General features: G+C 48.2%; 88 protein-coding genes and 4 tRNA genes (1 of these 92 running past the window's edge). 49 read left to right on the forward strand and 43 right to left on the reverse strand.

What is annotated here, in order from left to right:
• Positions 1–266: 266 nt before the first annotated feature.
• From HQ50_RS08875 to HQ50_RS08895, 5 genes are all read left to right on the forward strand, one after another.
• Entirely contained in the window at positions 267–2,897 is a 2,631-nt protein-coding gene (locus HQ50_RS08875) for a valine--tRNA ligase (RefSeq protein ID WP_039429881.1), read from the forward strand.
• Between the two features lie 28 nt (positions 2,898–2,925).
• The gene (locus HQ50_RS08880) at positions 2,926–3,378 is read left to right on the forward strand and encodes a hypothetical protein (protein WP_039417933.1); all 453 of its coding nucleotides are present in this window, start codon (positions 2,926–2,928) and stop codon (positions 3,376–3,378) included.
• A 60-nt stretch (positions 3,379–3,438) separates the two neighbouring features.
• Positions 3,439–3,511: transfer RNA gene (locus tag HQ50_RS08885), tRNA-Thr, on the forward strand.
• A 200-nt stretch (positions 3,512–3,711) separates the two neighbouring features.
• Positions 3,712–4,653 (forward strand): thioredoxin-disulfide reductase, encoded by a 942-nt coding sequence (gene trxB / locus HQ50_RS08890; RefSeq protein ID WP_004584394.1) that lies wholly within the window; start codon positions 3,712–3,714, stop codon positions 4,651–4,653.
• Between the two features lie 524 nt (positions 4,654–5,177).
• Complete coding sequence (locus HQ50_RS08895; protein WP_052074933.1) at positions 5,178–5,792, forward strand: sugar transferase; 615 nt, start codon at positions 5,178–5,180, stop codon at positions 5,790–5,792.
• Between the two features lie 100 nt (positions 5,793–5,892).
• Here HQ50_RS08895 and HQ50_RS08900 read toward each other — a convergent pair whose 3' ends face one another.
• The 11 genes from HQ50_RS08900 to HQ50_RS08950 all read right to left on the reverse strand — a co-directional run bounded on the left by HQ50_RS08900 (position 5,893) and on the right by HQ50_RS08950 (position 20,197).
• Positions 5,893–7,521: an asparagine synthetase B family protein gene (locus HQ50_RS08900; protein ID WP_039421417.1), complete on the reverse strand. Its 1,629-nt coding sequence runs from the start codon at positions 7,519–7,521 to the stop codon at positions 5,893–5,895.
• Positions 7,472–8,791 (reverse strand): lipopolysaccharide biosynthesis protein, encoded by a 1,320-nt coding sequence (locus tag HQ50_RS08905; RefSeq protein ID WP_039429884.1) that lies wholly within the window; start codon positions 8,789–8,791, stop codon positions 7,472–7,474. Before HQ50_RS08905 ends, HQ50_RS08900 begins: the two co-directional genes overlap by 50 nt.
• Positions 8,788–9,942: a DegT/DnrJ/EryC1/StrS aminotransferase family protein gene (locus tag HQ50_RS08910; RefSeq protein ID WP_235317974.1), complete on the reverse strand. Its 1,155-nt coding sequence runs from the start codon at positions 9,940–9,942 to the stop codon at positions 8,788–8,790. The genes HQ50_RS08905 and HQ50_RS08910 overlap by 4 nt, the downstream gene beginning before the upstream one ends.
• Before the next feature lie 177 nt (positions 9,943–10,119).
• Positions 10,120–11,247, reverse strand: a complete 1,128-nt coding sequence (locus tag HQ50_RS08915) for a DUF4369 domain-containing protein (RefSeq protein WP_235317975.1) — start codon at positions 11,245–11,247, stop codon at positions 10,120–10,122.
• Positions 11,248–11,380: 133 nt separating this feature from the next.
• Positions 11,381–12,241, reverse strand: a complete 861-nt coding sequence (locus HQ50_RS08920) for a glycosyltransferase family 2 protein (protein ID WP_039421413.1) — start codon at positions 12,239–12,241, stop codon at positions 11,381–11,383.
• 5 nt (positions 12,242–12,246) lie between these two features.
• Entirely contained in the window at positions 12,247–13,398 is a 1,152-nt protein-coding gene (locus HQ50_RS08925) for a glycosyltransferase family 4 protein (RefSeq protein ID WP_039421411.1), read from the reverse strand.
• Positions 13,399–13,443: 45 nt separating this feature from the next.
• Entirely contained in the window at positions 13,444–14,448 is a 1,005-nt protein-coding gene (locus HQ50_RS10915) for a glycosyltransferase family 2 protein (protein WP_080732508.1), read from the reverse strand.
• Positions 14,449–14,467: 19 nt separating this feature from the next.
• A complete protein-coding gene (locus HQ50_RS08935; protein ID WP_039429891.1) occupies positions 14,468–15,511 on the reverse strand; it encodes an EpsG family protein in 1,044 nt (347 codons plus the stop codon).
• 6 nt (positions 15,512–15,517) lie between these two features.
• Positions 15,518–16,852 (reverse strand): UDP-glucose/GDP-mannose dehydrogenase family protein, encoded by a 1,335-nt coding sequence (locus HQ50_RS08940; RefSeq protein ID WP_039417943.1) that lies wholly within the window; start codon positions 16,850–16,852, stop codon positions 15,518–15,520.
• Positions 16,853–17,129: 277 nt separating this feature from the next.
• Positions 17,130–18,246, reverse strand: a protein-coding gene (gene prfB, locus HQ50_RS08945) for a peptide chain release factor 2 (RefSeq protein WP_152566926.1) whose coding sequence is annotated in 2 segments (ribosomal slippage) — positions 17,130–18,182 and positions 18,184–18,246 — 1,116 coding nt in all. Because the reading frame shifts where the segments join, the coding sequence is not laid out codon by codon here.
• 124 nt (positions 18,247–18,370) lie between these two features.
• Positions 18,371–20,197, reverse strand: coding sequence for a long-chain fatty acid--CoA ligase (locus tag HQ50_RS08950; RefSeq protein WP_039429893.1), 1,827 nt, complete (start codon positions 20,195–20,197; stop codon positions 18,371–18,373).
• Positions 20,198–21,201: 1,004 nt separating this feature from the next.
• On the opposite strand from HQ50_RS08950, the gene HQ50_RS08955 reads away from it, so the two are divergent.
• The 5 genes from HQ50_RS08955 to HQ50_RS08975 all read left to right on the forward strand — a co-directional run bounded on the left by HQ50_RS08955 (position 21,202) and on the right by HQ50_RS08975 (position 25,247).
• Positions 21,202–22,350: an iron-containing alcohol dehydrogenase gene (locus HQ50_RS08955; RefSeq protein ID WP_039429895.1), complete on the forward strand. Its 1,149-nt coding sequence runs from the start codon at positions 21,202–21,204 to the stop codon at positions 22,348–22,350.
• Between the two features lie 140 nt (positions 22,351–22,490).
• Entirely contained in the window at positions 22,491–22,901 is a 411-nt protein-coding gene (locus tag HQ50_RS08960; protein ID WP_018965648.1) for a hypothetical protein, read from the forward strand.
• 159 nt (positions 22,902–23,060) lie between these two features.
• Positions 23,061–23,666 carry a DUF4254 domain-containing protein gene (locus tag HQ50_RS08965; RefSeq protein ID WP_039429898.1) on the forward strand — a complete coding sequence of 202 codons (606 nt, stop codon included), beginning with the start codon at positions 23,061–23,063 and terminating at the stop codon, positions 23,664–23,666.
• A gap of 86 nt (positions 23,667–23,752) precedes the next feature.
• Positions 23,753–24,808, forward strand: coding sequence for a glycosyltransferase family 9 protein (locus HQ50_RS08970; RefSeq protein WP_039429901.1), 1,056 nt, complete (start codon positions 23,753–23,755; stop codon positions 24,806–24,808).
• Entirely contained in the window at positions 24,792–25,247 is a 456-nt protein-coding gene (locus HQ50_RS08975) for a S4 domain-containing protein (RefSeq protein WP_039419184.1), read from the forward strand. The genes HQ50_RS08970 and HQ50_RS08975 overlap by 17 nt, the downstream gene beginning before the upstream one ends.
• A 449-nt stretch (positions 25,248–25,696) precedes the next feature.
• On the opposite strand, the gene cbiB is transcribed toward HQ50_RS08975, so the two are convergent.
• From cbiB to HQ50_RS09005, 6 genes are all read right to left on the reverse strand, one after another.
• A complete protein-coding gene (gene cbiB / locus HQ50_RS08980) occupies positions 25,697–26,707 on the reverse strand; it encodes an adenosylcobinamide-phosphate synthase CbiB (protein ID WP_039429903.1) in 1,011 nt (336 codons plus the stop codon).
• Between the two features lie 19 nt (positions 26,708–26,726).
• Positions 26,727–27,734 carry a threonine-phosphate decarboxylase CobD gene (gene cobD / locus HQ50_RS08985; RefSeq protein ID WP_039429906.1) on the reverse strand — a complete coding sequence of 336 codons (1,008 nt, stop codon included), beginning with the start codon at positions 27,732–27,734 and terminating at the stop codon, positions 26,727–26,729.
• Positions 27,727–29,223, reverse strand: a complete 1,497-nt coding sequence (locus HQ50_RS08990; RefSeq protein WP_039429909.1) for a cobyric acid synthase — start codon at positions 29,221–29,223, stop codon at positions 27,727–27,729. The genes cobD and HQ50_RS08990 overlap by 8 nt, the downstream gene beginning before the upstream one ends.
• Positions 29,220–29,786, reverse strand: coding sequence for a cob(I)yrinic acid a,c-diamide adenosyltransferase (locus HQ50_RS08995; protein ID WP_039429911.1), 567 nt, complete (start codon positions 29,784–29,786; stop codon positions 29,220–29,222). The genes HQ50_RS08990 and HQ50_RS08995 overlap by 4 nt, the downstream gene beginning before the upstream one ends.
• Before the next feature lie 22 nt (positions 29,787–29,808).
• Positions 29,809–31,128: a cobyrinate a,c-diamide synthase gene (locus HQ50_RS09000; RefSeq protein ID WP_039429914.1), complete on the reverse strand. Its 1,320-nt coding sequence runs from the start codon at positions 31,126–31,128 to the stop codon at positions 29,809–29,811.
• Positions 31,129–31,401: 273 nt separating this feature from the next.
• Positions 31,402–32,748 (reverse strand): ATP-binding protein, encoded by a 1,347-nt coding sequence (locus tag HQ50_RS09005; RefSeq protein WP_039429916.1) that lies wholly within the window; start codon positions 32,746–32,748, stop codon positions 31,402–31,404.
• Between the two features lie 892 nt (positions 32,749–33,640).
• Here HQ50_RS09005 and serB point away from each other — a divergent pair.
• The 4 genes from serB (at position 33,641) to HQ50_RS09030 (ending at position 37,519) form a co-directional block, all read left to right on the forward strand.
• Complete coding sequence (gene serB, locus HQ50_RS09015) at positions 33,641–34,513, forward strand: phosphoserine phosphatase SerB (protein ID WP_039429921.1); 873 nt, start codon at positions 33,641–33,643, stop codon at positions 34,511–34,513.
• Positions 34,514–34,824: 311 nt separating this feature from the next.
• Positions 34,825–35,565, forward strand: a complete 741-nt coding sequence (locus HQ50_RS09020; protein ID WP_039430062.1) for a (Fe-S)-binding protein — start codon at positions 34,825–34,827, stop codon at positions 35,563–35,565.
• On the forward strand, positions 35,562–36,929 hold the full coding sequence (locus tag HQ50_RS09025) for a lactate utilization protein B (protein ID WP_039429922.1): 1,368 nt from the start codon (positions 35,562–35,564) through the stop codon (positions 36,927–36,929). The genes HQ50_RS09020 and HQ50_RS09025 overlap by 4 nt, the downstream gene beginning before the upstream one ends.
• Before the next feature lie 5 nt (positions 36,930–36,934).
• Positions 36,935–37,519: an LUD domain-containing protein gene (locus HQ50_RS09030; RefSeq protein ID WP_026292071.1), complete on the forward strand. Its 585-nt coding sequence runs from the start codon at positions 36,935–36,937 to the stop codon at positions 37,517–37,519.
• Between the two features lie 110 nt (positions 37,520–37,629).
• On the opposite strand, the gene HQ50_RS09035 is transcribed toward HQ50_RS09030, so the two are convergent.
• The 4 genes from HQ50_RS09035 to HQ50_RS09050 all read right to left on the reverse strand — a co-directional run bounded on the left by HQ50_RS09035 (position 37,630) and on the right by HQ50_RS09050 (position 41,449).
• The gene (locus tag HQ50_RS09035) at positions 37,630–38,103 is read right to left on the reverse strand and encodes a PaaI family thioesterase (protein ID WP_039429925.1); all 474 of its coding nucleotides are present in this window, start codon (positions 38,101–38,103) and stop codon (positions 37,630–37,632) included.
• 268 nt (positions 38,104–38,371) lie between these two features.
• Positions 38,372–40,390, reverse strand: a complete 2,019-nt coding sequence (locus tag HQ50_RS09040) for an OmpA family protein (RefSeq protein ID WP_018964352.1) — start codon at positions 40,388–40,390, stop codon at positions 38,372–38,374.
• A gap of 21 nt (positions 40,391–40,411) precedes the next feature.
• Complete coding sequence (locus HQ50_RS09045; RefSeq protein ID WP_018964353.1) at positions 40,412–41,005, reverse strand: 7-carboxy-7-deazaguanine synthase QueE; 594 nt, start codon at positions 41,003–41,005, stop codon at positions 40,412–40,414.
• 24 nt (positions 41,006–41,029) lie between these two features.
• Entirely contained in the window at positions 41,030–41,449 is a 420-nt protein-coding gene (locus HQ50_RS09050) for a 6-carboxytetrahydropterin synthase (protein ID WP_039429928.1), read from the reverse strand.
• 534 nt (positions 41,450–41,983) lie between these two features.
• Between HQ50_RS09050 and HQ50_RS09055 the strand changes: the two genes are divergently transcribed.
• From HQ50_RS09055 to HQ50_RS09080, 4 genes are all read left to right on the forward strand, one after another.
• Positions 41,984–43,636 (forward strand): S8 family peptidase, encoded by a 1,653-nt coding sequence (locus HQ50_RS09055; RefSeq protein ID WP_018964355.1) that lies wholly within the window; start codon positions 41,984–41,986, stop codon positions 43,634–43,636.
• Positions 43,637–43,729: 93 nt separating this feature from the next.
• Positions 43,730–43,966: a protease inhibitor I9 family protein gene (locus tag HQ50_RS09060; RefSeq protein ID WP_018964356.1), complete on the forward strand. Its 237-nt coding sequence runs from the start codon at positions 43,730–43,732 to the stop codon at positions 43,964–43,966.
• Positions 43,967–44,579: 613 nt separating this feature from the next.
• Complete coding sequence (locus HQ50_RS09070) at positions 44,580–46,040, forward strand: C2 family cysteine protease (RefSeq protein ID WP_039429934.1); 1,461 nt, start codon at positions 44,580–44,582, stop codon at positions 46,038–46,040.
• Between the two features lie 579 nt (positions 46,041–46,619).
• Positions 46,620–47,039, forward strand: coding sequence for a histidinol phosphate phosphatase (locus tag HQ50_RS09080; RefSeq protein WP_018964359.1), 420 nt, complete (start codon positions 46,620–46,622; stop codon positions 47,037–47,039).
• A 41-nt stretch (positions 47,040–47,080) separates the two neighbouring features.
• Here HQ50_RS09080 and HQ50_RS09085 read toward each other — a convergent pair whose 3' ends face one another.
• Together HQ50_RS09085 and HQ50_RS09090 are read right to left on the reverse strand one after the other, a co-directional pair.
• On the reverse strand, positions 47,081–50,287 hold the full coding sequence (locus tag HQ50_RS09085; RefSeq protein WP_039429941.1) for a glycoside hydrolase family 2 TIM barrel-domain containing protein: 3,207 nt from the start codon (positions 50,285–50,287) through the stop codon (positions 47,081–47,083).
• A gap of 127 nt (positions 50,288–50,414) precedes the next feature.
• Positions 50,415–50,488: transfer RNA gene (locus HQ50_RS09090), tRNA-Ile, on the reverse strand.
• Between the two features lie 176 nt (positions 50,489–50,664).
• Between HQ50_RS09090 and radC the strand changes: the two genes are divergently transcribed.
• The gene (radC, locus tag HQ50_RS09100) at positions 50,665–51,357 is read left to right on the forward strand and encodes a DNA repair protein RadC (protein WP_039429945.1); all 693 of its coding nucleotides are present in this window, start codon (positions 50,665–50,667) and stop codon (positions 51,355–51,357) included.
• Between the two features lie 169 nt (positions 51,358–51,526).
• Here the strand turns inward: radC and HQ50_RS09105 are convergent, their stop codons facing one another.
• Positions 51,527–52,036, reverse strand: a complete 510-nt coding sequence (locus HQ50_RS09105; RefSeq protein ID WP_039429947.1) for a hypothetical protein — start codon at positions 52,034–52,036, stop codon at positions 51,527–51,529.
• Positions 52,037–52,481: 445 nt separating this feature from the next.
• Here HQ50_RS09105 and HQ50_RS11880 point away from each other — a divergent pair, with 445 nt between their 5' ends.
• The 5 genes from HQ50_RS11880 (at position 52,482) to rlmD (ending at position 57,464) form a co-directional block, all read left to right on the forward strand.
• A complete protein-coding gene (locus HQ50_RS11880; RefSeq protein ID WP_039429950.1) occupies positions 52,482–52,667 on the forward strand; it encodes a hypothetical protein in 186 nt (61 codons plus the stop codon).
• A 148-nt stretch (positions 52,668–52,815) separates the two neighbouring features.
• Positions 52,816–53,859 carry a bifunctional oligoribonuclease/PAP phosphatase NrnA gene (locus tag HQ50_RS09120; protein ID WP_039429953.1) on the forward strand — a complete coding sequence of 348 codons (1,044 nt, stop codon included), beginning with the start codon at positions 52,816–52,818 and terminating at the stop codon, positions 53,857–53,859.
• 83 nt (positions 53,860–53,942) lie between these two features.
• Positions 53,943–54,539 (forward strand): DUF4827 domain-containing protein, encoded by a 597-nt coding sequence (locus tag HQ50_RS09125; RefSeq protein ID WP_039429956.1) that lies wholly within the window; start codon positions 53,943–53,945, stop codon positions 54,537–54,539.
• Positions 54,540–54,592: 53 nt separating this feature from the next.
• Complete coding sequence (gene glmM / locus HQ50_RS09130; protein ID WP_039429959.1) at positions 54,593–55,981, forward strand: phosphoglucosamine mutase; 1,389 nt, start codon at positions 54,593–54,595, stop codon at positions 55,979–55,981.
• A 46-nt stretch (positions 55,982–56,027) separates the two neighbouring features.
• On the forward strand, positions 56,028–57,464 hold the full coding sequence (gene rlmD, locus HQ50_RS09135; RefSeq protein ID WP_039429961.1) for a 23S rRNA (uracil(1939)-C(5))-methyltransferase RlmD: 1,437 nt from the start codon (positions 56,028–56,030) through the stop codon (positions 57,462–57,464).
• A gap of 248 nt (positions 57,465–57,712) precedes the next feature.
• Here the strand turns inward: rlmD and HQ50_RS09140 are convergent, their stop codons facing one another.
• The 6 genes from HQ50_RS09140 to HQ50_RS09165 all read right to left on the reverse strand — a co-directional run bounded on the left by HQ50_RS09140 (position 57,713) and on the right by HQ50_RS09165 (position 67,017).
• On the reverse strand, positions 57,713–60,037 hold the full coding sequence (locus HQ50_RS09140) for a BamA/TamA family outer membrane protein (RefSeq protein WP_039429963.1): 2,325 nt from the start codon (positions 60,035–60,037) through the stop codon (positions 57,713–57,715).
• 27 nt (positions 60,038–60,064) lie between these two features.
• Complete coding sequence (locus HQ50_RS09145) at positions 60,065–60,814, reverse strand: shikimate dehydrogenase (protein ID WP_039429967.1); 750 nt, start codon at positions 60,812–60,814, stop codon at positions 60,065–60,067.
• Positions 60,811–61,548 carry a bifunctional demethylmenaquinone methyltransferase/2-methoxy-6-polyprenyl-1,4-benzoquinol methylase UbiE gene (gene ubiE, locus HQ50_RS09150; protein WP_039429969.1) on the reverse strand — a complete coding sequence of 246 codons (738 nt, stop codon included), beginning with the start codon at positions 61,546–61,548 and terminating at the stop codon, positions 60,811–60,813. The genes HQ50_RS09145 and ubiE overlap by 4 nt, the downstream gene beginning before the upstream one ends.
• Positions 61,549–61,579: 31 nt before the next feature.
• The gene (locus HQ50_RS09155) at positions 61,580–62,521 is read right to left on the reverse strand and encodes a phosphoribosylaminoimidazolesuccinocarboxamide synthase (protein ID WP_039429972.1); all 942 of its coding nucleotides are present in this window, start codon (positions 62,519–62,521) and stop codon (positions 61,580–61,582) included.
• A 49-nt stretch (positions 62,522–62,570) separates the two neighbouring features.
• A complete protein-coding gene (locus HQ50_RS09160; protein ID WP_081960080.1) occupies positions 62,571–63,563 on the reverse strand; it encodes a PhoH family protein in 993 nt (330 codons plus the stop codon).
• 1,138 nt (positions 63,564–64,701) lie between these two features.
• Complete coding sequence (locus tag HQ50_RS09165) at positions 64,702–67,017, reverse strand: GH92 family glycosyl hydrolase (RefSeq protein WP_039429976.1); 2,316 nt, start codon at positions 67,015–67,017, stop codon at positions 64,702–64,704.
• A 138-nt stretch (positions 67,018–67,155) separates the two neighbouring features.
• On the opposite strand from HQ50_RS09165, the gene HQ50_RS09170 reads away from it, so the two are divergent.
• Positions 67,156–68,373: an S-adenosylmethionine:tRNA ribosyltransferase-isomerase gene (locus tag HQ50_RS09170; protein WP_039429978.1), complete on the forward strand. Its 1,218-nt coding sequence runs from the start codon at positions 67,156–67,158 to the stop codon at positions 68,371–68,373.
• A gap of 185 nt (positions 68,374–68,558) precedes the next feature.
• Here HQ50_RS09170 and HQ50_RS09175 read toward each other — a convergent pair.
• The 5 genes from HQ50_RS09175 to HQ50_RS10930 form a co-directional block, all read right to left on the reverse strand.
• Positions 68,559–68,640, reverse strand: a tRNA-Leu gene (locus HQ50_RS09175).
• Positions 68,641–68,863: 223 nt separating this feature from the next.
• Positions 68,864–69,931, reverse strand: coding sequence for an HpaII family restriction endonuclease (locus HQ50_RS09180; protein ID WP_052074934.1), 1,068 nt, complete (start codon positions 69,929–69,931; stop codon positions 68,864–68,866).
• The gene (locus tag HQ50_RS09185) at positions 69,909–70,667 is read right to left on the reverse strand and encodes an HNH endonuclease (RefSeq protein ID WP_039418502.1); all 759 of its coding nucleotides are present in this window, start codon (positions 70,665–70,667) and stop codon (positions 69,909–69,911) included. Before HQ50_RS09185 ends, HQ50_RS09180 begins: the two co-directional genes overlap by 23 nt.
• Entirely contained in the window at positions 70,664–70,873 is a 210-nt protein-coding gene (locus HQ50_RS09190; RefSeq protein ID WP_052073437.1) for a hypothetical protein, read from the reverse strand. Before HQ50_RS09190 ends, HQ50_RS09185 begins: the two co-directional genes overlap by 4 nt.
• A gap of 973 nt (positions 70,874–71,846) precedes the next feature.
• Positions 71,847–72,023, reverse strand: coding sequence for a helix-turn-helix domain-containing protein (locus HQ50_RS10930; RefSeq protein WP_081960081.1), 177 nt, complete (start codon positions 72,021–72,023; stop codon positions 71,847–71,849).
• 147 nt (positions 72,024–72,170) lie between these two features.
• On the opposite strand from HQ50_RS10930, the gene HQ50_RS09200 reads away from it, so the two are divergent.
• The 14 genes from HQ50_RS09200 (at position 72,171) to leuS (ending at position 95,062) form a co-directional block, all read left to right on the forward strand.
• Positions 72,171–72,686: a pyridoxamine 5'-phosphate oxidase family protein gene (locus HQ50_RS09200; RefSeq protein ID WP_230587233.1), complete on the forward strand. Its 516-nt coding sequence runs from the start codon at positions 72,171–72,173 to the stop codon at positions 72,684–72,686.
• Positions 72,687–73,055: 369 nt separating this feature from the next.
• Positions 73,056–73,664 (forward strand): Holliday junction branch migration protein RuvA, encoded by a 609-nt coding sequence (gene ruvA, locus HQ50_RS09205; RefSeq protein ID WP_018964383.1) that lies wholly within the window; start codon positions 73,056–73,058, stop codon positions 73,662–73,664.
• A 39-nt stretch (positions 73,665–73,703) separates the two neighbouring features.
• A complete protein-coding gene (gene sprA, locus HQ50_RS09210) occupies positions 73,704–81,203 on the forward strand; it encodes a cell surface protein SprA (protein ID WP_039429981.1) in 7,500 nt (2,499 codons plus the stop codon).
• Positions 81,204–81,992: 789 nt separating this feature from the next.
• On the forward strand, positions 81,993–83,006 hold the full coding sequence (nusB, locus tag HQ50_RS09215) for a transcription antitermination factor NusB (protein WP_235290053.1): 1,014 nt from the start codon (positions 81,993–81,995) through the stop codon (positions 83,004–83,006).
• A gap of 37 nt (positions 83,007–83,043) precedes the next feature.
• Positions 83,044–83,949: a diaminopimelate dehydrogenase gene (locus tag HQ50_RS09220; RefSeq protein WP_039418510.1), complete on the forward strand. Its 906-nt coding sequence runs from the start codon at positions 83,044–83,046 to the stop codon at positions 83,947–83,949.
• A gap of 38 nt (positions 83,950–83,987) precedes the next feature.
• The gene (gene lgt, locus HQ50_RS09225; RefSeq protein ID WP_039429984.1) at positions 83,988–84,839 is read left to right on the forward strand and encodes a prolipoprotein diacylglyceryl transferase; all 852 of its coding nucleotides are present in this window, start codon (positions 83,988–83,990) and stop codon (positions 84,837–84,839) included.
• A 34-nt stretch (positions 84,840–84,873) separates the two neighbouring features.
• The gene (locus HQ50_RS09230; protein WP_039429986.1) at positions 84,874–86,082 is read left to right on the forward strand and encodes an FprA family A-type flavoprotein; all 1,209 of its coding nucleotides are present in this window, start codon (positions 84,874–84,876) and stop codon (positions 86,080–86,082) included.
• A 37-nt stretch (positions 86,083–86,119) separates the two neighbouring features.
• Positions 86,120–86,911: a glucosamine-6-phosphate deaminase gene (gene nagB / locus HQ50_RS09235; protein ID WP_039429989.1), complete on the forward strand. Its 792-nt coding sequence runs from the start codon at positions 86,120–86,122 to the stop codon at positions 86,909–86,911.
• 3 nt (positions 86,912–86,914) lie between these two features.
• Complete coding sequence (gene lpdA / locus HQ50_RS09240; protein WP_039429993.1) at positions 86,915–88,264, forward strand: dihydrolipoyl dehydrogenase; 1,350 nt, start codon at positions 86,915–86,917, stop codon at positions 88,262–88,264.
• A gap of 156 nt (positions 88,265–88,420) precedes the next feature.
• Positions 88,421–89,011: a four helix bundle suffix domain-containing protein gene (locus HQ50_RS09245; RefSeq protein WP_039418516.1), complete on the forward strand. Its 591-nt coding sequence runs from the start codon at positions 88,421–88,423 to the stop codon at positions 89,009–89,011.
• Positions 89,012–89,052: 41 nt separating this feature from the next.
• Complete coding sequence (locus HQ50_RS09250) at positions 89,053–90,483, forward strand: CCA tRNA nucleotidyltransferase (protein ID WP_039421258.1); 1,431 nt, start codon at positions 89,053–89,055, stop codon at positions 90,481–90,483.
• A 5-nt stretch (positions 90,484–90,488) separates the two neighbouring features.
• A complete protein-coding gene (locus HQ50_RS09255; protein WP_039429995.1) occupies positions 90,489–92,048 on the forward strand; it encodes an NAD(P)/FAD-dependent oxidoreductase in 1,560 nt (519 codons plus the stop codon).
• A 65-nt stretch (positions 92,049–92,113) separates the two neighbouring features.
• Positions 92,114–92,186: transfer RNA gene (locus HQ50_RS09260), tRNA-Gly, on the forward strand.
• 98 nt (positions 92,187–92,284) lie between these two features.
• Positions 92,285–95,062: a leucine--tRNA ligase gene (leuS, locus tag HQ50_RS09265; RefSeq protein WP_039429998.1), complete on the forward strand. Its 2,778-nt coding sequence runs from the start codon at positions 92,285–92,287 to the stop codon at positions 95,060–95,062.
• A 96-nt stretch (positions 95,063–95,158) separates the two neighbouring features.
• Here the strand turns inward: leuS and HQ50_RS09270 are convergent, their stop codons facing one another.
• The 4 genes from HQ50_RS09270 to HQ50_RS11535 form a co-directional block, all read right to left on the reverse strand.
• Positions 95,159–95,869, reverse strand: a complete 711-nt coding sequence (locus HQ50_RS09270) for a Bax inhibitor-1/YccA family protein (RefSeq protein WP_026292076.1) — start codon at positions 95,867–95,869, stop codon at positions 95,159–95,161.
• A 40-nt stretch (positions 95,870–95,909) separates the two neighbouring features.
• Entirely contained in the window at positions 95,910–98,264 is a 2,355-nt protein-coding gene (locus tag HQ50_RS09275; protein ID WP_018964396.1) for a transglycosylase domain-containing protein, read from the reverse strand.
• A 166-nt stretch (positions 98,265–98,430) separates the two neighbouring features.
• The gene (locus HQ50_RS09280; protein ID WP_196247331.1) at positions 98,431–100,398 is read right to left on the reverse strand and encodes a fructose-1,6-bisphosphatase; all 1,968 of its coding nucleotides are present in this window, start codon (positions 100,396–100,398) and stop codon (positions 98,431–98,433) included.
• A gap of 242 nt (positions 100,399–100,640) precedes the next feature.
• The gene (locus HQ50_RS11535; protein ID WP_152566931.1) at positions 100,641–100,814 is read right to left on the reverse strand and encodes a DUF1661 domain-containing protein; all 174 of its coding nucleotides are present in this window, start codon (positions 100,812–100,814) and stop codon (positions 100,641–100,643) included.
• Here HQ50_RS11535 and HQ50_RS12250 point away from each other — a divergent pair.
• From HQ50_RS12250 to HQ50_RS09305, 6 genes are all read left to right on the forward strand, one after another.
• Positions 100,783–100,851: a DUF1661 domain-containing protein gene (locus HQ50_RS12250; protein ID WP_230587235.1), complete on the forward strand. Its 69-nt coding sequence runs from the start codon at positions 100,783–100,785 to the stop codon at positions 100,849–100,851. The two genes, HQ50_RS11535 and HQ50_RS12250, sit on opposite strands and share 32 nt — an antisense overlap.
• A gap of 157 nt (positions 100,852–101,008) precedes the next feature.
• Positions 101,009–101,545, forward strand: a complete 537-nt coding sequence (locus HQ50_RS09285; RefSeq protein ID WP_039430001.1) for a phosphoribosyltransferase — start codon at positions 101,009–101,011, stop codon at positions 101,543–101,545.
• Positions 101,546–102,130, forward strand: a complete 585-nt coding sequence (locus tag HQ50_RS09290) for an adenylate kinase (RefSeq protein WP_039418526.1) — start codon at positions 101,546–101,548, stop codon at positions 102,128–102,130.
• 9 nt (positions 102,131–102,139) lie between these two features.
• Positions 102,140–103,324 (forward strand): GTPase ObgE, encoded by a 1,185-nt coding sequence (obgE, locus tag HQ50_RS09295; protein WP_039430004.1) that lies wholly within the window; start codon positions 102,140–102,142, stop codon positions 103,322–103,324.
• Entirely contained in the window at positions 103,290–104,021 is a 732-nt protein-coding gene (locus tag HQ50_RS09300) for a B3/4 domain-containing protein (protein ID WP_039430007.1), read from the forward strand. Before obgE ends, HQ50_RS09300 begins: the two co-directional genes overlap by 35 nt.
• 40 nt (positions 104,022–104,061) lie before the next feature.
• Positions 104,062–106,680: a DUF5686 and carboxypeptidase-like regulatory domain-containing protein gene (locus HQ50_RS09305; protein WP_039430068.1), complete on the forward strand. Its 2,619-nt coding sequence runs from the start codon at positions 104,062–104,064 to the stop codon at positions 106,678–106,680.
• 70 nt (positions 106,681–106,750) lie between these two features.
• On the opposite strand, the gene HQ50_RS09310 is transcribed toward HQ50_RS09305, so the two are convergent.
• Entirely contained in the window at positions 106,751–108,292 is a 1,542-nt protein-coding gene (locus HQ50_RS09310) for a T9SS type A sorting domain-containing protein (protein WP_080737611.1), read from the reverse strand.
• 407 nt (positions 108,293–108,699) lie between these two features.
• Here HQ50_RS09310 and HQ50_RS12255 point away from each other — a divergent pair, with 407 nt between their 5' ends.
• From HQ50_RS12255 to HQ50_RS09320, 3 genes are all read left to right on the forward strand, one after another.
• Positions 108,700–109,098, forward strand: coding sequence for a Spi family protease inhibitor (locus HQ50_RS12255; protein WP_235317980.1), 399 nt, complete (start codon positions 108,700–108,702; stop codon positions 109,096–109,098).
• Positions 109,095–111,230, forward strand: a complete 2,136-nt coding sequence (locus HQ50_RS09315) for a C10 family peptidase (protein ID WP_235317981.1) — start codon at positions 109,095–109,097, stop codon at positions 111,228–111,230. The genes HQ50_RS12255 and HQ50_RS09315 overlap by 4 nt, the downstream gene beginning before the upstream one ends.
• Positions 111,231–111,601: 371 nt before the next feature.
• Positions 111,602–113,272 (forward strand): peptidylarginine deiminase PPAD, encoded by a 1,671-nt coding sequence (locus HQ50_RS09320; protein WP_039430015.1) that lies wholly within the window; start codon positions 111,602–111,604, stop codon positions 113,270–113,272.
• Positions 113,273–113,425: 153 nt separating this feature from the next.
• Here the strand turns inward: HQ50_RS09320 and HQ50_RS12705 are convergent, their stop codons facing one another.
• Positions 113,426–113,611 (reverse strand): DUF1661 domain-containing protein, encoded by a 186-nt coding sequence (locus HQ50_RS12705; RefSeq protein WP_369794185.1) that lies wholly within the window; start codon positions 113,609–113,611, stop codon positions 113,426–113,428.
• Here HQ50_RS12705 and HQ50_RS10940 point away from each other — a divergent pair.
• Positions 113,544–113,687: a DUF1661 domain-containing protein gene (locus HQ50_RS10940; RefSeq protein WP_369794183.1), complete on the forward strand. Its 144-nt coding sequence runs from the start codon at positions 113,544–113,546 to the stop codon at positions 113,685–113,687. The genes HQ50_RS12705 and HQ50_RS10940 overlap by 68 nt on opposite strands.
• Positions 113,688–113,712: 25 nt before the next feature.
• Here the strand turns inward: HQ50_RS10940 and HQ50_RS09325 are convergent, their stop codons facing one another.
• Together HQ50_RS09325 and HQ50_RS09330 are read right to left on the reverse strand one after the other, a co-directional pair.
• Complete coding sequence (locus HQ50_RS09325; RefSeq protein WP_052074935.1) at positions 113,713–115,230, reverse strand: MBOAT family protein; 1,518 nt, start codon at positions 115,228–115,230, stop codon at positions 113,713–113,715.
• Between the two features lie 39 nt (positions 115,231–115,269).
• Positions 115,270–115,343, reverse strand: partial view of an SGNH/GDSL hydrolase family protein gene (locus tag HQ50_RS09330; protein ID WP_232518154.1) — the final stretch only. Its footprint extends 757 nt past the window's final position; the window shows 74 of its 831 coding nt (coding positions 758–831); its start codon lies beyond the right edge, outside the window; it ends in the stop codon at positions 115,270–115,272.

Genomic DNA, 115,343 nt, shown 5'->3' on the forward strand with positions numbered 1-115,343 from the left:
CTGCTATGAAGATAAGAAAACTTGCAGATTTAGCAAAGATATTCGCAAACTAATTTGCTGAATATCAGAGATTAAAAAGAATTTTAAGGGACGACTATTTATCGCATAAGTGCGTCACTGATCTTGATGCCGGCAGCGGCCGAAAAAGGGAATCGTGCTTCATTATTTATTACTTTTGCGCGATAATGTTCTTGTGTGGACGCGGCCGATGACCGAATCGCGCACAGGAGGAGCAAAAACATTCTTACAGGAGCAAAGCGTACAGTATGGAAATAGCGAGCAAATACAACCCCGAAGAGGTAGAATCGAAATGGTATAACTACTGGATGGAATATGGCTGTTTCATCTCCGTTCCCGATGGACGAAAGCCATATACCGTGGTGATCCCCCCACCCAACGTGACGGGAGTACTCCACATGGGGCATATGCTCAACAATACGATTCAGGACATCCTCGTACGCCGTGCCCGCATGAAAGGGTACAACGCCTGCTGGGTGCCGGGTACAGACCATGCCTCCATAGCCACTGAGGCGAAGGTGGTAGGCCGATTGGCCGCTCAGGGTATCAGCAAGCAGGATCTGGGCCGAGAGGAGTTTCTCCGTCATGCATGGGACTGGACCCACGAGCACGGAGGCATCATCCTCGAACAGCTCAAGCGTCTGGGAGCATCCTGCGACTGGACACGGACAGCCTTCACGATGGACGAATCACGCTCCGAGAGCGTGATCAAGGTGTTCGTGGATCTCTACAACAAAGGACTGATCTACCGTGGCATACGGGTGGTAAACTGGGATCCGAAAGCACTGACTGCCCTCTCGGACGAAGAGGTGATCTACAAAGAAACGAACGGCAAGCTCTACTATCTGCGCTATTTCGTAGAGAACGAACCGGACAAATATATAATAGTAGCGACGACTCGCCCCGAAACCATCATGGGCGACACGGCCGTCTGCGTGAATCCGAACGACGAACGCTACCGCTGGCTCCGAGGCAAACGGGTGATAGTGCCCACCGTAGGGCGTGCAGTACCCATCGTCGAAGACGAATATGTGGATATGGAGTTCGGTACGGGCTGTCTGAAAGTGACACCTGCACACGATGTCAATGACTATATGCTCGGGCAGAAACACCGGCTCGAAAGCATAGACATATTCCACGACAACGGCATTCTCAACGAACATGGCGGCCCGTACGCCGGTATGGAAAGATTCGATGTGCGTAAGAAGATCGAACAAGACCTGATCGATGCCGGTCTGATGGAGCGAGTGGAGAACTACATAAACAAGGTAGGCTACTCCGAGCGTACCGATGTACCCATCGAACCGAAGCTCTCGATGCAGTGGTTCCTGCGGATGGAAAGTCTGGCCAAACCGGCCCTCGATGCCGTGATGAACGATGAGATCAAACTGCATCCGGCCAAATTCAAGAATACCTACCGCCACTGGATGGAGAACGTGAAGGACTGGTGCATCAGCCGACAACTTTGGTGGGGGCATCGCATCCCTGCCTACTACCTGCCGGACGGAAGTATCGTAGTGGCGGAGACGGCCGAAAAAGCGGTGGAACTGGCCCGCAAGCAAACGGGATCGGACTCGCTCACGGCAGAGGATCTGCGTCAGGAAAGCGACTCGCTGGATACGTGGTTCTCCTCGTGGCTATGGCCGATAAGCGTATTCGGCGATGTGCTGGATCCGGAGAACGAAGAGCTGGACTACTACTATCCCACGAGCGACCTCGTGACGGCTCCGGACATTCTCTTCTTCTGGGTAGCCCGTATGATCATAGCTGGCTATGAATATCGTGGCAAGAAACCCTTCGACAACGTATATCTGACCGGTATCGTGCGCGATGGTCAGGGCAGAAAGATGTCCAAGAGCCTCGGCAACTCGCCCGATCCTATCATGCTGATGGAGAAATACGGTGCCGATGGAGTCCGCATGGGACTGATGATGGCCGCTCCGGCCGGCAACGATGTGCTCTTCGACGAATCGCTCTCGGAGCAGGGACGTAACTTCTGCAATAAGATATGGAATGCCTTCCGCCTCGTAAAAGGATGGCAGCAGGCAGAAACGGCCACGCAGCCCGAAGCCTCGGCACTGGCTGTGAAATGGTTCGGCTATCGCCTCGATGAAGTGAAGACGGAGCTGGACGATCTCTTCTCCAAATACCGCCTGAGCGAGGCGCTGACACTGGTTTACAAGCTGTTCTGGGACGACTTCTCCTCCTGGTATCTGGAGATGGTGAAGCCGGCATACGGTCAGCCGATGGACGCGAAGACCTACGGCAGTACGATCGGATTCTTCGACCAGCTGCTGCGTTTGCTCCATCCCTTCATGCCTTTCATCACAGAAGAGCTATGGCATGCACTCGAACCGCGTCACGATGGCGAGACCATCATGCTCTGCCTCCTGCCCGATGCGCATGAGACGGACAGGGACTTCCTACAAGCCTTCGATCGTACACGGGAGATCATAGCCGCCATTCGCAATATCCGTACCGGCAAGAATATTCCTTTCAAGGAAAAGCTGACGCTCGAAGCAGGAAGCGAACACGATACGTCCTTCGATGCCGTTATCATCAAAATGGGCAACCTCGAAGCCATCGGCCGAGTGGAAGAAAAGACGGGCGGCTCTACCTCTTTCCTGATCGGTACGCTGGAATACGCCATCCCGATGGGCGGATTGATCGACGTGGAGGAGGAGATCAAGAAGCTGTCCGACGAACTGGCCTATCAGGAGAAATTCCTCGCTTCAGTCATGAAGAAGCTCGGCAACGAAAGCTTTGTGGCCAAGGCTCCGCAGGCTGTCATAGAGCTGGAGCAAAAGAAGAAAAGCGATGCTGAAGCGCGAATCGCCACACTTCGAGACAGTCTGAACCAGTTGCAATCGACCAAATAAACCCCATACACAATCTCTTTAGCCAACAATGAAACCGAACGAAGTACAGATTCAGCTCGAACGCCTGTTCCGCACACCGATCGAACACCCCGACAGCTCCAAAACGGCACCGATAGCCATCAGTGATCTTTTCGTCCAAATAGATCCGGCTACAGGGGAAGTACAGCTATTCAACGACAAGGACGAAGAACTCCATCGTGTGGTCATATACGATTGGATCCAAGAAGGACGGACGGAGATACCGTCCGCAATGAGGCAGGAGCTTCGGGCCGCAGTCAAAAGACTGCATGCAGCCCGATTCTTCGACAAAGACCAATTTGTACGCCCCTTCTCAGTAGCTCTGACACAGGAGGATTTCACGATTATCGAGGAATTGCTCTTCATCGACGACGAACTGATTCAGCTGGATTCGGCCCTATTGGAAAATTTGGACGAAGAATTGAATAATTTTCTTGCCGAACTTCTTCCGGATATGGAATAATTATTTACCTTTGCAGCGCTTTCGAGAGAGGGCGGGCGGTCGCAAGGCCGTCTACAGACTGCCGAAATAGCTCAGTTGGTAGAGCAATTCATTCGTAATGAATAGGTCGCCGGTTCGAGTCCGGCTTTCGGCTCTGACTTTAGAGATTGTTGTTAATGTGTTTGGCTGTGTTGCGATTGTTCGTAGCACAGTCTTTTTTTATGGGCAGTGCATCGGCATAATGGAGCGGAGCGGTCGTATGCTTCGATAGATAGGCTCGGTAAACGAAAAGGCTACTATCTTTGTTTCATCCATAGAACAATACTTACTAACGAACAAATACAAACGATCATTATGTCAGAACATGCACGCTGTCTCATCATCGGTTCCGGACCTGCCGGCTATACCGCAGCTATCTATGCTTCTCGTGCCAACCTCAACCCCATTCTCTACGAAGGGATACAACCCGGCGGTCAGCTAACGACTACGACCGAGGTGGAGAACTTCCCGGGCTATCCCGAAGGAATCACCGGTACGGAACTGATGGAAGACTTGCGCAAACAAGCGACCCGCTTCGGAGCGGACATCCGTTCGGGTATCGCCACAAAAGCCGATTTGAGCAAGGCTCCTTACCGAATCACGATAGACGGGGAAAAGGAAATCACAGCCGATACGCTTATTATCTCCACGGGTGCCACAGCCAAATACTTGGGCTTGGCCGATGAAGCCAAATATGCCGGTATGGGCGTTTCTGCCTGTGCAACCTGCGACGGATTCTTCTACCGCAAGAAGAAAGTAGCCGTAGTGGGAGGAGGCGATACCGCATGCGAGGAGGCTCTCTATCTGGCATCGCTGGCCGAGCATGTGTACCTGATCGTACGCAAGAACTACCTCCGTGCCTCCAAGGTAATGCAGGAGCGTGTGATGAATACGGCGAACATAACCGTTCTCTTCGAGCATAATACCGTGGGTCTATTCGGCGAAAACGGTGTGGAAGGTGCTCATCTGGTGAAACGCAAAGGAGAACCGGACGAAGAGATGGTGGACATTGCCATCGATGGCTTCTTCCTTGCTATCGGTCATACGCCCAACTCCAAGATCTTCGCCGACTACCTCGACTTGGACGAAGTGGGCTATATCCTGACGGAAGGTTCATCTCCGCGTACAAAAGTACCCGGCGTATTCGCTGCCGGCGACGTTGCCGACCCACACTATCGTCAGGCTATCACGGCTGCCGGATCAGGCTGCAAGGCTGCTATCGAAGCAGAGCGCTATTTGGGCGAGCACGGTCTATAAAAAGCATTGCTTCAATACAGAAAAGACAAAACCGGCCAAGGAGAGCTATTTCCTCTCTTTGGCCGGTTCCGTTTTTTGTCACTTTCGCCTCATAGCGATGCTTTTCTTTCAGGTTTTTCTGATATCCATATTATATCGATCATCATCTTGGCCATTGATTCTGAATTATTAATCTTAAATAGCATTATTTCATTGATGCATGTAAAGAATTACTATTGCCTTCAAGAATGTATAAAATATTCAACAAAGGAGTCTAATAGAAAACATCGTCACAAGCCCGATATTGCCCTGAATCTCTGATAGAAAAAGGAAAAGACACGGAACATATTTATTGGAGAAAGAAGGGGTGCTATTGGTGCTTAAAGCCCAGAAAACAGCCCCTATATTTCGATTCATCTCCACAGAATATTGCCTTTGGCTTTGCGTTTTTTATTCATAAACCAAAAGTTATATCTATTTTTGGCAACCGATAGGATAAATACCCTTTCCGGAAGAGGGAGATATCTGCCCTGAGCTGAAAGAGAATGGAAAATAACGATAGATTGAACTCACTTTGGGTGAGAAAAATTAAGAGACTGGTCGATTTTTGTCTCGCATTGATTTTTTTAGCCATTGCCCTGCCTTTTATGCTGATCATAGCATTGGTGATTTTCATGCAAGACGGGGGGTCTGCAATCTTTTCACAAGAACGTATCGGTCTTGGTGGAAAGCCTTTCATGCTATATAAGTTTCGCTCGATGAAGATGGATGCGGAGGCCAACAATCAACCTCAGCTATTCCAAGAAAATGATTCCAGGCTGACGAAGTTCGGTCGTTTCCTGAGGGCCTCTCACTTGGACGAGTTGCCCCAATTCTGGAATATCATCAAAGGGGATATGTCTATCGTAGGCTATAGGCCCGAAAGGGAATATTACATCCGTCAGATAATGGAACGAAATCCGGACTACGCGCTTTTGTACCAAATAAGGCCGGGGCTGTTTTCCTATGCTACGTTGTACAATGGCTATACGGATACGATAGAGAAGATGCTGGTGCGTCTGGAGATGGATTTGATGTACTTGCAGAAAATCAGTTTCTGCTACGATACCAAGATTTCGATACTGACGATCTCTTCTATCCTAATCGGCAAGAAGGTATAAGTAAGTAAACCACAGATTTTACGAGGGAGGGTTCGAAAGACTTTCCCTTTTTCACTGTAACGAGTTGGGAATGTGGCAGCTTTGCTTACTCTCAAATTGGTCAGAGAGGCAAAGGGCGACCAATCAGCTTTTCGTTTTGAAGCAGATACCAGCAAAAAGATAACCCATTGATCGATGTCGGACGGAAACGTCCGTCCTGCTCTACCTCCCGCAATACGGGCTGCATGATCTGCTCAAAACCGATGATATCGCCTTTCCAAATAGAAGGACGCGGCATAAATGGGCGAAGCAAAGGCTTTACGGTTCGTTTGAGCCGATAAACGGGAGAAGAAATAATACCATGCAGGTCCAAATCGTCTGAAAAAGAGATACCACTCTCACCGTACAGCTCACGGCAAATATCATCATAGATACGCTTTCCATAGCGGTATTCAAAGGGAAGAGAATAGGCAAAATCAAGCAACTCCTTATCAAGGAGCATGCAAGCTGTATCCAACCCGAAGAAACGCCATGATTGCTGGCTATTGAGCATATACTTGGGGATGTTTTCCCACTGCATATACTGCTCGAAAGTGCGATAGGCCGGCTGTTGTATTTGATCGTAGCCGGCAAACAGCTTTGCCTGCATGGAGAGCAATCGTTCCTTCTGTTTACTGTTGAACTGTTGGTTCATCTGCTTGTGGGAGTAGAGGATACACGACAGCTCATTGAGCGAAAGTTTGCTCTCTGCCAAACGGGGGTGCATCAGCTGAGAACCACCCAAGTCATCTCCCTGATGGCCGGGCAAAACAACAGCATTCGATGGGAATGGAACCATGCTATTATGCACCGATCCGGATGCGATACTTCCAGCTGCTATGAACTCTTGGTAGTAATAGCAGGAAGATAGTCCGGTCATATTGTACATATAAGACAGAAACTCAGCATCCTGTGTATAGTCGGCTCGGTCGGATCTTACACTGTTGATATAGACGAATGGGAAGCCGAGTCTATCCGCCACTTTAGCAGCTTTCACACTGTCCGGATTTCCTTCTTTACCATAGGAAATGCAATAGACATGGGGGTACTTCAGGCGGTGCAGCATATAGGCTATCATCCGCGAGTCGAATCCGCCAGAAAGAGGGAGTATGGCCGGCCGGCCATTCAGATAGCCGACAAGTCGTTTGCCGGCACGAATGAGGCGGTGCTTCAGTTCCTCTTTAGCCTCTTCATAAGATAATGGGTGGCTGTCAAACGGAGCATATCGGTCTACCGTATCGTAGGCTGTAATCGTAATGCCCTTTCCGGCTCTATATCGCATAGCGTGTCCGGAGGGTAGTTTCCGAATCTCACGAATCAATGTGCTATCAGCCGGAGTATATCCCCAACGCAAGAAAAAGAGGACAGCGTCATCATCCCAGTTGTCCGGCTCTGTGAGCAATGAATAACCGTTCTCCGCCATACGGAGTCCATCGGAAAAAAGACGGTAGTAGAGACGCTGTGATGAGCGATGGTCAGTCGCAGCCCAGACTTCGCCATCTGCACGTTGGAAGGCGACAGCCCATTCCCCCGTAATACGCTTAGTTCGGGAAAGAAAGTCATCCCAATCCGAAGCCGCATGGAAGAAGGCTTGCAGTTTTTGGGAAGTAAGATGCCGGTCTCCATCGAAGATAAACCCTGCTGAGTAACCGGCCATTATATCAATATCTTTCTTTGGGAGCAAAGGAGTGAAGTCTGAGGCTATTTTCATATTTGCGAATAATCATATAGAACCATGCTATCTGCACAAATGAGTCAAGCGCACGCTCGGCAAAATGCAGCCACATATATTTTTCGAAAGGTAACAGTCGGGTTCCTATCAGTATAACAAGCAACTGAACAACCAATAGAATGGCTTGCATCTTCATGAACTTGCGCTGCTTCCCAAACAAATCGGGCAGGAAATTATATACGGACGATAGAAAATTGAAGATAAAGAACGGCAGCATAGCCATTATAATGGATGAACACAACAGCCATTTCTCCCCTAAAATAACAACGACAAGCGGCTCCAAAAAGAAGAAAAGGAGGATAGAGCCCAGTACAGCTACCAAAAGCCAAATGAGGACGAACCTACGGATCGGAAGGATGAAAGACTGCCCGGCATTCTTCTGTTCGGCAACTCGTCTGAACCAAACTCGGCTGAGTGAATCGCTAATAAGTTGCATAGGCCTACCGGCAAGCATATAGGCCATACCATACAGCCCGACGGCTGCATCGTGGTATTGCAAAGGCAATAGCAAGGATACAAGAATACCGGACAAGATGTCTATAACGGCCTGAGGCAATGAATAACGCGGGAAATTGGCATAGGTACGGGCTGCTATTCTCAGACGTTGGCAAGTAACATATCGCTTGTATTGGGACAAAAGAGCCTGCTTGCGTACAAGGGGAAGGATACCTGCCATACCACCGAGCAGGGCCGCAAGCTGAAGCCCCCAAAAGCCCATCTTGAGAAGGCCGAAACCTATTCGAAGCAGATTATTGCCCAGTCCTTGACTGATCTGTGCAATACTCATACGGCCATATTGATTATGCGAATTAGCCCATGACAACAAGGAAATTACTCCTGCAGCAAAGAAGACGAAAAGGGGAAGCAGGAATAGATGCGTTTGCTGTCCGCTGTATCGCGAATCCGTCAAAAAGGGATTGATAATGAGGACTACCGGAATAAGAGCCAAGCAAAAGATCAAATTGAACCGAAGAGATGTAAACAGCAACAACAATGCTCTTTCTTTCGATGGTGCCAATATGGTAGCTTGATCATAACGCCCAGTGGCAACGATCGTGAGGACACCCACAATGGAAAGGAAAACGGTAATTTGACCGATCTCGGATTCGGTATAGATACGTCCGATAACGGGAAGTAGCAAGAAAGCCAATACCTGTACAAAGGTACCGGCACTGATCAGTTTCATGCTGTTTGCCGTCATGGAACTCTGCCCTTGCTTCAAGGACGAGCGTCCTTCCTCTTTTATCATCGTGAAGACGGTTCGAATGTTTTAATTGCTGATACCACGGTATGGATTTCCTCTGTCTCCATTTCCGGATAGATGGGGATAGACAAAACTGTTCGAGACAGCGACTCCGACACATCCAAAGATTCAGCCCGACGAGCAATACCTATGAATGCCGGCTGCCTGTGAAGTGGTATCGGATAGTATATCATCGAGGCAATCTTATGTTTGGTCAGATGCTCCCGCAGTCTGTCGCGCGTATTCTCATCGAAGAGCTTAAGGGTATATTGATGATAAACATGTACTGACTGTTGCAGGGAGATCGGAGTATGGAGCCATTCGATGCCTTCGAGCAAAGAGGTATAGCACGAGGCTACCTCATTCCGGTGTGTATTGAAACGATCCAGATACTGCAATTTCACACTGAGAACGGCTGCCTGAATGGTATCGAGTCGAGAGTTGCATCCTATAATGTCATGTTTGTATTTGACCTTTTGACCATGGTTGGATATCATTCGCACTCGCTCGGCCAATTCATCATCATTCGTCGTGATGGCACCACCATCTCCATAGCAACCCAAATTCTTCGATGGAAAGAAAGATGTACAACCTATATGCCCCATTGTTCCTGTCTTTCGTTTATTGCCATCGGAGAATGTATATTCGCCACCCATTGCCTGAGCATTGTCTTCGATAACGAACAAATCATTTCGCTTGGCAAAGTCCAGAAGCGGTTCCATATTGCAGGACTGACCAAACAAGTGTACCGGTATGATTGCTTTCGTCTTGTCGGACAGACATTTCTCACAACTCTCAGGTGTAAGATTGAATGTAACGGGATCTACGTCAGCGAAAATAGGAGTCAATCCTAACAAACCGATAGCTTCAGCACTTGCGGCATAAGTGAAATCGGGCACAATGATCTCATCTCCAGCTTTCAATCCAACAGCCATCAGGCTGATCTGCAGTGCATCTGTACCATTGGCACAAGGGATCACATGCTTTACATTCAGATAGGCTGCCAAATCTTCCGCAAAAGCATGTACTTCTTTGCCATTGATGAATGCGGTGCTATCGATAACTCCTTGAATGGCCTCATCGATCTGCTTTTTCAGCTGCTGATACTGCTTTTTCAGATCAACCATCACGATCGGTCGGGATATAGAGGTAGGCATGGTTGTTTGTCTTGTTGATGAAAGAGAATAATAGGAAGAAAAAAAGCTGTGTCGGGGGTTGGCTCCCTGATACAGCTTCTTGTATTTCTGCCTAAAGATCGATTTTCGTCACGTTGGTCTGTTCTATCACGGATTTATCAAAAGAAGAGCCTTATCTTATTATTTCGGAAATAATTTTCAGAGGCTCTGCAATCTTTGGAGACGTTTGAGTTCGCCATTTTGGATCAAGAAAAATGTGGGCAGCGACCTGACGTTGAATGACAAGGCTGCTTTTCCCTCACTATCGTTCACCGTGATCCAAGGGAGTGTACGCGTTGCATTCTGCCAGAAATATAAGTCCTTGTCAAGAGAAATCTCATATATCTGAAATCCATTGTTGCGATGCCGTTGATACAACGCTCTTTGTTCTTTTACCAGAGAAGGCGACCATTCTGCCTGATGGGAGGTAAAAGCTATCAATACCTTGCTATTTGCTTCTACAACTTTTGATAACGGCTGTTCATTGCCTCGGCTATCGATTAAGGTTATTTCGGGAATATCTTTCACTTCTATTTTGCGAGTGGAAATATCTTTTGCGACACGATCTCTTCGCATGGCAGCGATTCCCAAGAGAGAAAGATCTCTAACGCTTTTGGTATAGGGCGAAGTTGGGTAGTAAGTATCGTAAGCCGTAGCTACAGCTGCAAAGGCCTTGGCATCTATAGGGTCGTAGACATTGAAATACAAAAGACCGTCTTTCTGCTGGAACAGCGCAAAGTACGAAGCCGGTGATTTAGGATCCTGGAAAATGAAATCGTTACGCAATGTGGTCTTAAACTCATCTATCACCTTAGCAATAGTGTCTTGATACTGTGCGGCGTTCAGCTTGTTCGCTTGGAAAGAGCAATACAATCCATCCAAACGACCATCCGTTTGACCTTTCAATGTGGCAATCTTGCGGATATTGTCATTCTCAACACCCAGATTGTCTTCGATAGTATAGTTAGAAAAGTTGTTCCGATCTGTTTGTATACTGATTCTCGATCCGATCTGAGCAACAAAATTGATCTGCTGCCTCTTAAATTCAAGCTGGTAGAAAGATGGCATTGAGTCCGCTTGTGCTACAAAACTGAAATGACCTCTACGGTCAGGACTTGCAGAGTCAAGCACAGAAAGATCGCTCCCTACGATCTTAGTCAGATATACTTGCGCGGTATCCTCATAACTGGCAATCGAACCTTCGACCCGAAATGTATCTTTGTTACCACAGCTATTGAGAGAGAAAAGACAGATGAAAGCCAAACAGATCTGGCATAATTGCTTCATATTCGTCAAGAAAATGTGTCTATTAGTTTTTTTTACAGCTGCAAATATATGTTATACGATTTGTATATCACTCTAACAAACGCATTGACAACTGATAGTATAGTCGTTATTCCACATATTCAGCCTGCATAAATCAATCCTTTTTTGCTGTCGTTTGCTGCCGCAGTACAGCTAGACATGCCCTATTGACCCTACGACGCTCGGCATCGAATAGCCACCCCCATTTGTTGAAGTAACGGATGAGAGAAACAATATGGTGCCGAAGCAGTTTGGCATCATGATAAGAACCTTTCGCATAGGTATGTGTGATGGAGACTTTTGGGAAGAAAACAGTACGGGAAACTTGCCCTATACGTCTGCACAGGTCTAAATCTTCAGCATACATAAAAAAGCGCTCGTCAAACCCTCCTACTTGTCTAAGAATATCCATTCTTACAAACATGAAACACCCCGAAAGCGAAGGAATATCCTGAATCGTGTCATAAGACCAATAACGCAACTCGAATCGCTCGTTATTCCTCTCTCTATATGGTCTATAAGGAACAAATCGCCTGAGCATAACATCCCATGGACGAGGAAACAATTTGCATAAATGCTGCAATTCTCCATTAGGATAGTACACTTGCGGCATCAACAATCCTATATCAGGATTTTCATCCATATATGCAGCGAGTGCAGGCACTACTTCCGGGCCGAACTGTACATCTGGATTAAGGATTAGATGATAAGGTGGGTTGAAGCGGGCTGCCTCTCTTATAGCTATATTGTGGGCTGATCCGAATCCTATATTACGGTTATTGAAAAAATACTGGATATCCTCAGGCCGCTCTTCTTCGAGAATACGGAGGCTGTCAGTCGGAGAATTGTCTATAAGAATGAGCTTCTTCTTAGTTATCGTATCAGAGAAAAATGAGTTAATAACGTCCCGAATAGTATCCGGTTTGCTCTTATAAAGTACGATCGAAGCTGTAATAATCGAACATGCGTTCTTCATTGAATTTATTTTAGTGAAGCCAATAGTTCTGTATAGTAGTTCTGATATTGTGCTGACATTGTTTCGGCAGAGAAACGATGCCTGATATCGAAGACTTTTTGAGGGTTGAACGTATGACCAAGGCTTTTTAGTATGCAGACCTCCAATTCTTTTTGGTTTCCTACGGAAAAGAACAGATCATTGTTCTGAAAGCCTTTGCCACAGATCTCTCTGAAAGGAGGTAGATCTGTGGCTATAACAGGTTTGCCACAAGCAATAGCCTCCAGATAATTCAGACCGAAACCTTCCGAGTGCGAAGCCGTGATGGCATAATCTGTGGCCATCATATACTCATGGACATTTTTCTGAAAACCCAATAGCCTGATATGATCAATCTTGTCTCCGATTTCCTTTTGACAAGCTTCTCTCAACGGTCCATCGCCGACAAAGAAGAGGTAAGAGTCTTTGTCCAACTTTCCACTCTGTAAAAGGGACAAAAAGGCTCGAATAATGATGAGAGGATCCTTCCGAGAGAACAAACGACCTACGACAAGAAAGATTTTTCCGGATACAGGTAGTCGCAATTGATGGCGCAGTTTTTTCTGAAGATCCTCATCCGGTATTTGGAAAAGAGAAAGATCGACACCATTGTGGATAATACGTATTCTTTCCCTTCCATCCTTTATATAGGGCGCATAGTATTCTTGTACCGCTCCACTTATTGCAGCATAATGCCCTATTTTACTGAAGCTACGCAAATACCGAAAATTCATATAGTTCCCCAACAGGTTACCTTTCAAGAAGGTAAAGTCATCTTTGGAGATGTTATGAAGGGTACTTATGCATGTTATATTCTGAGACAGTCGGGATGCAATCAGATCGGGATGGTATCCATGACTGTGAAGGATATGAGCATTCTCAGCTTGTAGAACAGACAAAACCTTTCGTGCTATCCTCGCGGTCTGTAGCTCCAGAGAAAGAAGGCTGTAGTTGAGGTAAATACATTTTACATCTATGGATCTTAGCTCTTTCACTATCGGATCTTCCTCGTCCTCATGGCGCAAACAAATGACGACAGGACGGAATTTGTCTCGATCCAGATGTCTAATGATGTCTCGCAAGACTATCACCGGCCCTGTTTGGACAATATTATTGATCAGATGTGCAACGGTTATCATACTACATAGAATGTTTTGTCAGGGCGAAATGAATACAGAGCGACATCAGGCTCTCATTATTCTTTTCATTTTCTGTTCTATTTTACACAGGAAATATCCTAAGTATCTCATGAGGAAAGAGTCAGACAACTGACAAAGAAATCTAAACCGTATCAATAGATGGTATTGCATGGATCCGATTTTCTTAGGATTGAGCACTCGGTATTCCTTTATTGTTTTATATTGACTGAAAGGTGCTTTGTCATAAAACATTTTAGCCGCATTCAAATAGGCTATTTCAAAATCAGCCTCGAATTCGGAAGGATCGCTAAGACTGTTTGCATACTCCCGACAGTCGTCTATCGCGGAAAACAACTGCGCCAAACTTTCAGTCTTGATCGTGGATATATACGAGCTTTCATTCTTCTGCTCATAGTGGATGGAAGGAATCGGCAGATAGTCTATACGATCGGTATGCAAGAACAAAGGGAAAATCGAACGCAAGTCTTCCAGCAGATTTTGCCCTCTCGTATGCTTGAGGGCAAATTGTTTGTAGTGCGCGCTTTCGAAACATTTGTTCGTCAAAAAGCCCTGCAGCTCTCCTTTGAGCAAGGCATGGGCACATATTCTCCCTGACCTTCCCGGAGGACGTTGAGGATAATACACCTGCTTTTTCCGGTAGTCGGCTATATAATCCGTGATCAGTACTTGGCTATTACACTGAGTAACTTTCTCAATGCAGCAGCTGACAAAATCTTCGCTGTCCCAATAGTCATCGCTATCGAGGAAAAACATATACTCCCCCGTAGATAGTTCGATGGCTGTCTTCCTGGCCCCAGCCAGACCTTTATTCTGCTCGTGTACTATCAGCTTACACACGTCTTCCTTTTTATGTGCTTTGATCAGTTTTTCTACGATTGCTCGACTGTTATCCGGAGAGGCATCGTCCACTATGATTATTTCCAGAGACGAGTATGTCTGTCTGAATACAGACAACAGACAACGTTCGATAAACCTCTCTACCTTATACAGAGGAATGAGTACGCTGACCAAAGGGGAGTGGACGATCATAATTAGCTAATAATATTTTTCAGAAGAGTATAGACTTATAGTTGGCATATGGCTCGGAAGGACTGCTGAGATCCTTCAGCATAAAGAAAGTGAATACAGCGAGAATCCCCAGAATCGCACTTCTTTGCCACAATCGTTCCGACTGTATGTAAGCATTGGGCAACAATATAAAGATGAAAATGAAAGGATAGAACATAATTCTCATTGCCACCTCAAAAGATATGGTTGTATTATATATCAGAATCGATACGACATAGAGGAAGATATACAGACGGTTTTGAGTATCTTTCTTTTCAAGATCAGACTGAATCATCAGAAAGAAAATAGCAATCGAATTGAGGAAGAGCTGATAAAGACCCGAAGAAGAAACGGCCGATACAAACTGCTTCTTTATATAGAAGCCATATCTTTCCGGCAAGAGCGTAGCTGCATAGTCGGCAACAGGCTCAAGAATGATGGCTCCAAATATCCACGTAACGACCAAACCGACTATTATCGGCCTTTTGTCGATCCGCTTCGTGGCCAAAGGAACCAATATCAACATGGCCAATGCACTAACATGGAAGAGAGCGGAGGTGCCGATACAGATATAGAAATAAACGTATTTTTTGGACAAAAAGAGTGGAAATGATGCGAATACGATAGCCATGGCCACATACTGTCGTACCATGTTCATCGTCTCGAAATACCCTCTATATATAAGGACAAAAGCAATGACCGAAAAGATACAATCCTTGGACATCTTTTTCATCCCAATGAACATCAGAAGAATAGTCACAAAGGCTACAAAGAAAAGCCATGCATGAAAATCCAAGCCCAAAGAATGAAAGGCTTTATTGATCCATTGCCACACCAATTCGAAGTTATGGGCTGTTTTGCCATCGGGAAATTGATAAGCATGTTCGTAGAGCCTATAGTCTCTTCCCATTCCGATCCTTGTGCCGGAGAATATCACAAGGGCGAGTCCTGATATCCAAAAGACGAAGGTTTTGAACCGATCGTCATATTTGTCTGCAAGGAACAAAACAGCAAGAAAGCCGAATAAAACGAAATAGGGCAACATGATTGTTTATCTGGTTGAGGCAGATTCAATAGCGAAACTTCCTATGTTGAGCAGGCTGATGCCGCTGTCTGGCGGAAGCTCGTACACATTACGACCATCAATGACCAAAGGTGAAGCCATCGCTCGAGAGAGAGCTGCCCAGTCAGGCATTCTGAATTCCTTCCATTCCGTCACATGGAACAAAGCCTCTGCTCCCCGGACTGCATCGTACATATCCGTGGCATATTCCACTTTGTCGCCCAATCTTTTTTGTGCCTCTTTCATCGCCACAGGATCGTACACTCGGACCCTGCAACCAACTTCCAGCAGCTTCTCGATGAGTACCAGCGAAGGGGCTTCACGCATATCATCGGTACCAGGCTTGAATGAAAGCCCCCATATTGCCACACGCCGACCTTGAACATCGCCATTATAATAGGCCGAGAACTTATCGAACAGGATACTCTTCTGCTTCTCGTTCACACGTTCAACGGCTTGTAGGACTTCCATCGTGTAACCGTTGTCTTCTGCTGTCTTGATAAGAGCTTTGACATCCTTGGGGAAGCAGGATCCACCGTACCCACAACCCGGGTACAGAAACTTGCTGCCTATACGTGAATCGGAACCGATACCGAGACGAACCATCGAGACATCTGCACCCACTCGTTCGCACAAGTTGGCCACATCATTCATAAAGCTGATCCGAGTGGCCAGCATGGCATTGGCAGCATATTTGGTCATTTCAGCCGAAGCAATGTCCATGAAAAGAACACGGAAGTTGTTTAAGAGCATTGGCTTATAGAGACTTGTGATCAGTTCGCGTGCCCTGTCCGAATCCACTCCCACAACCACTCTATCGGGTTTCATAAAGTCATCGATGGCATTTCCTTCTTTCAGAAACTCCGGATTGGAAGCGATGTCGAAGTCAATCAGCACCTCACGCTTGTCCAATTCTTCCTGTATAGCCGTTCTGATCAGTCGGTACGATCCCACCGGTACGGTACTCTTGGTAACGACCAGAATATAACGGCTCATGGCACGACCGATACTACGGGCAGCATCGAGCACATAGCTCATATCCGCACTGCCGTCTTCACCGGCCGGTGTACCCACCGCTATGAATACAATATCGGCTTCCGGCACGGCTTGCTTTATCTCCGTTCCGAATCGCAGTCTGCCGGCTTTCACATTGCGAGCTATCATTTTTTCAAGCCCCGGCTCATAGATGGGGATAGTCCCGCTGTTCAGCTGATCGATTTTATTTCTATCAGTATCTATGCAGCGAACATTTGCCCCCAACTCCGCAAAGCAAGTAGCACTGACCAGTCCCACATAGCCGATACCGACTACGGCAATATCCATATTGTAATAGCTGATTGAGTTCTTCGGCACAAAGGTAAGATAAAAAGGAGAAGCTCTATCGGGAGAAAGTCGGCTATTTCCTCGTCCTGTAGCAGGAATATGGCACTTGCTACCGAAAGGACATGAGATACAAAAACCATGCCTATAAGTGTATGTAAGCCGATAAACCAGTTACATGTCCGGACTTCCTGCAAAAAAAGAAATGGGCCGACTGCCGATGCAAGCCTGCCCCATTTCCTTTGATCAACGAATCCCTCCTTTCAGAGGCAAAAGTCGATTACGCCTCTTCACCGGCAAATTCCATCAGATAAGCCTTGATAAAATCATCTATGTCACCATCCATAACGGCATTGACATTGCTCGTCTGATAGTTGGTACGATGGTCTTTCACACGGCGATCATCGAATACATAGCTGCGGATCTGCGATCCCCACTCTATCTTTTTCTTGCCGGCCTCCACTTTGGCCTCTGCAGCCCGTCGGCGTTGCAGTTCCATCTCATAGAGCTGTGAGCGGAGCAGCCGCATAGCATTTTCGCGGTTATCGTACTGGGTACGGCTCTCCGTATTCTCGATCACGATTTCTTTGTCCTCTCCCGTTTCTGGATCTTTGTACTTGTAGTGCAGTCGGACTCCCGTCTCTACCTTATTAACGTTCTGTCCACCTGCTCCACCTGAGCGGAAAGTATCCCAACTGATACCGGCAGCATTGATCTCGATCTCGATAGAATCGTCCACCAGTGGCACGACAAATACGGAGGCGAACGATGTCATACGCTTACCTTGTGCGTTATAGGGAGAGACGCGAACGAGTCTATGTACCCCATTCTCGCTCTTGAGAAATCCGTAGGCCAAATTGCCTTCCACCTGCATCGTCACAGTCTTAATACCTGCTTCATCTCCATCCTGCCAGTTGGTTATCGTTACTTGATACCCCTGCTTGTCTGCCCAACGCTGGTACATACGCACCAGCATGGAAGCCCAGTCTTGGCTCTCGGTTCCTCCTGCACCGGCATTCACTTTGAGCACGGCACCGAAGTGATCCTCTTCGGATCGGAGCATATTCTTCAGCTCCACCTCTTCTATCAGCCGGATGGCATGAGCATAGGCTTCATCCACCTCCTCTTCAGTGGATATACCCTCCTTGCAGTATTCGAAAGCGAGCTTCACCTCCTCGGCAGCTGTGTCGATGGCATCGTAGTAGCCTATCCAGCTCTTCAGCTCTTTCACCTTGCGCATCTGTGCCTCGGCACGCTTGTTGTCCTCCCAGAAGGCAGGATCCTGTGTGCGCAGTTCTTCCTCTTCTAATTGGATACGTCTGTTATCGACGTCAAAGATACCCCCTCAGCGCATCACGGCGCTCCAACAGAGAGTTCAGTTGGTCTATAGTAATCATCGATAATTATATGAGTTTTGTTAGTTTTTGCTTCGTTCGGCGTCCCAATAACATCTGCCGAAAAACCACTGTACCCGAATGCGCTCCGTATGCTTCCGGGACAGTGCATGGGGGAAAACGAGGCTCAAAGGTACATCTTTTCGATGGCTTCGGCATAGTGTTCGTTGATCACTCGCCTTTTGAGTTTCATCGTCTCGGTCAGTTCGCCCTTCTCCAAAGTGAAAGGCTCAGTGAGGAGCGTAATGTACTTCACCTTCTCATAGGCAGCAAGCGAATCTTGTCCAGCCTCTATTCTGGCCATCATCAGGCGGTTGATTTCAGGATTTGCAGCCATCTCGTCTACAGACATTGTTTCAGCCTGTTTAAGTCCCCTTTTGATGGTAGCCTGTCTGACCAATTCCCAATTCGGATAGACCAAAGCACTCACATACTTGAACCTATCGCCTATTACTGCTATCTGCTCGATGATGGGATCCTTGGTCAGCATCCCCTCGATCATCTGTGGTGCTATGTACTTTCCGTTGGCAGTCTTGTACAGATCTTTTATCCTCTCCAGAAAATAAAGCGTTCCATCCGGATCCATGCGTCCGGCATCGCCCGTACGGAAATAGCCGTCAGACGTGAAGGCTGCGGCGGTCTCCTCCGGCAGATTATAGTATTCGGACATGATGGATTCGCCCTTGACCAATATCTCGTTATTGTCCGGATCTATTCGGACGTCCAGCCCCGGCATCACTTTGCCCATGGAGCCGATCTTGAATCCTCGCTGCGGGTAGAAGGACACAGTGGCAGTCGTTTCGGACAGACCATATCCGACAATGATGGGAATGTTTACGGACTGAAGGAAGACGTTGATCTCATCCGACAGCGGTGCTCCGGCCGTGGGGAAATAACGTCCTCGCTGTAGTCCCAATACGCGCTTGAGCAGGGTGAATATGGTGCGGTTGTAAAAGGCATACTGCATACTCAGAAGCAGTGGCGCGCGTTTCCCCTCATTCCAATAGTCGAGACGATAGCGCTGACCCACGGCCATAGCACGTCTATAAAGACCTTTCAGAATGCGAGGGGAGGAGGCCATCTTCTCGTTTACGCCCTGATACACCTTCTCCCAAAATCGCGGCACATTGCACATGAGCGAGGGGCGTATTTGAGGCAGTGCTTCCAGTACTTTCTTCGGATCTCTCAGGATGGCGATCCTCGTTCCCGTCGTCAGGCAAAAGAGCGTCCATGCCTTTTCGAAAATATGACTCATCGGCAGGAAGGCTATCGACAGCTCGCCCGGCCCATAGACGGGAATATGCTCGCTATGGACTTTCATCTGACACATCAGATTGCTGTGCAAGAGGAGGACGCCCTTGCTCCTGCCGGAAGTGCCCGATGTATAGATGATCAGTGCCGGATCGGAAGGAATGGCTTCGCGAGAAGAGACTTTGACCTTGGTCTCATTCGGCATGGAATCGCCCAAACGAACAAATTCGGAAAAGTATTTCGAAGTCTTATCCTCCGGATTGAGCACCACGCGCTCATCGAATACGACTATGCGCTTTAGTGTACCACATTCTTTCTGTACCCGATAAGCATTGTTGTATTGGAACTGCTCTCCGACAAACAGCGTCTCCATGGATGAATCCTCCACGATGAAACGCAACTGTTCCGGTGAGCTTGTGGCATACAAAGGCACCACTACACCTCGCATGGCGAAGGCTCCCAGCTCGGCATACAGACAGTGTACCATATTGGGAGAATAGATACCTATTCGCTCCCCCGGTTCCAGACCGATCTCGGCTAATGCTTTCGCAGCATTCATGACGCCGGCAGCAAATTTGCCCCAACTGATATTGCGCCATTGTTTGCTTTCGCGATCGTAATATTTGATTATAGTCTTATTTGGGGATTTTTCAGCCTGTCGCTGAGGCAATTCTGCCGGATGATAGATAGTGACCGCCATCATGAAATCGATATTTTACCGGCATCTGTTTTATAGCCGCCGTTTCCGAGTACAAAGGTAGTCTTATTTGTCGGTCTGTCACGACTGTACAATTCCGGGCCTGTCATTTTTCGCTACCTTTGCAGCGTCTGACAAGCCTCTCTTTCATGGAATGGAAAGACGGATAGGACTAAAGCAAGCGTTTTTCTTGCTGAATACAAGTAAATTAAAGACATATTGTACCGAGAATGATTGCACGATTAGAGACTTCGGCTTTTGCTGTTAGTACATACTTGGCAGCAAGTACGACTACCCTACCCTGCTGCTTTACACCTGATAATGATTCGATATGCCACAAGGCTCTCGGACAAAGGGCTTTACTATGCTATGACGAGTAGAGTGGAATAAGACTTCGACACCACCTCAAACTTATAAGGCACCCCCTCGATTCGTAGCTGAATCGAGGGGGTGTCTCTTTTATTTCGGCTCTCGAAAAAGCCTTTTTCATCCTGTTATTTATATATAAATCATTTACGATCTATATATTTATAGAAAACCATTTATATATAAATCGAAAACGATCTGTATATAAATTGAAAAAGCTTTATATATAAATCGTTTCCATATCTTCTCTAGGTCGAATTTCAAACTAAAAAAATCCGTTTTCTCATCCGTTTGATTTCAAAATCCGCTTCCATTCAGGTGCTTATTTGGAATCATTCTAAACTCATCTTCGTTGTTGAAAACTTTTTTGGCGCGTATTTTTCGATCGAAAGTATAAGAAAAAATTCAATCCCATGAAGTCTATGAATTTATACATTTTAAGAAGAGAAGAAATGAAAGCGTTAGCAACTGACGCAGAGAAAGGACAAGCAAGTCTCCGAATCACATCTATGCTGCGATAAACATGCTTTACACCTCCTTCTACATTGAAAACATGTTTTTCCCGTATGATGAAGAATTTGCTATCTTTGGGAAGATGGGCCGGAACGACATTTCACCGGCTATAGACAAAAAGCATATTCATCATGAACAATTTTAAGTTTAAGAATCCTACCGAACTTATCTTCGGACAAGGGATGATCAAAGAACTACCCAAACGAGTGCCGGCCGGTGTTCCTGTCTTGGTCACTTTCGGAAGTGGTAGCGTTCGATACAATGGCGTATACCGGGCCGTAAAGGATGCTCTTGATGGCTATAATTTGGTGGAGTTTTGGGGTATCGAGTCCAATCCTAAAATAGAAACTCTTCGGAAAGCGGTGGCCATGGGCAAAGAGCATAATTGTCAGTTTGTCCTCGCTGTCGGTGGTGGCTCTGTAATAGACGGTAGCAAGCTGATCGCAGCAGCCATACCCTATGAAGGAGATGCCTGGGAATTGGTACTCAAAGGTTACAGCCGAGACACGATACTCCCGCTTGGGACGGTGCTGACCATACCGGCTACGGGATCGGAAATGAACAGCGGGGCTATTATTTCGAGAGAGGAAACGAAAGAGAAACTTGTTTTCCGAGGCAATTTCCCCGTTTTCTCCATTCTCGATCCGGAAGTGACTTTCAGCCTTCCTCCCTATCAGATAGCTTGTGGGCTGGCTGACAGCTTCGTCCATGTCATAGAGCAGTATATAACGACTCCGGGACAAAGCCGTCTGATGGATCGATGGGCGGAGAGCATTATGCTTACGCTGAAAGAGATTGCCCCTCTGATCCGTGAGAATCCGCACAGCTATGATCTGATGGCCGACTTTATGCTCTGTGCCACGATGGCACTGAACGGATTCATCGCCATGGGCGTCACTCAAGACTGGGCTACGCACATGATCGGACATGAGATAACGGCACTGACCGGACTCACGCACGGACATACGCTGGCCATAGTGCTACCGGGTACTCTTCGCACATTGGGACACGATCACAAGAGAGAGAAGATGCTCCAATATGCCGAACGAATCTGGGATATAAAAGAGGGAACGGAGGAGGAGCGTATAGATGCTGCTATTGTTCGTACAGAGGAATTCTTCCGCGAACTCGGACTGAAGACGCGACTGGAAGAGATGCACATAGGAGCAGAGGTGATAGAGGAAATAGAGCGTCGGTTTATCGAACGAGGGGTCAGCTATGGCGAAGCATTGGATGTCGATGGGCCTATGGCTCGCCGCATACTCGAAGTATGCCGATAAGCTTCTCGACAGATCTGTGATTAAACTCACAACAAAAAAGCGAATCCGACTGTTATAAGGACGGTTGCCAAAATCAGCACTGATTGCTATTTAATGGTGATACCGTGACTCAAAACATTAAAAACAATAAGCAAAGAACAATGAGAAAGATTGTAGTTACAGCCCTCATGGGTATCGGTCTCTTGGTAGGCACGACAGTAAATGCTCAAACGCAAAAGAAAGTAGAAGCCGCTAAGACAGAACAAACAGCAAAGAAACAAGAGTGTGCGCGTCACCACGACAAAGCTTGCGACGCGAAGAAAGCCGGCGAGAGCTGCAAAGACAAGGCCAAAGACGCCAAGGGCTGCTGCAAGGATAAGGCTAAGGATGCCAATGCAAAGGGTTGCAGCAAAGACAAAGCCAAAGACTGCAAGAAGAGTGACTGCCACAAATCAGGAAAAGGCGAGTGCAAGAGCAAACACGGCCACAAATCTTGCGAAGGCAAAGACAAGGCTAAAGCAGGAAACTGCCCGCACGCCAAGAATCACGGAAAGACAACTGACAAGCAATAAGAAAGAGAGTCAAAAAAAGACTCATTAAAATATAGCTGCTTTTTAGCAATTTACAAAACCGATTGGATGGACTTAATTTTAGAGTTCACCAATCGGTTTTTTATATATCTTTGTCCGCATAGCATTATAATTTTGAAAAATTAAGCGGCAATAATAATTATGACTATCAGCAAGTTGTGCAACAGGATTTTCGATGAGGCCATCAAAGCCTATAATGTCACTGACAGCATAGACGCAGCCTGCAACAATCCATATCGGCCTCAAACGATCGAGCATTATTTGTTTTTGAAGAATTGGATCGATAATGCCCAGTGGCATATGGAAGATATTATTCGTGATCCCAACATCGATCCGGCTGATGCGTTGGTGATCAAACGCCGTATCGACAAATCCAATCAAGACAGAACCGATCTTGTGGAGCTGATAGACAGCTATTTTCTCGATACATACAAGGATGTGAAGGTACTGCCCGATGCTACGATCAACACCGAAAGTCCGGCATGGGCAATCGATCGCCTTTCGATACTGAAGCTCAAAATCTACAATATGCGCTTGGCTACTGAGCGTCCCGATGCCGACGATGCACACCGAGCCAAATGTCAGGAGAAGCTCCGAGTGCTTATCGAACAGGATGCCGACCTCTGTACGGCTATCGACCAGCTTGTGGATGATATAGCAGCCGGTCGCAAGTACATGAAAGTGTACAAGCAGATGAAAATGTACAACGACCCCACTCTCAATCCGATTCTCTTGGGCAAGAAGTAGAAGTAGAAAATAAAGGCCCTTCACTTAATCCGCTCTCCATACGGACAACCCAAGTTCCCCGTTTATTTCCTTTCTGTCGTTCTCCCATGGCTCGTTATCTGATAGTCCGCTTGTCGGCAATAGGCGATGTGGCAATGACAATACCGGTTTTGTATGCAGTGGCCAAGGCATACCCACAGCATAGTTTTACCCTGCTGACCCAGCCTTTCCTGACATCGCTACTGATCAACCCTCCGAACAATTTGGAGGGAATGGGGATCGACATTAAGCACGAGGAGTCTTCCCTGATCGGCCTTCTCACGTACATCAGACGGCTCAAGGATGAGCAGTTCGACTATGTCATCGACCTGCACAACGTAATCAGATCCAAGATTATTCGCTTCTATCTTCGCTTTTTCGGAGTCAAAGGGTTTTGTCTGAAGAAACCGCGGCTACAACTTCGGCAACTTACGGCCAAGCCACCCAAAAAGCCAACCCGATTACCTTCCGTAATAGAACGATACGCTCAGGTTTTTCACAAAGCCGGGCTTGAAATACATCCTCCCTACCCCATTCTTCTGAACGACTCCGGCCATATCTCTACCGAACTTCCGATAGTGGAGATAGGCTCCGGACACCACCTCATTGGGATAGCACCGTTTGCCGGCCATGAAGCCAAGACATATCCGCCGGAGAAAATGCATGAAGTAGTACGCACGCTGGCCGAGAGAGACGATGTGCAGATTTTTCTTTTCGGAGGTAAGGGGAAAGAGAAAAAAATATTGGAGCAGTGGGCCGACGAATCGCTTCGCGTCGTATCCGTCGCCGGTCTGCTGTCACTGCCGGAGGAGCTATCCCTTATTCACGCCTTGCACTGTATGGTTTCGATGGATAGTGCCAATATGCACTTCGCATCATTGGTAGGCACACGGGTTATCTCTATCTGGTGTGCCACGCATCCGGCAGCAGGATTTCTCGGATATGGGCAATGCATAGAAGATTGTATCGGAGCAGACCTGGATTGCCGGCCTTGCTCCGTTTTCGGCAATAAACCCTGCTTCCGCAAGGATTATGCCTGCCGTACTCAGATTGAACCTCAACTTATCATTAACAAAATAGTTTCCACACTTACTGATTTGAATTCAGATGAAACTGAGAATTAATAAGCTGATTAGCGATGCCGGACTCGGCTCCCGCCGCGAAGCAGAGAAATACATCACCGAAGGAAGAGTGAAAATCAATGGCCGAATCGCTCGCTTAACGGATTTGGTCTGCGAAAAAGACATTGTTCTTCTTGATGATATTGACATTCCTATCAAGGATCTCATTCGTGAAGAAATCTCCCTGCGCAAATATGAGGAACGACTCGTACCCTCCGCCTCCAATCAAGGCGGCAGACAGGATGAAAAGCGAAAAAATCCGAGACCCAAACAACACAAGGAAGCTCCATCGCAACGCAATGCTGGGAAGCCTCGTTCCGAAAGCAGGACCCGCAATCGTTGGGACGACGATGATGACGATGACTTCGGCTTCGATACGGGACGCGGTTTTCGGAAAGGAAATAGAAAGAACGACTCATCTGTGAAAAAATTCCGACACTAAGCAGAGCCTAAAAAGTTGAGGTTCAGAAAAAAGAAGGCGCAGACTCCTACATCCAAGGGGTCTGCGCTTTCGCTATAATTTCCCTTGTCAAAATCGTATCTGCGGTAAGATTGCTGCACGGGAGTTTCATTGTATTCTTTTGCTCAGAGCAGATTCTTAGTTCTCTTCGGGCAAGGTCAAACCTCCGGTACATGGGCACCGAGCAAACAGAAATTTCACCAAATTTCCATCAGAGAAGTATTCCTTTCCTCGTCAAATCAATGCTTGTACCGATAGGCGAGAAATAAGGAATGATTGTCGGCTGTTTCTTGCTTCCTGCACGATGCAGGACGCAATTGTCAGCTGATTCTGCTCCCATCAATGCGCTAACTATCAGCTATTTGTGGCCGTTTTATGGGATTTTCGTTGAAGTCTTTCGCGGCAGAGCTGATTCTTAGTTTTTTTTCAGATCAGGCAAAAAGAAAGAGCGAGGAGGTAATCCAACTCACTACGAGTGTCATCAACAGCATCACCAGCTCTACGCGCCGATTGATACGAATAGCAATCTGCATATCTGCCGTTGTCAGTTCGCGTTCGTTATGGCCGATATAAGGCTTGCTGATGCTTTCTCCAAAATAATCGTGTGTGCCACCGAAACGGCAATTCAATATACCTGCAAGAGCTGCCTCGGGATAACCGGAGTTAGGACTTGCATGTTGCCGACCATAACGACGAACAAAAGAGAACAGGTGGAGCTTCCCACTCACGAGAATCATCAGCCAAGCCGTAAGCCTTGCAGGAATATAGTTGGCGACATCGTCGATTTTGGCAGCTATCCGCCCGAAAAAAAGATACCGCTCCGTCTTATAGCCAATCATCGAATCAAGGGTATTGACCATCTTATAGGCCATCATCCCCGGCAATCCCAGCCACATATACCAGAACATAGGAGCTACAACTCCATCGCTCAGATTCTCCGACAAAGTCTCCAGAGCTGCCGTCCTGACTTCCTGCGCCGACAGAGCTACCGTATCGCGTCCTACGATGCGGGCCACTTGCCTGCGCCCCTCTTCAAGCGAACGATCGACTGCTTGGAATACCATACGTACCTCACGAATAAGGGTAGTGCCGGCCAAACAGAAGAAAATGCCGACAGCCGAAATAAGAGAAGCCACAGCAAATGCCAGAGCAATCCACAAAGAATCGTCCATCAAAATGGCATAGATACAGACAAAAGCAAGCCCCAAGAGGATCAATAGGGTCAAAAGAAAAACGGCTATGATATAGACCACCGACATCAAGCCGCCTTTCGCCTTGCGGTAGTTGCCTCTATTCAACCTCTTCTCTCCGAATGCAATCATCCGCCCGAAGCCGACTACAGGATGCGGAAGAGAAAGAGGATCTCCTAAAAAATAGTCTGCCAACCATCCCAGCAACAGTGGCAATAAAAAAAGAAGAATGATCAAAACAGATTCCTGCATACCGAACAGAAAAAAGGAATTAGAAAGAAATCGATCGAAGTGCATCGATCAGCCAATCGTTCTGCTCGCGCGTCTGTGTAGCTATACGAATGCAATGGGCATCCAAGCCCTCGAAGTTGGAGGCATCCCGAATCAGCAGACCGTATTGATCGGCCAAAACAGCTTTCAGTTCGGCAGCCGAATGATGACGACAGCGAACCAGCATAAAATGGGTATCAGTCGGCTCCACCTCATAACCGGCGATTGAGCCGATAGCCATGCGTAGCCGTTCGGTTTCCGCATGCAACTCGGCCAAAGGTACAGAAGCAGGAAATCCCTGCTGCACCAAATACTCACCGGCGGCAATGGCAAGGGCATTCACCGACCACGGCATGCGGCAAGCTCTGATCCTTTCGGTCAGAGAAGCGTGGGCTGTCAGGTATCCGAGGCGTAAGCCCGGTATGGCAAAACGCTTGGTAAGCGAATGCAGCAGCAAAAGATTGGGGAGAGAAACCGCCTCTTTCGTATCGAGTACTTCGGCCGTGGAAAAGTATTCGTAAGACTGATCCACAATGAAAATCGTGGACGGACACTCTCGAACGATACGATACAATTCGCTTGCCTTCCAAACGCGCCCCGTCGGATTGTTCGGATTACAGAGCCAGACCATATCATATCGAGAAGAAGCCTCTTCGGGCTTGGAAATGAAATCCACACGATGGCCATGTAGCCGGCAAGCATCGGCATATTCGCTGAAAGTGGGAGCCACCACGGCCGAAGAAGATCCACGGAAAGCCTGTGCTATGAGATAAATAGCTTCCGTGGCACCAGCGGTCACACTGATAGAGTCGGCAGCTATGCCGTGATAATCGGCCAAACCTTTCTCCAAAGAATAAGGCTCCGGCTCCGGATAGGAGCCGATGCTATCCAGTCTCTGATGAAGGTAATCCAGCAGACCCTGACGCTCGGTGGCGTTATATACATTCGAACTGAAATTAGCCCGAATGGGTCCATGACGATAGAGATCGTCTCCGTGTCCTTTAATCATCGTTTTTCATCAGTTGGTAAATCAGCGGAACATCGGCATATCGACGCAGATGGTCAGCCAATTTATCGTATTGCTCATCCTTATAGCGGGCATAGTCGAAGCTCTTCCGTTCTTCCATTTTGTCTGCATACGGCGAGAGCAGATAGTCTATTACGACCGGATTGTCCAGTATACCATGCACATAAGTACCCATACAAGTAGCATCCACGAAATATCCGTCCTCTGTTCCATCCGAGAGTCGATTCAGTGGAGAAGATGCTGCACCTTCGACAGGCATCGTCCGTCCCATATGAATCTCATATCCCTCGCACTCATCCGTATGATCCAGAAAGCGAAATGCCGTACGACGCGTAACCTTCTCGCCCGTCATCACAGTCGTTACAGGCAGCAGGCCGAGACCGGGCAGGCGTTCTATATCGCCCTCTATATGGTCGGGATCGCAAACCTCCATGCCCATGAGTTGGAATCCGCCACATATCCCCAATACCGTTGTCCCGTCGCGATGTGCCTGTACGATAGCTTGTGCCGCACCATTGCGCCGCAATTCATAGAGATCGGCCAAAGTACTCTTGCTGCCGGGTAGAATGATAATATCGGCCTTGCGCAGCTCTTCCGTATTGTTCGTATAGTAAAGGTGTACGCGAGGATCACGTTCCAAAACGTTGAAGTCCGTATAGTTCGACAAGTATCGCAGCAGGACTACAGCTACATTCACCCGTCCCTGTCCGGCAGCATACTGCTTGACCGACAGTGCTACGGAGTCTTCCTCCTCGATATGAATATCCTTATAATAAGGTATTACTCCCACAACGGGAATGCCGCACAATTCCTCAAGGATCTTTTTCCCTTCATCGAAAAGGCGAAGATCGCCCCGAAACTTATTGATCAGAATGCCTCGCACATGCTTTCGCTCTTCGGCAGAGAGCAGCATGATAGAACCATAGACCGAAGCGAACACGCCTCCACGGTCGATGTCGGCCACAAGGATCACGCATGCACCTGCATGGATGGCCATCGGCATATTGACTATATCGGTATCGCGCAGATTCAATTCGGATATACTGCCTGCTCCTTCCATCACAACAGGGCTGAAACGAGAAGCCAAGCGGTCGAAAGCGGCGTACACCTCCGTACGCAGTTCGTCCCTCCCCTCTCGTCGAAAGTATTCGTAAGCATCCCGATTGCCTATCGGACGGCCATTGAGCACGACCTGTGAAGTATGATCCGAACTCGGCTTGAGCAGCACGGGATTCATATCCGTATGACATGGGATGCCGGCAGCTTCGGCCTGCACAGCCTGCGCTCGTCCGATCTCCAAACCTTCGGGCGTGACGAACGAATTCAAAGCCATATTCTGCGCTTTGAACGGGGCCGGATGATAACCGTCCTGCCGAAAAATGCGACAGAAACCCGTAGCGATAATACTCTTGCCTACATCGCTGCCTGTGCCGACAAACATAATCGGCCGTAGCTTTCCGCCTTCCGTCATTTCTTCTTTCTCTTATAGGCGAATCTATGCCACTTCTCCTCGCTCCACCCCTGCTGCTGCATTTCGTGCCGAGCCATCACGAAGAAAAGATCGGACAGGCGATTCATCCACTTCAAGATTGCATCCGGAACTTCATCGGATCGGTGCAGTGTCCACAACCTTCTTTCCGCTCGGCGTGCTATCGTACGAGCCAACTGCAAATGAGCAGAAAGCGGCGTACCGCCCGGAAGAATGAAGTAGCCGTTGTCGGCTGTTTCGCCCAAAAGCCTGTCGATAAAAGCCTCGCAGTCGGCTGCCGCTTCTTCGGGGAAATGATTAGGATTCTGCTCACGCTTGCCGGCAGGAGTGGCCACTATACTCATCGCTGCCATCATCCGCATCTGAATATCGTACAGCACGGTCTGACGCTCATCCTCCTCCGGCAGGAATGTCCGGATCATGCCGATGGCAGCATTCAGCTCATCCATCGTGCCGTAGGCTTCCACTCGTACATCATCTTTCTTCACACGCTCCCCACCGAATATGCCGGTGGTTCCTTTGTCTCCTGTCTTCGTATATATCATAGATTACATCGTTTCGCTTCCATCAGTCGAACCACGTCCACAGATCGTCATGCTCACCCCAGTAGAGATGCGTATATCCGGCCAAGAGATTCTTGTATCGGTATAGCGGAGTCTCCACGGCTTCGCCTCGCACATTGTACTGCTGTGCCACGGATGGCGTAGAGCCGATAGTGGAAGAGTAGTGAAATTCATGTCCGCGTAGCTCTTTCCCCTTGTACACCATCCGCCTGTAGCCAAGGTGCAGGCGCATTCCTTCCATCGTAGCCGCTTCAGGCAATACGCCACACATGGGATAGTCCCGTCCGTCCATGCCCCGTATCGTATCGCAAAGGTACATCATACCGCCACACTCGGCCAGAGCATGACCTCCCGACTCGATATAGTCCCGTACCGACCGCTTCATGGATTCGTTGGCACTCAATGCCGGCAGGTAAAACTCCGGATAACCGCCGGGCAGATACAGGAAATCGCAATCATCGGGCAGACGATTGTCCCGCAAAGGACTGAATCGAACAACCCTTCCTCGGCTTTCGAGCCGACGAATATTCTCCCGATAGGTGAAGTTAAATGCTTCGTCATCCGCCATCGCAATGCATTTCCTCCCATGCAAAGAAGATTCCGTAAAGCTCTCTTCTTCGATAACCGGATCGACATCGGAGGCCATCAGGCCAAGCAATCTCTCCACATCCACATACTTCTCAATAGCATCTGCCACCTTGTCCGGCAAATACTCATAACGGGCTAAATCCTCCACAGACAAACCCAAATGCCGCGACGGTACTTCCAAATCTTTCATCTTCGGCAAGTAACCGAGGCTGGCCACACCGGCATCCGCAGCTGCTTCTTCCAGATAGCGATAATGCGAAGCGGAGCCCACCTTATTGAAAACGACACCCACCGGAGCCACACCCGGGCGGAAGTGTTTGAAGCCATACAGTATCGGAGCCACGGAATAGGCCGTGCTGCCTGCATGGATCAGAAGCAATACGGGAATGCGCAGATTTTCGGCCAAAAGGGCACTGCTACCCGTCATACGGTCGTACCCGTCGAAGAAACCCATCACACCCTCTACGATGGAAACATCGGCTTCGCAGCCATAGCGGTCATAGAGTCGGGCGATATGCTCCCGGCTCATCATGAAAGCATCCAAATTCACCGTTTCCGTTCCGCATGCAAGGCGGTGATACTTAGGATCGATATAGTCGGGACCGCATTTGAAAGGCTGCACTTTGAGACCGCGCCTTCGAAGCAATCGTAGCAATCCGAGCGTGAAAGTAGTCTTTCCACCACCCGATGAAGCAGCACTGATAAGGAGATGAGAGCGTTTAATAGGAACAGACAATTATAGGAACAGACAATTATATGAGTTAAAAGAATCGAGATTTACAGACAAAAGCCAAGGAAGAGAACGAAAGGCCTCCCGATCGGACGAACAGCTCTGCACCAACACAATCGGCAGCTACACTTCCTCTATCCATCTTCCATCACTTTAGCGATCGCTAATTTAGGAATACTTCCCCATCAATAGCACAACCGCCCCTCTTTCTCCTTTCGGAATACACCTGCCAATATCTACCAATGCCGGCAACCGCAATAGAAATATAGCCTGATGACTTTATTGCAAAGCCGATAGGTCCACTTTATAGTAGGTAGGGGCAGTATTGTCTTTCTGTAGAAACATCACCATATAAATGGGGGCATAAATAAGTTGTCCATCCACTTTTAGGGTGTCATTGTTCAAAATCAGAGCACGTGGCAATCGGTACTCCTTGTCTGCCATGATATTAGCTAAGGCACGATGCGTCTGGTAGTCCTTGCCCGATTTCACTTCGATGGGAAGCACCTGTCCCTCTGTTTCGATGACAAAATCCAATTCGCCTCGCTTCTTATTATTGTAGTAATAGGGCGTAAATCCATGAGCCACCAATTCTTGTGCAACTGCATTTTCGTATATGGAACCGAAATTAATATCCTTGTCGCCCTTGATTATCCGCAGCTGGATACCTTCTGTATACTGGGCTGCAAGTAAGCCAACATCACTCTGGAAGAGTTTGAACAAATTTCGTGAACGAGCAAGTAGCAAAGGTGTCTTAGGCTCCTCTACATTGTAGACAGGCAAAGCCACTCCTGCATTCTTCAACCAAAGAAAGCTGTTCTGATAATGCTCAAACTTGGCATTCTCATTTAGTCGTTTTAGGATAAAGCGTTTATTCTTTGCATTGAGTTCGGGAGGAATCAGATCGAAAATCTCTTCTATGTATAGCTTGTTGTTCGGATCATACTGTGCAATATCACGCTTATAGAGGCGAATAATGTCTTGCTGTATGGTCATAACTTCTTGAAGGTTATTGCTTTCGATATAGCTACTGACAGCTGCAGGCATGCCGCCAACGACAAGATAGAGACGAAACAATTCCATCATTTTGGAATGAATAAACTCATCGACAACAGTATGGTTTTGCCAAGCATTGCGCAAATACCCTATTATATCTTCACTGATACCCACGCACAAAACAAACTCTTCGAAGTCAAGCGGATACATGTCTTTGACACCCATATACCCGACAGGTTCGGAGCGTAGATCTTTCAGCTCCACCCCCAACAACGAACCACTCAATATATAGCGATACGAACCTTCGTCCACTAAAAATTTGATAGCCGTTACGATCTCAGGACACCTCTGTACTTCGTCAAAGAAGATAAGCGTATCGCCTTTGATTAGGGGAACAGTCGTCATCAGAGACAAGCGAAGCAAAATCTCCGAACTGCTTTTGGCATCTTTGAAAACATCGACAGCCTCCGGGGTATCCACAAAGTTTATCTCCACAAAACTTTTAAAGGATTTTCCAAACTCACGGATGGAATATGTCTTACCGATTTGCCTCGCTCCCGTAAGAAGCAAAGCATTACGAGAACTTTCGTAATAATCCTTGAGGTACTTGTCTATCTTCCTTCTCAACATAGCCACTTCCATTTATGCAAGACAAACATAGCTGTATTTTTCCGTTTTTCCAAGGCATAAAGAGGGCGTTTATTCCGCTTTTCCAATACCGAAACGACCTTTTCGTTCCGCTTTTCCAAGATTTTGCCTGAAATGAGAGACAGGACGTATAGATGAAAAAGCTGTCTTTCGGATCGGATCGGAGAAAAGCAGAGCATGCCATTCGGGTTATTTTTTTCGCGCGAAAAAAGTTTTCAACAACGAAGACGAGTTTGGAATGATTCTAAATAAGGGGGTAAAAAGAAGTAGATTATGAAGTCCAGAAGATGAAAAAACGAACTTTTTCGGATCAAAACATGCTTTTCAGAAGAGAAGATAACGATCTGTATATAAACCGTTTTCGATCTATATATAGATTGTTTTCATTTTATATATAAATCGTTTTCCATTTATATATAGATCGGAACTCGTTTCTATATAAATCGCAGGCTGAAAAAGGCTCTCTCAGGAGCTGAAATAAAAGAGGCACCCGCACGATTCGTGGCCGAACCGTACGGGTGCCTTGTACCTTTAGGGGAGTATAAGAGGGGTTATTCCTACTTATTCGTCATAGGGGTTTATACTGTTTGCTGAATATCGAAATGGCGTGATAGGCTATGGGCGCGAAAGAATCGGCCGGAAAGATCGGGGTATAAAGGTATTCGGTGTGCATATTCTGTCATCGTTAAGTCTATAGTATCCATGTAATTCTATTCAAGCAATCGGCTCTCTTGTCAGGAACATCTAACTCCCGACAGAGAGCTTCATCAGGTTGGCAAAGGTAAGAAAAACGCTGAAGTCGAATGAATCGTAACAGCAACCGAATGTTTTACTATAAAACATTTCATCGGCAAGGGTTTATCTTTGTGGCAGAATGAACGGTAACTATCGGGTATATATCACGGCTGCAAGGGCAGATCTGCTGCATGTGGCGGCAGTTTGTCGTGCTGTGGAGGCTATCGGCGCACGGGTAGTCCAATTCGTGCGTGAAGCGGATACATACGATCCTTGTGTGCGGCTATCGGTAGCCTACAAAGGAGCCAAATCTCTTTTGATAAAGGCTCTGATGCCTATGGCCCGGACCTATCCGATTATGCTCGGTATTCGCAGGGAGGATACACCTGTAGGGCGCATCGGACTCGTAGCTTTCGATCTGGATTCGACGCTTGTGCGCACGGAGATCATGAATGAATTGGCCACCGCACACGGATGCCTCGATGAGATGGGTGAACTGACGGAGGCTGCCATGTCGGGGAGAGAGGAGTTTCCGGACAATTTCAGCAGGCGCGTATCCATGCTGCGAGGCTTGCCTTTGGCAAAGCTGGAGGAGCTATCTGCATCTCTCCCGATCGTTGAGGGACTGCCTTCGTTGATGCGCAAATTCAAGGAGCAAGGTATTCGCTCCGCTATCATTTCGGGAGGATTCCGACTTTATTCGCACAACATCAAAGAGCGGTACGGCTTCGACTACATCTGCACATCGGAAGCAGAGATCGAAAATGGCCTGCTGACAGGCCGTCTATCGGGTACCATAGTGGATGCGGAGGTCAAAGCCGAATTTCTCCACTCTCTGGCCAAGGAGCTATCCCTCTCACCGACCGAAATTGTTGCCGTAGGCGATGGTGCCAATGATGTACCCATGCTCGACTTCTCGGCCGGCAGCATCATATTCAATAGTTCGGCACATCCGCCTTCCACGCCCCAACTGCGCATAGAAGCCATTCTCCAAATCATGGGTTGCCGATAGTCGCCGACCTGATCCGCAGAGAATAAGAACCTCCGTGCTAAGAGAAATTTATCGGACGGAGGTATGCTTTTTGGCGGAAATATATTTACTTTGGGATAGAAGAGTAGACCCATAAGGAGCTTGAATACGATGCGATCGTATCCGTGAAATATGGATCGGGAAAGGTGCCCGTATTCTTTGGTTTTGCGAGCTTCTTTTTTGACTTTCCCGTGGAGTTTTTCCCCTGATGTATGGCCGAAGAGGAAGTATTCGTACCTCTTCAGGGCATAGGGACAAAAGTTTTTAAGAATACAATTATCAGATTTATCACAATGAAAGTAGGTTTGTTCATCCCCTGTTATGTCAATGCAGTGTATCCGGAAGTGGGTATCGCCACGTACAAACTGCTGAAGAGTTTGGGCATAGATGTCGACTACCCGATGGATCAGACATGTTGCGGCCAGCCTATGGCCAATGCCGGATTCGAACAGAAAGCTCAAAAGCTGGCTCTGCGATTCGAAGAGCTGTTCGAGTCGTATGATGTAGTCGTAGGGCCATCGGCCAGTTGCGTTGCTTTCGTGAAAGAAAACTATGATCATATCCTCAGACCGACAGGACATGTCTGCAAGTCGGCAGCCAAGGTTCGGGATATATGCGAGTTCTTGCACGATGACCTGAAGATCACCAGCCTCCCCTCCCGATTTGCCCATAAGGTGAGCCTGCACAACAGCTGCCACGGCGTACGCGAACTGCATCTGTCCACCCCCAGCGAAGTGCACCGTCCGTACCACAACAAGGTGCGCCGGCTATTGGAGATGGTGCAGGGCATAGAGGTGTTCGAGCCGAAGCGAATAGACGAATGCTGCGGTTTCGGTGGTATGTACTCAGTGGAAGAACCCGAGGTGTCCACTTGTATGGGACATGACAAGGTGCTGGACCACATATCCACAGGTGCGGAGTACATCACAGGGCCGGACAGTTCGTGCCTGATGCATATGCAAGGGGTGATAGACAGAGAGAAATTGCCGATCAAGACAATTCATGCAGTAGAAATTTTAGCAGCAAACTTATGAGTACGAAGCATAGCGAAGCGGCTGCCCGCTTTTTGGAGAATAAGGCCGGAGCCAAGTGGCATGACGAGACGCTCTGGATGGTACGCCACAAACGGGACATCCAACGTGATACGGTACCGGAATGGGAAGACCTGCGCCAACTGGCTCACGACATCAAACGCTACAATGTGACGCACCTCGATGAGCTGCTGCTTCGATTCGAAGAGAATGCTCGCCGCAACGGTGTCATCGTCCATTGGGCTAAGGACGCCAAGGAGCACAACGAGATCCTGTATGGTATCCTGCGTGATCATGGTGTCAAAAAGTTCGTGAAGAGCAAATCCATGCTTACCGAAGAGTGCCACCTGAACGAATATCTTATCGAAAAGGGTATAAACGTGATCGAGACAGACCTCGGCGAGCGTATCCTCCAGCTTATGGAAGAGCCACCGAGCCACATCGTGATGCCGGCCATCCATATCAAACGCGAGGCTGTAAGCGATCTGTTCCACGACAAGCTGGGTACGGAGAAGGGCAATTACGACCCTACGTATCTGACTCGTGCAGCACGCAAAAGCCTGCGCGAAGACTTTATCAGCGCGGATGCAGCAATGACGGGTGGCAACTTTGCCGTTGCCTCTACGGGCGAAGTCGTCGTTTGCACCAATGAGGGCAATGCCGATATGGGTATGGCTTGTCAGAAATTGAACATTTGCTCTTTCGGGTTGGAGAAGTTGGTGCCCGACTTGGATGCCGTGGGGGTATTCACCCGACTTCTGGCACGTTCGGGTACGGGACAGCCCTCTACGACCTATACGGCACACTACCGCAAGCCTCATGAAGGCGGAGAGCTACACTATATCATCGTAGACAACGGAAGGACGGACATCATCGAAAATGAGGAGCACGTGAAAACGCTCAACTGCATAAGATGCGGTGCATGTATGAATACGTGTCCCGTCTATCGTCGCTCCGGCGGTTATTCATACACTTATTTCATCCCCGGGCCTATCGGGATCAATCTGGGTATGCTCAAGGATCCGCGCCGGTATAGCGACAATGTATCGGCCTGCTCGCTCTGTCTCTCCTGTTCGAGTGTGTGCCCTGTGAAAATCGACCTCGGTGAGCAGATCTATCGTTGGCGTCAGGATTTGGATCATTTGGGGCGTGCCAGCCAAGAGAAAAAGCTGATGTCGGCCGGTATGAAATACCTGATGGAAAGCCCGTGGCGTTTCAATGCGGCTCTGAAGATGGCTCCCATAGCCAACAGTCTGCCTCGGTTCCTGCTGTACAACGGCCTGAACGCATGGGGCAAGGGGCGCGAATTGCCTCGCTTTGCCTCTACTTCGTTCAATAATTGGTGGAAGAAGAATATCAAGAAGTAATCATCATGGACAGCAGACAAATCATATTAGACAGAATCAAACAGCACACCAAGCAGCGTGAACCGAAACCGGAGATGAACTTTACTCCCATTACCTTTCCGGACAAGGTGGCTCGCTTCATCGAAATATCGCGTGCAGTGGGCGGCGATGCCATAGAGCTTCAGCCCGGACAGGACATTAACGAAGTGATCAGAGCCGCATATCCGGACGCCAAACGGATCGGATCAGCCCTTCCATACATTCATATAGCTACCTACAAACCGGACGAAGTAGAGAATCCGGGCGACATGAACGGTACGGACTTGGCTATTATCGAAGGTGAAATAGGGGTGTGCGAGAACGGATGTGTATGGGTGGATCAGACGATACAGAAGCGAGCCATGTTTTTCATCTCGGAGTACCTGGTCATCGTCTTGGACAAGACGAAGCTCGTACACAACATGCACGAGGCTTATAAACGTGTGGCCGAAATAGACTCGCAGTCTCCATACTCCTGCTTTATCAGTGGGCCATCCAAGACTGCCGATATAGAGCAGTCTCTGGTAATCGGGGCGCATGGTGCCCGCGGAGGCATCGTGATATTGAAATAAGAATCGAACAAAAAAAACGCGCTTTGCGACTCTTTCATATTCGGCCGACTGTGCCGTCTATGCCTGAGTCGCAAAGCGCGTTTTTATCCTACCCTCTCCGTTTGCTTGCTCTACTTCTTTTCGGGTAGCAGAACGGATAGCATGCTTCCTTCTACCGTTACCTGCCCTTCTGCGATGAGCGACAGCTCCATCAGCACTTTCCGGTCCGTTACCTCTTTGATGTGGGCATGTAGCTCCAAGTCCACTCCCATCGGGGTAGGACGACGATAGTTGAGATTCAGATTAGCCGTCACGTATCTCAGATTCGGCTCCGAATCCATCGGGCGACTTTGAGAACGATAACCGGCTGCGGCTGCGGTGCCATTGCCATGGCAGTCGAGGATGGCGGCAATGAGTCCTCCATAGACAAAGCCGGGGAACCCTCCCGTATGATGTGAATCGGGACGGAAATGCGCTACCGTCTCATCCGGATGCTCTTCCGCCCAATAACTCTTTACATGCAGACCATGCTCGTTCGATGTGCCACAACCGTAGCAATGGCTAAAGCCGGTGGCATAATACTCCTGAAAAGATTTCTTATCCATATTGTTCGTGCTGTATTGCCGCAAAAGTACGCATTAGCAGCCGGATAGTATCTGTTAGAAAACGTTTTATTTACGAACGAGAACTCGATCCAAGAGTTTGGAAAAGTGTGATCAACATTACTCTCATTCTACACCTATGGAGCTTCTCTCCAAAACTTATATTAGTTTCAGCCAAAACTAATATTAGATTCGACACGCTGAAAAATAAGTCTTGTCAAAGACCACTCGGTACGGCTTTCTACGTCCTACTTTTTTATCCCAAGAGTGATTAACGCGACTCTTCCTCGATGACACGGAACTCGGTACGACGGTTCAGTTGGTCGCAGATTGACTGCTGCTCCTCGGTCAAAGGTGTGATGAATTCCTCGGTGAGTACATCGCCTTCCTTCAGGAAATCGTGCCGTTCGGCCATCTTAGCCGTCACCGTCTTGGGGACAGACTTACCGTAGCCTTTCCACGTAAGCCTGTCAGCTGCTATGCCGCGACTCGTGAGGTAGTCCACCACGGATTTGGCTCTACGGTCGGATAGTCCGAGGTTGTAAGCATCGGGGCCTTTCCTGTCGGCATGCGAACCCAACTCGATCCGAATATCCGGATTGTCCGTAAGGATACGAATCAGTTCGTCCAGGCTCTTCATACTTTCGGGTCGAAGGGTGGCTTTATCGAAATCATAGAAAATATTTTGCAAGCCTTCGGCCTTCTCACGCGATGCAAGGAAAAAATCCACGTAGTAGGTCTCGCTCTGCTTGGCAGTATCGGTCTTGAGCTCTACATACTGATTCAAATAGCCGGATGCTCCTGCAAGCATCACATAGCGGGTATCGCCCTGCACGGTCATCTTATAGGAGCCATCGTCACGAGTGGTCACGAATCCCTGTCCTACGGGGCCGCGTTCGCCTACGATCCTGACAGTCGCTCCGGCTATGGGATTTTCTTCTCTGTCCATTACATAACCTTGAATCTCGGTGTAGATAGCCGGCAATTCGAAATGGAAGAGGTGCGGCCATCCGCGTGCATCGCCTCGGTTGGAACAGAATACGCCATTGACACCGTTGTCCGGCAAAGCTCCTTCTTCGTTTTTGCCTTTAGGCTCCACAGCCAAACCGAAATCATCGGCAGAGGAATTGACCGGTTGTCCCATATTGACTACATGCCATCGGCCGGTAGAGTCCAGTACGGCTTTGAAAATATCCAGTCCTCCCAAACCGGCGTGTCCGTCCGAAGCGAAGAAAAGGGTACTATCCCCATCTATGAAGGGAAACATTTCGTCCCCCGGCGTATTGATGTCAGGACCCAAATTCTCCGGTGAACGATAAGAACGATCCGACACCTTGACACGATAAATATCCTTGCCGCCATAGCTACCGCCTATGTTGCTGACGAAATACAGGTAATTGCCGGATGCCGACATAGAGGGATGAGCAGCCATACGGAGCGAATCGCGCATAATGTCCACGAGCGAACCGTTGCTCCAGCCGCCTTCTCCGCTCCGAGTGGCAGAATAGATCTGTACCGTACGGTCGTAATCGGCTCCTTGCTGCGCCAACGTATAATATATGGTACTGCCATCGGGAGTGATCGTCGGCACGCCTTCATCCCAAGAAGTATTGATCCCTCCGGACACGCTATCGGGACGTCCCCATCGTCCCTGTGCATCACGTTTGATGATATAAATATCATTGGGTTTCAGTCCCGTTATGCTGCTATTATCCAAACCGTCGTCTTTGCTTCTGCTCGAGGTGAAATAGAGAGCCGAAGCATCGGGTGCATAGGCCGGGCCGAAGTCGCCCCGTGCCGAATTCCACTCGGCGGCTCGTCGTATCCGGTAACGTGTAGGATATTCCTTCTGTTGGAGGGCGAAGAGACACCCCTCCAAACCGATAGCTGCAAAATAACTTGTCGGATAAGCTTCCAAATATTCACGGAAGAGGGCCTCGGCTTCCTTATAGTTACCTCCTTGCTGATAGGTCTGTGCCAAACGGAGCAGTACCACAGAATCCGGATACCCGTAGCGTCTGGCATTCAGATAGCCACGCAGAGCTTTGGCTTGTCTGCCGGCGGCACGATAGTTTTCACCGGATCGGAAAGCCGTATAAGCTTTCATCTCCATCTGCTTTCGTGGTGTACGCCTGTATAGCGTATTGTACATATCGGCAGCCTTGGTGTACTCTTGGCGATCGTGTGCCTTCTCCGCATCTTTCAGCTTCACGCTCTTGCAGGCAGCAAAAGCAAGGCATACCAACAGGATAAGAAAAGGATAATGGATTTTATGTTGTCCGTTGTGCATATTAAGAAGAAAAGGAATAGGCTATGGGATATGAATCAGTTTGTGCATCTGTATGCTCAGACGCCAAGCAGGAAAAGCCTTGACGAACTCGACGCAGCGAGTAATGGCAGAAGGATCGGGTTCCATGGCATCGTCCCCCGTGAAGATAGGGCTGACAAGATAATACAGAGCAGTGGGCAATTCATCGATCGGTGGAGGCAGAGGGGTATCGGATCCCAGCGGAAAACGAAACTCCCCCACTCCATCCGGGAAATTTTCTTTCAGCTTTCCTATGGCTTCGGGTTTGGGACTACAGGAAATGTAGTCTATACCTTTGGGTACGGGGCGAGTTCCGTTGGTCTCTATGGCCTGATAGTAACCAAGCCGGTGAAAATAAGCCGTAGCTTCTTCTGTAAGTTGCAGTGTCGGTTCTCCACCAGTCCAAATGAGAAAGCGTGTGGGATAATGTTCGATACTGTGGGCAATCTCTTCCAGTGACATTTTTTCCCCTTGGATGAAATCGGTATCACAATAGGGACATGCCAAATTGCAGCCTGCGAGTCTGACAAAGACAGCAGCTCGTCCGGTATTGGCTCCTTCACCCTGAAGGCTGTGAAAGATTTCGTTTACGAGCATTGCTCCGTATTATCCTGTACTATATTATAATGTATAGGAGGCCGAGCACTTGCGAGTCTCGTCCACCCGACAACCGATCAGTGTCACTCCCGTGCCGGCCAGCTGCATCGGCCCTATCACTTCTGTCAGATAAACAGCCATATTCTCAGCTGTAGGATTGAATGGTACCACGACCAGATCGTCCAGCACAGTCTCACGCAAAGCAGGAAGCAACGGATCCTGCTCCCATAGCATCATCTTGTGATCCCAATGATCTTCAAGCCACTGGCATAGCAGCTCCTTGATAACGCCAAAATCGACTACACGCCCGATCGAATCAAGAGCCGGTGCACTGCATATAAAGTGGATACGATAGTTGTGTCCATGCAGATGTCTGCACTTGTGATCGTGCCCCACTACGCGGTGTCCCATGCTAATGTCGTGATAACGTTCGGCTGTAATCATATATTGTTGAGCTAAGTTTCTGCTGTTCAAAGGTAATGAAATAATCCCCTTCTTCACGTATTCTGCTGCTGAGGTGCCTTGTCTGAAAAAACACCTTTGTAATTTTTCGAAACACTTTTCGTGCACATTTCATGTAAAAATCACCTGTTTTTGCTCTTGTACTCGTAAGTGATTGAAATAATGTGCATTAACCACTTTTGCATGCGTGATTTGTCCAAATTGCACCTTGATTCGTTAGTTTTTTTGTACACAAATGCGTGATTTGTCCAAGAAAATGCGTGATTTGTACAAGACCTTTCCTTAATATATTCTTTCATTTGTGTGACTCTTAAAGTGTAAGAGCTAAAAGTCACAGTTTAATCAATCTAAAATTTTTCAATTATCACAGAAAAGTAGTATAATAATCAAAACACAAAAAGAAGTCTAAAGGAAGGGTTAACTACCCGGTTTGACAAAAGAAATGGAGCCAGAAACCATTAAAAACGGGGCGGATTCGAAAAGCCATACGAGTAGTAAATTTAATAAATAACAACTATGCCTAACAAAAACAACAAAAGATTCTTAGTAACCTATGCAGATCAAGAAATTAGCAAAGCCTCTGTATCAAAACTGTTAAAAGTAAACCAATCAAATGTAAAGGAAGGGGTATCTTTCATGTCTGCCGAAAGAGCCGCTTTGGAAGATAATGTCTTGCATTTTGAAAACCTTGGTATTTCAGTGCTTGAACTTACATCGGAAGGAGCAAAGAAACTTGCAACTCAGAAAGGTGTCTTGGCAGTAGAAGAAGATACAAAGGTATTTGCCTTGGGTTTGGGCATGGAGCCAAAAGGGTTCGACCATAACTATCAGCCAGAGGTTTACATCAATCAGGAGGAAATGGCGAAGTTAGAAGCAAGCAAGAGCAAAGGAGCTGCAAGAGTTAAAGGCGATCTTCGCACAAAAGAAGCCTTTACTGAAACCGTTGTGCCGTTTAAAGTTCAGAGCGAAGGCACGATAGTGGGAGACAAAACAGTTCCCGAAGAAGAATCTAAGCCTTTTAGCCTTCAAAGATGTTCCGGTCAAAGCAATTTAGTTGCCGACAAGTCATTGGAAACCGATAAGCAAACTCAAACGCAAGAAGGTGGTTTTGCTGATGGATACAAGAAGGCAATGGTCGATATGTTCTCGTCAATGTTAGATGCAAATCTCAAGAAAGACGCTTCAAAATCTTGTGATGTTGCAGCTGCATCGGCACAAACACTCGACTCTACTATGGATATAAATGCTTCGTACATTCCTTGGAATATCAAAATGGTAAAAGCGCCTGGAGCATGGGCAAGGGGCTATGATGGCTGGAATGTAAAAGTTGCCGTATTGGATACCGGTATTGATTATAACCACCCTGATTTATGGATTTATGGTGGTGTTGACTTCTCTGGTTCAGGAAGTTATATGGATTATTGTGGACACGGTACGCATTGTGCTGGTATTATTGCAGCAAGAGAGTATCGGGGGCAAACTGTAGGCGTTGCTCCTCGCGCCAGACTTTATGCCGTAAAGGTTCTGGGTGATGATGGATTCGGATATGTAAGTGATATAATTGCAGGAATGGATTGGTGTGTGGGGAATGGCATTAAGGTGGCAAGTATGAGTTTAGGTGGTTCCTACGCTCCGACTGAAGCTTATAAAAACGCTGTTTCAAGATGCCAGCTAAATGGAGTTCTTGTTGTTGCAGCGGCAGGCAATGGTGGGGACGGATACTTCCCATGGGTAGGTGCTCCCGCTAATTCAGCCAGAGATAATTGGTGGAGTACAAGTCCGATAGCAGTTGGTGCTGTTGATTGGAATAATAATCTTGCTTCTTTCTCATCAAGAGGACGACAATATTTGCCATGGAATCCTGTCGGTTGTGTTGCTCCTGGAGTAAGCATCACATCAACCTATTTAAATAACGGTTATGCGTATATGGACGGTACAAGTATGGCTTGTCCACATGTTGCAGGACTTGCAGCTTTACTATGGGAAAGATGGGGCCATAGTGTGAATACATACTGGATTAAGAAGCAAATATTGATAGGTTCTTACTACGGGCATCCATATCCAAAAAGCGTGGAAAAGGGATTTGGTCTTATCAATTGTGATAGGGTAGTTTCAACCGATGAAACCGTCTTCTATGACAGTTGGAAAGAATGGTATCTATTTTGGTAAATGTAGTACGAAGCAACACACAAAAGGCATCAGCTTAGTGTGAAGATTTCGTTGTAGCTTTGACATTGATGTGAAACATTAAAATTGAATGTTATGGACAAAATTAGTTTTGAACTTCAAAGAGAGATAAACTCGAAACCGTTCGGAGAATTTGATGTTATTATCACATTGATGGAAGGCGTGAATGCAGAATCTCTCAACTTGAAAAACTATCGGGTGTTGATGAGCAACATCTTGGCTGCCAGACTGACTGCAAAAGAATTGCAGGCATTGGCACAGAACGAAGGTGTAAAAGCCATAGAGCCTGATGTTCAAGTAGGGATACTGTAATTCGATAACATTAATACAAAAGGGGCTGTGTCAAAATTCATTTTTGGCGCAGCCCCCTTTATTTTCTCGTCAGTTCGATCTAAGCCCGACTTCCCTATTCAGGGCTGACGCATTAAAAACAGCTTTCTAAGTACTTTTATAGTCATTAAAGCCCCGTTAGTTGTGTATCATTCTCTATTTGAAAGCCTCTGCATGGTTCCGGGCCCACGGATAGAGCGTAAAAAATTTATCCTCTTGACTTTTTACTCCTGATCGTTTTCCTCTCAATACAATTTTAATGTGTCGCCCCTGCTGCTGAGGTGCCTTGTCTGAAAAAACACCTTTGTATTTTTTCAAAACACTTTTCGTGCACATTTCATGTAAAAATTACCTGTTTTTGCTCTTGTACTCGTAAGCGATTGAAATAATGCGTATTAAACTCTTTTGCATGCGTGATTTGTCCAAATTGCACTCAAGATTCGTCAGTTTTTTTGTAGACAAATGCGTGATTTGTCCAAGGGAATGCGTGATTTGTCCAAGTCTTTCCCACAATATGTTACTTCATTTGTGCGACTCTTAAAGTACAAGAAAAGAGTCAAAAGTCACAGTTTAATCGACCTAAAGTTTTTCAATTATGGCGAAAAAATTAGTACCACAACTAATTTCAAAAGAAAGATTGCAGAAATTAGAAGCAAAAGCAACTCTTACTCCTCAACAAGAGGAAGCGAAAGCTCGTAAAATCGAAAGGGAGGAAGCCAAGCTTAAAGAACTGAACATTCCTGTCGAATCTAAAGAATGTAAAGATTGCAGCCCTACAGGGATGATCAATCCGTATGCACTTACAGAAGTTGTTTTAGAGAGACCATTGGATTGGAGCAACCCACGGACTACCGATATAGTAGAACGTGTGTTGGGCTCAAGCATGCAAGATCTATCCAAAGGTGACTCTATATTAGGAGCCGGAAGAGACCGGGATGCTGAGGTCAAAATCGTGGATTCGGCTTTGACTAAGACCCAAAGAGGGCAGGACGGTCTGGAGAGAATCCTTGAATCGTTCAACGATTATGACATGCCTCCCGAAGAAAAAGAAGAAGCTGCCTCAAAGGCAAGAAAAGAAGCCAAAAAACTTGACGTCAACGACCTCAGAGAGCAAGCACTGTCATCCACTACTCTCACAAAGGAGATTAGCAAGATAATCCTTCCGACAAAAAATTTAAGAGATGATCATAATACAGTGCATCAGTACAGAGAAGTCGGCTTCCAGAGCAATGGAGCACACAATCTATGGGACACAGTAGTCCAAGGAGCCGTTGGCGATTGTTACATGCTTGCAGCTTTGTCGGCTATAGCCTGGGTACATCCCGCTCTATTGAATATGGATGTGGACATCATGTCGAATCAAGATGAATGGCGACTCTATCGCTACTTCATAGGGCGTTCAGGACAGTCAATACCATGCTCATCGGGAGCAGGAATTTCCACCAATGAAATTCTTCAGAGAGGATATTACAAAGTTCCGATCTATGCAAGAAGCCGCTATTGGTTCAACGGAGAATACTGGCCCGCTCTTTTCGAACAAGCGTATGCGAACTGGAAATTTCCTAATGCATCTAAAGAGAACGCAATCAAGCAAATTGCAGGAGGCTTTCCCCACGAAGCACTTTGTGAACTGAGTGGAGATAGCTGGTTTGTCAGCAATTATCATATGCTTTCTTCTTTCACAGATGAGACATTACTAAATTTCATGAAAAATAATTGCCAGGATTATAAGACGACAAAACCGATGACAATTTCAACTGGAGGCATAGATGAAGATGAGCGTGTATTCGATCCTGTTCCAAATATGAATGGGATTGTGCAGCTGCATGCTTATACAGTTTTGGGATATACAGTTTCCAATGATGGCTATTACCTGATTATCCGCAATCCATGGGGAGTGGTTGAGCCAACAGGAGATGGAGTACTAAGTAAAAGAGACTGGGTTACTCACTTCGAAAACAAAAAGTACTTCAATCTATCCAAAGACGATGGCATTTTCGCACTCCGACTTGACAAAGTGAGAGAGAACTTCAGCTACATCGGATATATGTATTAATATCAGATATATTACGGTTTGAGAACGATGGAGGCTGCCCGGTAGAGCGGGCAGCCTCTTCTTTTTCCTGTACACGTCACACATCATCGAAAGCGTGGTGCGTAAACTTTTTTGTTTTGGCTCGGGAAATAGAAAACTATCACGCCACAGAACGAAAAGGTTTTCGCGCCGGTCTTTCCAGAAACATGCACTACGATCAGATCTTTTCCGGTTCGGTAACAGGTTCTTAGCCGTGGATCTGTCTGCTCAATTCCGAATCGACAAAGCTCCATACCCAAGTATATACTATAGGATCGACAAGATTCTTCTATTATATCTCATTGCAACCATTGAGAGTATTGTCTGAAAGCTTAGGAGTTTTTGATAGAATACTTAGAACTATTTGATAGAAAGCTTAAGAGCTTTTTGAAGAAAGCTTATGAGCTTTTAATAGAATACTTAGAACTATTCGACAGAAAACTTAGGAGTATTTTGAATAGTTTTCAATACCTTTGCCCCTATACATCAAGAAGATTCGGGAATAAACCGCTGATATTCCGGATTTTACCTAAAGACAATAAAGGAAAAAACGATTGAGATATGTCCAATAAACCTCTACAATTCGTCCTCGTGGAACGCAAATTGAACGTCGGTGCAAATGCAGGAAAAGTAGTGCAGATTGCCCAGCCGACGGGCAGACATCGAGTAAGTTTTCGCAGTTTTTGCGAGCGTGTGGCAAAGTCCACTTCCTTCAATCGTCAGGAAGTGGAAGCGGTTTTGAATTACGCCACCGAAATTGCCCGAGACATCGTAGCAAACGGAGACATCGTGGAGTTTGGTGATTTGGGTACGCTCAAGCCTTCATTCAAGAGTAAAGCCGTTCCGAAAGGCGAGGTTTTCAGCATACAGAAGCATATCGAAAAACCCATCGTACGCCTCAATCCATCGAAGAAATACTTTACGCTTACCGATGTGTGCTACGAACGAATGCCTGCCAAGCCCAAGGGAAATACAAAATAATGTCCCGTTCTCTTCGTATTCGGAGTAGCTGCGGACATATATCAGTGAGGACGGAAACGAAGTTCGAAGGAGTATGTGCCCGATGAAGGGCAAAGGTATGCCGGAGCAGTACCGGGGCCGCAGCTACCATTGCCCAATCCGCGCTGCATATAGTCGAAGCGCAAAATATGATGCGTGGGCGCGGATAACTCCCATCGGTGGCGAGTCTGTGCAAGAACCTCGTCGTCATAGGGAAGAATGGAGAAATCGACCTGCCCCGATACTTCCACCCTGATACCCCTACCGGATTCATCCGTCAGGGTCAGAGCTCTAAGGCCGGTCCTATTGCCCATACTCTGGGGGCGTACATAGGATTCGACCATATGGCTCACGCGGTCGGAATACAATCCGAAGAAAGCACTCTGCCTGCGATCCACATAATTCTCATGAGGGCCTCGTGCCAGATATTCGATTCGATCCATCTGCAAGGGCAGGTACATTTTTATCCCAAGTCTACGCAACTTATCTGCCTGTTCCTTTTCGGGCGTGAAGTCTGCCCGAATATCCACCGTACCGTCTCCATATATATAATAGGTAAGGCGATAAGGGCAGAGGGCATGATGCGATGCCGTGAGGGTCACCCGTGTGGAATCGGCATTGACCTCGTAGGAAGGAACAGCGGGCTGTACCTGACTTGCCGGTGCTCCGGGGGGAATACTTCCGTAGGGGGAGTCGTTCTCCACCCAGCGGAAATTGTCATAGACAGGGCCTCCCTTCGGGACGATCACAGAGCAGTCGCCATAGTTCCAACGAATAAGCTCTGCCGTATGAAGATCGAATACGAGCTGCACTCTGTCATTAGCGATACGAAGGTGATCCCCTTCCGTCGTCACTTGCAGCGTGGGCATCCGCTCGGGCAGGAGGGAAGCAAAACCGTCTCTTTGTGCAAGTGTAAACTGTTCGGATGCTACCGTGTGTCCCTTATCAGCCCAAGTGGTGGCTTCACGAAGGAAGAGTTCGAAATTGATATGGTAGTCGCGAGTCGAATACATTGGAATATCGGCGACGGGTATTCTCAACGCTGTTTTTTCTCCAGCCGGCAGTTCGGGTAAATCCATTTCTCCGCTTTCGATCACACAGCCGTCGGAGAGGAGCTTGAAACGAAGCCCGAAGCGATTCAAGTCCGTAAAGGAGTAGGCATTTCGCAGAGAGAGCAGTTTGCTTTTACTGTCGTATGCGTCGAATTTCACATGCTGATACACTTTCTTCACTTCGTACAACTTCGGAGTCCATGAGCGGTCAGCCGTCACAAGCCCGTTGTTCACGAAATTTCCCTGATGAGGTCCCGGATAGTCGTATCCGGTATGCAGGCGATAGAGTCCACGTTTGATTTCGGAAGGATCGTAGATGGCCTGATCCACCCAGTCCCATATACAACCGCCTATACCGGCACTGCTCCGTTCTATTATATCCCAATAGTCCTGCAAATTGCCGACACCGTTGCCCATGGCATGCGCATATTCGCACATGAAATAGGGCTTTCCCTCCGTCCCCCGACCATTGGCTCCGGCCTGTACCTGAGCAAGGGAAGGATACATAACGGAATGCAGATCGGTATATTCCGTTCCGCCACGGGTGGCACCCTCGTAGTGAATGATGCGCGAATCGAGTGCACGAACCGCCGCATAGGTATGTCGGAAGTTTTCTCCCCCACCCGATTCATTGCCGAGCGACCAGAACAAAATCGAGGGATGATTCCGATCCCGACAGACCATACGGACGGTGCGATCCACGTACTGCGCCCGCCACGATTCGGCATTGGTGATACCGCCTTTCTCCCCATGGTCATCCCAGTTCTTATGACACTCCAGATCGGCTTCGTCCATGACATAGAGGCCGTAGTAATCACATAGTGCATACATCTTGGGCTGCCGTGGATAATGGCTCGTACGAAGGGTATTGACGTTGGCCTGCTTCATCATCGTTATGTCCTTGATCATTGTAGGCAAGTCGATGCTGCGGCCGTGAAGCGGATGCGTATCCTGCGTATTGACTCCCTTGAACAGTACTTTACGACCGTTCAGATACACCGATTGATCGCGAATTTCTGACTGACGGAATCCATACTTGGTGGCAAAGGCCAATTCTTCGTGCCCCTTTTCATCCCACTGGGTAATAATAAGAGTATAGAGCGTAGGTGTCTCGGCTGTCCACAGAGATAGATTGCGAAGGTCGGCTTTCCGGAAGTGAAGGCTTTGCTTATGTTCCCCCACAGATAGTCGGATCTGCTTCCGTTCCTGCCATATGGTTTTTCCTTGAGGATCCAAGAGACGTATTCCGACAGTCTTACGTGTGGGCGATCCATCTCTGTTGTCCATATCTACGGCTACGGATATTTCCCCTGTAGTATAGTCGGATTCGGGATGCAGCTTGCTCGTAATGTAATGATCCCGAACGGAAGTGCGAGGCGTGGCGTACAGATAGACATCCCGATGCAATCCGCTCATATGGAACATATCCTGTCCCTCCAAATAGGAAGCATCCGTCCAGCGGACTACTTGTATGCTCACATTGTTCTGTCCCGTACGAACTGCCGCACTGATGTCGAACTCGGCATCGTTATTGCCCCCTTGGGTATAGCCGATATAACGCCCGTTTACCCACACATAAGCCCCACTATAGAGGCCATCGAAATGGAGATAAACGCGCTTCTTTTCCCAGCCTGTCGGAAGGATAAAGTCACGCCGATAGGAACCTGTCGGATTGGGATCCACTGCCGAAGCATAAGCCTTCTGAATCCGAATAAATGGAGGATTGTCCTCGAAGATGTGATTTACATTGATATATAAAGGTGTATCCCAACCTTTCATCTGCCAGCACGATGGTACTGTGATGGTATCCCATGCAGACACATCGAACAGATCCTCGACAAAATCGGTACGAGAAGTACGGGCATCGGGAGAATAACGAAAATGCCACAAGCCGTTCAGTGATAAAAATTCTGCCTGCGAAGGAGTGAGCCAAGGTTTCTGATACCGCTCATCAGCCTGCAACAAGGCCGTTGTAGCATAGGGCATAAAGGTGGCGTGGCCGTCTTCTTTGTTTTCGCCAAACACCGTTTCATCTTCCCAATACGGCCTCTTCCCTGAAACAAGACTGTCGGACGACATGGATAAAGCTCCGTTTCCGTACAATACGGTAGCCCATGAGATACTGCAAACAGAGGAAAACAGTATGAAAATCGAAAGGATTCGCCGGCTTATCTTCATAAATACCTGGTTGTTTAGTGAAAGCAAAGATAAACGGAGTTTGCTCCGCATAATATAAAAGCCATCCTTCTAAGCGTTACTATCGCAGGGAAACGAAAAAAGGGATACTCTCGTACCCCTTTCATCGTGGTCCCACTTGGGCTTGAACCAAGGACTCCCTGATTATGAGTCAGGTGCTCTAACCAACTGAGCTATAGGACCTGCATTGCCTGTATAGACCTGCAATTGCGGTGCAAAGATAAGTTTTTTCCTCAATATGCAATAGTCATCAAAAAAATCTTTGTGGTCGAAAAACAAGAGAATTTCCACACCAAGCCTTTCCTTAACCTCCAAATCGGACTACCTTTATCGCCCCGAATAACCCCACACGTACAGCAATGGAGAAAATGACTATCAAGCAGCTGCACGAATCCGATCGCCCCCGAGAGAAAATGATCCGACTCGGTGCTCGCTGCCTGACCGATGCCGAACTGCTGGCCATCCTCATCGGATCGGGTAATGACCGGCAGACAGCCGTCCAACTGGCTCAAGAGATTCTGGCCAAGATGGATAACAGTCTGCCACGTCTGGCCAAATGCGACATACAAGAGCTGACCGGCAACTTCCGAGGTATGGGACCGGCAAAAGCAGTCACCGTGATGGCAGCAATGGAACTATCCCGACGTATTCCTTCGCAAGAGATGCCCCGTAGAGAATCCATCACCGACAGCCGGATGGCCTATCGCGCTATAAGTCCATTCCTCACAGACCTACCACAGGAAGAAATGTGGGTGTTACTCCTCAACCAAAGCGGAAAGATAATCGCCACGGAGAACCTTAGCCGAGGAGGCATATCGGAGACTTCGGCCGATGTCCGTCTGATCATGCACAAAGCCGTCTCCCATCTTGCCTCAGCAATTATTCTGGCACACAATCATCCTTCGGGAACGGTACGACCAAGCGAACAAGATATTCAGCTTACCCAAAGGGTACAGAAGGCTGCCACATTGCTGGGATTTCGGCTAAACGACCATCTGATCATCGGTGACGATGGGGCGTATTTCAGTTTCGCCGACGAAGGCCTTCTCTAATGTTTCACTGAATTCATACAAGCAAATGGTGCGAAAAGGAATATGCTATAGCGATAAAGAGTATTGATTCTGACATTGCCTAAAGATAACCCATCAAATACCAAGCCGGCACCCCTGCTAATGCAGAAATGCCGGCTTCATATTATTTTTTCAGCAAAAGGATGGATGCTTATTTTTTGTACAACACAAACTGCATGTTTTGATCGGTATCCGTCACACTCAGTGTAATCGTATTCTTCTCCCAGTCCAAGAGGCCATAGATAACACCGGTATTGTTGAGTCCGATTTCTATTTCACCAACAAGCTCGAGAAGTGTAGCATGAGCTGTATCAAAGACAACCTTTTTCATAGCCTCGTCATACTTATAAGGCACTTTGTGCTTTATATATGTCTCCATGAGGTTTGCTTCCGTTCCATAGGCTTGTGACATAATAGCTTCGGTCTTGGACACAAAGGATACGGAGATTGTAATCCGACCATCTTCGTCCGTCTCAACTATATCTCCCGTATCGGTTATAGCAGCCATTTCTGCCTCCGTGTACACACGTTCCCAAATAGTACCTTCGATCACTTTTTCCTGATTGTCCGGTTTCGGCTCATTCTCCTTCTTACATGAAGCCAATGAGAAAACAGCCACCAAAGCCAAAAGCAGTGTCATCCATTTCATTTTGAGTTGCATCTTCTTGTTTTTTACATTTTATTACGAGGCAATATCGCCAAATGGCGGCAAATATAGCCACAATTTATCTCTCAGGCAAAGTCCTGCGGATTCTATGGTTATCCACACCCAAATGCATCTATGGCTTTGGGTAGAAGGGGCAATTCTCAGACCGAAAAAACCAGAAAAGCCAAACCGAAAATCTGAAAAAATCAGACCAAAAAGTTTTCGTTTTGGCTTGACTTTTTTTCTTTTTACGCTCGGGAACGAAAACTTTTACGCGCCACGTTTTTCAGAACGGAAAATACCGGAAAAAACAGCCATAAACCGGAAATGCAACTTTATCGGATTGCTTTACCTTTGGCTCCCCGATAAAAAGCAATAAAAACATGTGTGGAATAGTAGGATACATAGGGAGCCGTGAGGTATATTCCATTCTGATAAAAGGATTGAAAAGGCTGGAATATTGTGGATACGACAGTACCCCTCTTCCGGAAATATTGCCTTGGTGCACAAAGGCATTATCGAAAACTACTCCACCCTCAAAGCCAAACTACAGGCGCAAGGGGATAGCATTCCGCAGCAATACGATTGCAAAGGTTTGGACGTGGATCAGCCACGCAATTTGGCTAAGTCAATCACGGTAGAATGACCCTCCTAACAGGAATAGACCTACCCTTTTTCCATCGGTAATATCTGTCGGTTTATATCAGTGCGCATTGCAGGGCTTAAGCATTTCTATCTTATCTTTGTACGAATCTCTGAAAACAAAGCGAAGAAAAAGCTAAAGAGGAAAAGCTATGGCAGGAATAAAAATCGATCCGGCTCCGGTAGCAGCTTTGCGTAAAATGATAGAAGGGGCGAAGCGTATCGCTCTGATCTCGCATACGGCTCCGGACGGCGACTCGGTAGGAAGCAGCATCGGTTTTGCTGCCATGCTGAGAGAGAAAGGCAAGTCCCACATCAGTGTAATCGTACCCGACGATATTCCCCGATACCTGTACTGCATTCCCGGAGCGGACAAAGTAATAGTACACGAGACCCATCCTTCGGAAGCGGAGAAGGCATTGGCAGAAGCCGATCTGGTCTTCTGCATGGATTTCAACGCTCCTCACCGAGTAGCAGGACTGCAAAGCGCATTGGAAAGTTCGTCAGCCCCCAAAGTGCTTATCGATCATCATCTCTATCCGGCGGATATATTCACTCTCAGCTTCAGCTACCCTCCCCTGTCTTCTACTTCGGAGTTGGTCTTGCGTTTGGCCAAGGCCATGGGCATGGCATCCTGCCTGACCCAAGATGCAGCCACGGCTTTGATGACAGGGATACTGACGGATACGGGTGTATTTTCCTACAGCTCTTCCGATCCGGATCTTTATCTGCTTGTAGCAGATCTTATGCGAGCCGGTGCGGACAAAGACACGATCATCCACAACACTTTTCAGCAAAATTCGGAAAGCAAGATGAGGATGCAGGGCTATGTGCTGTACGAGAAAATGACCTTACTGCCGGAAATGGGCGTAGCCTACTTCACGCTGTCAGCCGAGGAGCTGATACGATTCCACAACCGGACAGGCGATACCGACGGACTGGCCAATCTGCCCCTCGATATTGCAGGGATAGAGGCTGTATGCTTCCTGCGAGAGGACAAGAATCAGATCAAGCTCTCATTCCGCTCCACGGGCAACTATCCGGTGAACACCCTTGCCGAGAACTTCGGTGGTGGTGGGCACAAGAATGCTGCCGGCGGCGAATTCCAAGGCAGTCTGGAGGAAGCCACAGAGAAGCTGCTGAAGATTTGGAAAGACTTCAACCCCAAGAATTACAACAATAAAAACCAACAATAATCATCTCTCTTCCCTCTCTTTTTTCCCTGTCGAAAAGGCCGTAGAGGTGGAGAATATTTCTGACCAAGATGAAAAGGATAATAATGATCTTGCTGCCGCTTTTGGCCATAGGTATGGCTGTTTTGACATTGGGCAGCTGTAAGAAAAGCGACATCAAATCGCTCAAAGAAATGAAGAAGGACGAACGCAAAGCCATCGAATCCTTCATCAACAGGATGGGTTTTACCATCAAAGAAGGGCATGAGGGCCAAAGCGAATTCGATCCCAATATCATGTACCACTTCGACAACGATCTTTATATGCAGGTGATAGACAAGGGCAAAGAAGCTCCTGTGCTGAACAAGACCAAGATCAACGTCAGGATGGAGGGCTTCATGTTCAATCGTGAGAGGGACTCCATCTATGTCTTTAACAGCCTCACTTCAGGCGGCTTTCAGGAGAGCGTGTTCCGCTATATATATAAGTACAACGATGGGGATATTCACTTCGAGCTGATCAAGTGCACGACCGGTGCCAACTTGGATATGTTTGTCTGCGAAGGAGTAGCTTTCCCCATGACCATGCTTGGCAATGGTGCCCGTGTGCGCTTGATCGTACCTTTCCGAATCGGCCCGGAATCACTCTATTCGCGAGGCCTGACCGGATACTACAAGGAAGTGGAATACGTATTTCGGGACTGACACCTCCCGACCTCTAATCTTAGGAATCTATTCATCTAACATCACACAATATCATGACGTTGATCAAATCAATCTCCGGCATACGAGGCACGATAGGCGGTATGGCCGATGAGGGATTAAATCCCATCAGCATAGCCCAATTCACAGCTGCTTATGCTCATTTCATCAAAAAGTTAACCAAAGATACACGCCCTCGCATCGTAGTCGGCAGGGATGCTCGTCCGTCCGGACTCATGGTCAAGAATGTCGTTTTCGGCTCTCTTATGGGAATGGGATGCGATGTAGTAGATATAGATTTGGCTACGACTCCCACTACCGAGATGGCCGTCACGGGCTGTGGAGCGGATGGCGGTATCATCATTACGGCCAGCCACAATCCGGTACAGTGGAATGCGCTGAAGCTCTTAGGCCCTTCCGGTGAGTTTCTGAACGATGCGGAAGGGAAAGAAATCCTTAGGATAGCAGATGCCGGCGAAGCGGAGTTCGCTCCGGTGGAGAAGATGGGGCGCATCGCCGATACGCTGGACTACACACCGGCACATATCAAAGCCGTATTGGCATTGCCGTCGGTCGATGTGGCTGCCATCCGCGCAGCCAAATTCAAGGTAGCTATCGACTGTGTCAATTCCGTAGGAGGAATAGCGATACCGACCCTATTGACTGCTTTGGGAGTGGAGAACGTCTTCCCTCTTTACTGCACACCGGACGGACAGTTTCCTCACAATCCCGAACCTCTGCCGCAGAATCTGACCGAAATATGCAAGGTAGTCAAGGAGAAGAAAGCCAATGTGGGTTTCGTAGTCGATCCCGATGTGGATCGCTTGGCTATCGTAGACGAGAACGGAGAGTTTTTCGGAGAAGAATATACTCTCGTGGCCATAGCCGATTATCTGCTGGGACTCAACGGTGGCGGCAATACGGTATCGAACCTCAGCTCCACTCGTGCCCTTCGCGATGTAACGACCCGACATGGTGGGAAATACGAAGCAGCAGCCGTCGGGGAGGTGAACGTAGTGACGAAGATGAAAGAAATCGGTGCCCTCATCGGAGGAGAAGGCAACGGCGGAGTAATCCTGCCGGAGCTTCACTATGGACGCGATGCTTTGGTGGGAATAGCTCTATTCCTCACCTACATGGCCAAGCGCAAGGAGACGGTGAGCCGAATTCGAGCCGAATACCCTGCATACTTTATGAGCAAGCAGCGAGTGGACACCCCTGTGGGTACCGATACACAGCGTCTGCTCCGGACGATGTTCGAAAGGTACAAGAACGAACAGATCAGTACCGTGGACGGCGTGAAGATCGACTTTTCCGACAGCTGGGTACATATGCGCAGGAGCAATACCGAGCCTATCGTCAGGATCTATACCGAAGCCCGTACGGAAAAGGAAGCACAGGACTTGGCCGATCGTTTCCGTTCGGAGATAGAGCGAGAGCTGTAAGCCGGCTCTTTCAAAATCAAGACAACAGCTTATAACAGATCATTCATTGGCAAGAAAGAAAAAAGAGCTTCCCCTCATTACAGGGGTGGAAATAACGGATCTGGCGGCAGAGGGCAATGCTCTCTGCCGCATTGATGATCTGGTGATGTTCGTGCCTTTCGCCGCACCGGGCGACCGCTGCACCGTTCAGGTGGTAAAAAAAAAGCGCAACTTCATGCAGGGGCGAATCGTCTCGATCGAAAGCCCCTCGCCGATCAGGAAAGAGCCTTTCTGTACGCACTTCGCCGTCTGTGGCGGATGCAAATGGCAGCACATCCCATACGAAGTACAGCTCCGAGCCAAGGAGCAGCAGGTGACCGATGCACTCGTGCGTCTGGGCAAGGTGGAAGTGGAGGAGATGCAGCCGATCCTCGGATCGGAACAGACGGAATATTACCGCAATAAGCTCGAATTTACATTCAGCAACAAACGTTGGCTACTGCCCGAAGAGGTACAGGAAGTCGATGGCGACTTCTCTCCCGAAGTGCGATACGGACTCGGATTTCATATCCCCGGCATGTTCGACAAGGTATTGGACATTCGCGAATGCCATTTGGGGGCTAAGGTATCGGACGAAATACGTCTCTTCATCCGCGGATATTGCATGCAGGATCCGGAGCGTTATCCCTTCTTCGACCTGAGAAATCAGGAGGGTCTGATGCGAACGCTGATGATCCGGACTACATCCACAGGAGAGCTGATGGTGGTCGTGGTCTTCTTCCGCGATGACGTTGCTGCTCGCGAAGCTCTGCTTGCGGCTGTAGCGGAGCGTTTCCCACAGATCACCTCACTCCTCTACGTGATCAATACCAAGTGCAACGACACGATAGGCGATCAGGAAGTGCTCCTGTACCATGGCAGGGAGTATATCGAAGAGGAAATGGAGGGGCTCAGGTTCAAGATCGGGGCTAAATCTTTCTACCAGACCAATAGCCGACAAGCCTACCAACTCTATCGGATAGCGCGCGAATTTGCGGGTCTCACGGGGGACGAACTGGTTTACGACCTCTATACCGGCACTGGGACGATTGCCAACTTCGTAGCCCGACAAGCCCGTCGGGTAATCGGTATCGAATACGTGCCCGAAGCCATAGAGGACGCCCGTACAAACAGCCGTCTGAACGGGATCGAAAATACCCTCTTCTATGCAGGGGATATGAAAGACATCCTGACCAACGACTTCATCGAACAGCATGGACGTCCGGATGTCATCATTACGGATCCGCCCCGGGCCGGCATGCACGAGAGTGTGATCGATGCCATCCTCTTTGCTGCACCCGAGAAGATAGTCTATGTCAGTTGCAATCCTGCCACACAAGCTCGCGATTTGGCTCTGCTGATGGCAGACGGCAGATACCGAGCCGTAAAATCCCGTCCGGTAGATATGTTTCCCCACACGCACCATGTAGAGAATGTGGTACTCCTCGTTCGAAATGCCGGATAGAGGCTTCGTATTGTGAAATCCTCCGACCTGTAAATATCAAGCCGACGGACTTAATAGTATAAACCTTTCCGACTTTATACTATACCCCTCTACCCCTTTATACTATAAACCCTCCATACTTTATACTGTAACCCCTACCCCCCTTTATACTATAAAGCCTCCACACTTTATAGTATAAAGTCTGCGGGCTTTATAGTCGGAGGTAGTAAAGGGATGATTGCGGAGCCAAGCTTGTGCAAGAAAAAGGATCAGAACGGATACCCTACCGCAATGTGCCAAGCGAAGTTGGAAGAAAAGTTCGGGCGCGTGATAGCCCATTTGTAACGCCCCGTTTGCTGAGGGTCATAGGCCTTCAGGCCGGCATCCAGCCGTACAAGGAAATAATCGAAGTCGAGACGAAGCCCCAGACCGTAGGCCAAAGCGATTTCCTTATAGAAGCGATCGAAACGGAAGAGACCGCCCTCCTGATTCTCATACTCCTTTATCGTCCATACATTGCCGGCATCGACAAAAGCTGCTGCGCGAAACTTCCAGAACAACTTCGTCCTGTATTCGACATTCAGGTCCAGACGAATATCTCCCATCTGATCGAAGAAGGTCTTGTCCGGAGTCAGATTCATGCTACCCGGCCCCAGCGTACGGACACTCCAGCCACGAACGCTGTTAGATCCTCCCGCAAAATAACGCAACTCAAAGGGTATATGGCGGGCATTGCCATAAGGGAAAGCCAAACCGAAGCCCAGATGCAGTGCCAAAGTATTGTCCTTTTCGAGCAGAACGGTTTTGGCCAGATCGAGATCGAACTTGACGAACTGAGCATAGTGCAGACCGAACATTTCATATGATCCGTGCTCGTCTTTCGGTGAATCGGACAGATAAGAAATAGCTTGCAGCAGATTGCCGGCTGTCTGAATACTGAATCGCGCCGTAAAAGGATTGGCTACGGTACGCTCCATGGACGAAGCCGTAGTATAGTTCAGTATATATGCCGAACCGAGAATGAACTGCTCCGTGTAGTTATACAAGGCAGTCGTAGGCGGAAGGGATTGGGCGAAGTCGGGATCAATATACGGGAGATGGAGGTAATCGACATCCAGCAGGCGGATCGTATGACGCAAACGATTGTGCAGATAGGTCTGCCATGAATAGTTGAGCTGAGCGGAGAGAATTACCCGATCGAACTCCGGACGGGTCTGGTAATTGTATCCGATTTTCCATTCCGTGGATGCCCGTAGCCGCCTGCGTGTCTCGTCAGATATAAGGGGGAAGAGGAGACGGGGAAAACGGAGGGAGCTTTCCGCACCGTATTCCATGAAGCTGTGCGAACCTTTGCGAATGGCTTCGTATGCACCCTTGAGTTTGACATTGAACATTTCCCCTCCGCGAAACAAATTCCGATCGGTAAAACCGAGAGACAAGGCTGCCCCGAAGTCTCCTGCCGAATTGGTGCCGAGCACCTCGGCTTCGAACGATTTGCTCTTGGCCGGAACGGTAAGAATATAGCAATCCACAAGTCGCGAGCTATCCGCCGGAGCAATCTCATCATTACCATTGTACTCCACAAATCGGATATTCACGTTCCGAATGATGGGGAGCGCATTCAGCTTGATATAAGAGCGTTCCACATCATCCTCACAGAACAAAGCTCCCGGAGTAACCGACACCGACCGCGCGAGAGCCGATGCCCGAATATAACGTCCCCTGCCCCCATAGTAAACAGTGTAATCGCCACGCGAAACCGAATCAATACGTGGCAGTTCCTGAACTCTGAAATCCGATTCGAGAGGATCATAATCGGCATGGAAGAATACCCTGCCGATCCGATATGGATAACGCCCGATACCATTGACCACCAATTTCAGATCGGCAGATTTCGTACCCGATCCTGCTGAAACGGTAGTGTCAGCTTCATAATAAATGTCCTCAGCGGAAAACCTCCAGAAACCATTGTTACGCATATAGCGAGCTATCGCTTTTCTTTCTTCATCGAGTACGATGGGCGACAAGGGAGAGCCTTCGCTGATCCCGACCTTGTATGCCGAAGGAAGCGAATCGCCAAGCGTAACGGGAGGAAGGAGTGGATTCTTCACATCCAAAGCCATATTGCGTATATAATAACGGCTTCCGGGCTGAATCAGATAGGTAATGCGTGCTTTCTTGTACAAGCCGGTGTCTACCTCGGCACGAGCAGTAGCATCGAGAAAGCCGTCGCCGGCCATCGCTTTTGCCAGACGGTTGGCAGTACGCTCGGTGAGGACAGAATCGATGAGGACAGGCGGTTCGCCCATTTTCCGGAGCGAACGGTTCCACCAGCTGTTGCTGTTCGGGTTCGAGCTACTATAGACGCGCAGCAGCCAGCGAGTCATCCCGAAGAGTCTGTAATTGGGCTGCTGGAGGGTATAGTCCCGTATATCTTCCGGCAGAGCGATGCTGTCCGTTTCGCTTACGATCGTTACCCTGTCCAGCAGTCTGCCGCCGTCCGGCACATAACGGGTGACCGAGCAGGAGGAAGCAAGCATGAGAAGCAAGCAGCCGGCAATGCCGATTAGATACCGAACGGAATGCGAGGACATAGGAGAACGGATATACGGGGAGAGAGACTATCGTTCGTTCCAGATACGCCAACTGCACAACGCCTGTATGAGCAGCATCTCCAATCCGTTTTGCACAGAAGCACCCTGTGCTTGAGCACGATGCATGAAAATCGTTTCCTGCGGATTATAGATCAGATCATAACAGAGATGCTCTGCACCTATACCCTCGAACAGAATAGGCGGACATTGGTCTATATGCGGATACATACCCACCGGAGTGGCATTGACAATCAACTTGTGCCGTTCGATAATCTCCGGTGTCAGATCCGAATACGCATACACACCGGTAGCCGAAGGCGTGCGACTGACCTGTCGATGTACTATTCCCATCTTTTTCAAAGCTCGCATCACAGCCAGTGCTGCCCCGCCCGATCCCAAGACAAGAGCTTGCGTATGCCACGGCTTTCGGATCAGCTCCAGACTATCGGCAAAGCCTTTCACATCGGTATTATAACCGACGAGACGAGGACGGCGAAAGCGCGCACGTTCTACCCGAATCGTATTGACGGCTCCGGTCAATTCCGCTTCCTCGTCTATCCGATCCAGATAGCGCATCACCTCCACTTTGTACGGCGATGTCACGTTGAACCCCTGAAGAGAGGGATGGAGCGAAAGCAGACTCTTCAGTTGGGCGAGCGATTCCAGTGGGAAAAGTTCGTAGACGGCATTGATTCCCTCCATCTTGAATTTGGAGTTGAAGAATTCGGCAGACAGCGAATGAGCCAGCGGATAGCCGATCAGACCGTACTTTTTCATTTCAGTCCCATATAAACGGTTGCCGCCTCCAGCGAAAGGGTACGATAATACGCTTCCCGAAATCCGACGGAGAGCATCAGATCCGTCAGTTCCTCTCGTTGGGGCATGACGGCTATCGATTCGGGAAGATAGGTATAGGCCTCCGCATCCTGCGACAAGAAACGACCGACAACAGGTATCACATGCGAAGCATAGAAATTATATCCCTGCTTCCATGGGAAACTCACCGGGCGGGAAAGCTCCAGGATCATCAGGGGAGCACCCTCGTTGAGCACACGATACATTTCCTCCAAACCGAGCTCGATATTCTGAAAGTTGCGCACGCCGAAAGCCACTGTAACCGCATCGAAACTATGATCTGCGAAAGGAAGATCGAGACAATCTTTCTGCATAAACGTAATCCGATTGTCCAAATTCTCCGAACGTACTTTCTGCTCCCCTATCCTCATCATTTCCAACGAAAGATCGACACCCGTCACCTGCTTGACAGACGGGATATGCCTGCATATCTCGATGGCCAAATCGCCCGTTCCGGTAGCCACATCCAGTACTGTACGCGGAGCAAAAGGCTCGATCATACGGATAGCCTTCTGCCGCCATACACGATCCATTCCCCATGAAAAGAGGTGATTGAGACGATCGTAATGTCCGGCAATGTGGTTGAACATGGCCTCTACCTGTTCATTCTTGGGGCGTTCGGTATCGTAAGGGGTTATTCTTTCAGGACTTTGCATGGCACATGATTATTCGGCTATCGGCCGAATGTTATCGCAGATAGTCTGTTATGTTCTTTTCTATTCTTTCTGCCAAATTGCTCAGGTCTGCCTTTTCGAAGGGCTTGCCCACTACCCGCTCGTACAATTCGATATAGCGTTCCGACACGCTGTCGCAATATGCTTCCGTCATTTCCGGTATTTGCTGACCGGGCTTACCTTGAAAACCGTTTTCGATCAGCCACTGACGGACAAACTCCTTGGAGAGTTGCTTTTGTGCTTCACCCCGTTCGAATCGCTCCTGATAGCCCTCAGCATAGAAGTAGCGAGAAGAGTCCGGCGTATGTATCTCATCGATCAGATAGATCTTACCATCTTTTTTGCCGAATTCGTATTTGGTATCCACCAAAATAAGCCCCTTTTCAGCAGCCATTTGAGTACCGCGCTCGAAAAGTGCGTAAGTATAGCATTCTATCTGCTCGTAGTCCTCTTTCGACACCAGTCCCTGAGCAATGATTTCCTGACGAGAGATATTCTCATCGTGACCCTCATCGGCCTTGGTCGTAGGGGTGATAATGGGATGTTCAAAACGCTGGTTTTCGCGCATGCCCTCGGGAAGAGGCAGACCGCAAAGCACTCGCTCGCCGGCAGCATAGGCACGCCATGCACTTCCTGTGATGTAGCCGCGGATGACCATCTCCACCTTGAACGGTTCGCAACGGTGTCCGACAGTAACCATCGGGTCGGGCGTAGCTATCTTCCAGTTCGGAACTATATCGCGAGTGGCATCGAGGTAGTGTGCGGCTATCTGATTGAGTACCTGACCCTTGTAAGGGATACCGGCAGGAAGGACTACGTCGAAAGCCGATATGCGATCCGTGGCTATCATGACCAGAAGATCATCCTCCAACGTGTATACGTCGCGCACCTTGCCGTGATATACGGCTTTCTGTCCCGGCAGTCTGAAGTCGGTACGAGCTAATGTTTCTTTCATCGTGAATTGTATGCTTAGTGATTCGTAATAATATCGGTATCGCCTGATTCTATATGGTTTGCGCAACGACAGCTGCGGCTTCGGCCTCCTTTTTCCGTTCGGCATCGTACCGGTCGTAGGCATCCACCACACGCTGTACGAGCGGATGGCGCACTATATCAGCGCGTTGGAATGCAATATAGCCTATCCCTCTCGTTCCTTGGAGGATATTCAGAGCCTGACGCAGACCGGAGTGCACACCTCTGGGAAGATCGGTCTGCGTAATGTCGCCGGTGACGATCATCTTGGCATTGGCACCAAGGCGGGTCAGGAACATTTTCATCTGCAACTCGGTCGTATTCTGAGCTTCGTCCAGAATGACCACGGCATCGTTGAGCGTACGTCCTCTCATATAGGCCAATGGTGCTATCTGGATGATATTGTTTTCGATGTACTCTTTTAGCTTCACGGCAGGGATCATCTCCTCCAGCGCATCATACAGAGGCTGCAAGTAGGGATCGAGCTTATCTTTCATCTCACCGGGCAGAAATCCCAGCTTCTCGCCGGCTTCCACAGCAGGACGTGAGAGAATGATACGGCGCACCTGCTTGCTTTTCAAGGCACGGACAGCCAGACTGATGGCTACGAAGGTCTTGCCTGTTCCGGCAGGGCCGATGGCAAAAACGAGGTCATTGGCCTCGAAAGCCTCCACAAGTTTCTGCTGATTATCACCTCTGGCAATGATGCTCTTGCCTCCCGTTCCATGCAGGATAAGATGTTTAGGGACATCGTCAGCGGGCAGCTTGGCACCCTGTGCAATGCGCAGGATCACATCTTCGGGCAGGAGGTTGTACTCACGGCAGTATGCCACCATCGGCTCCAAGACATCGAGGAAACGATCCGTCTCGCGCGAATCGCCCATGATCTTGAGCACATTGTGGTGTGCCACCAGGCGCAGCTTCGGGAAGAGCGTACGCAGGAGCATAAGATTGCTGTTATTTACACCGAGGAAAGCCTGTGCATCGACATCTTCCAATACGTAAATTCTCTCTGTAATCAGCATATGTATCCAATAGCAACGGTGCAAATGTAGTCTTTTTCGTCCCATTTAGGTTCGCAAAAAAACATAGAATGAGTCTGTTGCACAATAACCTCCCCCCTCATATCGATCAAGACAGATACATGCATTGATTTGACGAAGAAAGGAGAGCTTCATGCGATCTCTCTGCAAACCTCAAGTAATCTGAAAAACNGACAGATACATGCATTGATTTGACGAAGAAAGGAGAGCTTCATGCGATCTCTCTGCAAACCTCAAGTAATCTGAAAAACACTTAAGAATCAGCTCTGCCGCAAAAGACTTCAATGAAAGTTCTATAAAATAGTTGCAAACAGCTGATAGTTAGCGTATTGATGGGAGCAGAGTCAGCTGACAATCGCGTCCTGCATCGTGCAGGAAGCAAGAATCAACTGACAATCGCGTCCTGCATCGTGCAGGGAGCAAGAATCAGCTGACAATCGCGTCCTGCATCGTGCAGGAAGCAAGAATCAGCTGACAATCGCGTCCTGCATCGTGCAGGAAGCAAGAATCAGCTGACAATCGCGTCCTGCATCATGCAGGGAGCAAGAATCAGTTGACAATCGCGTCCTGCATCGTGCAGGAAGCAAGAATCAACTGACAATCGCGTCCTGCATCGTGCAGGAAGCAAGAATNCAGGGAGCAAGAATCAGTTGACAATCGCGTCCTGCATCGTGCAGGAAGCAAGAATCAACTGACAATCGCGTCCTGCATCGTGCAGGAAGCAAGAATCAGCTGACAATCGCGTCCTGCATCATGCAGGGAGCAAGAATCAGCTGACAATCGCGTCCTGCATCGTGCAGGAAGCAAGAAACAGCCGACAATCGCGTCCTGCATTGTGCAGGGAGCAAGAAACAGCCGACAATCATTCCTTATTTCTCGCCTATCGGCACAAGCATTGATTTGACGAGGAAAGGAGTACTTCTCTAATGGAAACTTGATGAAATTTCTGTTTGCTTGCTGTGTCCATATACCGAAGGTTTGACCTTTCCCGAAGACACTAAGAATCAGCTCTGCAGCAAAAGAGCTTGATGAAACTCCCATGCAACAGTCTCAGGATGCAGTTGCAACCTTCTGTATCAAAAACTCAGGTATATGCTTGTAATCCTAAGCAACTTCGGCTTTATCGAGGACGATTGCTTAGTTCGTAACGGAGGTGACCGCAGCGCACCAAATCGGCATGGCTGATATGCCTTGTTCCATGCGGAAGCGTTTTATTGCCAAGAGAAACCGTATGGATGTAAATGGAATCTGTCGGTTGATTCTCTGTATTGGTCGTAATGACCAACTCCCCCTGAGGATAATACCGGGGATTGAGCCGAATCCTAACTCGGGGGAATACCGGCGAGGTCAGTGTATAGGTGGGGCTGCCCGGACAGTCGGGGTAGAATCCCAGCATGGAATAGACAAGCCAAGCACTCATCGTACCGGCATCGTCATTACCAGGCAAGCCGTTAGGAGCATTGCGAAAATGTTTGTCTATCAACTCCCGGGTCAATTTCTGCGTTCGCCATGCTTCCTTCGGGAAATAGGAGAAGAGGTAAGGATAGGCGATGTCCGGCTCGTTGGTCGGATCATAATATCCTTCATCGAAGACTTTCTGCAACCTTTCCGAAAAAACCTTTGCTCCTCCCATCAGCCGGGCAAGCCCTTGTATATCGTGGGGAACGAAAAAGGCATAGTTATAAGCACTGCCCTCGTGGAAACCGGGACTAGGCTCGAAGTTTTCACCCTGTTTGGGATCGAAAGGAGTGAGGAATGATCCATCCGGCAGCAATGGACGCAGCATACCATACTCCTTATTATAATAGTGTCTGTAGCCCAACGAGCGTTTTCCGAATAGAGCTGCGTCTTCTTTATGCCCAAGTGCGTGGGCAAACCGGGACAGATTCCAGTCGGCCAGATAGTATTCCAGCGCATGCGATACGGAATTGTCGTACTGTTCGCGAAGCGGTACGAAGCCGAGGGTGAGATAGTCGTCGTTGTCGGGACGGATCGGATGGGTCGCTCCTGCCGAAGAAGCATTTTTTTTCATGGCTTCATAGGCCGTTGCCGTATCGAAAGCACGAAGGCCCCTTTGCCAAGTGTCATTGATGACGATAAGCGAGGGGTCGCCCTCCATCGTCAGGGTCTCCTGTCCGTACAGCTCCCATCTCGGCAACCAACCGCTCTCTCGGTACATATCGATCAGTGTCCGTACCATGTCCAACTGCTTCTCCGGATAGAGGAGGCAGAGCAGCGGATGTACGTTGCGGTACGTGTCCCAAAGAGAGAACACGGTGTAGCGGTCGTGAGCCGTATTACCCGTTTTGCCACTGCCCATCATAGGATATTCTCCATTGGCATCCTGTAGGATATTCGGATGTATCAGCAGGTGATAGAGGGCGGTATAGAATATCGTCCTTTCGTCCGGTGTACCTCCTTCCACTTTCACCGTACCGAGGACTTCCTCCCAATGTTCTATGGCACGGGAGCGTATAGCGGAGAAAGCCTTGGCCGGATTCCCTCCGGCATTTTTGAATACCTCCCCTTGTTCCGCTTCCAGATTATAGAGCGCATTGGCTTCGCTGACGAATGAAACAGCCGATCGTACATAGATCTTTTCCCCCTGATCGCAGTTGAACGAGAATCGGACACCGATGTCATCGCCGCTCATCTCACGCCTGTAGCCATCGTACAGCTTATATTTTCCTGCAGTCGAATCCCATTGGGCTTCCACCGTCATAGACGGCTGCTTCTTCCAATAGCCGGCAGAGATCGGTCGCCGACTCACCTGAAAGACGAAATACTGACGAAAAACCGCCTGCGGATTGTAGCAGAACGTCCCCATCATCCTGCTGCCGACCACCGTAGAGTCGTTTAAGAATCGAACAGAGGCTCCCGATTCATTGCTTAGGGCCTGTCCCAGATTCAGCAGGATATGGCCTTTTCCTTCGGGAAAAGCAAATTCGGTCAAAGCAGTCCGCTCGGTTACGGTCACGGCTGCATCTATACCGTATTTGTCCAGCACCGCCTTGTATTCTCCCGGTCGGGCATATTCTCGGCTAAGCGAAGAGCCGTAGTGGCGGTAGTCAGGATCGAACGTACCGGAAGTGGCCATCAGCAGCATTCCGCTCAGTTCGGGACAGCCTACTCCACTCAGATTCACATGGCTGAAACCGATGCAGTAACTATTGTCAGCCGAATAAGGAGCACTCCACCAACGCGAATCTTTGTCGAATCGATTCTTTGTCGATCCGCTGACATTGAAAGGGGTAACGCTCATCAATCCATTGGGCAATACTGCTCCCGGATTCGTGGTGCCGTAATTGGCCGTTCCGATAAAGGGATTGACATATTCTGTCAGTCGTCTACCCGAAGAGACAGAGCTTTGTGCATCGGCAGCGAACGCTATCAGCGACAGACAACAATAGAGGAGGAAGTTTCGGATCGTCAGCATGGTTTTTGATCGTCTGTGGTTCATACAGTGACAAAGGTAAACGATCTGTGATATGTAAGAACCGACTTAACCATTGGGAAAAAGAGAATGTTCGGCCGTAGTATTTGCTAATTTTGCCGCGCAAAATATCATACCACGATGATTACAACCACGGATATTTCCATTGCCGACTACGACTATCCCCTGCCCGAAGAACGGATTGCCAAACATGCTTTGCCACAGCGCGATGCTTGTAAACTACTCGTTTATGACAAGGGTGAGATAAAGGATGCGGTATTTTCCCAACTATCGGAAGTGCTGCCATCGGGCAGTATGCTGGTCAGGAATAATACCCGTGTCATTCGTGCCCGTTTGCTTTTTCGCAAGTCCACGGGAGCAAGCATCGAGGTATTCTGCCTCGAACCTGTCAGCCCTGCACAGTACGAACTCTCGCTCACAGCTCGTGGCTCCTGCGTCTGGCACTGTATGGTAGGCAATGCCAAAAGATGGCGGTCAGGCGACTTGCAGATGGAGATCTCTTCTCCGCATGGCGATAGCATCTTATTGACAGCCTCTCACGATCCTGCGGCAGATGGATATATCCGTTTCAGCTGGGAAAATGATCACTACACCTTTGGCGAAATCCTCGAAATGGCCGGTATCCTCCCTATTCCCCCCTATCTCAATCGGGATACCGAAGAGGAGGACTTGGAAACCTACCAAACCGTCTATGCCAAAAATCAGGGTTCGGTGGCTGCACCTACGGCCGGGCTGCATTTCACGGAGGAGGAGTTCGAACGGCTAAGAGCTCAAGGCACTCCGGTTGTCGATGTTACCCTGCATGTCGGAGCCGGCACTTTCCGTCCCGTCAAAAGCGAGACTATCGGTGAACACCGGATGCACGGCGAGCTGATAGTCATCGAACGTTCATCGCTGGAAGCCCTGCGTGATTGGCAAGGCAGCATCGTTGCCGTTGGGACGACCTCCGTACGGACGCTCGAAAGTCTCTATTGGCTGGGGAGAAGCCTCTCCACCGCTTCGCATACATCGCAAGAATCCTTAAAAGTCAACCAGTGGGAAGCCTATGAGAATGAAGATGTGGCCCTGTCTCGTAGTGAGACCATCCGCATAATACTCGATTGGATGGACGAGCAAGGAGTCGAAACGCTGATTTTTCCGACCGAGATTCTGATTGCTCCGGGCTATCGCTATCGGATGGTCGATGCCATGATTACCAATTTTCATCAACCGCGCAGTACCCTCTTGCTGCTTGTCTCTGCTTTTATCGGAGAGGATTGGAAAGCTGTTTACCACCATGCCCTCGAATCGGGCTATCGCTTCCTGAGCTATGGCGATGGTTCATTGCTGATCCCCTAAAGGCGGTTTCTCATCTTTCAAAGGCTATTCCCGCGCTGTTTCCTCGGCCATGCACGGATATATAGCATCCCTTCCGGCCTGAACATCGACCTTTATTCTTTGCAATATCTCCAATAAAACAGGAAGAGAGTGTGTCTAAATCGCCTCGAAATAGCGATTTACTGACACACTCTCTTCTTTTTGGGTGCGGCTGGCGAGACTCGAACTCGCACGCCGTGAAGCACCAGATCCTAAGTCTGGCGTGGCTACCAATTACACCACAGCCGCATACCACACCTGCTCGACAGGCTTAGCGGGCACAAATATACACGAATTTTTTGGATTACGTTCCTGCCGTATCTGTAAAAAATGCGTAATTTTTTTCTTTCATGCTTTATATCATCGGCTTTCAAGTTACTATTTGTGACAGATTCCACTGTCGTATTGGCCAATGACATAAAAGATAAATAAGCAGGGGTCAAATGATTGATATTGACTGCTTTTTGTCCTCTTATTTCAATCTGATTTGGAAATTGAGCTTAAATGAAAGACTTCCATCAACTTCTTTAATTATTGATGCGTACTCATGACGAGTGGTACTCGATCGCTCCAAATAAGCATTTGAAAATAAGTAATCTTCAAATCTATTACGATCATAGAAATGATAGCAAAGTATTTCACCATCTTTCTTTACGACCAAATATCCGCCATTTGCATCATATATGCCACTCCATGGAGTAGCTGGCATCATACCCAATGCGGCAGAGGTTAAAAGATGTTTGATTTTATAAGTATAGAAAGGCGATGATTGGGTTATATCATAATTCAATGGATTAACCTCAGAAAGTTTCTCTGCCAATTCTTTCAAGGTCGAGATGCCGCTATTAAACTGTTCCAATAGCAAATTGGCTATGATCATGGGCAAATCTCCATCCAACATAATGAGATTATTGCGGAATATACGGTTATCGACTTTGTCAAATACCAATGTAGCTCCTTTCTTTTTAATCGCATTTACACGCTTAATCACTTTGTCTTTCTTGGAACCCAACGAATTTATTTCACAGATGTCTTGGTTTGAAAATTTTGCACCTTTTATTTTGAAATTGAAGTTGGTGGCTTTGCTCGCATTCAACAATGTAGAATTACTGCCTAATTGAGATTTGATGCTAAATCCCATCTCAGAGTTCATCTTTGTTCTACGATCATGCAGAATGATTCTGATATCGGTTTTATCTGATGATTTGGCTTTCAATGAATGGCAATAAATACCATTCATGAATGTTTCTATGTAGGGAACAGCAAATGCGCCATTGTTTTCGTTTATCGCTTTAAGCAACTTCTCTGCCTCTACCAAAAATGTTGATGCAGCTACTCGCAAAAGCTCTTTGGCAGTCGGTGTCTGTATGACAACATCTCTATCTTGTAAGCTGTATTTAATATCTCCATCCTTGTCTTCCCGAAGGATCATGATAATAGGATAAAAAAAATCTTGAATCTTGTTCTCCCTCTGAAGTAAAAATAAAATTTGATTAATGTATTCTGAATTCATAAGGTTATCTTTTTTTGAATCTTTCATAATGGATATTGAGGAAATCTTTACGAGGCATAAACTTATTTGGCAGCATAATCTGCCTTCCGTTCAGTCCTCGTAAATAATCTTGGAAAGAAGCTTTTGCAACCTTTGTAATCATTTCCTCTGAAATAACAATAATCATATCTGGAGTTATAGTTACGAGCAAATTGTCAAAAGCCTTGTGAAATAGGGGGTTCATACAAAGCCCATTTTGTGGATTTGTTCTAATCGAACTATCTTCTGACCATCCTATAATATGACATGCTTCCAACAAAGTCGGTATACTAATCCCTGATATACAACAATGATAATCATAAGCATTTAGTACTGTGGAACGAAAAAAAGATTGGTTGACTCTTTGCTTTACAATAGCTTCTCTTTCTTTTCCATTCGGTAAATCCATCATTTCAATTCCAGTGGACTCTTCAATGCTCTTTTGAGAATAGATAGCGATTAGTTTCTCACTTTCATATGCAAGCAGATCTGGGTTTCCATAAAACTCATCCCAAACTAACTGTTCTGATTTTGCGCCATGTGTTAAACCTGAAATTCCTTTTTGTTTTAAATCGGGATCTAACCGTGCAATGTTGCCAATCTTCATATTTAAAGCACTCGGAGTACGCCCTAATAATTTAGCATATTTTATTATTAGGGGATGGTTTTTATGGCTATTTCTAATATCTATCTTACAATATAAATTGAATGCAATAATCGTTTCTTCTCTAGTCCAATTGTTCATAATGCGAATATATTATTGTGAAAGTTTTCAAAGTAATACATCTTTCTAATCACGAAGTCCGGTTTTCCAAAAATCTCCTTATCATTTTTTCGGTACCTGATTCCGGCATTCCACAACAGCTTGCCAAACAAAATTTCCAGTTTAGTACCTTTTCCTTTGTTCAGAGACATATTTCTGTGGCGTTGTTCTTTTGTCAGCCTATCCATGGCATTACGACTTAGAGTTGGTATACTGCTTCACTGCACGCAAAGGTACTTATTTACTTTCTTGAGCACTGTATCTATCCGGTTTTCCCGATTTCGAGATCAAGACCAAATCCGACAAGATACCAAGTGAAAGCGGGCATAACGAGACTGAATTGAAAGTTCAGCACAGAGAGCAACACATACCATTTGCTTCTGATGAGCGATATAAGAATCGTATCGCTGTCCGGAGGACGTGTCTCTCCTTTCTCAGCATGTTTACTGTACTGAAAACACACACGAAAAAAGTTTTCAACAACGAAGATGAGTTTGGAATGATTCTAAATAAGCATCTGAATGAACGTGGTTTTTGAAGTCAAAAAGGTAAAAAGAAGAGGTTTTTCAAGTCGAAACATGACTTTTAGAAGAGAGGATAACGATCTATATACAAATCATTTACGATAAATATATAGATCGTTTGCGATTTGTATATAAATCGTTTTCAATTTATATACAGATCGAAACTCATTTCTATATAAATCGCAGGCTGAAAAAGGTTGGTTTGGGCAGTGATAAAACAAAGGCACCCACCAAATTCTACAGGGAACTCGGTGGGTGCCTTATATGTTTGAGGGGACTATGGAAGCCTTATTCCTCTTTATGCGTCATAGAGATATTCTTGCTTAGTCCGAATAGTGCAGTGGTATGACTGACACGGATGGGGTAAAATCGGCCTGATGAAATAGGGAATGATGTATGAAGCAGCGTGCATATTTGTTGTTATTTAGTCGTAAACTGTTTGTCAATAATGTTCTATATCAAGCAGATAAGTTTTCTTTCGAAGAACTATATCCTCTTGCTGGGTGCTTTGTCTGCCGGCAAATATAGCAAAAACCTCCAACCATGGGGAATCGAATTTCGCATGGGCACATTCCCCCTTCCAGCGCAACCTTGTTGATCTAAGTTAGTCCTAAAACTTGGCTTGGCGTTAGGTATCCTAGCCCTTTTCTGGGTCTTCGATTAATTTTGTGTTGTATTTTGATACACATTTCTTGCTATCCCCTTCATTTCTTGGGGCAACGCCGATCATTGCGGCGATCTTCCTGATGGACACGTTCTCTTTGAGTAGGCAGGCAATTGTGTACCTTTGCTCCGAGGTTAGTTGTTTATGCATTGCAACACGAATTTAAACGATTGGCTTCACACCCCGAACGATTATCCCTCGGCGTGTTTTTGTTTATAGGGTGTTGCATTTACTATTGGAAAATACAAAGTGTAACCCTTGTTTTAGGCATTCATCATGCGACGTAAAGATCGAGAAATGAGCCAAGAATTCGGTTTGGAAGTGATTGATCGGGCAGCCTATGGTGTCCTTTCGGTCTTGGATACTGACCATACGCCCTATACCTTGCCACTTTCCATCGTACGCGATGGGGAGAATTTATACTTCCATTCGGCACGTGCCGGACACAAAGTCGAATTATTCACCCATGAGCCTTCGGCCACCATTGTATTTGTAGGCCGAGTGGAGGTACCCGATGTATATGGTACGGAAACGCTGGAAGCACTGAAAGAGGGAAGCGCTCCCTTATCCGGCTCTATGCTGAGTCGAATTTTCACCACCGAATTCGAGAGTGCTATAGTCAGGGGGCGAGTCGTTCGTGTAGAAGATCGTAAGGAGTGCGTGCATGCCTTACGATTGATCTGTGAGAAGTACACGGCGGAGAAAATGGATTTGTTCGATAAGGCCGTTGAAAGCGGTATGCCCCATACCGCCATCTATCGTATCCGAATAGATACGATCACAGCCAAACGAAAACTTGTTCTCCCAGACTAACCGCATCAATATCTCCCCATTCAAATCCGATGCAAGCCTAACGGACTTTTCGTTGCGAGAAAAAGCAATATTCTTTTCCCGCCGTTCGATTGCCTCAACAGTGAATTCGGCTACTCATTATATTATTGTGCTCTCGCGTATCCTTGAGGAATAAAATAGATGCCTCTACCCCTCGTATATACTACTACAAACGGACTTGATACAACATTTTCCCTACTTTTGCGTTAGTTTCCTGTAGTATAAACAACAACACTATGTGGCTTTTGGAAAAAAAGTCATGTAAAAGTAATTTGACCGGAGACTTTGTGGAATGTTTCGCCGAGTGATCCAAGAAGCCACACATAAAGCCCTCGGTCTGTGTAGCATGCAATGATAGAGTATCTCAAGGGAGCAATAGTCGGTTTGACGCCAACGAACCTCGTGATCGAGTGTGCGGGAGTGGGTTATGATGTGAATGTCTCGCTCACCACTTATTCTGCCTATCAGGGGAAGAAAGAGGGACTCATCTGGATCACACAACTGATCCGAGAAGATGCCCATTTATTGTATGGCTTTTCTACGAAAGAAGAACGCACACTCTTCGGCCAACTGACTTCCGTCAGCGGTGTCGGTCCTACGACGGCACGGCTCATCCTATCCTCCTATGCTCCTCAAGAACTGGCCGCACTCATCACCACAGGACAGGCCGATGCGCTGAAAGCGGTGAAGGGCATCGGCCTGAAAACGGCTCAGCGTATCATCGTGGATCTGAAAGGTAAGATCCAGCTGGAGACCTCCTCTGACGAGATCCAGTCTGCACGGACGGCTGTAGGCGGTGCCGCTCTGAATACCATAGCTTCGGGAGAAGAGGCCATCAGTGCCCTGAAGATGCTTGGCTTTGCCGATCCGGCTATACGCAAAGCGGTCAAGTCCATTCTCTCCGAGGATTCGTCTTTGGCTGTCGAAGATATTATCAAGCGAGCATTACGAATGTTATAGCCTTTTCTCAAACAAAGAAGGATCACGGGTGTCTTGATAATGGAAAAGAAAAACAAACCCATTCGGTTACTTGCGGCTCTACTGCCTATAATCGCCGGCCTTGCTTTGGCCACATGGCGTCCGGCGAATGGCTCTGTACCTGCCCGGGCTGCTATCGGCAATCACTATGCAACTCCCTCTCCGGCCGATACGACTCGTTTCCCCGTCAAGAAGACCCAAGCCAAAGACTATCGCTATCTGGATGGCAACTACCCACTCGACCTGAAGACTCCGGATAACATCCGCACCGAATTTATCTACGACGAGAAGACCAATACATATCTGCTTGTAACCAAGCTTGGGGATAAACCTCTGGGCAGTCCCATCCCCTTCACACCCAAAGAATACCTGCGCTATATGCAGCGCGATTCCACCCGCCGTTACTTCATGGAAAAAGAACGACTTGAAGCTCAACAGGAGGGAAAGAAGCGGTTCAATCCTTTGGAAATGACATTCGACCTCGGTCCGGCCGAGAAACTCTTCGGCCCCGGCGGAGTCAAACTCCGTACCCAAGGATCGGCCGAGGTGGCCATGGGGGCTAAGAGCAATGCCACGAACAACCCGTCTCTGCCCGAAAATGCACGCAAGCATTCCTATTTCGACTTCAGCGAAAAGATCCAGACCAACGTGCAGGCTTCAGTGGGTACGAAGCTCAACTTCGGGATGAACTATAATACGGAGAGTACGTTCGACTTCGATGCAAAGAAGCTGAAGTTAGCTTTCGAAGGAGAGGAAGACGACATCATCAAGCTGATCGAAGCCGGCAATGTATCCATGAATACGCGCAACACTCTGATTCGAGGTGGAGCGAGCCTGTTCGGGATACACACGAAGATGCAGTTCGGCAAATTGGACGTGGATATGGTGGTCAGTCAGCAGGAGGCAGAGACCAAGAGGGTCAGCACGAAAGGTGGTGCGCAGACTACCCCGTTCGAATTATCGGCAGGCCAATACGATGAGAATCGGCACTTCTTCTTCGGCCACTACTTCCGTGATCGTTACGATGGTGCCATGAAGACACTGCCCTTTATCAGCTCAGGTGTCAAAATCAATCGTGTGGAAGTGTGGGTAACCAATAAAAAAGGCAATTTCGACAACACCCAGACGCGTAACATAGTAGCCTTTACCGATTTGGGAGAACCGGAAAAGATAGCTTTGCCATCCGTTTCTCCCTCCATGAGTACTAACAGCCTACCGGCCAATCAGGCCAATTCGCTCTATCCGATGCTACTATCGATGCCGAACTTGCGCTTTATCGACCAGGTAACGCAGGAGTTGGGCGGAATCATGCAAGGAGGGCGAGACTACGAAAAAGTAGAGAGTGCTCGCCTATTGAACCCTGCGGACTACACAGTCAATAGCATTCTCGGCTATATCAGTTTGAATATGCGCCTCTCTGCCGATGAGGTGTTGGGGATAGCATTCGAATATACGTACAATGGTCAGGTGTATCAGGTCGGAGAGTTTTCTACAGACCGGCCGGACAACTCCACGGAGAACCTCTACGTTAAGCTGCTCAAAGGAACGGCGATGAGTTCGACCTCGCCGTATTGGCACTTCATGATGAAGAATGCCTATCAGTTGGGAGGTGGTGTTTATAATGTGCAGAAAGAGAAGTTCAAGCTGAATGTTTTCTACCAGAGCGATAGCGCAGGCGTCTACCAGCCATATATCAGCGAAGGCAAGATCAAGGGACAGCTGCTTCTACGCGTGTTGGGCATGGATAGACTGGACGCCAAGCAAGAACCTTACCCCGACGGCACATATGACTTTGTCGATGGCTATACGATCCTCCCTCAAAAAGGAGTCGTGATCCTTCCTACCGTGGAGCCATTCGGAAAGACTCTTGCCGATGCGTTTGGCGATCCTGTATTGGCGAAAAAGTACTGCTTCCAAGAGCTGTACGATACGACGGCAGTGGCTGCGCAGCAAGTAGCAGAGAAGAACAAATTTATCTTCCGAGGAGAATACAAAGCTTCTTCGGGCGGTGATATTTCTTTGGGGGCTATCAACGTAACGCCCGGATCCGTCGTAGTGACGGCCGGCGGTGTCAAGCTGACGGAGAATGTGGATTATACGGTAGACTACCTCTCCGGCAACGTATCGATCATCAATGAAGCGATTCTCGCTTCGGGAACTCCCATCAATGTGTCGCTGGAGAACCGAGGGTTGATGAATATGCAGCGCAAAACGATGTTCGGTATAGATCTGAACTACAACTTCTCCAAGGATTTCACCTTGGGCGGTACCTTCATGCACCTGAGCGAAATGCCGCTGACAACCAAATCCGTGATTGGAGACGAGTCGCTCAAGAATACGCTTTGGGGACTTAACCTGAACTACCGCACTCAAGCTCAATGGCTGACGAATGCACTCGATCTTTTGCCTTTCGTGGAGCTGACAAAACCCAGTGAGATCACGATAAACGCTGAGTTTGCTCATTTGATCCCCGGACATTATCAAAGTAAATATGCCCAAGGCAATAGCTATCTGGACGACTTCGAAAGTTCGCAGAGCTATATCGACCTGATGAATCCGTATTCGTGGATGCTCTCCAGTACTCCGTTTCAAGATGGAGCAGGGCCGGTGTTTTTCCCGGAAGCATCATTGACGAACGATATTGACTATGGCAAGCATAGAGCCAAACTATCGTGGTTCTACATTGATCCGATATTCACAAGAGAGAATTCCGCAGGTATGCCCGCCCACTTGAAGAATGACCTCGAACAGCTCTCCAACCATTATGTCCGCGAAGTGAAGACCTCCGAGCTTTTCCCTTATCGCGATCAGACATACAATATGAATAGCTATCTGCACACGCTGCTGATGTCCTATTATCCGTCTGAGCGTGGCCCATACAACCTCAATACGGTGGATATGCAGTCGGACGGTCGTTTAGCCAATCCTCAATCCAACTGGGGCGGTATCATGCGCAAGATAGATCAGAGCGACTTCGAAGCATCCAATATCGAGTACGTAGAGTTTTGGCTTCTCGATCCTTTCATCTACAACAAAGAAACTGCCAAGGGAGGGTCAATGTATATCAACTTGGGTGAAATATCCGAGGAAGTTCTGAAAGACGAAAAGAAGTTTTTCGAGAACGGTATGCCCATCAACGATGATCCCGCTGCCATAGAGACCACAGTATGGGGTAAGGTGCCGAAGCGTCAGGGAACGGGCTATGCTTTCGACAATACAGCCGGAGCACGTCCGAAACAGGATGTCGGCTTCAACGGGCTTACGACGGAGGAGGAAAAAGAATTCCCGGCATATGCCGAGTATATATCCCGTCTGACGTCTATCGTATCTCCCGATGTTCTGGGTCAATGGAGTGCAGATCCATTCAGCCCGATCAACGATCCGGGTGGGGACAACTTTCACCACTATCGGGGGGCCGATTACGATGACGCACGCAAGTCGATCCTCGATCGTTATAAGCAATACAACGGAGTGGAAGGCAACTCGGCCGAAGCCACCAACGATATTACCGGATACAACGTATCCAGCCGCTTGGTACCCGATGTGGAAGACATCAATCAGGACAATACGCTCAACGAAATAGAGAAGTATTTCCAGTACCGTGTGGAGCTGCATCCCTCTAAAATGGTTGTGGGGCAAAACTATATTGTCGATTCTCGTACCAAGGAGGTAGAGCTGCGCAACGGCAAAAAGGAGACTATAACCTGGTATCAGTTCAAAGTCCCGGTACGGGAGTTCGAGAGAAAGATCGGAGGCATTACGGACTTCAAGACCATCCGCTTCATGCGTGTCTACTTGACGAACTTTTCTGAAGAGGTCATTCTACGATTCGGGACTTTCAAATTGGTGCGTGGCGATTGGCGACAGTACGAACGCGAACTGCATCCGGCCAACCTGACACCGATCTCGAATGCAAAACTGGAAGTAAGTACCGTAAACATAGAGGAGAATGGTGACCGTAAGCCTGTGAACTATGTGCTCCCTCCGGGCGTATTGCGTTCGCTCGATCCCCAGCAAGCACAGAGCACGCAGCAAAACGAACAGTCCATGAGCCTGAAAGTCCGAACACTGGCACCGGGCGATGCACGTGCCGTATATAAGAATACGGGCTATGATCTGCGGCGTTATAAGCGTTTGCAGATGTTTACGCATGCCGAACGCCTTCAGGATGAAGACGCCACGCATACAGGCAATGGAGATCTGTCCGTCTTCATCCGGTTAGGGACGGATTACCGGAACAATTATTACGAATACTCCATACCGTTGCGCCTGACTCCTTTCGGTACCTATTCGACCAATAGCGAGAACGACAGGGAAACTGTTTGGCCTAAGGAGAATATGTTCGACTTCAAACTGTCTGCCCTCACCGATATTAAGACGAAACGCAACAGGGAGAAAGCCGCAGGCAATCCTGCCGCTGACTTCTATCGCCTTTTCTCCGAACCCGACCCCGAAAACACCGGCAATACCGTTAGCGTTATGGGAAATCCGACACTGAGTGAAGTCAAGACTATCATGATCGGTATTCGCAATAACAGTACTGACATCAAGAGTGCCGAGATATGGGTCAATGAACTCAGGCTCACGGACTACGATGAGAAAGGCGGATGGGCTGCCAATACCACCATCAATATGCAGCTTAGCGACTTGGGATCGGTGAATATGCGCGGACAGATGATAACCGCCGGATTCGGTGCTTTGGACGAGTCTCTCACGCAGCGGGCCATAGAAGATACGCGTACACTCAACTTCTCCACCAATTTGGAACTTGGCAAGTTCTTCCCCGAAAAGGCTCAGATCAGCATACCTTTCTATTACTCGGTATCGGATGAGAAAATATCTCCACAATACAATCCCTATGATCAAGACATCCTTCTGAAAGATGCTTTGGACGCTCTGCCCGACAAAAATTCTCGCGACTCTCTGAGGAGGCTAAGCGAAAACCGTATGACAACGCACAGTTTGGCACTGAACAATATCAGAGTCAATGTCAAGAGCAAACACCCGATGCCTTACGATCCGGCGAACTTCTCGTTCAATTACTCCTATAATAAAAGCGAACGACACAATCCCGACATGGAGTACAATACGAATTTGAACTGGAGTGCCGGGATGGTATATGATTATTCGCCTCTGCTCAAACCGATCAAGCCGTTTGCCAAAATCAAAAAGGCCGGAACCTATCTGAAAGGTTTTGCCATCAATCCGCTCCCGGCGAAGATCACCTTCCAGACCAATATGATCCGTTCCTATTCGGAGGAACAGGTGCGCAACTTCAGTTATGGAGTAGGTCAGGCCGAAAAGCTACCCGTGACGTTCATGCAGAATTTCGTTTGGGATCGTGCCATAGCTGTCAACTGGAATCCCCTCAACAGTCTGAGGATCAACTTCCGCAGTGGCACCAATGCCCGTATCGAAGAGCCGCATGTACAAGTGAACAAAAAGCTCGCTCCCGATGAGTATAAGATATGGCGCGACTCCGTTCGACGCAGTATTGCCGAATTGGGAACTCCTATCGCATACGACCAAACATTCAATGTATCGTATACCCTGCCTACAACCCAAATATCCGCCTTGAATTGGGTGAACGGTTCATTGACCTATAATGCCGTGTATAACTGGGATCGTGGAGCCAAAACCTCCACCGAACAGATCATCGGGAATACGATCCGCAATCAGGCGACGCTGGAACTTCCCCTGCAACTCAATCTGACATCGCTGTATCGCAAATCCGCTTTCCTCAAGAGAATAGAGCAGCATATCACGAATCCGGACAAAAAGGATCCTGTAAAAAAAGCAGCTCAGCCATTGACCAAGAAAATCCGGTTGCTCCCCGATTCTACGGTAACGCTGACGCACACCTTTGCTTCCAAGAAAGTGAGAGTGTCCGCCCTCGGCCCGGATGGCAAGATGTATCCGCTGAAGACAAAAATCAAGGATAAGAATACAATCGTCATTCTGAACAATGACAGCATAGAGATCAATGTAACGGTAGCCCCCCCGAGGCAGAGCAGTTCCACTCCTGCATTCGGTGCGATAGGCGAAAGGATGGTATACGCCCTGATGATGCTCAAGAGCATCAACCTTAACTACCGGCAATCGTCCGGCCTGCATCTGCCCGGATTCTTGCCCAATATCAAAGCTGCCGGCGGACAAGGCTCCGTGGATGGCATTTTGGCACCGGGATGGGACTTTGCTTTCGGCCTTACCGGAGAAGATTTCGTGGACAAAGCTGCGCAGAAAGGTTGGCTTATCGGTGGGCAGCAAAACGTATCACCCTCCGTCTACTCGGAGAGCAATTCGTTCGAGATCAAGATGACGCTCGAACCGATTCGCGAGCTGCGCATCAACCTCACAGCCAACAGAACCGATACCCGACAAACGCAGACCCAATACATCTATGCCGGTATGCCGCGCACTTATGGAGGTAACTTCGTGATGACGACCATCGGACTGAAAGGCATGTTCAGCAGTTCGTCCGGAGCAACGGGCTATGCCTCGGAGGCCTTCAATGAGTTCCTGCGAAATCGGGAGATAATCGCAGGGCGTATCATGGCCCAATATCATGGAGCCACTTATCCCTCTTCCGGATTCATGGAAGGAAGCAGTCTGGCCGGCCAGCCGGTTTCTCCGGAGAACAGTGCCGTATCCCTCAACTCGGCCGACGTGCTTATTCCGGCTTTCCTCAGTGCTTATACCCAGAGGTCGGTGGGAAAAATCGGCCTGTCGGCATTCCCCTCATTGTCTTCCATTCTCCCCAACTGGAATGTCAGCTACACGGGCTTGAGCAAAACCGAACTGCTCAAGAAGTACTTCCGAAATGTGCGTATCAACCATGCCTACCGTGGTATATACAACGTAGATAGCTATAGCTCTTACCTCGGTTGGGTGGGTTTGGCCGATGGTAGCAATCTGGGTTTTATCCAAGACTCATCGGATCCCACGATGCTGACCCCCGTTGCATCCATGCCTTTCGATATTCCATTTGTCCGTCTCGAAGATAGTTTTGCTCCCCTCCTCGGTGTGGAAGTTACGTTTATGAGTGGGTTGGGGATCAATACGGACTACAGAAAGACTCGCCGTCTGAATCTGAATCTATCGGCTTATCAGCTCGTGGAGTCGAACGAAGATCAGATAACCATAGGGATGAACTATAAGGCAGAGAATTTTGCCAAACTCATCGGCCTGCAACGGACAAGACCTGCAAGAAAGGCCAAAGGCGGACGAAACAACAATGAGACTGCAACTCCGCGTACCGGAGGCGCGCTGACCGTCCGAGTGAACTATGCTTACAGCCGTACACTGACCCTGATTCGCAAGATCCAAGATGCTTACACACAAGCTACGAATGGCAATATCAGCCACAAGATCAACGTCAGTGCGGACTACGACATCAGCCGTATGCTTACCCTACGCGCCTATTACGATTGGGATATGAACCATCCGCTTGTCAGCTCGGCTTCCTTCCCTATCACGAACAGCAATTTCGGCGTCAGCTTCCGTTTCAATCTGACGCAGTAGCCAGAGCGGCATTGCCCACACTCCTCGCATCGCATTTCAGCGAAGGTCATTTCCCTCATCGCACCAATTCATGCTCGTCAATCTCATTGATCGAGGTGCCACAAAACGTGGCGCAGGAAAATTTCTCTTTCGGTTCGAGAAGTGAAAAATTCATGAGCCAAAACGAAAAGTTTTACGCGCGTCTTTTGTTGGAGAACGCGAACCACTGTTCTTGCTTTTGTGGTTCGTATTCTCCGAAACAGCTCCTCGGATGAACAGCAGCATCGACCGAAACGAGCCACCTCCCATCTCCGGGACAATTGCATCCACGGTATTCGGATATTCATTGTGAGATCCATATCGTGAATAAAGTATGACCGACAGGGAAAGGATACTATGGTCTCATATGAGAGGATACTATAGTCTCATGTGAGAGGATACTATGATCTCATGTGAGAGGATACTATGGTCTCATGTGAGAAGATACTATGGTCTCATGTGAGAGGATACTATGGTCTCATGCGAGAGGATACTATGGTCTCATGCGAGAGGATACTATGGTCTCATGCGAGAGGATACTATGGTCTTATAAAAGTTAGACATAAAGAAGAGAAAATGCCAGATCCCTACCCTGCCATGAACGTTAGATGGATCTGATACGACAATCATGCTTCGGAGATGAGTCCCATCGCCTTTTTTAAGCCGAAAGCCAATATGTTGTGGGTTTGAGTACGTCTGATTACCTTTGCCAGACATTACTTTTCAAGGATTATAAGAATGATCAATCGAGCACTTGTCCGATCCCGAGTTTTGCAACAAGCATATGTGTATTACCATCGAGATGATGCTGAAATACAATCTGCCGAAAAAGAGTTGCTCAACAGTCTGGAGCGGACATACGACCTATACCTATACTACCTCCTCTTAGTTCCGGAACTGACAAGACTGCATGCGGAAATCCTCGAAGCCAATAAGAACAAGCGTTTAGCGACAGAGAAGGACAAAAACCCCAATCTGCGCATGGTACAGAACCGGCTTGCCGAAAAGATCGAAAGCTGCAGACCTTTGTGGGTAAGAGCCGAACAGAACGCTCTTAACTGGCGTTCCGAAGAAGCTTTTCTGCGACGCCTGCTGAAAAAAATCCATTCGTCCGAGACTTTCGCCCGCTACATGGGTTCCGATGCCAACGACGACTTCGAAGCCGACCGTTCGTTCTGGAATGAGCTGATGCGCGACATCGTCCTTCCCGACGAAGAGCTGGCAGAAGTAATGGAAGAGCATAGTATCTTCTGGGACAATCAAATACAACTTATCGAGAAAATCGAGACAGAGGAGACTCCCGACATAGAAGAGGTGGAACAGTCGGTACGGCAGGCAGTTGCCGATGGCAACTACCAAACGATCCGACAGGAAAATGCACCTATCGAAATCGTGAAGGAGTTCGTCCTCAAGACGATCCGACGGATCGACCAAGATACCGATCCATCGGCTATCCTGCTTCCTGCGTATAAGGAGAAAGACGATGCCGTATTCGGCACCACCCTACTGCGCAATGCCATCATCAACGGAGAGGAATATCGCCGTATCATCCGTGAAAATCTGATCAACTGGGAAGTGGATCGCATAGCGGACATGGATATGCTGATCATGCAACTGGCCATTGCCGAGTTGCTCAACTTCCCGAATATTCCGGCTTTGGTAACAATCAATGAATACATCGACCTCTCCAAGCTGTTCAGTACCCCGAAGAGCGGAACGTTCGTAAACGGTCTGCTCGATGCCGTGGTCAAAGGCTTCAGAGAGAAAGGCAAACTACTCAAATAAGAGAAGGGGGCGAAACACCTATCCCCAGATTCGACAAATGACAGACAACAAAAAGATTCGGGCGGCCATCATAGGCTACGGCAATATCGGTCGTTATGCCCTGCAAGCTCTTAATGAAGCCCCTGATTTTGAAATAGCAGGCATCGTACGCCGCAATCCGACCGAAGTTCCCTCCGAGCTTCGACCTTTCCCCGTAGTATCGGACATCGAACAACTCGAAGCAGTCGATGTAGCATTGATATGTTCACCAAGTCGGGAAGTAGAGCGAACAGCCTTAGAGATATTGAAAAAAGGAATATGCACGGCCGATAGCTTCGATATTCACGGCAACATTTTGGCCTTGCGCCAATCACTGGGAAATGCTGCCAGAGAAAGCGGAGCGGCAGCCGTCATCGCTTCCGGCTGGGATCCGGGCAGCGACTCTGTGGTGCGTACGCTGATGCAGGCTATCGTCCCCAAAGGAATCACCTACACCAACTTCGGTCCCGGTATGAGTATGGGACATACTGTAGCCGTGAAGGCCATAGACGGCGTGAAGGCCGCACTTTCGATGACCATTCCACTCGGAACGGGTGTACATCGCCGCATGGTTTACGTAGAACTGCTTCCGGGACACAACTTGGAGGAGATATCGGCTGCCATCAAAGCAGATGAGTACTTCGCTCACGACGAGACCCACGTGATACAGGTAGATGATGTGGATGCCCTCATCGATATGGGGCATGGCGTCCACATGGTGCGTAAGGGCGTGAGCGGTTCTACGCAAAACCAGCGGATGTCATTCGATATGGAGATCAACAATCCGGCATTGACCGGACAAGCACTGGTCTGTGCAGCTCGGGCAGCCATGCGCCAACACCCCGGAGCTTACACCCTACAGGAAATCCCCGTCATAGACCTTCTTCCCGGAGACAGGGAGTACTGGATAGGGCAACTTTGCTAAGAAAAATACTACTCAACTAAACGGCTAATCGGAACATTATGACACTACCTGCATTCATCACATGGGATTTCGATCCGGTTCTATTTACCCTTTTCGGCCACCCCGTTGTCTGGTACGGCTTGCTCTTTGCATTGGGGTTGATCATTTTGGGCCCTTGGATAGAGAAAAAAATGTGGGAACACGAGAAGCTGGATCCCAAATGGTTCGAGTCTCTGGCCGTCTATGTCTTTGTAGGTACTATCGTCGGAGCACGTCTGGGGCATGTCCTATTCTATGACCCGGCATACTATCTGGCCAATCCGGCCAAGATATTCGTCACTTGGGAGGGTGGCTTGGCCAGCCATGGAGGTACCATCGGGATCATAATAGCCTGCTGGCTGTATTCGCGCAGAGTAACGCGCAAGTCCATCCTGTGGGTTTTAGACCGCTTGGCGGTGCCTACAGGTATCGTAGCCGCCATGATTCGTCTGGGCAATCTGACCAATAGTGAGATTTTCGGCCGCCCGACGACATTGCCCTGGGGCTTCCGCTTTATTCGCTCGGAAGAGTATCGCCGATTGGTGCCGAATATGGATATGGGATGTCATCCTACTCAGATATACGAAGCCTTGTGCTATTTGGCAGTCTTCGCTCTCTGTATGTGGCTATACTGGAAGCGCGATGCCGCCCGACGCTACTCCGGGCTGATAGTGGGAGTTTTCCTCACGGGCATCTTCCTCTCTCGCTTGATCATCGAGCGCATCAAGATCGTTCAGGAGCCATGGGAGCTCAAGCTTATCGAATCAGTCGGCCTGAATATGGGACAGCTGCTCAGCATACCATTCGTTCTTGCAGGCATTTGGCTTATCATCCATGCCGTAAAGAATCCGATTATGCAGAAATTATCATAACAACAAATAATTATAAAAGTATCCAAGAAATATGATGTATCAGGTTCCTCAAGTAACAGACTCCGTTTATTACGTGGGCGTAAACGACCGCTCGAAGAGTCTCTTCGAGAATATGTGGCCGTTGCCATATGGCGTGTCGTACAACTCGTATCTCGTTGTAGACGAAAAAGTAGCTCTCATCGATACAGTAGATGTATGCTACTCGGAGATTTTCTTCAAGAAATTGGACACCGTCCTCAAAGGACGCCCCATCGACTATCTTATCGTTGATCATATGGAACCGGACCACAGTGGCTCGATAGGTCTGCTGCGCCAACGCTACCCCAATATGCAAATCGTGGGTAACAAGAAGACTCACGGCATGCTCGAAGGTTACCACCACATTACGGAAGGACTGCTGGAAGTGAAGGAAGGCGACAAGATCTCTCTCGGTAAAAATGAACTTACTTTCATTTTCGCTCCGATGGTACACTGGCCGGAAGTAATGTTCACCTACCTGCCTACCCAACAAGTCTTGTTCTCGGCCGATGCTTTCGGTACGTTCGGTACACTGGACGGACATATATTTGACAAGGATATGGATCTTTCTTTCCGCTGGGAGGAGATGTACCGCTACTACGCTTGTATCGTAGGTAAGTACGGTAGCTTTGTACAGAAAGTACTCACCAAGTTCAAGGAAGCCAATCTGCCTGTTCAATATATATGCTCTACGCACGGCCCCGTTTGGACACCGGCACACTTCTCTGAAGCCTTCGATCTATACGATCGAATGAGCCGCTACGAAGCCGAGGAAGGTGCAGTGATTCTCTACGGCACTATGTACGGCAATACGGAAGTATTGGCAGATACGATCGCACAGGGCATCGCCGCCGGTGGTATCCGCAACGTTGTGTGCCACAATGTAGCTTTCAGTCCCGCATCGAACATCCTGCGCGACATCTTCAAGTACAAGGCTGTGATAATCGGCAGCCCCACATACAGCAATGAGATCTTCTCTCCGATCAAAAACATCATGGAGATGATCCGCCTTCGTGAGGTAAAGGATCGCTATCTGAGCGTATTCGGTTCATTCACATGGGCCGGTCAGGCAGTGAAGAAGATAGTTCCCTTTGCAGAAGAAATGGGCTGGGAAATGATAGGCGAACCTTTGGAACAAAAAATGTCTACCACAGACGAACTGTACGAGAAGGGTTGGGAGCTTGGCAATAAGATAGCCGAACACCTGAAAGCTGATCGTCAGTAATATATCATATCCACTACTGGACTAACCCAATCTTACAATGAGATTAATCATAGAGCCGGATTACGACAAGCTCTCCAAATGGGCAGCCGACTACGTCATCGAGCGTATCCGTAAAGCAGCTCCTACAGCCGAGAAACCGTTTGTGCTCGGTCTACCGACAGGTTCTTCACCGATAGGGATGTATAGAGAGCTGGTCAAAGCATGTAAAGAAGGACGCGTATCTTTCCGCCACGTAATCACCTTCAATATGGATGAATACGTAGGCCTTGCTACAGAGCATCCGGAGAGCTATCATTCATTCATGCACCGGCATTTGTTCGACCATATCGACATCCTGCCTCAGAACATCCATATTCTCAATGGCAATGCCCCTGACCTGACGGCCGAGTGCGATGCATACGAGAGAGCTATCGAGGCTGCCGGAGGCATAGACCTTTTCATCGGCGGGATAGGACCTGACGGACATATTGCATTCAATGAGCCGGGGTCTTCTCTTGTCTCTCGCACACGTATCAAGACGCTAACTACAGATACCGTACTGGCTAACTGTCGCTTTTTCGACAACGATACGAACCTTGTACCCAAACGTGCTCTTACTGTAGGTGTGGGAACAATTATGGATGCACGGGAAGTAATGATCCTCGTAAATGGACATACCAAAGCCCGTGCTCTTCGCGAAGCTGTGGAAGGTGCAGTCAGCCAAATGTGGACGATCACTGCCCTGCAACTCCATCGTCACAGCATCATCGTCTGCGACGAAGCTGCCTGTGTGGAGCTGAAAGTGGGTACGTACAACTACTTTAAGGATATCGAACGCAACAATCTATAAACTATGCGCTACGACTTAGCTATCATCGGTGGAGGACCGGCCGGTTATACGGCTGCCGAACGTGCTGCCAAAGGTGGCCTGAAAACCCTCCTAATTGAGAAGAATGCTCTCGGTGGTGTATGCCTCAACGAAGGATGTATACCGACCAAGACGCTACTCTACTCAGCCAAAGTGCTACATCAAATGGCTACGGCATCTAAATATGCAGTAAGTGGAGCAGCTGATGGCCTCGACCTCGGCAAGGTGATTGCCCGAAAAGGCAAGATTATTCGCAAGCTGACTGCCGGCATCCGTTCACGCCTGACAGAGGCCGGAGTAGAGATGGCGTCGGCAGAAGCTACCGTAACGGGACGCGATGCAGACGGCATCATCGGCATTACTGCGGGCGAGGCACGGTACGAAGCTGCCAACCTGCTACTATGTACCGGTTCGGAGACGTTTATTCCGCCCATTCCCGGAGTGGAACAGACAGAGTATTGGACGAATCGAGAAGCACTTCAGAACAAAGAGATTCCGACCTCTCTCGTCATCATTGGTGGAGGAGTTATCGGGATGGAGTTCGCCTCTTTTTTCAACGGTATCGGTACGCAAGTGCATGTGGTGGAAATGCTGCCCGAAATACTCAATGGCATTGACCCCGAACATGCAGCCATGCTCCGCGCTCTCTATGAAAAAGAGGGAATCAAGTTCTATCTCGGACACAAGGTAACTTCTGTTCGCAACGGAGCTGTTACGGTAGAATACGAAGGAGAAACGAAGGAAATCGAAGGAGAACGTATCCTGATGAGTGTAGGACGCCGCCCCGTACTGCAAGGATTCGAGTCGCTCGGATTGGAGCTTGCCGGCAAAGGCGTAAAGACTAACAAAAGGATGCAAACGTCCTTACCCAATGTCTATGCTGCAGGTGATATTACGGGCTTCTCGCTTTTGGCACACACGGCTGTACGAGAAGCAGAGGTAGCAGTAGATCAGATTTTGGGCAAAACAGACGAAACGATGAGCTACCGCGCCGTACCGGGTGTGGTGTACACCAATCCCGAAGTCGCCGGTGTGGGAGAGACGGAAGAATCGCTTCGCAAAGCAGGACGCACCTATACTGTTCGTCGCCTTCCAATGGCCTTCTCCGGCCGATTCGTAGCCGAAAACGAACAAGGTAATGGAGAGTGCAAACTACTACTTGATGAAGAGAACCGCTTGATCGGAGCACACCTCATTGGCAATCCGGCCGGCGAGCTCATCGTAACCGCAGCCATGGCCATCGAAACCGGCATGACAGATCGACAAATCGAACGAGTCATATTCCCTCACCCGACTGTAGGCGAAATCCTAAAAGAAACCCTCGCCGGAGGTTGATAGCCGTTCTGCCTCTCTCTTAGGGAATCAGATATAAAAGTCCGTGCAGTTTTTGCTGATTGCACGGACTTTTTCCTCTAATCTCTTTCAGAGTATTCGGAGTACTCCGAGTATTCAGAGTATTCAGACAACACCGAAAAAACAACAAAATACAGCATGTCAGTTACCTCCTTCCTGCCTCGGCATGGATCGTATCGCCGACTACGTGTCTATAGGGTCGTTGAGGTCGTCTATGATCTCACATATCACTTTGCCCACACGTATTTGAGCAAGTCCGATCGAACCATAGATCAGATGATACAAGCAGCGCGCTCCGGCAAACAAAATATCGCAGAAGGCAATGCAGCTTCTACCACATCGGCCGAAACAGAAATCAAACTGACCAACGTAGCCAAAGCCAGCCTCGAAGAATTACTACTCGACTATGAAGATTACCTTCGAGTCAGGAAGAGAGTTCTATGGACCAAGAGCCATCCACGCTATGGATCTATGCGTAACTATGCGCGCAGTCCTCAGCTATTGGAAGAATACTCTTCTTTGATGATACGCCTTACGGATGAAGAACTCGCAAATCTCTGCATCACACTCATCCATCAGGCCAACTACATGCTATATCGGCTGTTAGAATCGCTGCAGAAACGATTTATAGAGCAAGGTGGTATCCGAGAGCAAATGACAGCCGTAAGGAAGCAATACAGAAGCAACCAAAACAATCAGAGTTGTCAGAGTAATCAGAAAACTCAATAACAAGTGCGTACCTTTGTTGGCCAATCACTCCTTGATTTTTGATGACAGACAAAGAGTTAATTCTTAGTAAAATCGATATCCCGATATTCCGTCTTATCGCAGAAGCGGCAGATCAGTTGGGACTGGAAACCTATGTCGTGGGTGGATATGTACGAGATATATTCTTGAATCGTCCTTCCAAAGATATCGACATAGTAGCCGTAGGACGCGGTATCGATCTGGCTAAAGTTGTAACCAAGAAGCTGGGACGAAAGACTCACCTATCTGTTTTCGCCAATTTTGGTACCGCTCAAGTAAAGCATGGTGATCTGGAGATAGAATTTGTGGGTGCCCGTAAGGAAAGCTACCGACACGATAGTCGTAAGCCGATAGTCGAAGATGGTACGCTGGAGGATGATTTGCGTCGTCGCGATTTCACCATCAATGCCCTTGCCGTATGCCTCAATAGCGATCGTTTCGGTGATCTGGTGGATATGTTCGACGGCCTGTGCGACATGGATGATATGCTCCTCTGCACACCCCTTGATCCGGATATTACTTTCAGTGATGATCCTCTTCGAATGATGCGTGCCATCCGCTTTGCATCCCAGCTACCGGGCTTCACCATCCTGCCACGCGACTTCGAGGCTATACAACGGAATGCTCACCGGATCAAAGAAGCTGTATCTGCCGAACGAGTAATAGAAGAACTGAATAAAATCATGCTCTCACCTCGCCCTTCTATCGGTCTTTCTCTGTTTGAACAGACGGGACTGATGGAATATGTTTTTCCCGAACTCTTAGCCCTCAAAGGAGCGGAAACGCGTGATGGTATCGGGCACAAGGACAATCTCACTCATACTTATAAGGTGGTGGACAACTTGGCTCGACACAGCGATAGTCTTTGGCTCAGGTGGGCAGCATTGCTACACGACATAGGCAAACCACGCACTAAAAAGTTTGTTGGGGGACAGTGGACATTTCACAATCATAACTTTGTTGGAGCCAAGATGCTACCCTCTCTTTTCAAACGACTCCGACTTCCTCTCGATGCAAAACTCAAATACGTACAGAAACTGGTAGATCTACACATGCGTCCGGCAACTCTGGTAGACGAAGGAGTTACGGATTCTGCGGTTCGCCGTCTGCTCTTCGAAGCCGGTGATGACATAGATGATCTGATGATGCTATGCGAAGCTGACATTACAAGCAAGAATCCCGATAAGGTGCGCAAGTATATAGACAACTATGCTTTGGTACGTCATAAGTTTAAAGAAATAGAAGAGAAAGACCACGTCCGCAACTTCCAACCACCGATCTCCGGCGAAGAGATTATGCAGACATTCGGTCTAAAGCCTTCGCGCCACGTTGGCACCATCAAGGAGGCGATCAAAGAGGCTATACTCGATGGTGTCATCCCCAATGATTATGAAGCCGCCCGTGCTTTTATGATCGAAAAGGCTACCTCTCTCGGTCTTCACCCCAAAAACTAAGCATCATGCCACAGCGTATAGACCTGCGACTGCGCCCCGAAGAGGCTGCTAACGAACAAATACTGCGCAAATATGTAGCAAGACAGACAAAAACAGATCCGACCGACATACATACCATAATAATCAGACGCCGTAGTATTGACGCTCGCCAGCGACAGGTATACGTCAATTTGGGTTTGGAAGTCTATAGCGGTTCGGAATCTCCGGTTGAAGACGATTTTTCAGATTTGATCTATCCTTCAGTAGAAGGGAAAACCGCTGTCATTGTAGTAGGAGCAGGTCCGGCAGGTCTTTTCGCAGCACTCCGGCTCATCGAGCTTGGTCTGAGACCTATTATTCTGGAGCGAGGCAAGTCCGTACACGAGAGAAAAGCAGACATTGCCCGCATTCCCAAAGAGAGGCACGTAGATCCCGAATCCAATTACGGATTTGGCGAAGGCGGTGCTGGAGCTTTTTCTGACGGTAAATTATATACACGTAGTAAGAAGCGCGGAGATGTAACCAAAATACTACGTATTCTCTGCAAGCACGGAGCACAACCTTCTATCCTGATCGATGCGCATCCACATATCGGCACCGACCGGCTACCCAAAGTGATAGAAAACATTCGACACCAAATATTGTTAGCCGGAGGAGAGGTTCACTTCAGTTGCCGAATGGAAAGTCTGATCATACATAACGGTCAAGTCATGGGAGCAAGAGACAGTGAAGGTCGTGAATACTGCGGTCCTGTTATCCTGGCGACGGGACATTCCGCACGCGACATCTATCGCTATCTTCATCGAAACGGCATTCGACTGGAAGCAAAAGGAACGGCTGTCGGTGTCCGGCTGGAGCATCCACAGGCTCTGATCGACCAACTACGCTACCACAACCCTAAGGGGCGCGGACTCTACCTGCCACCGGCAGAATATACCTATACGGCTCAGGTGGAGGGACGCGGTGTCTATAGCTTCTGCATGTGTCCGGGAGGATTCGTCGTACCGGCATCCACTGCACCGGATCAGACAGTAGTGAATGGTATGTCACCGGCCAACAGAGGTTCCCGATGGGCAAACTCCGGCTTAGTGGTGGAGATTCATCCTGAAGACGTACTTTCCACTCCTACGGATGATCCCTTGGCTCTTATGAATTGGATAGAACGCTTGGAAGGCGAGAGTTGGACACAGGCAAGATGCAGCCTGCGAGCACCGGCTCAACGAATGACGGATTTCCTATCAGGCCGAAGCTCTGTCGATCTGCCCAAATCATCCTACAGCATGGGACTCACACCCTCACGTTTGGACGAATGGCTTCCCTCCTTTATTACAAAGAGGATGCAGAAAGCTTTCCAACTATTCGACAAACAGACGAAAGGATTCCTCACTTCGGAAGCCCAGCTGATAGCATTGGAGAGTCGCACATCCTCTCCCGTACGTATCCTGCGCGAATCAACCTCTTGCGAACATCCTCTAATCCGAGGGCTTTTTCCCTGTGGAGAAGGAGCAGGCTATGCAGGCGGCATCGTATCGGCAGCAATGGATGGAGAACGCTGTGCCGAAGGTGTTGCCTCCTATCTGGGATAGAATCTCATACTGCAAATTTCCTTGCGGATATTATATCTAATGATTACTTTTGTCGCATTCCAACCGCGGTAGTAGCTCAGTTGGTAGAGCATCAGCTTCCCAAGCTGAGGGTCACGAGTTCGAGCCTCGCCTACCGCTCAAACTGAAAATAAGGCAGTTAGCGCGTTTGCTGACTGCCTTTTTTCGATATTGCTCCAAGAAAAATAGTAGTTAATCGATCGAAGAGATAAGGGATTATGGAATATAACTTTCAGGAAATAGAAAAGCGTGTGCAGGAACAGTGGCGCAAAGACAAGGTTTACCGCGTTACGGAAGACACGAGTAAAAAACCTTTCTACGTGCTCGACATGTTTCCGTATCCTTCCGGAGCAGGACTGCACGTAGGGCATCCACTTGGTTATATAGCCTCCGATATTTTTTCGCGCTATAAGCGTTTGCGTGGATTCAATGTATTGCATCCGATGGGATATGATGCATTCGGCCTACCTGCCGAACAATATGCCATCCAAACCGGCCAACACCCCGAAAAAACAACAGAAGAAAATACAGCTCGCTATCGTGAGCAGCTGGACAAAATCGGCTTTTCGTACGATTGGGAACGCGAGATTCGTACTTGTGATCCGAATTATTACAAATGGACGCAGTGGGCCTTCCTAAAGATGTTCGACTCGTACTACTGCAATCAAGCACAGCAGGCACGACCGATAAGCGAGCTGATTGAAGTTTTTGCCCGACAAGGCAATGGAGGTCTCGATGTGGCATGCAGCGAAGGAGTCCATTTTACTGCGGAGGAGTGGACAGCCATGAGCGAAAAAGAACAACAAGAGATACTCATGAATTACCGTCTGGCTTATTTGGGTAACACGATGGTCAATTGGTGTCCGGCCCTCGGTACCGTATTGGCTAACGACGAAGTCAAGGACGGAGTAAGCGAGCGCGGTGGACACCCCGTGGAGCAAAAGAAGATGCGCCAGTGGTGTCTGCGTGTATCGGCCTATGCCGAGCGTTTGCTGCATGATCTTGAGACACTGGATTGGACTGAATCGTTGAAAGAGACACAGCGCAATTGGATCGGACGATCCGAAGGAGCCGAAATGGAGTTCCGTCTGGCTGGTAAGGATTGCACATTTACGATTTTTACTACCAGAGCCGACACAATATTCGGCGTCACGTTTATGGTATTGGCTACTGAGAGCGAATTGGTTGAGGAAGTAACGACAGAGGAGCAACGCACTGCTGTAGAGACTTATCTGACAGAAACAAAGCGACGAACAGAGCGTGAGCGAATATCCGACAAACGAGTCTCAGGAGTTTTCTCCGGCAGTTATGCCATCAATCCTCTTACCGGTAAGGAAATTCCTATTTGGATCAGCGATTACGTATTGGCTGGATATGGCACAGGAGCCATTATGGCTGTGCCGGCTCATGACACACGCGACTTTGCCTTTGCGCGCCATTTCGATCTTCCCATCGTCCAAGTTGTGATACCCGAGGGAGAAGCTTCTACCGATCCTGCCACATGGGAGGATGCCAAAGACAGTAAGAGCGGTATAATGGTCAATTCCGATTTCCTGAATGGCCTTTCGGTAGAAGATGCCATAGCTCGCACCAAGGAGTATATCAGAGAAAAGCAATTAGGCCGCGTGAAGGTGAACTACCGTCTGCGCGATGCTATCTTCAGCCGCCAGCGTTATTGGGGGGAACCTTTCCCCATCTATTACAAAGAGGGTATGCCTTATGCGCTGGATGAGGATCGACTGCCACTCCGATTGCCGGAGGTAGATAAATTCCTTCCTACGGAAAATGGTGAACCGCCCCTTGGAAGAGCTACCGGCTGGCATACAGCCGAAGGTTATCCATACGAACTGAGCACAATGCCCGGATTTGCCGGTAGCAGCGCTTACTATCTGCGGTATATGGATCCGCAAAACGATACTGCACTCGTCAGCCGATCAGCGAATGAATATTGGCGTCACGTCGATCTATACATCGGTGGGACGGAGCACGCTACAGGACACCTGATTTACAGCCGCTTCTGGAACAAATTCCTCTTTGACCTCGGTATCGTATGCGAAGCCGAACCTTTCCGCAAGCTGGTGAATCAGGGAATGATCCAAGGACGCTCCAACTTCGTCTATCGGATCAAGAATACCAACACATTCGTCAGCTACGGACTGCGCGAGCAATATGAGGTGACTCCACTCCATGTAGATGTCAATATCGTATCGAACGATCAGCTCGACATAGACCGTTTCCGCGCATGGCGTCCGGAGTACGCTTCGGCTGAGTTTATCCTTGAAGAAGGCAAGTACATCTGCGGATGGGCTATTGAGAAGATGAGTAAGTCCATGTTCAACGTCGTCAATCCCGATGATATTATTGCTCGTTATGGAGCCGATACTCTGCGACTCTACGAAATGTTCCTCGGGCCGCTGGAGCAAAGCAAGCCTTGGGATACGAATGGTATCGATGGTGTACACCGCTTTTTGAAAAAGTTCTGGGCTTTGTACTACGGTGCCGACGGCATACGCGTTACAGATACGCCTCCGACGAAAGAGGAGCTGAAGAGCTTGCACAAGCTCATCAAGAAGGTAGGACAGGATATCGAATCTTTTTCTTTCAATACTTCGGTACCCGCTTTCATGATCTGCATAAACGAGCTGACAGCAGCCAAAACCACTTCTCGTGCCATACTATGCCCGCTGCTGACAGTACTCTCTCCCTTTGCACCGCATATCACCGAGTGGCTATGGCAGGAACTGGGAGCGGAAGGCAGTATCGTAACCGCAGCTTGGCCTGAATACAATGAAGAGTATCTGGTGGAGAGCTGTGTACGCTATCCGGTGAGCTTCAATGGCAAAGTTCGCTTCAATATCGAACTGCCGGCAGATATGAGCAAAGAGGATGTAGAGCTAGCAGCCCTTTCTGCTCCCGAAGCAGCACGTTGGCTCGAAGGCAAGAGTCCGAAAAAAGTCATTGTAGTCCCGGGAAGAATCGTCAATGTCGTTGTATAACGACTATCTACTAAATTATTCCCAATAAAAAGCCCTGCCAACGATCTGAGTTGGCAGGGCTTTTTATTGCTGTTTCTGTCTTTTCTGTTCAGCTCTTTAGTCCCTTCGGCCGAAGAAGCGAAGCAGATAGAGGAAGAGATTGATGAAGTCGAGATAGAGCGTCAGGGCTCCCATCAGGGCTACTTTGCGAGCTACATCTCCCTCTTCGAATCCTTGCATTTGCGCCAGCATCTGCTTGATTTTGTTCACATCGAAAGCGGTAAGACCTGTAAAGATGATAACTCCAAGAATAGAGATGATAAAGCCCATAGCATTCGAGCGGAGGAACAGATTCACGACAGTAGCCAGAATCAGACCGATCAGCAGCATAAAGAAGATACTACCCCACTTGCTCAAATCCTTTTTCGTGAAATATCCCCACAGAGCCATCGCGCCGAACATGCCGGCTGTGATAAAGAAGGTGGCCGCTATGCTCGTCATTGTGTACACGATAAAAATACTGCTGAGCGTCACCCCATTCAGAATCGAATAGATCGTAAACAGAAGAGAAGCAGTGAAGAATGACATCTTACCGATACGTGCCGAGAGTATAAAGACCAAGGCCAACTCTGCAATGATCAATCCCCACAGCAAACCGGGATTCATTATCATCGTATATATCAACGAACTCTTAGCTACAAGCATGGCTGTAAGAGCTGTGATACCGAGAGCACCAAACATCCAAGTAAAGACATGGCGCATAGTTGTCGTTTGGAGCGTGCTATCCACATAGACAGTGGATGAGTTGCGCAATTCGTTAAAGTTCATAGCGTTTCGTTATTTGCTTTAGTGATTATATTTTCTATGGTTATTCAACAAGGATTTCAGGCAAAGGTTCTACTACTTCACCGCCTCCCGCATCGAAATACTCTACATCCTGATCCATCATGCACGGCTGGAAATCCTTTGGGAAATCGAACTTCTCTTCCAAAGTATACCCCAGCTTAGGATCGGCATATACACGCTTGAGGAATTCGGCGAAGATAGGCAAGGCAGAAGCTGCCCCCTGTCCGTGCGACATGGAGTCGAAATGCACAGACCGATCCTCGCCACCGACCCAACAGCCGGCCACGAGAGAAGGAGTAAAGCCCACGAACCAACCATCACTGTTATTCTGTGTGGTACCCGTCTTTCCTCCCATATCGAGTTTGAATCCGTAGCGATACCTTAGTCTGCTACCGGTACCGCCATCGACCACGGACTTCAGCATATAGAGCATCTTATATGCGGCATCGGTCGGAAGCACTTCCACCATATTCGGTGAGAACTGAGCCACCACATTCCCATACTGATCCTCTATTCGCGTTATGGGCAGGGGATTCACCCGAATACCCTTATTGACAAAGGTGGTATAGGCACTCACCATCTCCTGCACCGAAACGTCCGGCGTACCCAAACAGATAGAGAGGCTGGGCTCCAAATATCCGCTCAGGCCGTAAGACCTCAATAGGCGGACAAAAGTGTAGGGAGAGGTACGTCCCATCAGATAGGCCGTAACCCAGTTGGAAGAGTTCTGCAGTCCCCATTTGATACTGACCATTTCGCCCGTCCGTCTGGCACCCACATTCTTCGGTGTCCAAGCTTTTCCGGATTCGGTGAATAAGGTCTGGGATACATGGAGCATCTCATCGCATGGCGATATTCCTTCGAGCATGGAAAGGGAGTAGAGGAATGGTTTGATGGTTGATCCCACCTGACGACGCCCTTGACTAACCATATCATACTGGAAATTGCGGAAATTGATTCCTCCCACATACGCCTTTATATGTCCGTTGTGCGGATTCATGGCCATGAATCCTGTTCGCAGGATTCCCTTGAGATACTTGATGGAGTCGAGCGGCGACATTACCGTATCGATCGTTCCTCGCCAATTCCAAACCTGCATCTTTCGTTTCTTGTTGAAAGAAGCACGGATTTCGGACTCCGATATACCGGCTTTCTTCATCTCTCGCCAGCGGTCGGTTTGCTTCATAGCTCGGAGCAAAATACTTTGCTGCTCGTCCGAAGTAATATCTCTGGAAAAAGGAGCGTACGAACGTCCTCTCTTTTCTTTGTCGAATATCGGCTGCAATACCTCTTTCATCTGCTTGGCCACAGCCTCTTCCGCATACTGCTGCATCCTCAGATCTATGGTCGTATAGATCTTGAGACCATCGGTATAGATGTTATAGTTGGAGCCGTCAGCCTTCTTATTCTTATTGCACCAGCCATATACAGGATCCGTCTCCCAAGCAATGGAATCGGCACGATACTGATCGTCCTGCCAAGCCAAATAATTTTTGCGCTCAGGCTTTTTGGCCATAAGTACTTGCCTCAGACGCTCCCTGAAATAAGGAGCCTCGCCATCGCGATGCGTGATCCGATGAAATGATGTAACCAATGGAAGCTTTTGGAGCGAATCGCGCTCCGCTTTTGTCAGATACTTGGCCTTGTACATCTGCTCCAAAACGATATTGCGCCGTCCTCGGCAACGTTCCACCTCGCCATGCAAAACGGGATTATAATAAGCCGGATTCTTGCACATACCGACCAGAACGGCAGCCTCCTCTATCTTCAAATCAGCCGGCTGCTTGCCGAAGTAGGTATAAGCCGCAGACTTAATCCCAACGGCATTGTACAGGAAGTCGAAGTAGTTGAGATACATGGTGATGATCTCCTCCTTCGTATAAAAACGCTCCAGCTTCACGGCAATAACCCACTCGATCGGCTTCTGGAAGAGACGTCCGAGTTTGGTCTCCGTCCGTGGCGAATACAGGAGTTTGGCCAATTGCTGGGTAATGGTACTGCCCCCTCCACCGCTTTTTTGATTGAGGATACCGCGTTTGACCACGGCACGGAACAGACCTTTGCTGTCTATCCCCGAATGCTTCCGGAAGCGAACATCCTCCGTAGCGATGAGAGCCTTGATCAGATTGGGGGAAATCTCGTTGTATCCGGTATATATCCGGTTGTCACCGCTATGGGCGTAAGAACCGAACACCTTCCCATCGGCAGAAATAAGCTGCGATGCGTACTTGTCGATAGGATTCTGCAAATGCTCGATAGGCGGCATATAGCCGATCATACCGGTAGCAATGAGCAGAAACAGAATGCCGATAACAGCCCAACCGGCAATGAAGACGGTCCAGAGTATCCGGACGATCTTATTGGTTAGTTTACTCAACGTCGTATTATCTATGAATTAGAAATATCGGGCGCAGATGCTGCTGCTCCTAATCATTATCATTATCTGAAGTAGTCGGCCAATCGGGAGAATGGAAGAGGAATGGCATATCCATCATCCCCCTCCGATCCAATCCGAGATTAGAGCCACTCTTTGTCTCTTCCGACTATTTTTTCCGTTCCTTGATCAGTCCGTAACTGTACGCCTGAAGGAGCTTTTTGAGGTTTTCGACCTGTTTGCTCAGCAAGCGGCCATTGTCCGTATCCTTCACCAGCATACGATGGGATGTGACCTCACGTACCACCGTAATACTCTTGATGTCCTCCATCTCTTCGATAGCCTTGCGTGTGGAGCTAAACGGTTCGTGCTGCACAAGATGCAGTCCCTGAGAGTTGAATATCAGCGTATAGCCGGCGATCCCCGTACTTGACTGATATGCCTTGCTGAATCCGCCATCTATCAACATCAGTTTGCCTTCAGCCCCGATAGGAAGCTCCCCTTTCTTGGCCTTCACCGGCACGTGCCCATTGATAATATGCGTATCGGGACCTTCGAGTCCAAACTCTTTGAGGATCATCTCACAAACGGCTTTCTCCTGACGATAAACGTAGTAGTAACCCTTTTCCTCATGATGCGTAGCCTTATCTTCGATGAAGTAACGCTCGAAAGTAGTCATCATAGCCTTGTCGAAAAGAGGAGAGTCCGGTCCGCACCAGAGATACCACATGTAGTCCACAGCCGCAAGTTTCTGATCGCTTTTCTCGGGAGCCACATACGCGGTACGGATCATCTCTTCCACCTTGTCGAGCAATTCGCGTCCGGCATAGGTCTTGTCCCCTACCCGTACCTTCTTGAGCGACTTATCCTTGTTCAGAGGGATGGAAGCGTGGTAGAGCAGATTCATATTATACGTCAGGTACATACTGCCGTGACGATAGAGACATTTGAGATGGTTTTGCAGCTTTTCACTCCGCATAAAACAGCCCATCAGCCGATCTACGATATTCTGCTCCTGCTCTGTCAGCGCATACGGATCGGCCGGATCCACGGTCGGGAAGTTCATATCCAGCATCGGATATACGCCACTCGACAGCTTGATGGTACCATCGGTGAAGTTCACCAGATGGAACAAATCCCGATCGTCCATCTTGTACTCCGGATGACGGGCTATGATCTGGTGCTCCAGCTTGAACTGAATCACAGATATGGCTTTGTGCATCTGACTGATCAGATAGACACTCTTGTCATCATACGTCTGGTCGGCCTGAGCCAGTTTGGGCTTGAACACGGTACAGGGATCGTCCGCATAGGTATCCATGGCAAAACGTGCCAGGGGCAAAAGGTTGATGCCGTACCCGCTCTCCAATGTATCCAAATTGGCGTAGCGCAGTGCTATACGCACCACATTGGCCATACAGGAGGCATTGCCCACGGCAGCTCCCATCCAGAGCATATCATGATTGCCCCACTGGATATCGAAATGATGATACTTCATAAGGGCATCCATGATGATATGTGCTCCGGGGCCACGATCGAAGACATCCCCTACTACGTGCAGATGGTCGATGACCAGCCGCTGGATGGTCTCGCTGATGGCGATAATAAAGTCATCGGCGCGTCCGGTGGATATTATAGAGGAAAAGATGCTGCTGATATAAGCCGATTTGTTGGGATTGACACCATCTTCGTGGAGCAGCTCCTGAATGATATAGCTGTACTTGGGAGGAAGGGTCTTGCGTACCTTGGAGCGAGTGTACTTTTCCGCGGCTTTCTGGCACACTTTGATCAGCTGATTCAGCGTGACCATGTACCAGTCCTCCATCCGTTCATCGCTTTGCTTCACGAGTTCGAGTTTCTCGCGAGGATAATAGATCAGGGTGCACAGCTCTCGCTTCTGATTTTGGCGCAACTGACCGCCGAAGACTTCGTCCACCTTTCTGCGAATACTGCCGGATGCATTTTTGAGCACATGAATAAAGGCTTCATATTCGCCGTGAATATCTGCCAGAAAGTGTTCTGTTCCTTTAGGCAGATTCAATATAGCTTCGAGATTGATGATCTCCGTAGCCACCTCCGTCGCAGTCGGAAAGCTCTCCGAAAGCAATTCCAAATAATCCAAATCGTGCTTGAGCATCTGCACGGTCTGCGTCTTATCGTTAGCCATGTGGTGCAAAATTTTTGGTTTATAATTCTTCCAAAGGTACAGACTTTTCCATGCAACCGACTCTTTTCGGGAAAATTCACGGTTATTTCCATTCCGTCCAAGAACCTCTCCACAGAGAAAAAGTCGCCATTATGCCATTAGAAATCAACGGGAAAGAACCTGCCTCTGACTTATATAAACGAACCGGAGTGTAGCATATGTGGCAGCTGTTTTTATCTGATCCGGCCTGCTTTCGGCAGCGCATATCGCCCTTGCAGGTACATGTCCATAACCTGCCGATATAAAAACACGAACCGAAAACGCTCCGATTGCGGTGCGTGTTTTCTGAAAAAGTGGAACCGCAACTTTTTCGCTGTGGCGCGTATTTTTTTTACTTCTCGCGCCACAGCGAAAAAATTCTCGCGCCACGTTTTTAGGAGGTAGAAACATAAAAATTTCGGAGTGTAAACTATTAGGACACGAGATTAGGGAGATCATCCCAAACGCATACTTTTATACACATATAATAAGCCGAGCCGTTTCTATAGCTGCCCTATGCAAAATGGCTATATTTGCACGCACAATAAAGTCATTGCGACAAATGAGAACAGTCAAACTGAAAGACAAAGAGTTTGAGATTTACATTCCGGCGACTCGCATACATGAAGCCATTAAGAGGATGGCTGCCGAGATCAAACGGGATCTGCATGGGGACAACCCCCTATTCGTCTGTATCATGAACGGCTCGTTTATGTTTGCGGCCGAACTGATGCAGGCTCTCGACGAGAGCTATCAAGTGGATTTCGCACGCTACTCCAGCTATTGCGGTACGCAGAGCACATTCGTACTCAAAGAGATTATGCCCGTGACAACCGATATGCGTGGGAGGACGGTGGTCATCGTAGAAGATCTGATCGACTCGGGCTATACGATGAGTTGCGTAAAGGAGAAATTCTACGAACTCGGGGCCAAAGAGGTACGCATAGCAGCCATGCTGACCAAACCCGCTGCACTCAAATGCGACATCCATACCGATTACGTGGGTCTGGAGATCGGCAATGACTTTATCGTAGGACACGGCCTTGACTATGATGATCTGGGACGCATGTACCAGGACATCTATAAAATAAAAGAATAGATGCTAAACGTACTTATCTTCGGTGCCCCCGGTTCCGGTAAGGGCACCCAAAGCGAAGAGCTGATCCGTCGATATGGATTCCGGCATATTTCTACCGGAGAGTTGCTTCGTGCCGAGATTAAGGCCCAGACCGAACTGGGCCAAGCAGCAGCCGGCTACATCAATGAAGGGCACCTCGTGCCGGACAGTCTGATCGTAGATATGATGGAAAAGCTCATCAGCACTCTGGCCGGTGCCGAGGGAATTATTTTCGACGGATTTCCGCGTACCATCCCCCAAGCAGAAGCCATGGAGACGATGCTCGCACGTCATGGATGGAAGGTGGACATAGTGCTGAATCTGCAAGTACCCGAGGAAATGCTCATCGAACGCCTCCTGAACAGAGGAAAGATCAGCGGCCGATCGGACGACAATATCGATACCATTCGCAGGCGTCTGGAAGTATATGCCGATGAGACTGCACCATTGGTAGATTTCTATACCCGGAAGAATGTACTGCACAACGTGGTAGGTACGGGGACGATAGAAGAGATCGCCTTGCGTATCAGCCCCATTGTGGACAAGTTCTGCAAAGTCTCCAACTAAATCCATCGTATGGCAGCAGAGTCCAATTTTGTTGATTACGTCAAGATATATTGCCGTTCGGGCAAAGGAGGGAGAGGCTCTACGCACTTCCGCAGGGAGAAGTACATTCCCAAGGGTGGCCCCGACGGAGGTGATGGAGGCCGTGGCGGACACGTCTTTCTCCGTGGCAATCGGAACTATTGGACACTGCTGCACCTGCGCTATGACCGTCATATCATGGCTACGAATGGACATAGCGGCGGAGCCAAACGAAGTACCGGAGCCAACGGAGAGGATCGTATCATAGAAGTCCCCTGTGGGACGGCTGTTTACGATGCCGATACGGGTGAGTTCATCACAGACATTACCGAACACGGGCAGCAGGTGATGCTCCTCCAAGGAGGACGAGGCGGGCACGGCAACACCTTTTTCAAGACTGCTACCAATCAGGCACCACGCTATGCCCAACCGGGCGAGCCGGCACAGGAGCGTATGGTGATCATGCAGCTCAAGATGCTGGCCGATGTCGGTCTGGTCGGATTTCCCAATGCCGGCAAATCGACACTGCTATCCGTGCTGACTGCTGCAAAGCCGAAGATCGCCAACTATCCTTTTACTACGCTGGAGCCTAATCTCGGTATCGTAGCTTATCGGGACAAGCGATCCTTTGTGATGGCGGACATCCCGGGCATTATTGAAGGGGCTTCAGCAGGAAAAGGTCTGGGGCTGCGTTTCCTACGGCATATCGAAAGGAACGCTTTGCTCCTCTTCATGATTCCGGCCGATACGGACAACATCGCCAAGGAATACGAGATCCTCAGTCGGGAACTGGTGGCATACAACGAAGAGTTGGCACAAAAGCGCAAAGTGCTGGCCATAACGAAGTGCGACCTCATCGACGATGAGCTGTGCGAGATGCTTCGGGAGGAGCTGCCGACAGGGTTGCCCGTGGTTTTCATTTCTGCCGTAGCGCAACAGAGACTGGAAGAACTGAAAGATACCCTGTGGCGAGAGCTTAGCAGCGAGACCCTCCACGAACCGGATAGCATAGTCCGCCAAGCTCTCGATCTGACGAGCCTTACATGGGATGAGGAGGACGATTTGTTCCCGACACCGATGGAAGACGAAGAGGAGGAAGAAGATCTCGACGACATTGATTTTGATTTGGAGATCGAATACGATGACGAAGGAGACGACACACCGGATCAGCTTTGACGGTACCATTCAGCATCATTGCCCGGCTTTTCGCGTAGGGGTGATCTCTGCAAAAGTCGGCGGAGGACTGTCGCCGTCTGCTCTGATAGACGAAATGAACAGCGAGGCCGATCGGCTGGTGCAGACCTGCGAGCTATCGGCCATCAAAGAGATTCCCCCCATAGCTGCCACACGCAACTGCTACAAGCGTACCGGCAAGGATCCTAACCGCTACAGGCCATCGGCCGAACAGCTGTCCCGGCGCGTGGTGCGCGGACTGGGACTTTATTACATCAACGCTTTGGTGGACATCGGCAACCTCTTATCGCTTCGCACAGGATACTCCATCGGGGTGTTCGACTGCGACAAGGTAGGCTCTGACATTGTCTTCAGTGTGGGACATACGGACGAATCTTTTGTCGGGATCGGCCGTGGCGAATTGAATATCGAAGGCTTGCCCGTCTATCGTGATGAGAACGGAGCCTTTGCCACTCCGACCAGCGACCACGAACGAACGAGCGTGGACGACAGCACGAGGAACACGCTTATTTTCATCAATGATTTCGGTGTAGACCGGACTCATTCGGACTGCCTCCAAGAAGCTATTGCCGAAGCAGTGCGCTTGCTCAAGCTTTATGCCGGTGCTTCGGACATAAATACACAGATCGTCAGTGCCGAAGATGGTGCCGATCCGGTATTTTTGACTATTCCGCATTGACCGCCCGCAGGCGGAAGACCCACTCATGCAAACATCAGCAATGTCAGCTATAAGCAGGAAGTCGGCTCTCTCACTCATCTTCCTCTCTCTTTCCTTATTGGGGATGCTACCACTCGCAGGGCAAACTCGCTTCGCCGGAGTGGTACTGGATTCGGCTACATTGGAGCCGATTCCCTATGCTTCGGTCTTCTGTGCCGACAATAAAGGGGTGGGCACGGTAACCTCTGCCGCCGGCATGTTCGACCTGACTTCTCCCCATAACGATCGGACTATCATCATCTCATCGACCGGATACAGGAGACAAACCTTCTCATTACGCTCGGGCGAAAAGCGCAATATACACTGCCGTATTCTCTTAGCTTCGGAGGAGCTGCAACTGAGCAGCGTAGTGGTCAAAGCCAAGAAACGGAAATACTCCAAGAAAAACAATCCCGCTGTGGATCTGATCCGCAAAGCCATAGCAGCCAAGGACAGCAACCGGATAGAATCGGCACCGGCGTACAGCTACCGTACATACGAAAGGATACTTGTCTCGGACGATGATTTCCGATCGGACGAAGGCTTCTTGCACCTCAAGCACGGACAGTGTGCACAATGGGCGGACAGCTCACGCTTTACAGACAGACGCATACTGCCGCTATCCATGCGAGAGAAACTGATACAGACCGAGCGACTACCCAACAAAGGCGAGCGTACGCAAGTATTGGCACGACGACTGGACGGTGTGGACGAAAAGCTGGACGAAGGCCCCCTGACCACCAATCTGGAGGAAGTATTCCGTCCGATCAATATCTACGACAACGATATTCCCATCATGCTCAGTCGCTTTCCCAGCCCGATGAGCAACACTTTTGCTACAAGTTTCTACAAGTATTTCATTGCCGATACAGTGCGAATAGAGGATGAGGATTGTATCGAAATGATTTTCTCTCCTTTCAACCCCGAGAGTGCAGGCTTTACGGGAAGGCTCTGGATCGTCAAGAGCGATTATTCGCTACGTCGGATCATCCTGAACCTGCCTATATCGAGCAATGTAAACTGGGTGACCCACCTACGCATAGCGCAAGATTTCCAACGAGTTCCCTGTATAGATGCTTCGGGACAAACGACCCGATACTATCGCGTACTGAAACGACAGGATTTTCAGGCATTATTATCGGCTGCTTCATTCATCCCTCAAGGATTGGAAGTGGAGCAGAGTCGTATCCTTTCCGACTATCGCATCGGTGAAGGAAGTATCGGCAAGGATCCGTCTTCTGTCGGTTTTCTTGCTACCGATTCGGTTTACGATGCGACAGCTCCTCGCGAAACGGATGGCTACTGGAACGTAATGAGACCGGAACCGCTACCTCCCACGGGGCAAAAGCTGTTGTCTTTCATGCATTATCTCCGCAACGATCGTACATTCAAGACATCCACCACCATCGCCAAAACACTGCTGACCGGTTATCTCGGACTCCCCATTAGGATGAACGACTCTATACGCCCCAAATTTGACTTCGGGCCTGTGCATACCCTCTTCGGGGGCAACAAAATCGAGGGCTTCCGTATGCGCATAGGTGGCATGACGCTGGCCGCTCTCAATCCGCACTTTTTCGCTCAAGGTTATATTGCATACGGATTCAAGGACAAACGATGGAAGTGGAGAGGTGCTCTTACTTATTCCTCTATTCCTAAGAAGCTGTACATACAAGAATTTCCGCATCGCAATCTCTCTTTCATCGCTTCTTACGACCTATATACGCCGGGACAAGTAGTGGATCCTATCTTCAAAGACAACATAACGGTCATACTCGGTACGATGAATAATCTGCGCCGCTCCTACATCGAAGAATATCGGCTAGAATATGATAGAGACTGGGGGACTGATTTCAGTACGATCATTTGGGGAAGCCGTCGCCGAGACGAACCTGCCGGCACATTACGCTACGATCAGGTAGAGGCTGACGGTACGATACGGCCGATCCATTCGTACCGCACCACGGAATTGGGTCTTACCCTCCGCTATGAACCGGGGCGCATTCCTTACAATGGTCGCAAAGGGCCGAACACGGCTTTCAATGTAGTGCGCCGATCCCCTGTGTTCGAACTGGAGCACCGCATGGCTTTTTCAGGCCTGCTTGGAGGAGACTTCAGCTACCACCGCACGGAATTCCGCTACAAACATCACATTTGGCTCTCTCTTTTCGGGATGTTGGATGCCTCTGTTCGTGCAGGGCAGGTTTGGACACATGCTCCCTACCCTCTCTTGGAGATTCCACCTGTCAATGAGAGTTACACCCTGCAGAGCGGAGCATTTCAGTTGATGGAGCCATTGGAATTTATCGCTGACCGATACACGCAGTTCCATCTGACCTACCATTTAGAAGGTCTTATGCTCAATCGTATTCCATTCATCAAACGGTTGGCCTGGCGTGAAGTGCTTTCTCTTCATGGTATGTGGGGTGATCTTACTCCTCACAATAAACCGGGGGCTGTCGGTAGTTTCCTCTTTCCCGAAAATACTATTCCCATGAACCGTACATGGTACCTGGAGGGAAGTGTCGGATTGGAAAATATCTTCCGACTGCTCCGCATCGAATACTTTCGGCGCTTCACACAGCGAGAGACAACCCCTAATAAATGGGGGATCCGCGCCCGCTTCCAGATCACGTTCTAACCTGAAAAAAGAAAAGAGGGAATGCCGGATTGAACGGCATTCCCTCTTTTCGAAGCGTTTCTTACAGGAATCAGAGTTTGACGAAGCGTTCGGTCAGTACACCTGCCTCAGTCGTCAGCTCGATCACGTAGCTTCCGGCAGTCAAAGCCTTCACGTCAATCGTACGAGTATTCTTCGTAGAGAGCACCAAACGACCGGAAAGGTCGAAGATTCGTACGCCGAATTCACCTTCATACTCGATATTCAGTACGTCTTTCACAGGATTGGGATAAACTACAAACGACTTTTCTTCACCTACCATAGGAAGAACGGAAGAGGGCACGTCCGTTAAATACCGAAGTAGGACGAAAGGCGTTCCAGTAGTAGCTGAAAAAGAAGAAGCTCCTAATACTATCTTGCCATCAGCTTGCATAACTATAGCACTTGCTTCGTCTGCAGCTTCGCTAAGGTCGGTTACAGTATAGCCATTTCCCCCAAAAGAGGTATTCAACTTACCATTTTTATCGACGCTCAATAACCCCAGATCGGATATACTATTCTTTACGGCGTTGAAAGCTACATAAATGTTACCTTCCGGTGAAAGGACAATACCATCCACATAAGTGGCTCCACCGTCAATCACATTCTTTTTGAAAATACCTGATTCTCCAAACGTATTATCCAACTCACCGTCTTGATTCAGGCGGAGAACTATCAGATCGTACTGCAAAGTAGGGATGCTTGCAACCCAAGAGTGACCGGCAACGACAATTTTTCCATCTTCCTGAATCTGCACGGCAGTGGCAAAGTCATGGCCGGAGCCGATAGACATGGTCTTCAATCCATTCTCCCCAAAAGAATTGTCCAATGATCCATTTTCATTGATTCGTGCAATAGCCCATTTCCAATCCGGATGTGTACCATACATGCCGACAATCACCGCTTTGTTATCTTCCTGCAAAGCAATCGCTTTAGCAAAAGAAGAATTGGCACTACCTTCAATTACAATTTCACAAACGCCATCAATGCCATATGTTTTATCTATGGATCCATCAGGGTTATAGCGGAGAGTCATCATATTGTCATGGTAATAGCCAACCAGCAGCATCTTTCCATCTTTTTGAAGTACCATTTTCTCAGGAAGTGTGCTATAAGGAAAGTCTGCAAGCACAATACCATTGTTCCCAAAAGAGGTGTCCAATGTACCATCATCATTCATTCTAATCAGGAGAGGTTGGCAAATCGTATTATCAGAATCGAAGACATAGCCGCATGAAATAATTTTACCGTCAGACAAGGTAGCCGCTGCCGTAGCGAAATTGCCGTATAAAGAAGTAGGGACAAAAATCTGCTTACCTCCGTTCCCAAAAGATTGATCAAGCGATCCATCAGGGTTGTAGCGAACATAAGCAACATGCTTTTTCGTACCATTTCGAGTTGACCCCATAGCAATAATTTTGCCATTGGGCTGGATAGTAACATTGCGAACTTCATCTACGATAAAGCTACCATTACCGATAGGTGTCTGTACCACTCCGTTTGTACCGAATGTGGGATCCAAGTCACCCGACTGTTGGGCATTTGCCAATTGAAAAAACAAGGCGAATCCCAAGAGTAGTTTAATTCTTCTCATTTCGTTTTTTGGTTGAATTAGTTGTTATTAAGGACAGCATATGAGCATGCTGCATTACTTTAATGATCTATTGAAAACAGTCTTTCGGCCGCAAATATAAGGATTGTTGTATTGAATCCAATTGCATGCTAATAAGGAGCACGTCCCACCGATCAGTGCAACACTGACACATCGCCTTATATGAGTTCGGCGAAAGGGAAGTTATTTTCACCTCTTTATGCAAGACATAGCAAGCATAATATAATTCTGACGTATTATGAGTTGTAAGAATTATTCAGGCTTTTGATTTACTTTGTAAGTGGTTATGAAAAGGGATTAAGAAGCTTTTCTTCTTTCACAAAGAATCCAACGCCATCGTAGGTTGCTCTAAAGCCAAAAAATTCTCATAATTAAGAATATCATTCTCAATGAAAAAAAGTTTTTTTCTAACCATAGCAATGCTCTTAGGCTTTGCTATGACAGGGCACTCTGCTCCTATCACGAAAGAGCGAGCTTCGGCCTTAGCTCGTCTGACTTTGCGACAGGCATCATTACGCACCGGACAACCAGTAGTTTCTGATAAAATTTCCATCGACTACGTCTACCGACAAGGAGATGCAGAGCGCGGTACTGTATCAGCAGAGGGCGACTCCTCGCCATATTTTTATGTAGCCAATCGCGGCACGAACGAGGGCTATGCTCTCATTGCAGCAGATGACAGAATACCGGCAGTTCTTGCCTATTCCCCCATTGGACGTTTCGACATGTACAATATGCCGGACAATCTACGTATGTGGCTACAGGTCTACGATCGGAAATATCGATGATACTTTCGGGAAAAGCCAAGCCCAACGAAGAGATATTGCGCACGGAGGAAGTACCCGAAGAAGTACATGCTCTGATGGACAATGGCAGTTTTGCCAACGATCCGATGAGATGGAATCAGGCATATCCTTGGAATAATAAAGAGCCACTCCTACCCAATGGCAAGCATGCCTATACCGGATGTGTGGCTACAGCAACAGCACAAATCATGCGCTATCATAGCTGGCCTCTTCAGGGTGAAGGGGCATTCAATTACAACGCGGGACCACTGGTAGGCAATTGGTCCGGCACATTCGGTGAAACGTACGACTGGAGCAATATGCCCGGTAATCCGAACTTTGATAATCTGAGCGGAGCCCAAGTAGATGCTTATGCCACACTGATGCGTGATGTCAGTGCATCTGTAAACATGAATTTTTATGAAAATGGAAGTGGTACCTACAGCGTTTATGTCGTGCGAGCCTTGCGAAACAACTTTCGCTACAAACGCTCATTGCAGCTACACGTACGCGCCCTATACACCGCACAGGAATGGCAGGATATGATCCGAAAGGAACTTGCCTCCTCAAGACCAGTCTACTATGCAGGAAACAACCAGAGTATGGGGCATGCTTTCGTATGCGATGGCTATGCCTCGGATGGTACTTTCCACTTCAATTGGGGCTGGGGAGGTGTTTCCAACGGCTTCTATAAACTTACACTCCTTTCTCCCACCTCACTGGGTATTGGAGGTCAGGGGATCGGATTCACTATTTATCAAGAAATCATTACGGGTATCGAACCGGCCAAAATTCCGTCCGAAGCAGGCACAGACGCTTTGCCGATTTTGGCTCTGGAAAGTATATCCACTGTGTATACCTCCGGACTAGGTTTGAATGTAGATTATTCGGTTTATAACACAGGAGAAGAAAATTCAAATCTGGACCTTGGCTATAGACTAAATAACGCCAACGGAGAAATCACTGAGGTGAAAACCTCATCCAACAACATCTTTTGGCATGGATATGGGGCGTTTTCAGAACTTTTCTTGCTGGATTCGAATGTACTTCCTAAAGGAATTAACACGATTACACTACTCTATCGTCGAACCGGCACAGTACAATGGGAACCCATACAACACATACAGGGGGGATATGTAAATAGTATTAAAGTAAATACGACAGACCCGAACAATGTCGTAGTGACAGTAGACGATAATAAGGGCAAACTCAGCATCATCCCCAACAGTCTCATCGCAGATCTCAATTCTTACGAGCAGAGTTCTATAACCGTGCGATTCAGTAGCGATAGCCCGGACGAAATCCGCACACCGGTAGCTTTTGCTCTATCTACGGGAGTTACAGCAGACAATCTCATACCATTGGGTTGGATAATGGCCGAGGTACCGGGCGGCAGCAATGACTATCCGGTTGTTTTCTCGACAGAAGTTCTGACTCTTATGGAAGGTGATTATACTTTATGGTATAGGTTTTCTGCCAAAGAAGGAGTGGATGAATGGAAAAAAATAGAACGAGTATCTGTAAATACACCGAGTGTGTACACACATCCGCTATTCGAGGTGAATCATAACCAAACTTCTTCCTATATGCTGGACATGGCTGATGATAGAGCATTGCCACCTTTTACGGTAAAAAATATTGGATTGCCCTTCAACGGTAATTTGGTCGTTATCTTCCGCCAAACACAATCCTCTTCGGGATCCTTATTGGTAGCCCAAGAAACAGCGCATATCCAGCAGGGGGAAACCTTCGTGTATAAGCCCCATGTGGAAGGTTCTATCCCCGATGGCACTTATCGTGCGACGCTCCATGCATTCGTAAATGGACAACCACAGTTGTACCTAAAAGGCAAAAAAAGCTATACGGTAAAGATCGTTAACGGTACAGCAGTGGAAGCGATAGCCTCTACAGAGAAGATCAGCGTATTCCCTCGCCCGGCAAAGGACTACGTTGAAATATCTGCTCCCACCGTTCCGCAAGAGACTGCTATCATTCTTTTCGATATGTCTGGCAGGATTGTTCTAAAGAGCAGTTTATCAACAGGATATGGCAAAATGAATATCAGCCACCTTCCCAATGGCACCTACATTCTTAAGGTCGATCGACACACGACAAAAATCAATGTAGCACATTAAGAAGATATAACAACCAAGTACAATTATAATAGTAGCAGAAAGAGAGCGGATGTGGAAGATTATCTTCACACATCCGCTCTCTTCTTTATATATTCTTGTATAAGTGATACATTCATGTAGTAATAGAGGATTCCATTTTATTTGAATACACAAAAATCAAGAAAACAGGCCTGCTATATTTCATATTGACTGATTTCTTCTAATTTTACGCACGATAATCAAGCAGAAAACCTATTACCGAATCAAAGCAACTGAGGTTGAATCCGTGTAAGGATATTTCTCAAATTACCGCCAATCAGTGATCGCCGTCATTTTCCTGAAATTTTAAGACATGCTTAAGAAACATACTCATAACACAAAACGTATCTGAAATGAAAAAGCTTTTACAGGCTAAAGCCTTGATTCTGGCGTTGGGACTCTTCCAACTGCCGGCAATCGCCCAAACACAAACGCAAACGAACGGAAGAAACTATCGGTTTGCAACAGAAGAGATGCAACGGGCATTCCAGGAAACCAATCCCCCTGCAGGCCCTGTGCGTGCTATCGCTGAGTACGAACGCTCTGCAGCCGTTTTGGTACGCTTCCCATTCGGTATTCCAATGGAATTAGTCAAAGAACTCGCCAAGAACGACAAGGTAATTACCATTGTAGAAAACGAAAACCAAAAAGGCATCGTCATCAACAAGTATACGCAGAACGGTGTGAATCTCTCTAATTGCGATTTCATCATTACTCACACCGACTCTTATTGGACACGCGACTATACCGGTTGGTTCATAATGTACGATACGAACAAAGTAGGTCTCGTGGACTTTATTTATAACCGCCCTCGTCCTAACGATGACGATTTCCCCAAATATGAAGCACAATATCTGGGAATCGAGATGTTCGGCATGAAGCTCAAGCAGACCGGTGGTAACTACATGACAGACGGATATGGATCCGCTGTACAGTCACATATCGCATATACGGAGAACCCCTCTCTGTCTCAAGCTCAAGTAAATCAAAAGATGAAAGACTATCTCGGTATTACACACCATGATGTGGTGCAGGATCCGAACAATACTTATATTGATCATGTGGACTGTTGGGGTAAGTATCTGGCACCGAACAAAATCCTCATCAGGAAAGTACCTAACAATCATGCTCAGCACCAAGCTCTGGAAGATATGGCAGCCTACTTCGCAGCACAGACCTGCGCATGGGGAACGAAGTACGAGGTATACCGTGTTCTGGCCACCAATGAACAACCGTACACGAACTCTCTGATTCTGAACAACAGAGTATATGTTCCTGTCAATGGCCCCGCTTCCGTGGACAACGATGCTCTGAATGTCTATAAGACAGCAATGCCCGGTTACGAAATTATAGGTATTAAAGGGGTTTCTGGAACACCATGGTTAGGAACGGATGCTCTGCACTGTCGTACTCATGAAGTAGCGGATAAGGGCTATCTCTATATCAAGCACTACCCGATACTTGGTGAACAGGCAGGCCCTGATTATAAGATCGAAGCAGATGTTATCTCTTGTGCCAATGCCACTATCTCTCCTGTGCAATGTTACTACCGGATCAATGGTAGCGGCAGTTTTACAGCAGCTGACATGACGATGGAATCAACAGGCCACTATACTTACAGTTTTTCGGGTCTTAATAAGAACGATAAGGTAGAATACTATATCTCTGCCGCAGACAATAGTGGCCGCAAAGAGACTTATCCCTTTATCGGCGAACCCGATCCTTTCAAATTTACATGTATGAACGAAACCAATACATGCACTGTCACCGGAGCTGCCAAGACTCTTCGTGCATGGTTCAATGCCGATCGTTCAGAGCTGGCTGTCTCTGTCAGTTTGAATGCTGCCGGCACATACCGGATCAAGCTATACAATACGCTGGGAGAAGAAGTCGCTGCGATGAACAAAGACTTAGTAGCAGGAACAAGTGTCTTCAGTATGGACGTATTTTCCCATGCTCCGGGTGCTTACATTTTGGTTGTTGAAGGAAACGGTATCCGTGAAACGATGAAGATCGTCAAATAAGACCTTACGGGAAAGAGTATTCTGAGAATAAACTTCCCCAAGTAGAAAAAATAGGGCTGTGTGGATTTTTCTCCGCACAGCCTTTTTTCTTTGAGTCATTTACACACGAAATGATAGCCCGACACCGGAGACGTCATCGACTCTCTCCATTTATCAATTTAGAATCATCTGAATAATATGCCATGAAAGGCCATAGCGAGAACCCCGGTAAACAAACAAACGAATGGATCTATGGTCTCCAAAAACGTGGCGCGGGAACTTTTTCGTTCTGGTGTGGGAAGTAAAAAATTCTCGCGCCAGAACGAAAAAGTTCCCGCGCCACGTTTTCAGAAAACTCAGACCCCAATCGGAGCATTTTCGGGCTCGCAATTTCTCTGCCTGTAAAATTCGAAGGCCCTTTACTTCATCCGCTTAGAAAAAAGAAGATCGGGTAAGGCTGTTTAGAACTGGAAATATATGAAGGGCTGTATTTCCGAGCTGCGTACCTGAATGATGGTAAAGATCAGGAGAACGAGCATCAGAGTTTGCAAGACGAACGGAGCACGCTCAAGCATGGATTGTGCCTTGCTTCGCTTACCCTTACCGACAAAATGCAACAGGTAACCCGTGACCATCAGTACGACAACGCCCTTGTAGCCGGCAATGAATTGGAAGAGAACTTCGGGATGGAAGTTATTGAATATTTGTCCGAGAATCTGTCCGGCCACTGCCATCGAATCGGCTCGGAAGAAGATCCAACCGAAACAGACGAGGTGGAAAGTAATGATCCGTCCGAGCCATCTGCGCCAAAAAGGCATATCCGTGGACATAGCCCGACTCGACGGAAAGATCTCGCACCAGAGTTTGTGTACGGCCAATGCCACTCCATGGATAGCTCCCCACAAAATAAATCGCAAGGCGGCACCATGCCAAAGACCGCCGAGAAGCATCGTCAGCAGAAGATTGATATAGGTACGGATTTTCCCTTTCCTATTCCCCCCCAATGGTATATACAAGTAATCCCTGAGCCATGATGAAAGGGAGATATGCCACCTGCGCCAGAACTCGGTGATATTGGCCGACTGATAAGGTGAATCGAAATTGATATTGAAGCGGAAGCCGAGCACCAGAGCTATACCGATGGCCATGTCGGAATAACCGGAGAAGTCGCAATAGATCTGTAGGGCATAGCCGTAAATGCCGAGCAGGTTCTCCAAGCCGGTGTAAAGTGTCGGAGCATCGAATATGCGATCCACAAAGTTCAGGCTGATGTAGTCGGATATGATTGCCTTCTTAAAGAGCCCCCCCATGATCAACACCAGGGCTTCGGCATATTCTTTCCTTTCCAACACCGGCCGGCGATAGATCTGTGGGATAAAATCTCGTGCACGGACGATGGGACCGGCTACCAGTTGGGGGAAGAAAGAGACGTAGAAGACATAGTCTATCCAACGCTTTAGGGGCTGCACATGACCGCGATAGATGTCGATGATATAACTCATCGTCTGGAAAGTATAGAACGAGATCCCGACAGGCAGTATAATATCCCAATTCTTCCACTCGGTCATGATCCACTCAGGGCGATTGGTCACGAGGCCGATTTCCTGAATGAGAGAGAAAAGCATCTCACCGAGGAAATTGAAGTATTTGAAATAGGACAATACCCCCAAATTGATGCACATACTGAGTGCCACAAGGAGTTTGCGCCGAACTTGGATATGCTGACGGGACAAAAGCCGACCGATGAGGAAGTCGCTCGTAGCAGCAGCCAAAAGAAGCAGGACGAAAAGACCGCTGCTCTTATAGTAGAAATAAAGAGAAAAGAGAGATACGTATACAATACGCAGTCCGGTTTGCCGGCGTAGCAGGATGTATAGCGGAAGGAACAAAAGAAAGAGGATGAAGAACGTCCCACTCGAAAAAATCATGGGGGCAGAAGCATCATACTGTAATATATCCCACAGGCGGGATATATCCATCGAATCGAAAAAGTGCACGATCTTGGACTGTCTTTTATTTTAGAGTTTGGACTGGTCGCTCCTATCCACTTTGCCACGGACAATAGAGCCGAGTATGGCATCGGCCACCAGTC

This window comes from Porphyromonas sp. COT-052 OH4946, assembly GCF_000765965.1.
In the GTDB taxonomy this organism is placed as follows: Bacteria; Bacteroidota; Bacteroidia; order Bacteroidales; family Porphyromonadaceae; genus Porphyromonas; species Porphyromonas gulae.

Bases quoted from the DNA above. Each gene is read 5' to 3' on its own strand.
- cbiB (WP_039429903.1), bottom strand. From the start codon at position 26,707: ATGCAGGAATCTGTTTTGATCATTCTTCTTTTTTTATTGCCACTGTTG.
- HQ50_RS10930 (WP_081960081.1), bottom strand. From the start codon at position 72,023: ATGCATAAACAACTAACCTCGGAGCAAAGGTACACAATTGCCTGCCTA.
- HQ50_RS09030 (WP_026292071.1), top strand. From the start codon at position 36,935: ATGGACAGCAGACAAATCATATTAGACAGAATCAAACAGCACACCAAG.
- lpdA (WP_039429993.1), top strand. From the start codon at position 86,915: ATGCGCTACGACTTAGCTATCATCGGTGGAGGACCGGCCGGTTATACG.
- HQ50_RS09060 (WP_018964356.1), top strand. From the start codon at position 43,730: ATGGACAAAATTAGTTTTGAACTTCAAAGAGAGATAAACTCGAAACCG.
- HQ50_RS08920 (WP_039421413.1), bottom strand. From the start codon at position 12,241: ATGAAGAACGCATGTTCGATTATTACAGCTTCGATCGTACTTTATAAG.
- HQ50_RS09120 (WP_039429953.1), top strand. From the start codon at position 52,816: ATGGCAGGAATAAAAATCGATCCGGCTCCGGTAGCAGCTTTGCGTAAA.
- HQ50_RS08905 (WP_039429884.1), bottom strand. From the start codon at position 8,791: ATGATAAAAGAGGAAGGACGCTCGTCCTTGAAGCAAGGGCAGAGTTCC.
- HQ50_RS09105 (WP_039429947.1), bottom strand. From the start codon at position 52,036: ATGCAACTCAAAATGAAATGGATGACACTGCTTTTGGCTTTGGTGGCT.
- HQ50_RS08900 (WP_039421417.1), bottom strand. From the start codon at position 7,521: ATGAAAATAGCCTCAGACTTCACTCCTTTGCTCCCAAAGAAAGATATT.
- obgE (WP_039430004.1), top strand. From the start codon at position 102,140: ATGGCAGCAGAGTCCAATTTTGTTGATTACGTCAAGATATATTGCCGT.
- HQ50_RS09140 (WP_039429963.1), bottom strand. From the start codon at position 60,037: ATGTCCTCGCATTCCGTTCGGTATCTAATCGGCATTGCCGGCTGCTTG.
- HQ50_RS09185 (WP_039418502.1), bottom strand. From the start codon at position 70,667: ATGAACAATTGGACTAGAGAAGAAACGATTATTGCATTCAATTTATAT.
- HQ50_RS08965 (WP_039429898.1), top strand. From the start codon at position 23,061: ATGACTATCAGCAAGTTGTGCAACAGGATTTTCGATGAGGCCATCAAA.
- HQ50_RS08950 (WP_039429893.1), bottom strand. From the start codon at position 20,197: ATGATGGCGGTCACTATCTATCATCCGGCAGAATTGCCTCAGCGACAG.
- HQ50_RS08895 (WP_052074933.1), top strand. From the start codon at position 5,178: ATGGAAAATAACGATAGATTGAACTCACTTTGGGTGAGAAAAATTAAG.
- HQ50_RS09290 (WP_039418526.1), top strand. From the start codon at position 101,546: ATGCTAAACGTACTTATCTTCGGTGCCCCCGGTTCCGGTAAGGGCACC.
- HQ50_RS08940 (WP_039417943.1), bottom strand. From the start codon at position 16,852: ATGGATATTGCCGTAGTCGGTATCGGCTATGTGGGACTGGTCAGTGCT.
- HQ50_RS09170 (WP_039429978.1), top strand. From the start codon at position 67,156: ATGATTACAACCACGGATATTTCCATTGCCGACTACGACTATCCCCTG.
- ruvA (WP_018964383.1), top strand. From the start codon at position 73,056: ATGATAGAGTATCTCAAGGGAGCAATAGTCGGTTTGACGCCAACGAAC.
- HQ50_RS09070 (WP_039429934.1), top strand. From the start codon at position 44,580: ATGGCGAAAAAATTAGTACCACAACTAATTTCAAAAGAAAGATTGCAG.
- HQ50_RS08975 (WP_039419184.1), top strand. From the start codon at position 24,792: ATGAAACTGAGAATTAATAAGCTGATTAGCGATGCCGGACTCGGCTCC.
- HQ50_RS09145 (WP_039429967.1), bottom strand. From the start codon at position 60,814: ATGAAAAAGTACGGTCTGATCGGCTATCCGCTGGCTCATTCGCTGTCT.
- HQ50_RS09200 (WP_230587233.1), top strand. From the start codon at position 72,171: ATGAGCCAAGAATTCGGTTTGGAAGTGATTGATCGGGCAGCCTATGGT.
- HQ50_RS09285 (WP_039430001.1), top strand. From the start codon at position 101,009: ATGAGAACAGTCAAACTGAAAGACAAAGAGTTTGAGATTTACATTCCG.
- HQ50_RS09190 (WP_052073437.1), bottom strand. From the start codon at position 70,873: ATGGATAGGCTGACAAAAGAACAACGCCACAGAAATATGTCTCTGAAC.
- HQ50_RS09035 (WP_039429925.1), bottom strand. From the start codon at position 38,103: ATGGATAAGAAATCTTTTCAGGAGTATTATGCCACCGGCTTTAGCCAT.
- HQ50_RS09080 (WP_018964359.1), top strand. From the start codon at position 46,620: ATGTCCAATAAACCTCTACAATTCGTCCTCGTGGAACGCAAATTGAAC.
- HQ50_RS09165 (WP_039429976.1), bottom strand. From the start codon at position 67,017: ATGCTGACGATCCGAAACTTCCTCCTCTATTGTTGTCTGTCGCTGATA.
- HQ50_RS09125 (WP_039429956.1), top strand. From the start codon at position 53,943: ATGATCTTGCTGCCGCTTTTGGCCATAGGTATGGCTGTTTTGACATTG.
- HQ50_RS08915 (WP_235317975.1), bottom strand. From the start codon at position 11,247: ATGAAGCAATTATGCCAGATCTGTTTGGCTTTCATCTGTCTTTTCTCT.
- HQ50_RS09320 (WP_039430015.1), top strand. From the start codon at position 111,602: ATGAAAAAGCTTTTACAGGCTAAAGCCTTGATTCTGGCGTTGGGACTC.
- glmM (WP_039429959.1), top strand. From the start codon at position 54,593: ATGACGTTGATCAAATCAATCTCCGGCATACGAGGCACGATAGGCGGT.
- HQ50_RS09050 (WP_039429928.1), bottom strand. From the start codon at position 41,449: ATGATTACAGCCGAACGTTATCACGACATTAGCATGGGACACCGCGTA.
- HQ50_RS12255 (WP_235317980.1), top strand. From the start codon at position 108,700: ATGAAAAAAAGTTTTTTTCTAACCATAGCAATGCTCTTAGGCTTTGCT.
- HQ50_RS09040 (WP_018964352.1), bottom strand. From the start codon at position 40,390: ATGCACAACGGACAACATAAAATCCATTATCCTTTTCTTATCCTGTTG.
- HQ50_RS09300 (WP_039430007.1), top strand. From the start codon at position 103,290: ATGACGAAGGAGACGACACACCGGATCAGCTTTGACGGTACCATTCAG.
- trxB (WP_004584394.1), top strand. From the start codon at position 3,712: ATGTCAGAACATGCACGCTGTCTCATCATCGGTTCCGGACCTGCCGGC.
- HQ50_RS08995 (WP_039429911.1), bottom strand. From the start codon at position 29,786: ATGATATATACGAAGACAGGAGACAAAGGAACCACCGGCATATTCGGT.
- HQ50_RS09055 (WP_018964355.1), top strand. From the start codon at position 41,984: ATGCCTAACAAAAACAACAAAAGATTCTTAGTAACCTATGCAGATCAA.
- HQ50_RS09325 (WP_052074935.1), bottom strand. From the start codon at position 115,230: ATGGATATATCCCGCCTGTGGGATATATTACAGTATGATGCTTCTGCC.
- cobD (WP_039429906.1), bottom strand. From the start codon at position 27,734: ATGATTAAAGGACACGGAGACGATCTCTATCGTCATGGACCCATTCGG.
- HQ50_RS09305 (WP_039430068.1), top strand. From the start codon at position 104,062: ATGTCAGCTATAAGCAGGAAGTCGGCTCTCTCACTCATCTTCCTCTCT.
- HQ50_RS09085 (WP_039429941.1), bottom strand. From the start codon at position 50,287: ATGAAGATAAGCCGGCGAATCCTTTCGATTTTCATACTGTTTTCCTCT.
- HQ50_RS09045 (WP_018964353.1), bottom strand. From the start codon at position 41,005: ATGCTCGTAAACGAAATCTTTCACAGCCTTCAGGGTGAAGGAGCCAAT.
- HQ50_RS09025 (WP_039429922.1), top strand. From the start codon at position 35,562: ATGAGTACGAAGCATAGCGAAGCGGCTGCCCGCTTTTTGGAGAATAAG.
- HQ50_RS09250 (WP_039421258.1), top strand. From the start codon at position 89,053: ATGACAGACAAAGAGTTAATTCTTAGTAAAATCGATATCCCGATATTC.
- HQ50_RS10915 (WP_080732508.1), bottom strand. From the start codon at position 14,448: ATGATCGTCCACTCCCCTTTGGTCAGCGTACTCATTCCTCTGTATAAG.
- ubiE (WP_039429969.1), bottom strand. From the start codon at position 61,548: ATGCAAAGTCCTGAAAGAATAACCCCTTACGATACCGAACGCCCCAAG.
- leuS (WP_039429998.1), top strand. From the start codon at position 92,285: ATGGAATATAACTTTCAGGAAATAGAAAAGCGTGTGCAGGAACAGTGG.
- HQ50_RS09180 (WP_052074934.1), bottom strand. From the start codon at position 69,931: ATGAAAGATTCAAAAAAAGATAACCTTATGAATTCAGAATACATTAAT.
- HQ50_RS09020 (WP_039430062.1), top strand. From the start codon at position 34,825: ATGAAAGTAGGTTTGTTCATCCCCTGTTATGTCAATGCAGTGTATCCG.
- HQ50_RS09255 (WP_039429995.1), top strand. From the start codon at position 90,489: ATGCCACAGCGTATAGACCTGCGACTGCGCCCCGAAGAGGCTGCTAAC.
- lgt (WP_039429984.1), top strand. From the start codon at position 83,988: ATGACACTACCTGCATTCATCACATGGGATTTCGATCCGGTTCTATTT.
- HQ50_RS08925 (WP_039421411.1), bottom strand. From the start codon at position 13,398: ATGATAACCGTTGCACATCTGATCAATAATATTGTCCAAACAGGGCCG.
- HQ50_RS09270 (WP_026292076.1), bottom strand. From the start codon at position 95,869: ATGAACTTTAACGAATTGCGCAACTCATCCACTGTCTATGTGGATAGC.
- HQ50_RS08960 (WP_018965648.1), top strand. From the start codon at position 22,491: ATGAGAAAGATTGTAGTTACAGCCCTCATGGGTATCGGTCTCTTGGTA.
- HQ50_RS09315 (WP_235317981.1), top strand. From the start codon at position 109,095: ATGATACTTTCGGGAAAAGCCAAGCCCAACGAAGAGATATTGCGCACG.
- nagB (WP_039429989.1), top strand. From the start codon at position 86,120: ATGAGATTAATCATAGAGCCGGATTACGACAAGCTCTCCAAATGGGCA.
- HQ50_RS09005 (WP_039429916.1), bottom strand. From the start codon at position 32,748: ATGTTGAGAAGGAAGATAGACAAGTACCTCAAGGATTATTACGAAAGT.
- HQ50_RS09280 (WP_196247331.1), bottom strand. From the start codon at position 100,398: ATGCTCAAGCACGATTTGGATTATTTGGAATTGCTTTCGGAGAGCTTT.
- HQ50_RS09230 (WP_039429986.1), top strand. From the start codon at position 84,874: ATGTATCAGGTTCCTCAAGTAACAGACTCCGTTTATTACGTGGGCGTA.
- HQ50_RS09245 (WP_039418516.1), top strand. From the start codon at position 88,421: ATGTCAGTTACCTCCTTCCTGCCTCGGCATGGATCGTATCGCCGACTA.
- HQ50_RS08880 (WP_039417933.1), top strand. From the start codon at position 2,926: ATGAAACCGAACGAAGTACAGATTCAGCTCGAACGCCTGTTCCGCACA.
- HQ50_RS08990 (WP_039429909.1), bottom strand. From the start codon at position 29,223: ATGACGGAAGGCGGAAAGCTACGGCCGATTATGTTTGTCGGCACAGGC.
- HQ50_RS08955 (WP_039429895.1), top strand. From the start codon at position 21,202: ATGAACAATTTTAAGTTTAAGAATCCTACCGAACTTATCTTCGGACAA.
- HQ50_RS08875 (WP_039429881.1), top strand. From the start codon at position 267: ATGGAAATAGCGAGCAAATACAACCCCGAAGAGGTAGAATCGAAATGG.
- radC (WP_039429945.1), top strand. From the start codon at position 50,665: ATGGAGAAAATGACTATCAAGCAGCTGCACGAATCCGATCGCCCCCGA.
- HQ50_RS09155 (WP_039429972.1), bottom strand. From the start codon at position 62,521: ATGAAAGAAACATTAGCTCGTACCGACTTCAGACTGCCGGGACAGAAA.
- sprA (WP_039429981.1), top strand. From the start codon at position 73,704: ATGGAAAAGAAAAACAAACCCATTCGGTTACTTGCGGCTCTACTGCCT.
- HQ50_RS08970 (WP_039429901.1), top strand. From the start codon at position 23,753: ATGGCTCGTTATCTGATAGTCCGCTTGTCGGCAATAGGCGATGTGGCA.
- HQ50_RS08935 (WP_039429891.1), bottom strand. From the start codon at position 15,511: ATGTTGCCCTATTTCGTTTTATTCGGCTTTCTTGCTGTTTTGTTCCTT.
- HQ50_RS09220 (WP_039418510.1), top strand. From the start codon at position 83,044: ATGACAGACAACAAAAAGATTCGGGCGGCCATCATAGGCTACGGCAAT.
- HQ50_RS09160 (WP_081960080.1), bottom strand. From the start codon at position 63,563: ATGCTGATTACAGAGAGAATTTACGTATTGGAAGATGTCGATGCACAG.
- serB (WP_039429921.1), top strand. From the start codon at position 33,641: ATGAACGGTAACTATCGGGTATATATCACGGCTGCAAGGGCAGATCTG.
- HQ50_RS08910 (WP_235317974.1), bottom strand. From the start codon at position 9,942: ATGCCTACCTCTATATCCCGACCGATCGTGATGGTTGATCTGAAAAAG.
- HQ50_RS09310 (WP_080737611.1), bottom strand. From the start codon at position 108,292: ATGAGAAGAATTAAACTACTCTTGGGATTCGCCTTGTTTTTTCAATTG.